This is a genomic window from Paraburkholderia sp. CI2 (assembly GCF_014201055.1).
GTDB lineage: Bacteria > Pseudomonadota > Gammaproteobacteria > Burkholderiales > Burkholderiaceae > Paraburkholderia > Paraburkholderia tuberum.
In genome coordinates this window covers 57672-172719 of the sequence record NZ_JACHDL010000014.1, presented here as the reverse complement: position 1 = coordinate 172719, position 115048 = coordinate 57672, and the positions used below count along the sequence as shown (strand labels likewise).

The following is a 115048-nucleotide window of genomic DNA, read 5'->3' as shown; positions in this document are numbered from 1 at the left end:
TTACCGGCGTTCGCGGCCCGTGGCGGATGATTTGGCGGCGCGCGCGTGGCTGGTGGCAAGCTTCGCCTCGCGCCGACAGGCGTGACAAACGCGCGGCACGCGCTCGCCTGTCAGTGCGTGATCGTGCCCATCCGCCCGGCCTGATAGTCGATCACCGCCTGACGGATCTCGTCTTCGGTATTCATCACGAACGGACCATAACGCACCACCGGTTCCTTCAGCGGCACGCCGCCGAGCAGCAGCACTTCGAGTGGTTCGTCGCCGGCCGTGATGGTCACCGCGTCGCCGTCGTTGGCGAACGCCACCATCGTGCGCGCGTCGATGTCCGCGCGCGCGTCGCCTTCGCCATACACGCCCTTGCCGGACAGCCCATACGCGAACACGCGATAGTCGGCCGGTACCGGCTGGCGGATCGTGGCGCCCGGCTGCAACGAGAAATGCTGATACAGGATCGGCGTGTGCGTTTCGATCGCGGCCTTGACGCCGAGCGCTTCGCCCGCGATGACCTTCACGCGCACCTGACCGTCTTCGGACGTCGCGGCCGGAATGCGTGTCGACGGAATTTCCTGGTAGCGCGGCGCGATCATCTTGTCGCGACGCGGCAGGTTCACCCATAGCTGCAGGCCGTGCACGCGACCGCCGGTGCGCGTGAATTCCGGGTCCGGCATTTCGCTATGCACGACGCCCGCGCCCGCGGTCATCCATTGCACGTCACCGGCGTGCAGCGTGCCGGAATGGCCCGCCGAATCCTTGTGGCCGAACTGGCCCTCGAGCACATAGGTGACCGTCTCGAAGCCGCGATGCGGATGATCGGGCGCGCCGATGGCCTCGCCTGGCGCATAGTCGACCGGCCCCATTTCGTCGAGCAGCAGGAACGGATCGAAGTCCATCAGCAGACGCGTCGGAAACGGTCGATGAACGATGAATCCGCCGCCCTCCACTGTGCGAACCGACGGGAACGTGCGTTCGATCGTGCGTGACGTAGTCATCAATATCACCTCGAAAAATGGGGAATAGCGCGATTTCTGAAACATGGGGCTATTATAGGGACCGTTTTTGGCGGTGCCAGCCGTCCCTCAGCAATGGATTGTTCTATTCATGGAACGATGAGATGAAGATCGATTCACACAATCTGAACGACCTCATGTACTTTTCGCAGGTCGTCGAACATGGCGGATTTTCGGCCGCCGAGCGGATGCTGGGCATTTCGAAGTCGCGCCTGTCGCGTCGGCTCACGGAGCTGGAGGCGTCGCTCGGCGTGCGCCTGTTGCAGCGTTCCACTCGCAAGCTCGCACTGACCGAAGCGGGGCAGCTGTTCTACCAGCACTGTCAGGCGATGCTCAGCGAAGCGCAGGCGGCGGTCAATGTCGTGCAGCAGCTGCGCTCGTCGCCGCGCGGCACGGTGCGCGTCAGCGTGCCGGTTACGATCTCGCAGACGATTCTGTCGACGATCCTGCCGGAATTCATGCACCGCTTTCCGGAGGTGCGCGTCGTGATGCGCGTGACGAATCGCGTGGTCGATCTGTTCGAGGATTCGATCGACGTCGCACTGCGCGTGCGTTCGGATCCGCCGGAAAACGCGAACATCGTCGTGCGGCCGCTGTGGCGCACCGAGCAGATGCTGGTCGGCGCGCCGAGCCTGCTGCAGCAGAATGCGCCGCCGCTGACGCCGGGCGACCTGAACCGCTTCGAAACACTCGACGTGCCGACGAGCGACGGCCGCCACGTGTACAACCTGATCTCGCCCGACGGCACGCGCCATGCTCACGAACACGAGCCGCGCCTCGTGACCGCCGATCTGATGACGATTCGCGAGGCGGTGCTCGCCGGCGTCGGCATCGCCGCATTGCCGGAGATGATGTATGGAGCCGCGTTGAGAGCGGGGCAACTGTCGCCCGTGATGCCGGGCTGGAGTTTTCCGACGCCGCAGTTGTACGCGGTGTTCGTGTCGCGTCAGGGGATGGTGCCGGCCGTGCGCGCGTTCGTCGATTATCTGGTCGAGATGCTCGATCCGGATGAGGGCAAGCACATCATCGGCGAGTGTCCTGAGCGCGCCGAAAAAGCGGCGGCGCAGGCATCGGTGGCGAGGGCTTCCTCCGCTGCGTCGGCGGCGGTTTCATGAGGCTCTGTGGCAACTGAAGGGGGCATGGTGCGCCGCGGGCCGCTAGCGCGCTTCGGAAATCGTTTTTAGCATTTAAGCGCGGCCTGTCATGATTACTTTCAATGGTCGTTTGCTTGAATGCGCGCGCACACAGGCATATAGTGAAATCCCTTTCGCTAAGGAGTGTCCTATGCGAAAACTCATGGCCGCTATCATAGCGGGCCTGATAGGGCTGACCGCGTTGTCCGTGTCGACCACGGCCCTCGCATGCGGTGATAAAAGCTATCAGTCTTCGGCCGATGGCAAATGATCCCGCCGCCCGAAGGCGCCGAGTGCGCACAAAAAAAGGCCTTCATCCGACGATGAAGGCCTTTTACTTTTTGGCCCTGTTTAAAGGGATGTTCCCGTGGACGAGCGCGCTGCTCCGCTTGCCCCTCCGCTTGCCACGTTACCGCTTACTTCGCTTTGGGCTGCGTGACGAAACCGATCTTCGTCAGTCCGCCAGCCTGCGCGGCCGACATCACCTGCGCGACCTTCTCGTACGGCACCTTGCGGTCCGCATCGAGATGCAACTCCGGCTGCGGGCTCGCCTGCGCGGCCGCGGCGATCTTCGCGGCGAGCGCCGCATCGTCGACCTTGGTGCTGTCCCACAGCACATTGCCGTCCGCGTCGATCGACACCGTCACCTGCGCGGGCTTCGTATCTTCCCTCTGACTGCTCGCGTGCGGCAGATCGATCTTGACCGCGTGACGGATCACCGGAATCGTCACCATGAAGACGATCAGCAGAACCAGCATCACGTCGACGAGCGGCGTCATGTTGATCTCGTTCATCAGGCCGTCGTCATCGTCTCCGGCGAAAGGGCTCATTGCCATTGGGATGCCTCGTCGATCAGTTGGCGCGGGTTGCGAGACGCAGGCCGTCGCCGCGCCTGGTCGACGACAAACGGGCACCGGTCACGAAGAACGCATGCAGGCCGTGAGCGAAGCGGCTCAGCTTCGCGACGATCGCCTTGTTGGCGCGCGTCAGCGCGTTGTAGCCGAGCACGGCCGGAATCGCGACGAACAGACCAAACGCGGTCATGATCAGCGCTTCGCCGACCGGGCCGGCGACCTGGTCGATCGACGACTGGCCGCTCGCGCCGATCGCGAGCAGCGCGTGATAGATGCCCCAGACGGTGCCGAACAGGCCGACGAACGGCGCGGTGCTGCCGATCGACGCAAGAATCGCGAGACCGCTCTGCATGCGCGCGACGCTTTCGTCCATCGTGTCTTTCAGGCAGCGCGTGACCCAGTCCGATACGTCCATGCGGTCGTGCAGATGCGGCTGCGTCTGGTGATGATGGTCGGCCGCTTCCTGGCCCGACAGCGCGAGCGCGAGGAACGGGTTGTCATGCGGCGTCGAGGCGCCGCCGCCGAGCTTCTTCACGCCGTCGGCGAGGTCGTCCGAATGCCAGAACGCCTGCTCGGCGTTCTTCGTCAGGCGCTTCAGGCGCATCACGTTCCAGCCTTTGACGACGATCACGCTCCACGACATCACCGACATGATCAATAGCGCCAGCGCGATACCGCGCGTCACGAAATCCCCTTGCGCCCACACGTGTGCCAATCCGTAGTTTTGCATTGCAATTCCTTGTTTTTGAAAGCTTGCTTCAGTCGGTCAGATTGAAGTTGAAAGGCTGGGTGTACGCGGCCCTGACGGGCTCGCCGTTCTCGAGATACGGTTTGCAGGCGCTTGCGCGCACGGCGGCCACGGCCGCGTCGTCGAGACGGCTAAAGCCGCTGCTTTTCTTCAACTCGATGTTCTCGAGCTTGCCGCTCAGACCGACGACGAAGTGCACGTACGCGGTGCCGGATTCGCCGCGGCGCCGCGATAGAGCCGGGTATTCGGGCTGGCTGATATTGCAATCGAGGTGCGACACGTTTTTCGGCGCGCTGATTTCCATCGTCGGCTTGCCGATCGCGGGCGCTGCCGCGGTGGGGGGTGTCGCCGGCGCGGCGGGCGCGGGCGGCGTCGGATCGGGCGCCGCGACCGGCGTCGGCGATGGCGCAGCGGCCTGTGGCAACGGAGTTGGCGTCGGCTTGGGCGTCGGAGTCGGCTTCGGCTGGGCTTTCGGCCTCGTATGGACGGGCGGCGTTGGCCGGGGCGGCGGCGGAGCGATCGATTGCAGCGCGACCGGCGCGGCGAGCGGCGCGGGCGGCAGCAGTTCGGCGGTCATCACGTGCGATTCGAGCGCGACCGGTACAGGCTCGTGACGCAGCGTCATGATCACGGCGAGCAGAGCGACGTGAACCGCGGCGACTATGGCAGTGGCCGTCAGCGCGCGGGAATTCGGTCGGGTGGACGACGCCAGCGTGGCGCCGGCGGAAACGGGATGCGGAGCCTGCATGGTCAGTGTGGCAGCGCACCGTGCGGGCGGCGCGTCAAACAGGGCATCGTCATGTTCGGAAAATCAGCAGCGAAATGAACAAAGTAGTCACGAAACCAATCAGCAATTCCATCTCGAACTCCTTTCGAAGGGGGAGCGGGGTAGCTGGCTGGTGCGGGTACTGGCTTGCTGACGGCAGTGAGATAACGCAGTACGGCGGACAGTACTGCGGTTGTGTTGCAGACGTGCGGCACATTCAACGTCGCATCGGAGCGTTACATAAAGCGTGCATGAAGCAGAGGGACTTTTAGATGCACCGACACGGCCTGCACCGGCCCTGCTAGTTGAGCTCAGGCTGCCTTGCGCTCGTAGAACGCGACTTGCACGACCTCGGCGACGCTCTGCACCTGCCGATGCTCGACCACGCCGCAACGGCTCGCGCAGACACCGCTTTGCAGCATCACGTCACGCACGGATTCCTCGCATTTGCCGCAGCACGAGGCGACGCCGAGTTCAAACTGCAACTCGTCGAACGAGTCGATGCCGTCCGCAATCGAGGAGCGGATTGTGCGGTCGGATACGGATTTGCAGACACAGACGATCATGGCAGGCGTCATAGCTAAAGTTAATGCGAATTATTATCATTTTGTTTGGTTCGTTTGGCAAGCGTCCCGTGCGATTTTTTGTAACAAAACCAGACTCTTGGAATGGATTTCGTCGGCAGGAAGGGCGGGGCGCGCGCCGGTTGCCGGCGCTAGGCGGCGCGAGAATCCGATGCGGCCGTGCGGCCCGACGGTATCGATACCTGCTCGACCGCGGCCTCGATCCGCAGCAGCGTGGCGGCGAGTTGCTGCTGATGGATGCCGTCGTCGGTGGAATAGAAGCGCGGCAGCGGCGTGCCCCCGGCCGACGCCGCGGCGCGCAGGCCGTGCTGCTCGAGCACGCGTTCGAGCTGACGCGCGATCGCCACGCTCGTATCGATCAGCGCGAGCCGCTCGCCGACGATGTCGCGGATCGCCGCGTCGAGAAAGGGGTAATGGGTGCAGCCGAGCACCAGCGTGTCGGCGCCCGCGTCGAGCATCGGTTCCAGGTAGCTGCGCAGCAGTGCGTGCAGCTCGGCCGAGCCGACGTCGCAACGCTCGACCGCCTGCACGAGCCCGTGGCCGGGCTGGCACAGAAAGCGGCAGTCGGCGGCGTAGCGTTCGAGCAGCCCCTGGAAGCGGGCGCTGCGCAGCGTCGCCTGGGTCGCGAGCACGCCGGCGACGCGGCTTTTCGATTGCAGCGCGGCGGGCTTGACACCCGGCTCGACACCGACGAGCGGAATCGGCAGCTTTTCGCGCACCAGCGCGATCGACTGCGCGGTCGCCGTATTGCATGCGACCACGAGCGCCTTCGCGCCTTGTGCGGCGAGCCATTGGCCGATGGCCAGCGTGCGGTCGGTGATGAAGTCGTCGTCGCGCTCGCCGTAGGGCGCGTACAGCGAATCGGCGACATACAGCAACGCCTCGTCAGGCAGTTGCGCGCGCACCGCGCGCAGCACGGACAGGCCGCCGAGCCCCGAATCGAAAATGCCGATCGGCGCCTGCGACGCGGCGCCAGCGGCAACACTGCGGACAGTCGGGGACGGCGAAGGGGCGGGCATAGGCGAAAAAAACGAGCGTGAAGTGGCGGTCGGCGAAAGGGGTGAAACCACGGTGAGGCGCGAACGAGCGCGCAAGTATATCGCCCGTGCGGTACGGTCCGGCGCGAATGCCTGCTGGGCAGGCGTCGTGCCGCTACCGCGCGAAATGCTTCAGCGTGCTTCGATCAGGACTCGACCGAGCCCATCGCGCTTTGCTGGTAGTTCTGGATACCGACCTTGTCGATCAGATCGAGCTGGGTTTCGAGCCAGTCGATGTGCTCTTCGGTGTCGTCGAGAATCTTCGTGAAGATTTCGCGCGAGATGAAATCGCGCACCGATTCGCAGTAGACAATCGCCTCCTTGCAGGTGCCTTGCGAAATCTGTTCGAGCTTCAGATCGCATTCGAGGATCTCTTTGGTTTCCTCACCGATCAGCAGCTTGTGCAGGTCCTGCAGATTCGGCAGACCGTCGAGCACGAAGATCCGTTCGATCAGCATGTCGGCATGCTTCATTTCGCCGATCGACTCGTCGTACTCGTGCTTGCCGAGCTTGTCGAGGCCCCAGTGGCCGTACATTCGGGCATGCAGGAAGTATTGATTGATCGCGGTCAGTTCGTTCTTCAACTGCGCGTTCAGATATTCGATGACCTTCTTGTCGCCTTGCATGTTATTTCCTTTTTCGGGAACCTTGAATTTCCAACAACAATAAACGCCATGTCCAAAAAAGCCAAGAGATCCGATACAACCGTTGGCGGCGTTGGCGGCGTTGGCGGCCTTGTGCGTGCGGCGCCTTGCGCGTGCATGACGCACGGAAAGAAAAAGCCGGGATCGCGGCCCCGGCTTTTCGACTGACCTGAGTAGCGTTAATCGCGACTCATCAAGCCGTGGCGACCGGAATCTTGCCGATCCTGGCTTGCCATTCCTTCGGGCCGGTCTGGTGCACGGAGGTGCCGTTCGAATCGACGGCGACCGTGACCGGCATGTCCTGCACGTCGAACTCGTAGATCGCTTCCATGCCGAGGTCTTCGAACGCGAGCACCTTCGCGCTGCGGATCGCCTTCGACACGAGGTACGCCGCACCGCCGACGGCCATCAGATACGCGGCCTTGTGCTTCTTGATCGCCTCGATCGCGACCGGGCCGCGCTCGGCCTTGCCGATCATCGAAATGAGGCCCGTTTGCGCGAGCATCGTCTCGGTGAACTTGTCCATCCGCGTCGCAGTGGTCGGGCCCGCCGGGCCGACCGCTTCGTCGCGCACCGGATCGACCGGGCCGACGTAGTAGATCACGCGGTTCGTGAAATCGACCGGCAGCTTCTCGCCCTTCGTGAGCATGTCGGCGATGCGCTTGTGCGCGGCGTCGCGGCCCGTCAACATCTTGCCCGACAGCAGCAGCGTCTGGCCCGGCTTCCAGGCCGCCACTTCTTCCGGCGTCAGCGTGTTGAGGTCGACGCGCCTGCTGGTTTCCGTGTTCGGTTCCCAGTGCACCTTGGGCCATGCGTCGAGCGACGGCGCTTCGAGCCTGGCGACGCCCGAACCGTCGAGCGTGAAGTGCGCGTGGCGGGTCGCCGCGCAGTTCGGGATGATCGCGATCGGCTTGGATGCGGCGTGCGTCGGCGCGGCCATGATCTTCACGTCGAGAACAGTGGACAGACCGCCGAGGCCCTGCGCGCCGATACCGAGTGCGTTGACCTTCTCGTGCAGCTCGACGCGCAGCTCTTCGATCCAGTCCTTCGGGCCGCGCGCGATCACGTCCTGAATGTCGATCGGGTCCATCAGCGATTCCTTCGCCATCACCATCGCTTTCTCAGCGGTGCCGCCGATGCCGATGCCGAGCATGCCCGGCGGGCACCAGCCCGCGCCCATCGTCGGCACGGTCTTCAGGATCCAGTCGACGATCGAGTCCGACGGGTTCAGCATCGCGAACTTCGACTTGTTCTCCGAGCCGCCGCCCTTGGCCGCGACCTGCACGTCGACGGTGTTACCCGGCACGATCTCGTAGTGGATCACGGCCGGCGTGTTGTCCCTGGTGTTCTTGCGCGCGCCTTCGGGCGGGCTCACGATCGATGCGCGCAGCACGTTGTCCGGATTCAGATAACCGCGGCGCACGCCTTCGTTGATCATGTCGGTGACGCTCATCGTCGCGCCGTCCCAACGCACGTCCATACCGACCTTCACGAACACCGTGACGATGCCGGTGTCCTGGCAGATCGGGCGCTTGCCTTCGGCGCACATGCGGCTGTTGGTCAGGATCTGCGCGATCGCGTCCTTCGCTGCGGGGCTCTGTTCGAGCTCGTACGCGCGGCCGAGCGCTTCGATGTAGTCGAGCGGATGGTAGTAGCTGATGTACTGCAGCGAATCAGCGATGCTCTGAATCAGGTCTTCCTGTTTGATGACGGTCATGGCTAGCTCAGTGGGGAGTGGCGCTTGTTGTCGGATCGCAGCACGGTGCGGTCAGTCTTGCGCCTTCATGGGAGTGGAAACCTTGATGCCGCCCACGGCGTGCAATGCCGCGGGCCCTTCGAAATGTTTGGGGAGCGTGTGCGTGGTGTTCTGGTCGGGGCTGATGAAGGTCTTCAGCAGATGGATCGGCGAAATGCTGATCAGCGCCATCGACAGCTTCACTTTCAGCACGCCGGCGTTCACGTGATCGAGCCATTCCGGTTCGTCCGGATGACCGTCGAGGCCGAGGCGCGATACGAACGTTTCATACCCGCCGATGATCACCATGATCAGCAGGTTCGAGATCATCACCACGTCGATCAGGCCCAGCACGACGAGCATGATGCTGGTTTCGTCGAGCTTCATCGAGTCGGTGACCAGATGCCAGACTTCCTTCAGGAATAGCACGACGTAGACCGCCTGCGCGACGATCAGCCCGAGGTACAGCGGCACCTGCAGCCAGCGGCTCATGAAAACGAGGTGGGGCAGCGCGCGCATGGGGCGGCGCGGACGGGCGGAGGCGGGTCGCGAAGCGGACATAGGCAACGGTCAGATGAAGCGCGGGTGACGGAACAGGGGCCAGGCGCCGACGGCGGTGCGGGGCGCGGCCATTGAAGGGGCGCGAGACTCGCGTCAGGCGCGCTATTGTACAGCGTCGGTCGAATCTGCTGCTTTGCGGCGGGCAGCGCGCCCGCCACACCGGAATTACGATGCGATCGGCGGCACGCTGCGCGCCTTCAGGCTCGCGAGGCCGATACCGGCGACCACGCAGGCAAGCGCGATCCCGTGCGCGAGCGCGCGGCCGTCGGGCCGCTCCTTCAGGATCAGCCACGACAGCAGCGCGACGACCGCCGGAATCGTGCTCGTGATCACGCCGGCCGCGACCGCGCTGGTACGCGCGACGCCGTTGAGCATCAGCAGCGTGAAGCCGAAGGTGCCGAATAGCGCCTGCAAAAACAGGTTGATCCATTCGTCGCGTCTGACGCGGCGCAGTTTGGTCACGCGCAACAGCGGCCAAAGCACGGCCATCGCGATTACGAAACGCAGTAGCGCAAACAGCGGGACGGGGACGAAGGCGACGATCGATTTACCGATTCCGACGTTGCTGCCGACCAGCAGCATCGAGGTAATGAGAAGCAGGGCGTAGCGATTCAAGCTGGAATCCGGACGGCTAGTTCAGTTAGCATTGTAAAAGGCCGTGCGAGAGAGCATAAGGGTGCGAAAGGGTGCGAAAGCGGGCGCGCTGGCGGTGCGTCGAGTTCGCATCAACGGTATGCAGTGTGCTGCGAGCGAGCGTAGAAGGCTCTGTAGAACGGCGATCTTTTTCGCGCGCATCTCGTCTGATCAACGCGTAACTGCGTCGATGGCTGGCGCGATCTAAGGGTTTTCGCTTGCAGATCAACACGATGCGCGTAAGTGGCCGGTAAGTTGCAGCGCATATGGTTAAGCCTTGACGCGGGATAGGATCGCGCAGGGTGCCCGCATGCACGGATGTTGCGATGCCGCACGCGCACGCGTTTGACGGTATCGCGAGGTGGGAGACAGCGCCGCTCGTGGCGGCTCGAACAGGATGAGGCCCGCGCGCCCGAAGCGCGCCGGTACAGGTTTTACGTTTCATCTTCACCAAGGGGTTGTCGATGTCTGCGATTGAATCGGTTCTTCAGGAACGCCGCGTTTTTCCGCCCTCCGCTGACACTGCGAAGGGTGCCACGATCTCCGGCATGGACGCGTACCGGGCGCTCGCCGCCGAAGCGGAGCGCGACTACGAAGGCTTCTGGGGGCGTCTCGCGAAGGAGACGCTGAGTTGGCACAAGCCGTTTACGAAGGTGCTCGACGAATCGAAGGCGCCGTTCTACACGTGGTTCGAAGACGGCCAGCTGAACGCGTCGTATAACAGCATCGACCGTCACGTCGAGGCCGGCAACGGCGAGCGCGTCGCGATCGTGTTCGAAGCCGACGACGGTACCGTCACCAACGTCACCTATCAGGATCTGCTGCAACGCGTATCGCGCTTCGCGAATGCGCTGAAAAAACGCGGCGTGAAGAAAGGCGACCCGGTCGTCATCTATATGCCGATGTCGATCGAAGGCATCGTCGCGATGCAGGCGTGCGCGCGGATCGGCGCGACGCACTCGGTCGTGTTCGGCGGCTTCTCGTCGAAGTCGCTCAACGAGCGGCTCGTCGACGTCGGCGCGGTCGCGCTGATCACGTCCGACGAACAGATGCGCGGCGGCAAGGCTTTGCCGCTGAAGAACATCGCTGACGAAGCGCTCGCGCTCGGCGGCTGCGAGAAGGTCAGGAGCGTGATCGTGTACCAGCGCACCGGCGGCAAGGTCGCGTGGGACGCAGGGCGCGACCTGTGGATGCACGAACTCGCACAGGCCGAGTCGGATCAGTGCGCGCCCGAATGGGTCGGCGCCGAGCATCCGCTCTTCATCCTCTATACGTCGGGCTCGACCGGCAAGCCGAAGGGCGTGCAGCACAGCACCGGCGGCTATCTGCTGTGGGCCGCGCAAACGCTGAAATGGACCTTCGACTGGCGCCCCTCCGACGTGTTCTGGTGTACCGCCGACATCGGCTGGATCACCGGCCATAGCTACATTACGTACGGGCCGCTCACGCTTGGCGGCACCCAGGTCGTGTTCGAGGGCGTGCCGACCTATCCGGACGCCGGGCGCTTCTGGCAGATGATCGCGAAGCACAGGGTCACGCTGTTCTATACGGCTCCTACTGCGATCCGCTCGCTGATCAAGGCCTCCGAGGCCGACGCTAAAGTGCATCCGAAGAGCTACGACCTGTCGACCTTGCGCATCATCGGCACGGTCGGCGAACCGATCAATCCGGAAGCGTGGGTGTGGTACTACGAGAACGTCGGCGGCGGCCGCTGTCCGATCGTCGATACGTGGTGGCAGACCGAGACCGGCGGCCACATGATCGCGCCGATGCCGGGCGCGACGCCGCTCGTGCCGGGTTCGTGCACGCTGCCGCTGCCGGGCATCATGGCTGCGGTCGTCGACGAAACCGGGCAGGACGTGCCGAACGGGCAGGGCGGCATTCTGGTGGTCAAGCGCCCGTGGCCGGCGATGCTGCGCAACGTGTGGGGCGATCCGGACCGCTACAAGAAGAGCTACTTCCCCGACGAGCTCGGCGGCAGGCTCTACCTCGCCGGCGACGGCGCGGTGCGCGACAAGGAGACCGGCTACTTCACGATCATGGGCCGCATCGACGACGTGCTGAACGTGTCGGGCCACCGTCTCGGCACCATGGAGATCGAGTCGGCACTGGTGGCCAATCCGCTCGTCGCGGAAGCCGCCGTGGTGGGCCGCCCCGATGCGACGACCGGCGAGGCGGTGTGCGCGTTCGTGGTGCTCAAGCGTGCGCGTCCGCAAGGCGAAGAGGCCGTGAAGCTCGCGAACGACCTGCGCAACTGGGTCGGCAAGGAGATCGGTCCGATCGCGAAGCCGAAGGACATCCGCTTTGGCGAGAACCTGCCGAAGACGCGATCGGGCAAGATCATGCGTCGTCTGTTGCGTTCGCTCGCGAAAGGCGAGGAAATCACCCAGGACGTGTCGACGCTGGAAAACCCGGCGATTCTCGATCAGCTCGGCGAGTCGATTTAAAGCGTTGTAAGCGGGTCCGCGCGGACGGCGGCGGCGTGTCGATCGACACGCTTGCGGGCACGCCGCGCAGACCCGTTATTCGAGTGGACGGCTTGCGTCACGGCGTTGCGCGGACAATCCCAATTGCCTCGCCGATGCCTTTTTGATACATAGGCGCATGGCCGCGCCGCACTTATCCTCCCACGCCACGTTGAACCCCCCGCCCGAACCGCCACCGGTCTCGGCGGCGATGGCGCTCGCGCATCGCAAGTACTGGCGTTTCAACCTCGCGCTGATCGCGGTGCTGATGACGCTTGGCTTCTTCGTCTCCTTCGTCGTGCCATTGCTGGCGCCCGCGCTCGGGCAGGTGCACGCAGGCGGCTTCAGGCTGCCGTTCTACTTTGGCGCACAAGGCGCGATCCTGATCTACCTCGCGCTGATCGTCGTCTATATCGTGCTGATGCAGCGCGCCGATCGTCAGTTGCAGCACGCGTTCGAAGCGGATTCGCAGCGCGATGCGGCAAGCGGTCCCGCCGCGGATTCCACCACCGGCGCAAACGATGACGTCACGATCGGCACGGCCGCGCCGGCCGCGCGCGGGCGCTGAGCCGATGAAGCTCACGCATCGGCTGATCCGCTCGTACGCGCTCTATACGCTCGGCTTTCTGCTGTTCGTTTACGTGATGTGGCGCATCGAGCGCAGCAACGGTCCCGGGGTGTGGATCGGCTATGTGTTCCTGTTCGTGCCGATCGCGGTGTATGCGGTGATCGGCGTGCTGTCGCGCACGTCCGACCTGGTCGAATACTATGTAGCGGGGCGGCGCGTGCCGTCGGCGTTCAACGGCATGGCGACCGCGGCCGACTGGTTGTCGGCCGCGTCGTTCATCGGTCTGGCCGGCTCGATCTACGCGACCGGCTACGACGGCCTCGCGTACCTGATGGGCTGGACCGGCGGCTATTGCCTCGTCGCGTTCCTGCTCGCGCCGTATGTGCGCAAGCTCGCGCGCTACACGATTCCCGATTTTCTCGGCACGCGCTATTCGAGCAACGCGGTGCGCGGCCTCGCGGCGCTCGCCGCGATCCTGTGCTCGTTCGTCTATCTGGTCGCGCAGATCCAGGGCGTCGGGTTGATCGCGACGCGCTTTATCGGCGTCGATTTCGCGGTCGGCATTTTCTGCGGGCTCGCGGGCATTCTGGTGTGCTCGTTTCTGGGCGGCATGCGTGCCGTCACGTGGACCCAGGTCGCGCAGTACATCATCCTGATCCTCGCGATGCTGATACCGGTATCGATGATCGCGCACAAGGACGGCCTCGGCTGGGTGCCGCAATTCAGCTATGGGCGCCTGATGGAGCGCATGGAAGGGCTCGAGAAACAGGTGCGCGACGCGCCGCTCGAGGAGCGCGTGCGCGACGACTATCGACGCCGCGCCGCGTTGATGCAACTGCGGCTCGATACGCTGCCGCAATCGTTCATCGACGAAAAGCAGCGGCTCACGCAGGAGGTCGGCGATCTGCGCCGCCATAACGGTCCGTTGCGCGAGATCAAGGAGCGCGAGCGCGCGCTCGAACAGTTTCCGCGCGATGCCGCCGCCGCGCAGATCGTCTGGAGTCAGAAGCGCGACGACATGCTGATGCGGGCGAGCGCGCCGGTGCCGATGCAGGAACCGTTTCCTGCTGTCGGTGATGAAGACCGAAGCACGCACGCGCGTAACTTTCTATCGCTGCTGTTGTGTCTGTCGCTTGGCACGGCGAGCCTGCCGCATATCCTGACGCGCTACAACACGACGACTTCGGTGGCGTCGGCGCGGCGCTCGGTCGGCTGGACGCTCTTTTTCGTCGCGCTGTTCTATCTGACCGTGCCGGTGCTGGCGGTGCTGATCAAGTACGAGATCCTGTCGAATCTGGTCGGCCATCATTTCGCCGATCTGCCGCAGTGGCTGATGCAATGGCGCAAGGTCGAACCGAGCCTGATCAGCCTCGCCGATACGAACGGCGACGGTATCGTGCGCTGGAGCGAGATCCAGATGCAGCCTGATATGGTCGTGCTCGCGGCGCCCGAGATCGCGGGGCTGCCGTATGTGATGTCGGGCTTGATCGCGGCGGGGGCGCTCGGGGCGGCGCTATCGACCGCGGATGGTCTGCTGCTGACGATCGCGAACGCGCTATCGCACGACGTGTACTACCACATGGTCGATCCGAACGCGTCGAGCCAGCGGCGCGTGACGATCTCGAAGATTCTGCTGCTGGGTGTCGCATTGTTCGCGTCGTACGTGGCGTCGCTGAATACGGGGAATATTCTGTTTCTGGTCGGGGCGGCGTTTTCGCTGGCGGCGTCGAGTCTGTTTCCGGCGCTCGTGCTCGGCGTGTTCTGGAAACGCACGACGCGGCTCGGCGCGGTGGCGGGGATGGTCGCGGGGCTCGTCGTGTGCATCTACTACATCGTGTCGACGTATCCGTTCTTCACGCAGATGACGGGATTCACAGGTGCGCGCTGGTTTGGCATCGAGCCGATCAGTTCGGGCGTGTTCGGTGTGCCGGCGGGTTTTCTCGTGGCGATCGGGGTGAGTTTGATCGATCGAAAGGCGGACGCTTATACGATCGCGCTGGTCGACTATATCCGGCATCCGTAGGCGGTTTGCGCGGGGCTTTGGCCAGGGTCTGGCGCAGGGCGCGAAGTTTGCTATAATTCGGCTCCCCGCCGGAGAGATGGATGAGCGGTTTAAGTCGCACGCCTGGAAAGCGTGTATAGGTTAATAGCCTATCGGGGGTTCGAATCCCCCTCTCTCCGCCAGGACATCCAATGAATACGGGCCTTTCGGCCCGTTTTTCTTTTCTACCAACACCGCTACCCACACGACATCGAGCGGTGTAATTCCCTGCCTGTTGGCGGCCGGTTGGGTGCGTTGTCTACGAACAACATAGGTCGGGTTTTCCCCGGAGCGCGGCTCGACAAAGAGACTAACCGGGGAACAAATGAAAAGCCCCGCTCGGGGCGGGGCTCATTAAGGCCTGGGCCTAAGTCTTTCTGGCAGTTCGGTCGGCATGGCAAGAGAAGAAAATACCCGACAAGCTCTATGGCATGCGTCGCCCCCGCCAAAGCTGCGCCATCTCCGTCGCGCGCGCGAGAATCCACATTGGGTCGTCTGCTCCAACAATGTTGCGGGAATTTGGTCTCATATATCTAATCGCTGCCTCGGGGATACTCGACGATAAATGAGACAGGGTGTCGGTACTTCGAGGCGAACACCTCGGGGTGAAATGCAAACATTGTCGAGTGGATGCCCCGGGTGATATCGAACCAACCTCGCGCGGCGACGAGTGGATTAATCGCTCAGAAGACGCTTCAATTCCTCGAGAAACGAAGTGGTCGTATAGCCCCACAACTCCGGATCGAAATCTTGCCCGTAATCCGTTTCAAACGCTGAATCCAGATCATCCGGGTGCTCGTTTATGAACGAATCTATTTCGTGGATCATTTCGAGATGGCTTTCCCGTGGGCAGTCCCTCCTGTAGCACGAAACAATTTCCGGAATCGTTTCTCCCCATAAATCAGAATCCTGATTAAGGTATGCGCCAAACAACTGATAAAGTTTCGGGTAACGCTCTGACAGCATAATTTTCGCCTTCATCCAACATATGCGGTAAAAATGTAGTACGGCATTCCATTGTAGGTTTGATATTTCAGTACAACGACAACCTCATTCATCCGCGTCATTTTTCCTGTCTGTCGTGCAATTCCATAGCCGACATCACTCGCCACACGCTGCGTCAGTGTAAGGGGGCCGCCACTACCTGAGCACTCCGCCCATTTCCTGATTTGTGTCGTATGGGCGCGCATTACTTCTGATATTGCCCATTCCGCCCGCTCCAGGTTCGTGAATGACGACACTCTTTTTCGATGCGGTTCAAGTCTCAGTCTTTCGCGCAATTGCGCTTCGGTCCGCCCCACGTGCTTTTCGAGTGTGTGCCCTCCCAGCCTCGGATTGAGCGCTTTTGCTTCATGCATTTGCAGATCGATCCGGCCCATCGTAACGCTGGCCACGCGTGCAGCCTTGATCGAGCCAGCGAACCCGAACGGCACGATCATATCGACTGACAGGCCGATGTTGTTCGCCATGTCAGGACCGGCGTTCATCGCCTCGGCCAGCTTCGCCGTACCTTGCTGGGTCAGCGTGACCGTATCCCGGCCCGTCCAGATTTGACGCAAACCTGCCGACGCCGTATCTGAGCCATGTACGCCGAACACAACACATCCGGCCTTGCTCGCCATCGTCGGTTCCGGCAGCACACATAGCGCTGCCGCCCCGACCATTTCCAGCACCCCGCCGACAACCTGCAAGCCGCCCCATAGCCGGTTGGAACGCATCTCGGTAGGGCTGATCGACTGACGGGAGAGCACTGCCGCTAGTTGCGGCGCACTGAGCACCACGCGCACGCCGTCCGAATTCTGTTGATACGACATTCCGGTGTCCTCTGTAGCTGTTGGGGCTGCTACGCTAGCAGGCGTCCACAGGGGTATGGAATGGGCGATGGATGATTTTAGGCTTTCGCTTCGATCAACGAAATGTCAACATTTGTGCGCGCCGGAATGCGCGCCGTAGCGCGTATGGACAGTCTGGATAAGAACGGTTCCGTTCAGCAAGGCAGCGCTCGTATAGCGCAGCGTGGACATAGGGTTTGGCCATGCCCCCGTCGTCGCGCGTCGTTGTTCCAGCAGGTCCGTTCGGTGAGTGGCCGTCTCAACGTTGTTTGCCGCGGAATGCGCGAGCGCGCGCTGCGAGGTCTCGCGCATAGATCCGCCGGGACAGAACACAAAGTCCGGTCAACGAGAATTTTGTGCACGCGGGATCGTCCCGAGAGGCGCGAAGCTTCGACAAGCCTCACCCCTCATCCCCCTCCCGCAACTCCCCCGTATTCCCCCGTTCCGCGCAAGCGCCCGTAACAGGCGGCCGCCCCCGCGTCGCCTCTGACAGCGTCACTCCCTGCTGAATCCCAGCCTTCGCCAGCATATGTGCGCTAATCGGCGCGGTGAGAAACAGAAACGCCGGAATCAGCAGCTCATGCAGGCTCGCGAAGTTGTTATGCGCGCTGAAATACACCACCGACGCGAGCACGATGCCGCCCACACCGAGCGTGGTCGACTTGGTCGGACCGTGCAGCCGCATGAAGAAGTCGGGCAGCCGAGCGAGCCCGACCGCCCCGACCAGCGTGAACAGACTGCCGGCCAGCAGCAGCAAACAAACGATCGCTTCGACAAAAGTTTCCATCGGCATACCCCACGCTAGTTGAGTTCGATGATGTCGCCGCGCTGCAGGTACTTGGTGAGCGCGACGGTACCCACGAAACCCATCACGGCAATCAGAAGCGCAACCTCGAAGAGCACCGTCGAGCGCAAGCTGATGCCGTACACGACGATCAACGCGATCGCATTGATGTTGAGCGTGTCGAGCGCGACGATGCGATCGGGCAGCGACGGCCCGCGCACGAGGCGCCACAGCGTGAGCAGGAACGCAATGCCGAGGATCGCGAGCGAGATCGGAATCACGATGGTTAGCATGCGAAGATCTCCATCAATGGGGCTTCATAACGGGACTTGATGAGCGCGATGAGTGCCGCTTCGTCGCCGAGATCGAGCACGTGCACGGAGAGGCGCGTGCGGTCGTCGCTGAGTTCGGCGCACAGCGTGCCCGGGCTCAGCGAGACCACGCTGATAAGCACCGTGAGCGCGATCTCGTGGGTGCTGTCGAGCGGCACGTCGATGAACGCCGGGCGCATCCGCTGCGTCGGGCCGAGCACGAGCAGCGCGACCTCGACGTTGGCCACGATGATATCGACCAACACATGCCAGGCGAGGAGCACGAGCAGCCACGGTCGGCCGAAGCGCACCGGTCGCAGCCACAAGCCTTCGGCGACGCGAAAGGAGATCGCGTAGCCGAGCGCGGCGCCGAGCAGCAGATTGCCCGGCGAGACGTCGTTCATCAGCAGCACCCAGCAGATGATCAGGAAGACCGCGAGCCACGGGTGGGGGAAGAGCCTTTTCAACATCGTCAGTTCCCCTGTGCGTCGGCCGTGGTCGCGGCCGCCGCTGATGGCGAGGAGCGCGCCGCGGGCAGGATCGCGTGTACGTAGGCGGCGCGATCGAATAGCTGTGTCGCCGTATCGGTGAGATAGTGCCGCACCGCGCCCGCGCCGAGCGTGATGGCCACGACGCAGCCGAGCAGGATCGCGCAGGCGGCGAGCTTCGCATTACTGCCACGCGGTGCGCGCTCCTCTTTGCCGGCGGCGGCGCGCGCGGCCGGCGCGGCCCACATCAGGCGCGTGCCCGTGCGGCTCAGCGCGACGATCGAGAGCAGGCTCGACAGCAGTACGGCCGGCCACAGCACGACTGCCGCGCCGAGCGGCGTGGCGGCCAGCACCATCGCCTTGCCGAGGAACCCGGACAGCGGCGGCAGGCCCGCGGCGCCCACCGCGGCGATCAGATAGAGCAGCGCGGCGAGGTTCGACGGCCACGGTGCATGCGCGCGCGGGACCGCTTCGACCGTAGCTTCGGCTTCGGTGTGAGCCGGTTCCCCGACCAGCACGGCGAGCGCGCCGGCCGTCTCGACCTGCAGCGGCTGCACCCGCGCCAGCGTCGCCACCGCTTCGCCGTCCGGGTCGGGCGAGATGGCCGCCGCGGCCGCGTCGTCGAGCGCTTCGAGCGAGCCGGGCTCGATCGAATTGGCATCGGCGGAAACGGCGGCATGGGCGGCGTGCGGGGTCGGGGCTTGCTCGGGTTCGAGCGTGTCGGCGAGCAGGAACAGCGCGCCAGTGCAGAGCGTCGTGCTGATCAGGTAGTAGAGCAGCGCGCTCCATGCAAGCGGCGTCTGTAGTGCGATCGCCGCGATCAGCAGACCCACCGAAACCAGCACGAGATAGCCCGTCGTGGTCTTGAGACTCGACACCGCCAACGCGCCCAGCGCGCCGAACACGATCGTCGCGATCGCGAGCCACCACGCCCACTGATGCATGAACGCATCGAGCACGCCGCCCGCCGCGCCGAACACGAGCGCGTCGCAGCGCAGCATCGCATAGATGCCGACCTTGGTCATGATCGCGAACAGCGCGGCCACCGGGCCGATGGCGCTGCGGTAGGCCTGCGGCAACCAGAACGACATCGGAAACACGGCGGCCTTGAGGCCGAACACGAGCATCAGCGTCGCGCCCGCGAACTGCGCGAGCGGCAGCGACTCCGGCCCGAGACGCGCCAGACGTTCGCCCATGTCGGCCATGTTGAGCGTGCCCGTGACGCCGTAGAGCACGCCGATCGCGATCAGAAAGAACGACGAACCGACGAGGTTCATCAACAGATAGTGCAGCCCGTTGCGCACCCGTCGCGCGCCGCCACCATGCAGCAGCAGCGCGTACGACGCGATCAGCAGCAGTTCGAAGAACACGAACAGGTTGAAGAGATCGCCCGCGAGGAAGGCGCCGTTCAGGCCCATCAGCTCGAACTGAAACAGCGCACGGAAATAGCGGCCGCGCCTCGCGTCCTCGCTCGAGGTGCCGAGCAGGCAGCAGACCGCCAGCACGGCGGTGAGCACCAGCATCAGCGCGCCGAGCCGGTCGAGTTCCAGCACGATGCCGAACGGCGCGGGCCATGCGCCGAGCGCGTAGCTGGCGATCTCGCCTTGCGCGGCGCGCGCCATCAGCAGGCACGCGACGGGCAGCAGCGCGATGATGGCGAGCGCGTTCAGCGCGCGTTGCAGGCGTTTCGCGCGCGGCGGCAGCACGACGATGACGCCCGCGGAAAAGAGCGGAATCAGGATCGGGAGCAGGAGAACGTGGTTCATTCGACGGGCGTCTCCTCGTCATTGACGTGATCGTTGCCCGTGATCGAAAACGAGCGCAGCGCGAGCACCACGGTGAAGGCCGTCATTGCGAAGCCGATCACGATGGCGGTCAGCACGAGCGCTTGCGGCACCGGATCGACGTATTGCGCCCCCGCCGCGATGACCGCTGGCTTGCCGATCGCAAGCCGGCCCATGCCGAGCAGGAACAGGTTGATCGCATACGAGAACAGCGTGATGCCGAGAATCACCGGCAACACGCGCGCGCACAGCAGCAGGTAGATGCCGCACGCGCAAAGCACGCCGATCGCGATGGCAAAGGCGGCTTCCATCAGCTTTTCTCCACGGACTGCATGTCCTTGTCGCGTACGCCGAGGTGCGAGACGATCGTGAGCGTCGTGCCGACCACCGCGCCCGTTACGCCGAGATCGAACAGCATCGCCGTGGACAGTTCGATCTCTCCGATCAGCGGCACGTGCAGGTGCCCGAACGCACTGGTCAAAAACGGCTGGCCGAACGCGAGACTGCCGAGCCCCGTGGCCGCGGCGATCAGAATGCCGAAGCCCGCGAGCGCGCGGTAGTTAAGGTGGATGCGCGACTCGGTCCACAGCACCCCGCTCGCGACGTACTGCAGCAACAACGCGATCGAGAGGATCAGCGACGCGATGAAGCCGCCGCCCGGCAGGTTGTGGCCGCGCAGGAACACGAACACGGCGACGAGCACGGTGAGCGGCAGCATCAGCCGCGCGAGGATCGCGAGCATCAGCGGATGCGATTGCGACGACCATGGCCGGCCATCCGGCCCCGCATCGGGCGACTTCAGGCGCAGCCCGCGCAGCAGCGCCTTGACGGCGAGTCCCGCGACCACGAGCACGCTGATTTCGACCATCGTATCGAAGCCGCGGAAATCCACGAGGATCACGTTGACGACGTTGTGGCCGCCGCTGCCGGGCAGCGCATTGGCGAGGAAGTACGGAGCGATGCCTGGCACCGGCGCGCTCGTCATGATCCTGTACGACACGGCGCCGAGCAGCGCGCCGCCCGCGAGCGCGAGCACGCCGTTGCGCAGCCGGACGGGGAGCGGCTCGACGGCGCGTTGCAGCGCGGGCAGGAAATAGACGGCCAGCACGAGCAGCAGGATCGTGACCAGTTCGACGGAGATCTGCGTGAGCGCGAGATCGGGCGCGGAGAAGCGCACGAAGGCGAGCGACACGAGCAGGCCGCAGGTGCTCAGCATCACCAGCGCGTAAAGGGTGCGCGCACGCACGAGCACCACGCCGACGGCGAGCAACGCCATCAGCACGAGGCCGCTTAGCGTGAACGGATCGGGCGGCAGGCGCGTGTGGCTGCCGCTCCAGGTGTCGAGCGCGACGAGCGGCACGCCCGGCACGATCAGCATCGCCGCGATCATCCATGCGAGGTAGGCCGGCAGCGAGCGCGTCTCGAACAAGCGCACGATCACGCCGGCGCTCTGTTCGAGACGCTGCACGAAGCGGTCGAAGATTTCGCTCGCGTTCAACTCGGTGAGCGCCGTGCGATGGTGGGGGAACGCATTGCGGCGCAGGAAAAAGAGCGCCGCACCCGCCGCGAACGACACCGCGCTCATCACGAGCGGCGTATTGACGCCGTGCCACAGGCTCAGGCTGTAGTCGGGCAGCTTGCCGCCGAGCGTGACCCACGCGGCCGACTCGAGCAGCCTGCCGATGCTTTGCTGCGGGAACAGGCCGATCAGCAGGCACAGCGCCACGAGAATCTCGACCGGCAGCCGCATGAAGCGCGGCGCCTCGTGCGGCGGATAGTGCGGCAGATCGCGCGGCGTCTCGCCGTCGAAAAACACGCCCCAGACGAAACGTAGCGAGTACGCCACGGAGAGCGCCGCCGCCACGATCGCGATGACCGGCACGGCGAGGTTCAGCGGCCCGAACATGCTTTGCGCGAGTGTTTCGCCGAAGAACATTTCCTTCGAGAGAAAGCCGTTGAGCAGCGGCACGCCGGCCATCGACAGCGACGCGACGCTCGCGAGCACGGCCGTATGCGGCATGTACCTGCGCAGGCCGCGCAGACGGCCCAGATCGCGCGTGCCGGTTTCGTGATCGACGATGCCCGCGGCCATGAAGAGCGACGCCTTGAACACCGCGTGGTTGACCGTGTGAAAGAGCGCGGCGACAGTCGAGAGCTGCGTGTCGAGGCCGAACAGCAGCACGATCAGGCCGAGATGGCTGATGGTCGAATAGGCGAGCAGGCCCTTCAGATCGCGCTGCAACAACGCCATCCCCGCGCCGCCCACCAGCGTGACGAGCCCGGCCACTGTCGCCGTGTAAGCCCAGAGGTGGGTACCTTCGAGGACCGGATAGAGACGCGCGAGCAGGAACACGCCGGCCTTCACCATCGTCGCCGAATGCAGATAGGCCGACACGGGTGTAGGCGCCGACATCGCGTGCGGTAGCCAGAAGTGGAAAGGAAACTGCGCCGACTTCGTGAACGCCGCGAACAGCGTGAGCAGCAGAATGGCCGGGTAGAGCGGATCGTGCTGCACCTTGTCATGCTGGGCGAGCACGTCGTTCAGCTCGTAGCTGCCGCATACGTGGCCGAGCAACAGCACGGCCGCAAGCAGCGCGAGACCGCCCGCGCCGGTGATGGTGAGCGCCATGCGTGCGCCGCGCCTCGCGTCGGGCCGCGATGGCCAGAAGCCGATCAGCAGGAACGAGACGAGGCTCGTCAGTTCCCAGAAGATGACGAGCAGCAGCAGGTTGCTCGACAGCACGATGCCGAGCATCGCGCCCATGAAGAGCAGCAGCAGCAGGTACAGACGCGGCAACGAATCGCTGCCGGCGAGGTAGTAGCGTGCGTAGATGAAGACGAGCAGGCCGATCGCGAGTACGAGCAACGCGAACATGAACGACAGGCCATCGAGGCGCAGCGACAGCGCGAGGCCGATGTCGGGCATCCACTCATGGCGCCATTGCAGCACGTCGTGGTCGCCCATGCCCACGCGCTCGCTCAGCAGCAGCGCGCAGCCGAACAGCGCCGTCGCGAACGCGATCCAGGTGCAGAGCGCGGCGGCGCGCGGCCTCGTGAGCGCAATGAGCGCCGCGGCCATGAACGGAAGTAGGACGAGCCACCCCAGTACCATTCGATGCCCTCCGGGAGTTCGAGTGTTAGACGGTGTGGCTGGCCGGTGGGACTGGGCCGGCGTGCCACCAGCCGGGCGGCTGCCCACGGGGCACAATCATAGCCGCAAACAGCCCGGCAGGTTCACATCGATACATCAAGCATAAATATACGCACCGCGAAGCGGGCGGCGAGCCCGACTGATGCCCAATCATGCCCATTGATGCGGACGCGCGTTCGATTTAACACCCGTCGCGTGACATGCGGCGCGCTGATGCACCATAATCGGCAAACTTGACGATCAATCGAGGCGCCAAATTGAAAGGAACTGAACTGGATCTGTATGCAACTGAAGAGCCAGGCCACACTTTGGCTTTCAATCTTTTCGATGGCACATGGGTGTCCGATGTGCCGGGCTACGGTTTAGGTATGGCGCCCCATTTCGACGATGGGCGTCTCCACTGGTTCGAGATCATGTGCGGCGGCTTTTCCGGAAAAAGCGTGCTCGAACTCGGACCCATGGAAGGCGGCCATACGTTCATGATGGCCAAAGCCGGCGCTTCACGTGTCCTTGCTATCGAGGCGAATTCGAAGTCCTTTCTCAAATGCCTGCTCGTGCAGAATGCATTGAAGTTCAATGCCGAATTCATGTATGGCGATTTCAGAGAACTGCTGAAAAAGCGCGATCAGCGATTCGATCTGATTCTTGCAAGCGGCGTGCTCTATCACATGATGGATCCGGTATCGCTACTGGAAGATATGGCATATGCGTCAGATTCGATCTGCATCTGGACGCACTATTACGATGCCGAAGTCGCGCGGACGAATGCGAACCTGCAAAGGCACTTCGATCCGACGCCAACCGTCTCGGAGTTTCGCGGACGCGAAGTGCGTCTCCACCGACATAGCTATCTCGACAGCATCAACAACGTAAAATTCATCGGCGGGACTGCTCCGCAAGCCAACTGGATGACCCGTGAAAGCCTGATGGCGGTCCTCGACGCACTGGGCATGACGGTGATCGTCGGCGTGGACGATCGCGAACAACATCCGGCCGGCCCGTCGATTCTTCTTTACGCTGCTCACATTCCGCATTTCAACGAGGCGCACTATCTTCAGCGCAACCCCGACGTAGCAGAAGCCGTTGCGCACAAGCACATCGGCTCTGGCGCGGAACACTACATCCGCTATGGCCGTGCGGAAGGGCGCTCGTTCGAGTGATCGACACCGCGCAGCCAGCGTCGTGTTCAAGCCAGTTACCCTAAAACGCGAACCCGGAAAGTTTCCCGAAAATGAATACTCTCGAGAATCAGCGCTTTTTCGATAAGCCCGTCGTCGCGGACGTTCCGATCGACAGTCAGACCCAGGTCTTCAAATTCGAAAAATTTCCCGCGGCGGGCCCCGTTCCCTGGCTCGATCGACCGGATGCGCTGGAGCGGGTTGCCGAGCTGTTGTCCCAAGGCGTAATTAGCGAGCAGCAGGCAGAATGGTGCCGCAAATGGGTGAGCGACGGCTACCTGATCATTGAGGGTTTCTTCAAGACGGAACAGCTCGATGCGACGTGGCAAGCCTACGAAAACGCGATTGCCGACGGCACGCTGCGGCCGCCGCCCGAGCCGCTTTTCGAAGGCGATACGCTGCCTGGGCGCACGCTGAATCCGCATTTCAACGTGCCGGCTGTTCGCGAGATGCTGTTCGACGCGCGCATGAACGAGATCGTGAGTCTGCTGCTGGGCGCGAAATCGGCGCCGTTCCAGACGATCGGCGGTCACAAGAGCAGCGAGCAACTCGAGCATTCCGATTCGATTCACATGTCGACCTATCCGAACGGGTATCTGGTCGCGAACTGGATCGCCTTCGAGGATATTCATCCCGACTCCGGGCCGCTCGTTTATCACCCCGGCACGCACAAGCTGCCGTATCTGATGTCGACTGAATTGGGCATGCCGTTCGGTTGCGGGTATTCCGCTTATCACGACATCTACGAACCCGCGATTCAGAAGCTCATCGCTGAACGTTCATCGGGCCCAAAGCACTTCTACCCGAAAAAGGGCGATGTGCTGTTGTGGCATGCGAACCTGCTGCACGGCGGCAGCAAGATGCGCGATCCGGAGCACGTGAGTCGCAAGGCACTGGTTTGCCATTTTTTCGCGGATGGCTGTTTGTGCTATCACGACCTGACCGGCATGCCGTCGAGCCTGACGCCAATCGTCGACTTCGACGGCGAGGCGTACCTCGAGGCCAATCCGGACGTCGCCGCGAGCGGCGGCAATGCATTGCAGCACTACATCTACTACGGTCGATTTGAAGGTCGCCCGTTGAGCAGCGCCGAATCGTTTCGACGCAAGGCGCGGCTTGCCCAACTGCCTGACGGTTTCGATCCGAAGCTTTACCTCGAAGCGAATCCCGACGTCGGCGCGGCGGGCGTCGACCCGGTCGATCACTTCGTCGACTTCGGCCGCGCGGAAGGCCGGCCGTTGCGGCCCTGAGTCATGCGTGGCGCCGAAGCAGGCGAGGGCGCCCTGCTTCGGCAAGTTCGCGGAAGGTGCATGTCGAAACCTTTTGTCCGCGTCTCGCGCGCACAGTCACCCGGGTTGACGACCCGCCTGCGCCCAAAGCATGCGTTCGAGCGCGCCCGCCCCGGCACGGGCCGCCCGCCATCACGCCGCCCGTGCCAGCCTCCTTTGTGCATGCCCCTCCGGTCTTGCTCTAAACTAGCGCCCGCCCAACCCACGCCCCGATGCGCCCCGTCACGAGCAACAACCGATGCCCCCAGCCTCCATCGATCCCGCCGATTCCCCGCATTTCAGCCTGCCGAAACACCCGCCGTTCCAGCGTTTCTGGTGCACCCGCATCCTGTCGTCGCTGTCGTTCCAGATGCTCGCGGTCGCGATGGGCTGGCATGTCTACGCGCTCACGCATAGCGCGTTCGCACTTGGCCTCGTCGGTCTCGCGCAGTTTCTGCCGATGTTCCTGCTGACGCTCGTCGTCGGCCATGTCGCCGATCGTTGCGATCGCCGCCGCATCGCCGCCGTCTGCCAGAGCCTCGAAAGTGTCGCTGCATTGCTGTTCGCGATCGGCACTTTCGGCGGCTGGATCAGCGCGCCGGTCATCTACGTGCTGGCTGCCTGCGTCGGCGCGTCGCGCGCGTTCGAATCGCCGGCCGTGGGGTCGCTGCTGCCGGCCGTGGTGCCGCGCGGCTATCTGCCGAAGGCGACCGCGTGGGCGACGTCCGCCAATCAGACCGCGCAGATCGCCGGGCCCGCGCTCGGTGGTCTGCTGTACGGCATCGGTCCCGGTGCCGCGTATCTCGCGTGCACGCTGACGTTCGCGGCGGCAGCCGCGTCGGTGTGGAGCATTCCGTTGCAGATGAAGCCGGCGAGCCGCGCGCCCGTCACGCTCGAATCGATCTTTTCGGGCATCGCGTTCATTCGTCGCGAGCCGGTGATTCTCGGCGCGCTGTCGCTCGATCTGTTCGCGGTACTGTTCGGCGGCGCGACCGCGTTGCTGCCGATCTTCGCGCGCGACGTGCTGCACGCGGGCCCGCTCGGTCTCGGCCTGTTGCGCTCGGGCACGGCGATCGGCGCGCTCGCGGGCACGATCTGGCTCGCGCATTTTCCATTGCGCAACCGGCCCGGCGCGGCGATGTTCGGCGGCGTGATCGCGTTCGGCATCGCGACGATCGTGTTCGGGCTGTCGCATCAGTTCCTCGTGTCGTTGTTCGCGCTGATGGTGCTCGGCGCGTCGGACACGATCAGCGTGGTGGTGCGGCTGTCGCTCGTGCAATTGCGCACGCCCGATGAAATGCTCGGCCGCGTCAGCGCGGTCAATTCGTTGTTCATCGGGACGTCGAATCAATTGGGCGAGTTCGAATCGGGCCTGACCGCGGGATGGTGGGGCGCGCAGCCGGCGGTGCTGGTCGGCGGTGTCGCGACGATCGCGATCGCGCTGTTGTGGATGCGGTTCTTTCCGGAACTGCGGCACACGCGCACGCTCGAGCGCGAAGAGGCGCTCGCGGCGAGCGCCTGATTGCCAGGGCCTGGGCGCCATCGCCCGATCCATGACACGACGAGGAGACGAACCGCATGAGCCAGTCCGAACTGCACCCCGCCGCGCCGGTCGCGGCGACGATCTATCGTGGCGAATCCGTCGAGAACACGCATCTCGCGCACGTCGCGGTCGTCGATGCGGACGGTCGTCTGCTGTATTCGTTCGGCGACGCCGCGCGCATGACGCTCGCGCGTTCCGCGGCGAAGCCGGCCCAGGCGCTCGCGGTGCTCGAAACCGGCGCGCTCGAGCGTTGCGGTTTCGACGAAGCCGATCTCGCGCTGATGTGCGCATCGCACAGCAGCGAGCCGCGTCATATCGAACGCACGCGCGGCATGCTCGCGAAAGCGCAGGCGAGCGAGGCCGATCTGCGTTGCGGCGGCCATCCGCCGTTGTCGGATGCGGTGTACGTCGACTGGATCCGGCGCGGCTTTACGCCCACCGGCGTGTGCAGCAACTGTTCGGGCAAGCACGCGGGCATGCTGGCCGGCGCGGGTTCGATCGGCGCGGCGCTCGCCGGCTATGAACTGCCGGGGCATCCGTTGCAGGTGCGTGTGAAGCAGACGGTCGCGAGCGTCTGCGATCTGCCCGACGAGGGCGTGCAATGGGCGATCGACGGCTGCAATCTGCCGACGCCGGCGTTTGCGCTCGACCGGCTCGCACGTCTGTTCGCGAAGCTCGCGGCGGCGCAGGATCAACAGGAAACCGAAGCCGCCGCGACGACGCCGCGCGCGGCCGCGCTCGCGCGCATCTATCGCGCGATGACGTCGTACCCGGAACTGGTCGGCGGGGAGGGGCGCTTCTGTACGCTGCTGATGCAGGCTTTCGATGGCGCGCTGGTCGGCAAGGTCGGCGCGGACGGCAGCTATGCGATCGGCGTACGCGCATCGCGGCAGACCGCGCGGCTCGGCGCGAAGGGCGCGCTAGGCATCGCGCTGAAGATCGAGGACGGCAATCCCGCCGTGCTCTACGCGGTCACCGCCGAGTTGCTCGCCGTGCTCGATATCGGTACGCCTGAACAACGCGCGGCGCTCGACGGTTTTCATGCGCCGCAGCGGCTCAACACGATGGGCGTCGAGATCGGCCGGATGGGCTTCTCGATCGAGCTTGCCGCGCATCGTTGAGCGCGGCGACCCGATTCACTGCTCGACACCCCAGACCTCAAGCCGCCGCCGCCTTCGCCGGCGCGGCACCCAGCGCATCACGGATCGCATCGGCGAGCTCGCTCGCCGCGAACTTCGCGACATAGCCGTTGGCGCCCGCGTTCTTCACATGCGCCTCATTGGCCGCGCCCGTCAGCGACGAGTGAATGATCACCGGAATATCGCGCGTGCGTTCATCGGCCTTGATCTGGCGCGTCAGCATGAAGCCGTCCATCTCCGGCATCTCCAGATCGGTCAATACGAGCGCGATGGTGTCTTTCGCGCGCGCGCCGTTTTTCTGCGCTTCGCGCGCGACCTGCTGCAGCGTCTGCCACGCTTCGTCGCCGGTCTTCGTCATGATGTAGTCAGCGCCGATCGCGGCGAGCGCCTGTTCGATCAGCTTGCGCGCGAAGCCGGAGTCGTCGGCGGCGAGGATCTTCGCGCCGCGGCGGATGCCGAGCGCCTGGCCGACCGAGGCCGGATCGACGCTCGGATGCTGCGACGGGAACACGTCGCGCAACACCTGCTCGACGTCGATCACCTGGGCGAGCCGCGAGTCGCCGGTATTGCCGTCGATGCGCGCGATGCTCGTGACGAGCTTGCCGCCCGCCGAGCCATCGGCCGACAGCACCTGGTTCCATTCGAGTCGCACGATGTCGTCGACTTCCTCGACCGCGAAGGCCTGCGTCGAACGCGCGAATTCGGTGACCAGCAGGATGTTCAGGCCGCGCGTCGGCTCGCAGCCCATCAACCGCGGCAGATCGATCACGGGGATGATCTGCCCGCGAATGTCGACCGCGCCCATCACGTAAGGCGACGATCCGGCGATCGGCGTGACGGTCGGCATCGTCGAGATTTCGCGCACCTTGAACACGTTGATCCCATACAACTCGTGCGCGTCGCTGCCCGGCACGTGGCCGAGGCGGTATAGCAGCAGCTCGAACTTGTTGGAGCTCGTCAGGTTGCTGCGTTCGGTGTGGCGCTCGTGATTGGCACGGTGGTCGTCTGCCATCGGAATCGTTCTCCAGAATTGCGGTGCTGAGCGGTGCTGAGCGTGCCTGTATCTGGTTATCGGCGCCGATGGCGAAAAATCCAGCACTGCGTGGCAGCGTCGAGCGGCGCGCGATTCACGCGAATACGGCAAACGTGTGCGCATTCATATGAGGGTTACCTAAGGTTACAGAAGCGACAGCAGCGTTTCACCTGCCCGACGGCGTGGCTTCTAGAATCGGCAGCGATAAAAGCGTGGCGTCGCGCTGGGCTCGCAAGCAGTCCGCAGCGTTTTGCATCGCGCGCTTCGTTCGCGGCGCACACGTGTCCGTCGTTTTGCTTTCAGATGCTTTCACCTCAAGGAGAACGTATGATCCGCCTGCCTTCCGTCCCTTCCGTCGCTTTGGCCCGCATCGCCGCCGTTGCCTGCTTCGGTGGTCTTCTGACGGCCGCCTCGGTGGCCAGCGCGCAGAGCGCCGCGTCCACGGACACGGGCCGCCTGCATGCCGCCGACCAGACCTTCATCGCGGACGGCACGCAAGCCGTCGCGACGCAGCGCGATGCCGCGCGTATCGCCACCGCGCGTTCGGCCGACCGCGACGTGAAGGCCTTCGCCGAGCGCGTGTCGAGCGACGACGCCAGGATCACCGACGCGTTGCGCGCGGCGAGTCCGCGCGGTGTCGACGTGCCGAAGAACGATCCCGATGCGGCCGCGCTCGCAAGCATCAACCATCTGCGCGGCGCGGACTTCGACAAGGTGTACATCGAGCAGGTCGCGCTCGCGGGTGAACAGAAGGCGCTGTCCGCTTTCCAGGCGGAAATCGCAGCGGGCCGCGACGAGCAGTTGAAGGCCGCCGCGAAACAGGCGCTGCCGACGATCCAGCAGCACTATGCGATGGCGCAGGATCTCGCGAAGCGCAAGCATCTGTCCGTGGCCGCGCAATAAGCGGCGTCACGTCGCTACGCGGCAGGCGGCGGTACTTCGAACCCGGGCTTTTCGGCGATAATCGTGCGCTTCTTCCGACGATTCTTCGCGCCTCCGATTCCAGGTACCGCATGAGCAAGCACGCCAGTCTGCCGCAACAGTTGGACCATCTGCTTCGACAAGCCGTCGCGCTCCAGCAGAACGGCGCGCTCGTCGAAGCCGAAGAGATGTATCGCGAGATACTCGAACTGAAGCCGAAGCATGGCGATGCGTTGCGCTGGCTCGGCGAACTCGCGCTGCAAACGGGCCGCTTGCAGGAAGGCGTCGATCTGCTGAAGAAGGCGCTCGTGGTCAACGCGAGACAGCCGGCCGTGCATTCGAATCTCGCCTATGCGCTGAACGCGTTGCAGCGTCATGACGAAGCGCTCGCGTGTGCCGAGCGGGCGCTCGCGATGCAGCCGAAATTCGCCGATGCGTTGAACAATCGTGGCAACGCATTGGCGGCGCTGAACCGTCCGCTCGATGCGCTCGCGAGCTACGAACGCGCGCTTTCGCTCGTGCCGGAGTTTGCGCCGGCGTGGAACAATCGCGCATGCGTGCTGCGCGATCTCGGCCGCTATGCCGATGCGCTCGATAGCTGCGACCAGGCGCTCGCGTTGCAGCCGAACTATCCGGATGCGTGGAGCAATCGCGGCAACGTGCTCGGCGATCTGAACCAGCCGCACGAAGCACAACACTGCTACCAACGCGCGCTGGAACTTGCGCCTGCTTTCGTCGATGCATGGAACAACCTCGGTCTCGCTCAGATCGATCTGAATCAGCGCGAACAGGCGTTGTCGAGCTATCAGCGCGCGCTTGCGTTGAATCCGGCGTCGGTCGAAACGCACTGGAACCAGGCGCTGTGCCTGCTGCAAATGGGCCGCTTCGATACCGGCTGGCGCGAATACGAATGGCGTTGGGAGCGCAGCCGCATCAAGGCCGGCAGGCGCGCGTTCGTGCAGCCGTTGTGGCTCGGCGATGTTCCGCTCGACGGCAAAACGATTCTGCTGCATGCGGAGCAGGGCCTGGGCGACACGTTGCAGTTCTGCCGCTATGCGCCGCTCGTTGCGAAGCTCGGCGCGAAGGTCGTGCTCGAAGTGCCGGGCGCGTTGTTGCGATTGCTGTCGACGCTCGATGGTGTCGATCAGTTGATCGAAGCGGGGCAGCCGTTGCCGCCGTTCGATTGTCATTGCCCGCTGCTGAGCTTGCCGCTTGCGTTCGGCACGAACGAAGCGAGCATTCCGGCGGCGACGCCGTATCTTTTTGCGCAGCCGGCGGCCGTCAGCGAATGGCGTGAGCGGATCGAACACGACGGCAACATCAACGCGGATGCCGACGCAATCAGGCCGCTGAAAGTCGGCCTCGTCTGGGCCGGCGAGAACCGCGCGCAGATCGCCGAGCTGCGCAAGATCGACGCGCGTCGGTCGCTCACGTTCGAGCAACTCGCGCCGCTCCTCGAGGTGCCGAACGTTCGCTTCTTCAGCGTGCAGAAGGGCGCGGCCGCACCGCAATTAGCCGAAAGCGCCTACGGTGAACGCGTCGCCGATTACACCGGGCTGCTGCACGATTTCGCCGATACCGCCGCGCTCGTCGCCAGTCTCGATCTGGTGATTTCGGTCGACACGTCCACCGCGCATCTGGCCGGCGCGCTCGACAAACCCGTCTGGATCCTGAACCGCTTCGACACCTGCTGGCGCTGGTTGCTCGAACGCAGCGACACGCCGTGGTATCCGTCCGCACGTCTGTTCCGTCAACCGGCGCTCGGCGATTGGGGCGGCGTGATCGATGCCGTGCGCGATGCATTGGGGGATCTGAGCGCCCCGCCTTCGTGACGCCTTTGGGCGGACACGCGTAGACTGAACCTCCGTTCATCGATGGCAATGCCACGGAGAGTTCTTCAATGGAATACAGACATCTGGGTGCATCGGGTTTCAAGGTGCCGGTGCTGAGTCTCGGCACCGGTACGTTCGGCGGCAAGGGTGAATTTTTTGAGGCGTGGGGCGCGACCGACGTCGCCGAAGCGCGGCGTCTGATCGACATCTGCTTCGACGCGGGCGTCACGATGTTCGACACCGCCGACATCTATTCGAAGGGCGCGTCCGAGTCGGTGCTCGGCGAGGCGCTGAAGGGCAAGCGCGACAAGGCGATCCTGTCGACCAAGGCGACGTTTCGTTTCGACGACGATCCGAACGGCGTCGGCTCGTCGCGCTTCCATCTGATCCAGGCGGTCGATTCAGCGCTCAAGCGTCTGCAAACCGATTACATCGACCTGTTCCAGCTGCACGGCTTCGACGCGAAAACGCCGATCCCCGAAGTGCTGTCCACGCTCGACGACCTCGTGCGCGCGGGCAAGATCCGCTATATCGGCGTGTCGAATTTCTCCGGCTGGCATCTGATGAAGTCGCTCGATATCGCCGACCGTTACGGCTATCCGCGCTATGTCGCGAATCAGACCTACTACTCGCTGGTCGGGCGCGACTACGAGTGGGAGCTGATGCCGCTCGGTGTCGACCAGGGCGTCGGTGCGGTGGTGTGGAGTCCGCTCGGTTGGGGGCGCTTGACCGGCAAGCTCAAGCGCGGCCAGCCGCTGCCGGAGACGAGCCGTCTGCACAAGACCGCCGACATGGGGCCGCCGGTGCCGGAAGACTATCTGTTCCGCGTGCTCGACGCGCTCGACGAAATTGCCGCCGAAACCGGCAAGACCGTGCCGCAGATCGCGCTGAACTGGCTGCTGCAACGGCCGACCGTCGCGACGCTGTTGATCGGCGCGCGCAACGAGGAGCAACTGCGGCAGAACCTCGGCGCGGTCGGCTGGAATCTGACGCCGGAGCAGGTCGCGAAGCTCGATGCGGCCAGCACGGTGCGGCCCGCGTATCCGTACTGGCATCAGGAAGGCTTCGCGGAACGCAATCCAAAGGCGGTTTGAGCGGCGGCTCGACCACGTTCCAGGCGCCGCAGCCGGCGCAATGCGCTGGTCCAGCGCGGCCGCACGCTGGACTAGCGCATCCCATCAAGCCAAACCGCCATTGGCTCGCAATACCTGCCCATTGACCCAACCCGCATCCGGGCCGACCAGAAACGCGACCACGCCCGCCACGTCTTCCGGCTCGCCGAGGCGTTGCAGCGGCGGCATCTTCGCGAACGTCTCGATCTGCTCGTCGGTCTTGCCTTCGAGGAACAGCGCGGTCGCGATCGGTCCCGGCGCGACCGCATTCACTGTGATGTTGCGCCCGCGCAGTTCCTTCGCGAACACACGCGTGAACGCTTCGACGGCTGCCTTGGTTGCCGTGTAGATGCCATAGCCGGGCAGGTTCAGCGCGAGCACGCTGGTCGAGAAATTGACGATGCGCCCGCCGTCGTTCAGGCGCGCGGCCGCTTCGCGCAGCGTGTTGAAGGTGCCGCGCACGTTGATGTCGAAGGCTTGGTCGTAAAGTGCGTCGGGCGTGTCGGCGAGCGGCGTGGGCTTCATCACGCCCGCGTTGTTGACGAGCACATCCACCTTGCCGAGTTCGCGTTCGGTGATTTCGAACATGCGACGTACGTCGCCGGGCTTCGACACGTCGGCTTGCACCGCGACCGCCTTGCCGCCAGCTTCGCGGATCGCGCCGACGAGCGCGTCGGCTTCGCCCGCGCTCGCTGCGTAGTTGACGGCGACCGCGTAGCCGTCGTTCGCGAGCCGCTGTGCGATCGCCGTGCCGATGCCGCGCGATGCGCCCGTGACGATGGCGACTTTCGGTTGTGGGTTCGTGCTCATGATTGGTTTCCTCATAGAAGGTGGTGGATCGGTGAGGTGAATCATGAACGCTTTGCGCGCAGAGATAATCCGGTTAGACTCGCCATCATCATTCCATTTGCTTTAATAATCAGCCGATATGGACCGTTTCGAGGAAATGCGCGTATTCGTGCGGATCGCCGAGCGCCAGAGCTTCACGCGCGCCGCCGACGATCTGCAAATTCCGCGCGCGACCGTCACCAACCTGATGAAGCGCCTCGAGCAGCGGCTCGGCGCGCGGTTGCTCGAACGCACGACCCGCACGGTGCGGCTCACGCCCGACGGTGAAGCGCACTACCAGCGCTGCGTGCGCCTGATCGCCGATATGGAGGAGGCCGAGGGGGCGTTTTCCAATCTCGCGCCGAAGGGGCTGTTGCGCGTGAACGTGCAGGGCACGCTCGCGCGGCACTTCGTGGTGCCGGCGCTGCCCGCGTTTCTCGCGCGCTTTCCCGACATCGAGCTGATGATCGGCGAGGACGACCGGCTCGTCGACCTCGTGCGCGAGGGCATCGATTGCGTGCTGCGCGCGGGCGTGCTGCAGGATTCGTCGATGGTCGGGCGGCGCGTCGCGCAACTGCAGCAGGTGACGGTCGCGAGTCCCGCGTATCTGGCCGCGTATGGCGAGCCGGCCGATCCTGACGCGCTGTCGACGCATCGCGCGGTCAACTACGTGTCGAGCGCGACCGGCAAGCCGGTGCCGCTCGAATTCCGTGTCGACGGGCGGGACGCCGCGCTCGTGCTGCCGTCGGCGGTGTCGGTCAGCGGCGCCGAACTGTACACGGGCGCGGCCCTCGCCGGGCTCGGCATCGTGCAGGTACCGCGTTACCGCGTGGATGGCGAGTTGGCTGCGGGGCGGCTGCGGGTCATTCTGGCGGACTATCCGCCGCCGCCGATGCCGGTGTCGGTGCTATATCCGCAGAACCGGCAGTTGTCGTCGCGCGTGCGGGTGTTCGCGCAGTGGCTGCGGGAGATTTTCGAGCCGGTGAGCTGAGGGAGCGAAAAACGCAAAGGAATGCGTTTTCGTGGTTAACGCCTGGACATGTGCGCCTCGCATAATGTCATTCTCAAGCGCGCAGAAAGCCGCCCGTGATCGAGGGTGGACGCACAGAACGACCGGGGGATCTGATCATGAATCGTTTTCGTTCGCTGGGTGTGGCGACGGGCGCGGCGCAGTTCGCCAGTGCCGACATCCTCAGCCGGATGAGCACGGCGTCGCGCCGGCCAGGCGCCGCGCGCCCCTTCGATCTGATTTTCGAACCGCGCGCGTGGCAGGGGCCCGCCGCGCCCGAGGCGACGGACCCGCAGTTCAAGATCCACGTGTTCGACACGATGCGCGCGTTCGAAAAACGCGGCGTCGACGTGATCGTGCTGCCATGCTTTCTGAGCCACACCTTCATCGACGAACTCGCGGCCAACGTCAGCGTGCCGGTCGCCAACATCATGACCGCGCTGTCCGCGCACGTGCGGCGCACCTATCCGTCGGCGCGCCGAATCGGCGTGCTGACGTCGGCGGCGATTCGCGCGAACGGCCTGTTCGAGCGCTACTTCGAAGCCGGGCGGTTCGACGTGTGCTATCCGCGCAACGACACCGATTTCGACGGCGTGACGAGCGCCGTCCTTGGTGTCGGGGGCATCCGCGATGGGCGCCTGCACGGGCGGCCCGTCGAGCTGTTGCGTGCGGCGTGCGCGGATCTGGTCGCGCAGGGCGTCGACCTGATCGTGCCGGGGCTCGCGGAGATCGGCCTCGTGCTGCGCGCGCTCGGGCGCATCGAGGTGCCGCTCGTCGATACGAACCAGGTGTATGCGCGCTATGTCGCGGCGGCGCAGTACACGCAGCCGGAGCGGGCGTTCCGCCTCGGCGTGGTCGGCGGCATCGGGCCGGCCGCGACCGTCGATTTCATGGCCAAGGTCGTGCGCAACACGCCGGCCGCGCGCGACCAGGACCATATCCGGATCATGGTCGAGCAGAATCCGCAGATCCCCGACCGCACCGCGGCGCTGCTCGAGCGCGGCGACGATCCCACCCTCGCGCTGTACGCGGCCTGCAAGACGCTCGAGGACGGCGGCGCGGATCTGATCGCGATTCCGTGCAATACCGCGCATGCGTTCGTCGAGCGGCTCCAGCCGGCGCTGCGCGTGCCGATCGTCAATATGCTGACCTGTACCGCCGATTATCTGCGCGAGACCGTTCCGGGTCTGCGCGAAGTGGGCGTGCTGGCCACCTCGGGCACGCTCGCGAGCCGCGTCTACGAACAGGCGCTCGACGCGCGCGGCCTGGTGCAGATCGCGCCGTCCGCCACTGCGCAAGCGCGTCTGATGAACGCGATCTACGGCCCGCGCGGCGTGAAGGCGGGGCACACGTCGGGCGACTGTTGCGACGACCTCGCGGCGGCTGTCGACGATCTGGTCGCGCAGGGCGTGCAGGTGATCGTGCTCGCGTGCACGGAGTTACCGTTGCTGCTGCGCGAACCGGTGCTCGCGTGTCCGGGCGGGCGCGTGGTGCGGCTCGTCGATCCGACCGAGGTGCTGGCGCGGCGCTGCGTTGCGTATGCGCTTGGCGACGGTGTCGCACGTGGCACACCGGCGGGTTGCGCGACGCGGCAGGCGGCCGGGTGCTCGCGGGTTGAAAGCGCGCTCGGCTAGTCGGGTGGCGTGACCGCGGCGCAGCCGTTTGCGCCTCGCCGCCGATCCAGAGGTCAATGCGCGCCCGAGCCCGCCATGGAAAACTGTATAAACATACAGTATAGTATCCCCCTACAGCCAGGCTTCCGGGCGCTCCTCGCGCCGACCCGGCTGCACCGAACTTGCGCGGTCGCGAGAGCCGGCCGTGAGAGGTGACCCACTCCTTCAGACGGTCGGAAAAATTGTCCTCCAACGACGCAACCCTTGACACCCTCGCTGACACTCCCCAAGGCGGCAACCCGAGCGGCAACAAGATCCAGGGCACGATCCGCATTCGCGGCGCCCGCCAGCACAACCTGAAAAATGTCGACCTCGACGTGCGCACCGGCGAAATGACGGTCGTCACGGGGCCGTCGGGCTCGGGCAAGTCGAGCCTCGTGTTCGACACGCTGTATGCGGAAGGCCAGCGCCGCTACGTCGAAACCTTCAGCGCGTACGCGCGCCAGTTCCTCGACCGGATGGATCGGCCGCAGGTCGACCGCGTCGACGGCGTGCCGCCCGCCATCGCGATCGACCAGACCAACCCGGTGCGCAGCTCGCGCTCCACGGTCGGCACGATGACCGAGCTCAACGATCACCTGAAGCTGCTGTACGCGCGCGCGGCCGAGCTGTTCGACCGCCAGAGCGCGTATCTGGTGCGGCACGACACGCCGGAGACGATCTACGCGGAACTGCTCGAGCGCACCGCGCAGGAGGAGCCGCGGCTCGTCGTCACGTTCCCGGTCGAGCTGCCGGAGTCGGCGTCCGCGCAGGAGGTCGAGCAGTGGTTGTCGGCGAGCGGCTATACGCGCGTGCAGGCGCAGCGCGAAGTCGATTCGCCGACCGGCAAGCGCAAGTTGCTCGACGTCGTCGCCGACCGCTTCCGGCTGCGCTCGGTGGATAAAGCACGCGCGATCGAGGCGATCGAGGCATCGCTGAAGCGCGGCGGCGGGCGCGTCAATATTTACGTGCTGCCGGCTACCTCGGACGAGCCGCAGGCCGAAGCCGCCGAGCCGCGCATCTGGCGTTTCTCCACCGGCTTGCACAGCCCCGAAAGCGATCTGCGCTATGCCGATCCGCAGCCCGCGCTGTTCTCGTTCAACTCGGCCTATGGCGCTTGTGATGCCTGCCGCGGTTTTGGCCGCGTGATCGGCGTCGACCTCGGTCTCGTGATCCCCGACGCGCGCAAGACGCTGCGCGAAGGTGCGGTCAAGCCGATGCAGACGCCCGCGTGGAAGGAGTGCCAGGACGACCTGATGCGCTACGCGGCGAAAGCCGACATCCGCCGCGACACGCCGTGGGGCGAGCTCAGCGAGCGCGAACGCAGCTGGGTCATCAACGGCTCGCCGGACTGGAACGGCAAGTGGCAGACGCATTGGTACGGCGTCAAACGCTTCTTCGACTATCTCGAATCGAAGGCGTACAAGATGCATATCCGCGTGCTGCTGTCGAAATACCGCAGCTACACGCCGTGCGAAACCTGCGGCGGCGCGCGTCTGAAAACCGAATCGCTGCTGTGGCGCCTCGGCAGCAAGGCCAATGCGAACGACGTGCTCGCGCCCGCGCAGCGCTTCATGCCGCGCGGCGTGAAGTGGTCGCGCGCGCAGCTCGAAGCGTTGCCGGGCCTGACCGTGCACGATCTCATGCTGATGCCGATCGAGCGCATCCGCCGCTTCTTCGACGACATCACGCTGCCGAGCGCGTTGCTCGACGACGCGCTGAAGCTGCTGCTCGCCGAAGTGCGCACGCGCCTCAAGTATCTATGCGACGTCGGTCTCGGCTATCTGACGCTCGACAGGCAAAGCCGCACGCTGTCGGGCGGCGAGGTGCAGCGTATCAACCTGACCACCGCGCTCGGCACGTCGCTGACCAAGACGCTGTTCGTGCTCGACGAGCCGAGCATCGGCCTGCACCCGCGCGACCTGAATCGCATCGTCGAAGCGATGCACCGGCTGCGCGACGCGGGCAATACGCTGGTCGTGGTCGAGCATGATCCGTCGGTGATGCTCGCGGCGGACCGGCTCATCGACATGGGTCCGGGACCGGGCGAGCGCGGCGGCTCGATCATTTTCGACGGCGCGCCCGAGGCGATTCGCTCGACCGGCACGCTGACCGGCGAGTACCTCGGCGGCCGGCGCCATGTCGCGGATGCCGCGCACTGGTCGCGTCGCGCGGTCGACGCGAGCACGCCGCGCATCGTGCTCGAAGGTGCGAGCGAGCACAATCTGCGCGACGTCACGGTCGAAATTCCATTGCAGCGGCTCGTCTGCGTGACCGGCGTGTCGGGTTCCGGCAAATCGACGCTGCTGCAGGACGTGCTGTATCCGGCGATGGCGCGCCACTTCGGGCTCGCCACCGAAGCGCCGGGCGCGTTCAAGGCGCTGAACGGCGCGGACCAGGTCACCGACGTCGTGTTCGTCGACCAGTCGCCGATCGGCAAGACCGCACGCTCGAATCCGGCCAGCTACGTCGGCGCGTTCGACGAAATCCGCAAGCTGTTCGCGAAGGCACCGCTCGCGCAACAGCGCGGCTACGGCCCCGGCATGTTCAGCTTCAATTCGGGCGATGGCCGCTGCCCGACCTGTGGCGGCTCGGGGTTCGAGCACATCGAAATGCAGTTCCTCTCCGACGTGTACCTGCGCTGCCCCGATTGCGACGGGCGCCGTTATCGCGCGGAAATTCTGGAGGTGAAGATCGAGCGCGACCAGCCGGTACGCGGGTTGAGCATTGCCGACGTGCTCGAACTGACCGTCAGCGAGGCTGCCGCGTACTTCGCGCAGGACGCCGAAGTATTGCGCGTGCTGCAGCCGATCGTCGACGTCGGGCTCGAATACGTGAAGCTCGGCCAGCCCGTGCCGACGCTGTCGGGCGGCGAGGCGCAGCGGCTCAAGCTCGCGGGCTTTCTTGCGGAATCGGCACAGGCGCGCGGCGCACGCGGCGCGAAGCAGGTGATCGCGAAGCGTCTGTTCATGTTCGACGAACCGACCACGGGTCTGCATTTCGACGACATCGCGAAGCTGATGCAGGCGTTCGGCAAGCTGCTCGCGAGCGGTCATTCGCTGATCGTGATCGAGCACAATCTCGACGTGATCCGCGCGGCCGACTGGATCATCGACCTCGGTCCCGAAGGCGGCGACGGCGGTGGCCGCGTGTTGTGCGCGGGCACGCCGGACGAAGTGAAAGCGTGCGCCGAATCGCATACCGGCGAGGCGTTGCTGCAATACGACCGCGCGATGGACACCGCAACCGCGGCGGAGCCCCAGGGCATCCCGCTGCAGAAGGCCCTGAGCGCGGCCCGCGCACGTCGCGCGATCGAAGGCGAGGACGTGGTGCGCATCGTCAACGCGCGCGAGCACAACCTGAAGGCGCTCGACGTCGACATTCCGCATGGCAAGTTCAACGTAATCACCGGCGTGTCGGGCTCGGGCAAATCGACGCTCGCGTTCGACATCCTGTTCCACGAAGGTCAGCGGCGCTACCTCGAATCGCTGAACGCGTATGCCCGCTCGATCGTGCAGCCGGCCGGACGGCCCGAAGTCGACGCGGTGTATGGCATTCCACCGACCGTCGCGATCGAGCAGCGGCTCTCGCGCGGCGGTCGCAAGAGTACCGTCGCCACGACCTCGGAGGTGTGGCACTTCCTGCGTCTGCTGTACGTGAAGCTCGGCTTGCAGCACTGCATTCACGACGGCACGCCGGTCACGTCGCAAAGCGCCGAATCGATCGCGGCGCAGTTGCTGCGCGATCACAAGGGCCAGCATGTCGGCTTCCTCGCGCCGCTCGTCGTGAACCGCAAGGGCGTCTATACGGACCTCGCGAAATGGGCAAAAGCGCGCGGCAATACGCATCTGCGTGTGGACGGCGAGTTCGTGCCGGTCGATCCGTGGCCGAAGCTCGATCGTTTCCGCGAGCACACGATCGAGCTGCCGGTCGCTGACCTCGTCATCTCGGCCGATCACGAAGCGGAGCTGCGCGAAGCGCTCGATCAGACGCTCGACATCGGTAAAGGCATCATGCATCTGCTCGCGCCGCTCGACGGTCTGCACGACGCGCTCAACGGCGGCGAGTCCACCGCGAAGCTCGGCGACGTGAAGGTGCTGTCGACGAAGCGCGCGTGTCCGGTGTGCGGCACGAGCTACCCCGAGCTCGACCCGCGCATGTTCTCGTACAACAGCAAGCATGGCTGGTGCACGAGCTGCGTCGGCACGGGACTGTCGCTGACGCGCGAGCAGCGGGCCGCGTACGACGACACGATCGTCGTCGACGACAATCGCGGTCGCGAGCAGAGCCTGCCCTCGGAGGAGCAGGAACCGGAAGGACTCGTCGACGAGCCGTGTCCGGATTGCGCGGGCACGCGTCTGAATCCGGTCGCGCGCGCGGTCACGTTCGACTCGCAGGCGATCGTCGACGTCGCGCAATGGACCGTGTCCGACACGCGCGCGTGGATCGACACGCTGCGGATGACGGGCCGCGACGCCGAGATCGCGCGCGACGTGGTCAGCGAAATCGGCAGCCGGCTGCAGTTCCTCGAAGAAGTCGGGCTCGGCTATCTGAGCCTCGATCGCGCGGCGCCGAGTTTGTCGGGCGGCGAAGCGCAGCGCATCCGGCTCGCCGCGCAGCTCGGCAGCAATCTGCAGGGCGTGTGTTACGTGCTCGACGAGCCGACCATCGGTCTGCATCCGCGCGACAACCAGATTCTGCTGAACGCGCTGCGCAAGCTCGGCGACAAGGGCAATACGCTCGTCGTCGTCGAGCATGACGAAGATACGATCCGGCGCGCGGATCACATCATCGATATCGGGCCGGGCGCGGGCAAGCGCGGCGGCACGCTAATCGCGCAGGGCAGCGTCGCGGACCTGTCCGCACAGCCCGATTCGCTGACCGGGCGTTTCCTCGCACAGCCGATCGTGCATCCGCTGCAGCCGCGCCGCGAGGTCGTCGCGCCGGGCAAGCGTGCGGCCGCGGTGCCGGAGAACTGGCTGACCGTGCATGGCGGCAAGCTGCATAACCTGCGCGACGTGACGGTCGGCATTCCGCTCGCGCGGCTCGTCGCGGTGACGGGCGTCAGCGGCTCCGGCAAGTCGACGCTCGCGCGCGACGTGCTGATGACCAATCTGCTCGATGCGGTCGGGCGCTCGGTGCTGTCGTCGCCGGCCACGCGCCGCGCGCGTGCGGCCGCCGAGGAGAAGCCGGCCGCGAACCGGCGTTCGAGCGTGCTCGCGCGCTCGGCGCCGCGCGCGCCGCTGAACGTCACGCATATATGGCAGGGCTGCGATTCGGTCACCGGCTGGGAAAGCATCGACCGCGTGCTGGAAGTCGATCAGACGCCGATCGGCAAGACGCCGCGTTCGTGTCCCGCCACCTACATCGGCGTGTGGGATGCGATCCGCAAGCTGTTCGCGGGCACGCTGGAGGCGCGCGCGCGCGGCTATACCGCGTCGCGTTTCTCGTTCAACACGGGCGAGGGCCGCTGCCCCGCATGCGAGGGCCAGGGCGTGCGCACGATCGGCATGAGCTTCCTGCCCGACGTGAAGGTGCCGTGCGACGTCTGCCACGGCCAGCGCTTCAATCCGGAGACACTCGCGGTCACGTGGCGCGGCAAGAACATCGGCGACGTGCTGACCATGGAAATCGACGAAGCGGTCGAGTTCTTCGCGTCGATTACGAACATTGGGCATCCGCTGCAACTGATGAAAGACGTCGGGCTCGGCTATCTGACGCTCGGCCAGCCGTCGCCGACGCTGTCGGGCGGCGAGGCGCAGCGCATCAAGCTCGTCACCGAGCTGAGCAAGGTGCGCGACGACATCACGCGGCGTGGCCAGAAGCCGCCGCACACGCTGTACGTGCTCGACGAGCCAACGGTTGGCCTGCACATGGCGGACGTCGCGAAGCTGATTCGCGTGCTGCACCGGCTCGTGGATGGCGGGCATAGCGTCGTCGTCATCGAGCACGATCTCGACGTGATCGCCGAGGCGGACTGGATCATCGACCTCGGTCCGGAGGGCGGCGTGGGCGGCGGTACGATCGTTGCGGCAACGGATCCGGAAAGCCTGTCGCGCGTGGCCGCGAGTCACACGGGCGCGGCTCTGCGGCCGGTGCTCGCGCGCACGGCCGCTACGTCGACGCTGGCCGGCGAAGGGACGAATGGCTGAGGCACGGTGACGAGCGGTGGCGCGGCCGTTGCGCGCCCCGATGCCGTTCCCCAGCCGACTGTTTGCTCGCATTCCCAGACGCGCGCATCAGGTATGCCGTTGCAACTTCGCAGGTTGCAACGGCCGGCGCTTCGTCGCGTGTCCGCCACACATGATTGCTGCGCTGCATCCAATCATCCGAGGTTCGATCAATGCGGCGCATGCGCGCATTTAAATCATACGAAAGAGCCCAGCGATGTTTCAAAATAGAAACATTTTTAGAACCCCCGATAAATCAGCATTTGGATATTAATTTGTGGTGCGGAGCGAATGCCACGGAAATGCCTAATGCCGCGGGCAATAAATTTACGCTTTGCGAATAAACTACCGAATTGCCCGGACATAATAGGGCGATAAGCAGTTCACAATTGAAACATTTTTGAACCGCGCAAGAAACGTACTCGGTAACGCGCAATGGCCGGGCTTCGCATTATCGGCAACTTTGTCCGAATGCGCGAGAGTGCCGTCCATCAAGGCTTTGCGGTAAGATCTCCTCAAGCTCTTCGCGCGGCTTGCATAGTTGCCCGGCCTGTCACGCGCTCATATCAATTGCTCAATAACCGCTTTTCCTCAGACATGGGCTGTCGTGATGAGATTTGTTTTTCAAATTTACTATAGCGATCCATTCCGCTAACATCACGCTTAATCCTTTATGCGGCGTGAGTCTGCTTTTTCGCCGTAATAACGCATTCTCTCGTTCCGTCTGATGGCGGGGCAAATCGGGGTCCGCAACGTATGACCGTTTGGGGAAGATCATGCCGCACATGCACCTTGATACAACGAGAATTACGTGGCTACACACGCCCGCTTTGAACGTCCGTACTGCAGCGCGGCGAATCGGCATTTTGCTGTTCGACGGCTTCTGGCTGCTCGGCCCCGGTACCGTCGTGGAAATGTTCCAGACCGCCAATGAGTTCGCGGGCACGCGAGCGGGCGAAGATCCGCCCTACGAAGTGCAGTTCCTGTCGATGGACGGCGGCAATGTCGCCAGTTCGTCGTCGGCGCGCATCTGGACTGACCGCATCGACACGCGCTTTGGCGGCGGTTTCGACGCGCTGTTCATCGCTGGCGGCTACGGCGCCCACGTGGCCGCGCGCGACGAACGCCTGCTGAACTGGCTGCGCGCCGTGCAATCGCGCACACGCGCGATCGAAACGATCGGCGAGGGGCGCCTCGTGCTCGAAGCGGCCGGCCCGACCGAGCATGACGGCCTGATGAGCCGCTATCCGGGCGCGAGCGCCAGCGAAGGCGCGTTCAGCGCGGCCAACGACCGTCACGACTGCGCCCGCAGCGCGCTGATGTTCATCAAGCGCGACCTGGGCGCCGAGCTTGCGCGCAGCGTCGCCGATCGCGTGATGCCCGGCATGGCTGCGACGTGGGTGCCGCTGCCGGCCGAGGGCGGCACGCTGAGCGTCGCCGAAAAGATTCGCGCGGCCGCGCGCTGGATGGAGGCCAACTGCGACCGTCCGGTATCGGTCGCCGATGCCGCGCAGGTCGCCGCAATGAGCGAGCGCAATTTCCTGCGCCGTTTCAAGCACGAGATGCAGATCACGCCGTCGGACTACCTGCTGCAGGTGCGGCTGCGTATCGCGTGCAACTTCCTGACCGAGACCGAATTGCCGGTCGACAAGATCGCGCGTCGCAGCGGCACCGGCAACGGCGATCGTCTCGCGAAAATTTTCCGCAAGCGTATGGCTTTGTCGCCAACCGAGTATCGCGCTCGCAGCAGGGCGGCCACTGAGGCGTAGCATGTATCTTTAGCATGCGATAGGGCGCCCGCGTTGCGGGCGCGCCTCGTCTGTCGGACGCGGTCGCGAGAGCGGCCGTATGTTCGCTGGCCAGCCTTTTTACGAGCACAGTGGCGATGGGCAACAGGGTCATGGCGACGGCATTGCCGGAGGTGAAACTCATCGAGCCGGAAGTGTTCATCGACGAGTTCGGCTTCTGCTTCGAGAGTTTCAGCGCGGACGAGTTTTCGGACGACGTCGCGCAAGGTTTCAACTTCGTGCAGGACCGCCATCTGCGCGCCGTGCATGGCGTGCTGCGCGGCTTGCACTATCAGGTGCAGCGTCCCCAGGGGCGGCTGCTGCGCGTCGTGCGCGGCGAGATCTTCGACGTCTCGGTCGACGTGCGCCTGAACTCGCCGAACTTCGGCAAATGGAGCGGCGAGTATCTGAGCGAAGCCAATCATCGGCAGATCTGGGTGCCGCCCGGTTTCGCGCACGGCTTCGTCGTGCTGTCCGATGTCGCCGAATGCATGTGGAAGACCACCGAGTACTGGTTCCCCGAGCTCGAGCGCTGCCTGCTGTGGTCCGATCCCGACATCGGCATCGAGTGGCCGATCGACTTTCAGCCCATCCTCGGCAGCAAGGATGCGGCGGGCCGTCGTCTGTACGAGGCCGAAAACATCTCGTGAACGACAGGGCCAACCCTACACGTCGGGCATCCAGTCAGTACGAGGTGCTCAACGTGAAGCGTCGCGCAAGCCATCCGCAATCCGTTCCGGTCCGCTATGTGGGTCGCGCGTTTGCGCCGCTCGGCGCGCAGGGGCTCAATTGCACGTGCGTGGATCAAACCATCGAGACGACCCGCGGCCGTGTGCTGTGTGGCGATTGCCATGTCGCGGTGTATGAAGGACACATCGTCGGCACGATGACGCTTTATGCTTCGGATGGCGAAGCATCGTGCGAGCTATACCGGCGCGGCGATGTCGCGAGCCTGCGTCAGTTCGCGGTCGATCCCGCATGGCAGACGCGCGGCGTCGGCACGTTACTGATCGCGTTCGCCGAACATTGGGCCGCGAGGCGTGGCTATGTGCAACTCGCACTCGATACGCCGCAACCGGCCACGCAGCAGATCGCGTTCCATGACGCCGCAGATCGCGTATGCGGCCTGAAGCGATGCCGCATACGCCTCTGGCATACGGAGAAAAGAAGCGGAAGGAAAGCAGAGTTGAAGCGCCCGATGCTTCGGCAACTATTGCAATATGCTGCGGCAAGTATTGCAACGGCGCCAGCGGCCGCGCAATCCTCAACGCGGTACCCACGCAGCGTGGCCAGTTCGCATCGGGCGAGGCGTGAATTCACCGAACGCTGTATGCAGCCGTCAGCGTCGGATCACGCCCATCAGCAGGGTGACGAGGAAGATCACCAGGAAGATGAAGAACAACACCTTGGCGATTTCGGTTGCGCCCGCGGCAATGCCTCCAAAGCCGAACACTGCGGCGATGATGGCGATGATGAAGAAAATCACAGCGTATCGAAGCATGGTGCCTCCACCGGTGGATTGTTGAAATGACGTTTGAACGGCGCCCCGTTGCGTACGTCACGCGGCTTCACGGGTGAGATGCCGGCGAGCGGATTTCAGCAATAGATGTGCCATCGCTTGATTGCCGCCGACGTTCCAGCGATTCACGATCAGATAGCCGACGAGCGCCGCCCGCCAAGGGCAGCGGTCCGCCGCGCGCGGCGGCTGGCCCGTCGACGACATCGGCGGCCTCGCGCTGCGTCTGCCGGAGGTCGAGACGGGGCGCTATTTCGATGCCCAGGCGAAGGAGGCTTACCAGCAGTCGCTGCTGAAGTGTCCGGTGCTCGCGCGGCTGATGAACCTCGTGCCGCGCGACGAAGCCGATGCGCCCGCCGAGCGAGGCGAGCCGCAAGAATCGGCGCTGAAATAAGGCCCGCGTCGAACGCTCAACGCAATTGCGTGAACGCGAGCAGCAACACCATGCTGCCGATCGCGCCATCCAGCACGCGCCACGCGGTTGCGCGGCGAAACAGCGGCGCGAGCATGCGAGCGCCATAGCCGAGCGCGACGAACCACACCGCGCTGACGGTCATCGCGCCGAGCGCGAAGGCGACCCGCGCGCCTTCCGGCTCACGCGCGCCGGCCGTACCGATCAACAGGAACGTGTCCAGATAGACGTGCGGATTGAGCCACGTGAACGCAAGCGTCATCAGGATGGTCGGCAGCGCGCGTTGCGCAGGCGGCGCCTGATCGCGGGACGCGCCGGCCGAGCCATCGAGCACCGCGTGTCCTGGCCGCACCGCGCGGCGCAGCGCGCTGATGCCGAACCAGGCGAGATACGCGAGCCCAACATAGAGCATCGCGTGCACGAAGCGCGGGAAACGCTCCATCAGCACCGCGGCGCCGCCGACGCCCGCGCCGATCAGAATGAAATCGGACAACGTACACAACAGCACGATCTTGCCGACATGCGAGCGCATGATGCCCTGCCGCAGCACGAACGCGTTCTGCGCGCCGATCGTGACGATCAGCGACGCGCACAGCGCCGCGCCATGGGAAAAAGACAACCAGTTCATAAATGGTCCGGAAAAAGGAAAGCAGCGGGGATAGACGGGCAAATCCAACAGCGCTAGTCTGCGGGTTGGCATCTCATAAGAGAAGCTAATTTGCTTAATGCCGATTAAGGAACGCTAATGCTCGACTACGCCTTGCTCGACGCGCTGGCCGCCGTGGTCCGCCACGGCTCGTTCGACCGTGCCGCGAGCGAGCTCAATATCACGCCGTCCGCGGTGTCGCAGCGGGTCAAGCTGCTCGAGGAGCGCGTCGGCAGCGTGCTCGTGAAGCGCGGGCAGCCGTGCGTCGCGACCACCTCGGGCGCGCTGCTATGCCGCCATACCGAACGCGTGCAACTGCTCGAAGCGGAGCTGAACGGCCGCCTGCCGGCATTGCCCGGCGCGCTCGTCGAGCAGTGGCCGGCACTGCGCGTCGCGGTCAACGACGACAGCGTCGGCACCTGGTTCATCGACGCGGTCGCGCCGTTCTGCGTCGAACGCGAAATGCTGCTCGACCTCGTGATCGACGACCAGGACTACACCGCGCAGCGCATTCGCGACGGCAGCGTGCAGGGCGCGATCACGACGCAGGCCGAACCGGTGCAGGGCTGTCGCTCGACGCGCCTCGGCCGCATGCGATACCTGGCGGTGTGCTCGCCGGCGTTTTTCGCGCGCTATTTCGCCGACGGCGTCACGCGCGACAGCCTGCGGCGCACGCCGTGCGTCGACTTCAATCCAAAGGATCAGCTGCAAAAGCGCTTCATGCGGCGCATTACGCGCGCGGAGCTCGATCCGCCGCTGCACTGGATTCCGCACGTCGCCGGTTTTTTGCGCGCGTGCGTGATGAGCCTCGGCTGGGGCATGTGTCCCGAGCGGATGATCGCGGGGCATCTGCAGCGCGGCGAACTGGTCGAGATCGCGACGGGCAAGCATATCGACGTCGATCTGTACTGGCAGAGCTGGCGTCTGTCGATCGGCTGGCTCGACGATTTCAGCGCGATGCTCAGAAAGCGGGCGGGCGAGTTTCTCGATTGACTACGCGGCGGTGCCGCATGCAGAAATGCGGCACTTGCTATAGCAACAGCTCGATCGAATGAAACAGGCGGCGCTGTTCCGGGTCCTGCGAGCGCGCGCCTTCGTCGATCGTCTCGCGCAGGCAGTCGAGAAAGCAGGCGGCCGCCGGGCTCGTGGGCGCGCCACGCCGCGACGTGATGCTGATGACGGTTTCGTCCAGCGTTTCACGCAGCGGCAGCGCCCACAGGTTTTCCTTCGCGCGTATCGCCTCGACGAGCGGCCACGGAAAGATGCTGACCATGTCCGTGTGCGCGAGCAGGCCCAGCACGATCGCGAGCGAATGCGCGAGCACGATCGTGTGCGGCACCGGCATGCCGCGCTTGACGAACAGATTGTTCGACATCGACTCGCGGCTCGCCGGGTCCCAGTTCAGTATCCATTCCGCGTCTTGAAGGTCGAGCAGCGTGCGGCAGCCGGCCTTCGGATGCTCGCGCCGCGCGACCACCGCCGCATGCGTCGAAAAGAGCGGCGCGTTCTGAAACTCCGACTGCGGCGACGCGGGCGGCGGCCGACCGATCGAAAAATCGAGGCTGCCGTCGCGCAGACGCGGCTGCACGACCGCGAGCAGGCCTTCGAAAAATTCCAGTTGCACCTCCGGCATCCGCTCGCGAAAACGCCGCACGGCAGGCGGCAGAAAAGTCAGCGCGACCCACGGCGTGACGCCGATCGACAGCTTGCCGGCGGCGGCTCCGCGCAACGCCTCGATCTCGGCTTGCGCGCGCTGCAACTGGCCGAGCACGAGCCGCGCATGCACGACGAGCGCACGGCCGAACTCGGTGAACGCGACACCGCTCGCGCTGCGCACGACGAGCGGCGCGTGCAGATCGGCTTCGAGCTCGCGCATCGCCTTGGTCACGGCGGCCGGGGAAAGCCCCAGCGAGCGCGCGGCCGCCCGGATACTTCCGGTATCGGCGATCGCCGCCAAGGTATTGAGCTGATGCAGTTTCATTCGAATGAGATGCGTGAAAGGGGCAACCATGGGTTGGCACCCGCAACGATTTTACGCCTGCCGCCCGAATCTCGGCGCCGCTATGCTGGGTTCACGCTGACAGGGGCGCAACCAGTTGCATGGGATCGGACCAAGCGCTGAAGCGCCAGGTCCGATCGACAGGAGATGGTATGGACACGATGGTCATTCCGGCGGGCATCGCCGAAGTCGAACAGGAAATGATCGCGCTGCGACGCAGCATCCACGCGCATCCGGAGCTGGCCTACGAGGAGTTCGCAACCGGCGATCTGGTCGCCGACCGCCTGCGGGAGTGGGGCTACAGCGTCCATCGCGGCTTGGGGCAGACCGGCGTGGTCGGGCAACTGAAGCTCGGCCACGGCACCCGCCGGCTCGGCCTGCGCGCTGATATGGACGCGCTGCCGATCCACGAAACCACGGGCCTGCCGTACGCGAGCAAGCTGCCCGGCAAGATGCACGCATGCGGTCACGACGGCCATACGGCGATGCTGCTCGCCGCCGCCAGGCATCTGGCGCGCGAAAAAAGCTTCGACGGCACGCTGAATCTGATCTTCCAGCCGGCCGAGGAAGGGCTCGCCGGCGCCAGGAAAATGCTCGACGACGGCCTGTTCGAACAGTTTCCCTGCGACGCCGTGTTCGCGATGCACAACATGCCGGGCTTTCCTACGGCCAAGCTGGGCTTCATGCCGGGGTCGTTCATGGCGTCGTCGGATACGGTGATCATCAAGGTGATCGGCCGCGGCGGCCATGGCGCGGTGCCGCACAAGGCGGTCGATCCGGTCGTCGTGTGCGCGCAGATCGTGCTCGCGCTGCAGTCGATCGTGTCGCGCAACATCGCGCCGCTCGATATGTCGATCATCACGGTCGGCGCGATTCACGCGGGCGAAGCGCCGAACGTGATCCCCGAAACCGCCGAGATGCGCCTGTCGGTGCGCGCGCTGCGGCCCGAGGTGCGTGACCATCTGCAGCAGCGCATCACCGAAGTCGCGACCGGGCAGGCGGCCGTGTTCGGCGCGCGTGCCGAGGTCGACTATCAGCGCCGCTACCCGGTGCTCGTCAACGATGCGGCCATGACCGCGCTCGCGCGCCAGGTCGCGCTCGACTGGCTGGGCGTCGACGGGCTGATTCACGACATGCAACCGCTGACCGGCAGCGAGGACTTCGCGTTCCTGCTCGAACGCTGCGCGGGCAGCTATCTGATCATCGGCAATGGCGACGGCGAGGGCGGCTGCATGGTCCACAACCCCGGCTACGACTTCAACGACGCTTGCCTCGCGACCGGCGCGGCCTACTGGGTCAAGCTCGCGCAGACGTTCCTCGTTTGACGCGGCGGCGGCGCGCGAGCGCCTTGCCGTAGCAGCCACAAGATAATGACGGAGACACAGATGGACTATTCAGCCACACAGCGGTCCGCGAGCGCCAATGGGCTCGATGCGCTCGATGCGCTCGATGCGCTCGATGCGCAGCGCCTCGCCGATGAACCTCAAAAGCGCGTCGGCCACGCGCAGGCGATCGCCGCGATCACGCTCGGCAACGGCCTCGAGTTTTTCGACTTCACGATTTACAGCTTCTTCGCGACGATCATCGGCAAGCTGTATTTCCCGGTCGAAGGTCAGCTCGTGCAGCTAATGCTCGCGGTCGGCACGTTCGGCGTCGGCTTCATCATGCGGCCTGTGGGCGGCATCGTGCTGGGGGGCTACGCGGACCGCGCCGGACGCAAGGCCGCGATGAGCGTGACGCTGTGGCTGATGACGCTCGGTTCCGCGATCATCGCGTTCGCGCCGACCTATGCGGCGATCGGCGTCGCGGCGCCGCTGCTCGTGATTCTCGCGCGGCTGATCCAGGGTTTCGCGCTGGGCGGCGAGGTGGGCGCATCGACGGCGCTGCTGCTCGAATACGGCAGCGATCGCACGCGCGGCTTCTACGGCAGCTGGCAGTTCGTGAGCCAGGGGATGAACACGGTGGTGGGCTCGCTCCTCGGCGTTGCCCTGGCCGCGACGCTGTCGCCGGCCGCGCTCGAAAGCTGGGGCTGGCGCGTGCCGTTCGTGATCGGCATGGCGATGGGGCCGGTCGGCATCTATATCCGGCGGCATCTCGACGAGACGCTGCCGGGTGTTGAAGATGGCACGGCAGCGTCTGGCGGCGCTGTTGCGCAGGCTGCTTCGGATACCGTTGCGAAGCCCGCTGCGCAAGTTCCGGCGCTACCTGTGCGCGACCTGTTCCGCGACCACGCGCGCTCGATCACGACCGGCGTGCTGACGACGATCGGCGGCACCGCGGCGAACTACATCGTGCTGTTCTACCTGTCGACGTACGCGATCCGCATCCTGCATCTGCCGATGGCGACCGCGCTGTGGGCCGCGTGGACCGGTGCGGTGGTCACGGTGATCTGCTCGCCGTTCGCGGGCGCGCTGTCGGATCGGGTCGGCCGCAAGCGCGTGCTGTGGGTATCGCGCGTGCTGCTGATTCTCGCCGTCTACCCGGCCTTCATGACGATCAACGCGTCGCCGACGGTGCCGGTGCTGCTTGCGGTGGTCGCGGGCCTCGCGCTGCTCGTCACGTTCACCGCGGTGCCCAATATCGTGATGCTGCCCGAGCTGTTTCCGCGCGCGATCCGCGCGACCGGCATGTCGATCGTGTACTGCCTCGGCGTGTCGATCTTCGGCGGCTTCGCGCAGTTTTTCGCGACCTGGCTGATCCAGATTTCGGGCAGCAATCTCGCGCCGGCGTGGTATCTGATCGGTTGCAGCGTCGTGTCGTTGCTGCCGTTGCCGTTCATGCGAGAGACCGCGGGTAGGGCGATCGATTGACGTGATGGCGATCGGGGTCCGCTGCAAAAAGAGGCGCGATCTTTTCGATCGCGCCTCTTTTGCCATTTGCCCTGCTTCACGCTGACTATCGGATCTTGATGACAACCTTACCCTTGGTACGTCCGGTTTCGACATAAGCCAAAGCCTCCTGGGTCGACTCAAACGGAAAGACCCGATCGATGACGGGTCGTATCGCTCGCGCGTCGATCAGTGCGGCAATCCGGCTGAGCTGTTCTCCGCTGGCCCGCATAAAGAGAAATGTATAGCTGACGTCATGACGTTTCGCGGCCTTCCTGATGCGATAACTCAGAAAGCGCATCACCGTTTTCAGGAACCACGACGCACCGATCTCTTTCGCAAATTCGGCATCAGGCGGACCGGCGATCCCGATGAGCTTGCCGCCGGCCTTGAGCACACGCAGCGACTTCTCGAGCGCATTGCCGCCTTGCGTATCCAGTACCAGGTCGTAGTCCTTCAGGATGGTCGCAAAGTCGTCTTTCCTGTAATCGATGACGATATCCGCGCCGAGTTGCTTCACCAGTTCGATATTCCGCGCGCTCGCTGTTGTCGCGACGGTCGCGCCCACATGCTTCGCCAGTTGAATGGCGAAGCTGCCGACACCGCCCGAGCCGGCTTGTATCAGCACTTTCTGCCCTTTCTTCAATTGCCCTTTTTCGATCAGCGCCTGCCAGGCGGTCAATCCCACCAGCGGGATTGAAGCCGCTTCCTCCATCGTGAGCGCTGTCGGCTTGAGGGCCACGCCATCCTCTTTGACCGCAATGAATTCCGCGAAAGTGCCGATGCGATCCTTGTGCGGGCGCGCGTAGACCTCGTCGCCGGGATTGAATCGCCGCACGCGCGAGCCGACGCGCACGACAACCCCTGCCAGATCGTTGCCCAAAATCAGCGGCAAACGATAGGGCAAAATGAGCTTGAACTCTCCGTCTCTGATTTTGGCATCGAGCGGGTTCACGCCCGCGGCGTGGATCTGGATCAATACGTCGTCCTCGCGCGGCTCTGGAACCGGCATATCGTCGGATCGTAAGCCATTCTTGCGTCCATATCGATCGACGACGAATGCTTGCATCATGGTTCCTTGTCAGTTGCTCGTTAAGTCTGGTTGTTTCGCTGGCAGTAGCACGGATGCAGAGCCTTTGAACAGGGAGGAGACAGTCACGTCGTCTACGTTGCCAGCCGCAGATCTTTGCGGATACCGGCGTCCACCAGTCCAGCGGGCGCAAATCTGCGCAGCAATCGCAGACGGGCGGCGAGTCCGCCAGCGGTATAGCGGAGTTTCGGACGAGCCGCGATGGCGGCCTGCAGTACGGTTTCGGCCACGACCTCGGGACCGTCGGCGCCCTCGACCACTTCCTTCACTCGCTTGTCCACGGCCGAGCGCACCTCGCGGTATTCGTCGAGAGGGGCGTCGGGCGCGATGAAGTTCGCGTCGAAAGGCGTCTTGATGTAGGCAGGTTCAATGACCGATACGCGGATGCCCAGCGTACGCAACTCATGGTCGAGCGACTCCGAATAACCTGCCACCGCGTGCTTGGTGGCGGAATACAGCGCCATATAGGGCATTGGCAGAAAACCGAGCACGGAACCGATGTTGATGATGCGGCCGCTGCGTTGACGCCGCATATGAGGCACGACAGCACGCGTCATGCGGATGATCCCGAAGAAGTTCGTATCGAAGATCGTGCGTGCCTGGTCGATCGAACTCTCTTCCGCGGCGGCAGGGGCGACGCCGAAACCGGCATTGTTCACCAGCAGGTCGATGCGGCCCTGCAGGCGCAGCACTTCGCTGACGGCGGCTGCAACGGATGCATCGCTGGTCACATCGAGCGGCAGCATGTCGAACGACTGTTGGCCGGCTCGTTGGCCGCGCCGACTGGTGCCGTAGACCTTGTATCCGGCCTTCGCAAGCCGCTTTGCCGTGGCTTCGCCGATTCCTGACGAGGCGCCCGTCACGAGCGCTATTTTGGTTTGCATGATGTTCTTCCCAAGATGTCTTTGCGTGGTTGGTTGAGCGTTCGTTTCACTCGAATATGATGGCAGTCATATTTGTGGTCCAACGAAAACCGGCACAGGGCCGGCGTATTTACGCATCAGTCGGTGCGAGTTTTTTCAATGCCGCTTCAAGAAAACTCTCCGATAGTTTGGGGTCGTCGACGGCACGCGCCATCACCATCGTGCCAACCATTGTGGCGACCATCAAAAGCGCCTGTTCGTGCCCGCCTGGCTGACCCCAATCGGGCAATTGGCGCGCAACGACATCGATCATCTCCTTGATGCGGCGGGTGGCCGCGCGCCGTACGGCCGGCGCCTGGCGCGGCATCTCCGAGCCGAGGGCAGAGATCGGGCAACCTGTCTCGATGCTCTCGCAATGCTCCTTCGACAGATAGGCGCGCATCATCGCCGGCAACGCCTGTTCCGGCGGCACGGACGCGGCGATACGCTCCGACAGCGCCACGGATTCAGCTCCGGCGCGGTCAGCGGCTTCGGCAAGCAGCACCTCGCGCGACGGGAAATGGGCATAGAAGCCGCCATGCGTCAGACCTGCCTCCTTCATGATGTCAGCCACGCCCGTGCCGGCGTAGCCGCTTCGCCGAATCGCGCGTGCGGCGACCTCGACGATGCGCTCGTGCGTGATTTCCTTGCGGCTGGCTGGCTTCCGGGTGATGGATGGATTTTTCATGATGACCATCATATATCATTCCGGCGGGATTTGCAGGGGCCATCCAGAGACCGACGGTTCAGGCGGTAACCGCTAGAATTGCGGCTTTAGCCCGGAATACGCCAATGTCTTTTGCCTCGCTTGGCCTGATCGATCCCTTGCTGCGCAATGTGCAGGACCTCAATTACCAGACACCTACGCCGGTGCAGGCCAAGGCGATTCCTGCTGTGCTCAGTGGCAAGGACGTCATGGCTGCGGCACAGACCGGCACGGGCAAAACGGCGGGTTTTGCGCTGCCGCTGTTGCAACGGCTGGTGCAACAGGGCCCGGCGGTGTCCAGCAACCGCGCGCGTGTTCTGGTGCTGGTGCCCACGCGTGAACTGGCCGAACAGGTGCTGCAAAGCTTTATCGCTTACGGCAAAGGCCTCGACTTACGATTTCTGGCCGCCTACGGCGGTGTGAGTATCAACCCGCAGATGATGAAGTTGCGCAAAGGCGTGGATGTGCTCGTCGCCACGCCGGGCCGTTTGCTAGATCTCCATCGCCAGAACGCAGTGCAGTTTGATCAGGTACAAACGCTGGTGCTGGATGAAGCCGACCGCATGCTGGATCTGGGCTTTGCGCGCGAACTCAACGCCGTCTTTGCTGCCTTGCCCGCTCAGCGCCAGACCCTGCTGTTCTCTGCCACGTTTACCGATGATATCCGCGCCATGGCGGCGGGCATTCTGCGCGGCCCGGTCAATATCAGCGTCAGCCCGCCCAATGCCACGGCCAGCAAGATCAAGCAGTGGGTGGTGCCGGTGGATAAAAAGAACAAGCCCGACCTTTTCATGCACCTTGTGGCTGAGAACGACTGGCAGCACGCGCTGGTGTTCGTCAAAACCCGCAATGGCGTGGATTACCTGGCGGCCATGCTGGATGAAGCGGGCTATGCGGTCGACACCATCCACGGCGACAAACCGCAACCCGCGCGCCTGCGTGCGCTGGAGCGCTTCAAGACGGGCGAAGTACATATGCTGGTAGCTACCGATGTGGCTGCGCGCGGGCTGGATATCGACGATCTGCCGCTGGTGATCAACGTTGATCTGCCGATCGTGGCGCAAGACTACGTGCACCGTATCGGCCGTACCGGCCGAGCGGGCGCCAGCGGCGTGGCGGTGTCCCTTGTGTGCGCCGATGAAGCCCCGCAACTGGCCGCGATTGAAGCGCTGATCCGGCAAACGCTGCCCCGTGAAGAAGAGCCGGGTTTTGAAGCCGAACACCGCGTGCCGCAAACTAGCGCGACGGGCCAGATCATCAAGAAACCCAAAAAGCCCAAGAAGCCCAAAGTGCCGCAAGCTGCGCCGGGCGCCATGCAGGTGCTCAGCCAAAAACCGCGCCCGCAAAGTGGCGAAAACAAACGCAAGCCTGCAGCGCAACGCGCTGTGGCCGCGGGTAAAGGCACAAGCTTGTCCAGCGGTAGCCCATTCAGCGTGCAAAAGCCACGCAGCAAACCGGCCAGCAAGCCAGCTGCGGGTTCACGTAAGCCGGCTGGCAAACCCGCTGGTGGTCGCGGCAAACGCCAACCCTGATCCGTGTGTGACGGCAACACACACGCCATTCCATCTCACATCGTCCGACCTTAGCGGATTCCGCGTTTGATCAACGGAATGAGCGAGTCGATCGTCGCAGGTGTTTGGACGCCAGCGCCGGTGTTGATGGTCAGTCCCGCGAAATGATAAGCAGCCGAGAGCACGCATTGCGTGACCGGCAGGAAGCCTTGCAGATAAAGTTGCTGGTCGAGCGTCGCGGTAATGTATTTGCTCTGCAGCCCCGAAATCGTGGCCGGTGCCAGATCGATGCCACCAATGATGATTTGCCCCGGCTTCTTGCCAGCCTGCTGGAGCGCCTGCGGAATGAACCCGGTTACACCGCCGTGCTGAGTCCCAATCGCCTTCAGATTAGGGTGCGCCTGGATAAAGGCGACCAGGATCGGCACGGCGAGCGATGAATCGGAATCCACCTGAGGTGAGATATTGAGCCTGGTCACCTTTACGCCGGCCTTCTCCAGCGTTTCGGCAAGGCCACGGTCAGACTGACTGCGCACACTCTCGTTGAACACACCGTATTCCAGCGCCTCGTCGCCCTTCTTGATCCCAGCGTTGAGCATCGCCTGCGCGGTGATCTGCCCGCCTACGTAGAGTTCGACGCCGGCGTAGCCGAAGCCCTTCGCGTCGTAAAGTTTCTGGTTCTCGGGTAGCGGTGTGTTGCCGACGGTAACGATGATGCCCTGGTCTACCGCCTGCTTGATCAGTGGCGCGAAGGCTGGATCGCCCGGATGGCCCATGATGCCGATGCACGTCGGATGCGCCGCCATCGCCTGGCGAAACTGCGCAAGCATTGTCTCTGGGCTCCAGGCCGAGAACTGCTCGATCACCTTGATGCCTAAGGCATGCCCCGCGTCCGCAGCCCCGGTCTGACGTGGCAGCGTCGCGCCGTCGCCAGGGTTTCCGCCCATCTGCATATACATTGTCATACCGGCGCCGAGCGGCCCCGTCGTGGTCGGCTCAGTGGCACCGGCCGTCTGCGCGAGGCCAAACGCGAGAATACTCGCCCCCAGGAGGGATCCCGTCATGATCTTGATCATTTCTGCTCCTTTCTCCTGATTTAACGGCTTTATCGCCCCCCAAGCCTGAATCTTTCGCGCAACACGCGCAGCTTGGCGGGATTCTCTACCAACAGATGCAGCGTCACGGCGACGATGAACACCACCCCTTCGATCGCCTGTACCCAGAAGCCGGCGATACCTGTCGCAACGATTCCGGCCTCCAGCATGCCTATCACGAAAGTGCCGAAGAAGGTACCCACGATCGTCGCCGTGCCACCAAACACCGAGGTTCCGCCGATGAACACGCCGGCCAGCGCCGGCAGCAGATAGCCCTGCCCCTGGGTTGAAAAATAGTTCAGATTCTCGAGCGTGAGCAGCACCGTGGCGAAACCGGCCAGCACACCCATCAGCGTGAACAATTTCACCGTCTCACGCACGACATTGATGCCCACGACCTTCGCCACGTTTCGGTTGTCTCCGATGAACAGCAGGTGCTCGCCAAAACGGTGACGATTGAGGATGAACCACATGAACACTGCGAGCCCGAGCGCCCAGAGTGCTTGCATCGGGATCACACCGAACAACGTGCCCGCGAATACTGCATAGGCTGAACCGTTGGCGAGCTCCTGTAGCGCATTGGAGAGCCCGCCGGACAGGATCGAAGCAACCCCAGCCCAGAGGAACTGCGTGCCGATTGTCACGATGATCGAAGGCACACCGACCACCGCGACCAGCACCCCGTTCACCACGCCGACCAGCGCGCCGCCCGCCAATGCCGCGATCACGGCTAGCCAGGCTGATCCGGTGGTGTTCACGCACCAGGCGAACAGGAAGCCCGAGAATGCCATCACGGAGGGGAAGGACAGATCGATTTCCCCCGCCGCAACCACCAGAGTGAGCCCGATCGCCAACACCGCCAGCGGTGGCACGGTGGTCAGGAACGAGAAGTAGATTGGCCAGCCTAAAAAGACGCGCGGTGCGGTTGCCATGAACAGGCCGACCACCAACGCGAACACGACCAGGCTCGGCACTCCCTCGATGCGTGCAAAATCCGGCAGGCGAAAACGCACCAGCCGCGCCGGCTGTTCGTCTTTTATCGGATCACTCACGTCCTTGCCCCGCAGCCAGCGCCGGCCCGTGCCCGCTCTGCTGTAGCGAAATCAGGAACCGGGTGAGTTCCTCGAGGCTCATCTCACCCGACTTCATATCCGCGACGATCCGGCCACGATCGAGCACGACGAGCCGATCGGCGAGCTCGTGCACATGGGCGAGGTTATGTTCGATGTAGATGCAGGCGCGGCCGGACTCCTTGATCGACCGTACGAAGTCGAGAACCTTACGTACCTCGCTAATGGCAAGCGCAACCGTGGGTTCATCGAGAATGATCAGATCGCTGTCGAAATACATCGCCCGTCCGATCGCGATGCCCTGGCGCTCGCCACCGGAGAGTTTCGCAATCAGCGAATCCGCGTCGATCCCCACGCCGCGGAAACCGAGCTGGCGCTTCAAAATATCGTTGGCAATGCGCCGCTGTTCGGCAACTTTGATGAAGCCGAACCGGTTGGTGATCTGCCGGCCGACAAAAAAATTACGCCACAGCGGCTGCTTCTCGCCCAGCGATTTTTCCTGATAGACCGTCTCGAAGCGCAGTCGGTGCGCCTCGCGCACCGAAAAGCGGTTCCAGTCGACCTCCTCGTCCCGGATGAACAGCTTGCCCGTGCTCGGCCGCACGACACCAGTCAGTACCTTGATGAGCGTCGACTTACCCGCGCCGTTATCACCGATCAGGCCGACGATCTCGTTCCGCCCAATGGCCAGATCGATGCCGGACAGCGCCCGTATCTTGCCGTAGGACAGGCTGATACCTTGGGCGCGCACGATATGCTGATAGGCGCACGTACCGGGCGCTGCCTGGTTCGGCATCACGCCACGCTCCAGCTCGAATGACCCACAGCGATGTTGTGAACGACGACAGCCATAGATCTTTCCCCTTTGCTTATCGATCGCCGCATCAACTTACATTGGAAATGTCCCTGAAATTTAGCAAGCCTTAGAGTCCAGTTCAAGAATCGCTTACGAGAGCGCTTATATTTCATCGGGAAAATATTAGTCCTGGGCACTTGAACAACGCACAACCTGAGGGATAGAAGAAGCGCGTCGGAAGGGTCCCCACAGGACGAGCGGCCACAAACGCCCGGTCAAACAGGCGCAAAAAGCAGAGGTATCGGCATGCATCCGCCACGCCAGCGGCTATTCTTCAGACGCTACGACTAACGCGGTTCAGGCCGGCTCTGCGGGTCGTCGTCAGCCATTGCGCGCCCCACGCGGAAAAGGGGGGGGTGCAGCGTCTCCAGCGGCAACCGGTTGGTGATGGGCGGCATCTGCGCAGGCTGCTCCGGTGGTCTTGGCAGCGACGTTTACTGGGACGTCCAGAGTACTGGGCAAGCGTCGAGCGGCGGCAATCTACCTGCATCCAACGGGCTCACCACGGCCCAGATGAGCAACCCGGCCAGCTTCGTCGGCTGGGACTTCGGGCCGAACGGCGTGTGGGTCATGCCGACGGGCGCCACGCATCCAGTGCTGCGGTGGCAAGTGGAACATTAGCCTGGCGCGACGTTGGTGGAATTGTCCATCGCGCAGACGACTTGAGACCGCAGTGGGTCGATCCGAGCCATCGGTCTTGATGATCGCACGCGGGATGAGCGCATCGCTACGTCTGGTGACATTCGGCAGTCCAATCGATCGTATCGCGTCAGCCACAGATCAACGTAACCTCTGCATCCAACGCCACTTTCGAACCATCAAGGCCCAACTCTCTCGGCGCTCGTACGTTAGATGGCTACCCGTTTCGGCTCTTCGAATTCCGGGACGACATCCCGATCGCGCCGATCCTTACCCTTAATCGATGCCAGCACGGATGCAAGGACGATCACCCCACCACCGATTGCCGCAAGCACAGATATCCTTTCCCCGGGTCAAACGCTAGCGAAAGGCGCCCATCTCGCGACGCCCAGAGCGAGCGCGGCGCAACCGAACGACACAAAGCCGGATTGCACGACCGTCATCGCTAGCGGAGAAACGGCGTTGACCTGCATGACGCGCTTCGTTGCGCATACCGGTTGAAGTTCAACGCGGTCGTCGACGCCGGACATCCGGCGCAGAGCCAGATCTCGGTTACCCAGCCAAAACAGATGGCGCCGGGTTCGCAGATTCGAGCCTGGGCTGACGTATGGTGTGCGAAGCTAAACGCTTCGTTCCTGTTTCGCCCCCGAACCCGTTTGTGAAGGCCTTGTCCGTTCTCCGCCGATCGAGCAGTTCCGAATGCTCAGTGGTTTGTCCGCCTGGCCATTACGTTGCGAAAGCGTTATCCGGTCACTCCTGCCTCGCCACTCGCCGGCCAGGGCACAATGGCAGGTGGTATGGAACGCCCCGGGTACTGCTCGAGGGATGATTCGTGTGCAGTCCTGGAAAGATATGTCGGACCGCTAATACTCAACGGGAGGCGAATGCACGGCGACGAGGACGATATCGAATCAAGTTGGCCGCCGCTGCTGATCGCGCACGTATCGGAGTACGCGATCTTCAGGCTGACCGGGCACGGCGAGGTCGCCAGCTGGAACCCCGGCGCGAGACGCATCAAAGGCTACGCGGCCGATGAAATCATTGGCCGGCACTTCTCCGTCTTTTACACGGACGACGACCGGCACGCCGGTGTTCCTGACGCCGCGCTGCGCGCGGCGCGCGAGCACGGCCAATATGATTCCGAAGGCTGGCGCGTACGCAAGGACGGCACGAAGTTCTGGGCCAGCGTTCTCATTACGCCTCTTTATGCGGCTGACGGCACCTTCATCGGCTTTGGCAAGATTGTGCGCGACACAACCGACAAACGCATGGCCTATGAAGCCGTGATCGAAAGCGAGCGGCGGTTCCGGCTGCTGGTGCAAGGGGTAACCGATTACGCGATCTTCATGCTGTCCCCCGAGGGCCACGTGACTAACTGGAATCTGGGCGCGGCGCGGATCAAGGGCTATGAGGCCAGCGAAGTGCTCGGAACGCACTTCAGGCGGTTCTACACAGCCGAAGAGGCGGCTCAGGGTCTGCCGGAACACGGCCTGCATACAGCCGCAACGGAAGGGCGGTTCGAGACCGAGGGCTGGAGGGTCAGGAAAGACGGCAGCCGGTTCTGGGCCAATATCGTGATCGATGCAATCCGCGACGAGGAAGGGACGCTGGTCGGCTTCGCCAAGATTACCCGCGACGTGACGGAGCGCAAGACCGCTCAGGAGCAACTGGAAAAGGCACGCGCGGCGCTGCTTCAGTCCCAGAAGATGGAGGCGCTTGGAAAACTGACGGGGGGCGTCGCACACGATTTCAACAATGTGCTGCAGGTGTTACGCGGCAATCTGGAATTGCTCGAAGGCCGCCATGGCCGTGATGCCTGGACAAGAGAGCGCCTCTACAAGGCAATTGATGCGGTCGAGCACGGGGCCAACCTGGCCTCTCAACTGCTCGCGTTCGGACGCCGTCAGGCGTTGCAGCCCATTGTCGTGAACCTGGCTGTCATGCTGCGGAGCATGGACGACCTGCTCAGACGGGCGCTGGGCGAAGTGATTGAGGTCGAAACCGTCATTGCCGGCGGGCTGTGGAACACGCTGGTCGACCCGAACCACCTCGAGAACGTGGTGTTGAACCTGGCCATCAACGCGCGCGATGCCATGCCGGAAGGCGGCAAGCTGACGCTGGAGCTGTCGAACGCCATGCTCGACGAGCACTACAGCGCGCTGGCCGCTGACGTTCGCGAGGGGCAATACGTGCTGCTCGCCATCACCGACACTGGAACAGGGATGACCCGCGATGTCCTCGAGCGCGCTTTTGAGCCGTTTTTCACGACCAAGCCGGAAGGGCAAGGCACGGGCCTGGGCCTGAGCATGGCGTACGGGTTTATCAAGCAAAGCGGAGGTCACGTCAGGATCTACAGCGAGCCCGGGCACGGGACAACCGTGAAGATCTATCTGCCCCGCTCGATGGAGAAAGCCGTTGACCTCGAACCCAGACAGCCGGTGACGCTCACCGGCGGGTCTGAAACCATTCTGGTCGTTGAGGATGACAGACGCGTTCAGGCAACCGTGGTCGAAACGCTCAGACAGTTTGGCTATACCGTACTGAAGGCAGACGACGCCCAGAGCGCGCTCGTGATCGTGCAAAGCGGGATACATATCGATCTGATGTTCACGGACGTGGTGATGCCCGGCACGATGCGCAGCACCGAACTCGCGAAACTCGCGACCAGGGTGCTGCCGCATCTGAAGGTCCTGTTTACATCGGGATATACCCAGAATGCCATCGTCCATGGCGGCCGGCTGGACACGGGTGTGCATCTGCTGAGCAAGCCGTACAGCCGGGAGCAGCTTGCATCGAAAATCCGCCGGATGCTGGGACCGGCCGGCACGGCCGAGGTGCACCCGCCGGTCGCATCGCCGTCGGCAGATTCGCCGTCGTCCGAGCCGTCTCACGCGCCAGAAAGCTTCGCAATCCTTGTCGTGGACGATGACAGAAGCGCGCGGGAGGCGATCAGTGAACTGCTGACCACCCTGGGCTATGACGTGCGTCAGGCTGCCGATGCAGAAGCAGCAATGCGCGCATTGATGACAGGGAAGACCGATGTGCTTCTCACGGACATCGTCCTTCCGGGGCGGTCGGGTATCGAGCTGGCGAGAGCTGCCGTCGAGCGCAATCCGGGCATCAGGATCGTTTTTGCTTCCGGCCGCGACGCTCCGACGCCAGAGGAGGTCGGATTCGATTGCACGTCGCTGCGCAAGCCATTCGCGATCGAACAGTTGCATGCGCTGATCGCGGCGATGCACGGACAGGTTGAACAAGGAAGAAACGGGTAAGGGCAAAGCAGTCGCCGGCAGCCGTACGGCCTCGCGCCCGCTCCCGATCAGATATCAGGACAGCGAACAGATGAGTCGTTGAATAATGGCCTTCCGGGCATTCCAAAGCCGCTCGATCGATTTTGATGACCGATCCGAAGCGAGGCAGCGCCGACGTGGGGCAACGACCGGCAAGGGCCGGCCACTTTCAGCCACTCGAAAAGGCTCGTTGGTCGTCCCCTTCCGGCTGGACACGAAACACTCGTCGATGTTGATTTGATCCCTGGTTCACCGCTCCGCTTCGCCCGTCGTCTTGCTACGAGAATCAGCGGCCCAACGCGATGGCTAGCCAGGCGATGCATCGCGGGCCCCAGCACTTCGTTGTGCATTTTCGCGGCGCCACGTCGAAACGCTGCAGCCGAAGCGGCCGTTGAACCAGCGGGAAAACGCGCTCAGCGATGAGAAGCCTACCAGCGTAGCCACTTCAGACAGCGGCCGGTCGCCGCTACTGACATACCGCATCACCTGTTCAACCCGCACCGCATCGACAATCGACAGAAAGCGGTCACCCTGACGGGCGAGGTGGCGATTCACGGTCGTGCGATCCACGCCCAGATGCTGCGCGATCCGGTCGGCCGAGCAGGTGCCAGACGGCAAAAGCGCAATGACCAGTTTCCTGACCTTGTCGGACATGGTTGCGTTGGACTGAAGCAGCATCGAATCCAGATACTGGCGCACCTGCTGCGCCATGACCGGATCGTAAGCTGGAATCGCGGCGTCGAGATCCGCTGCGAGGCACACGATGCCGTCGAAATCCTGGTTGAACTCAACGGGCGCGCCAAATACACGCGTATGCATGGCGAGGCTGGCTGGAGCGCTGTACGTGAGACAGATGGTGCGCGGCTTCCACGCTGCGCCCAGCACCAGGCCAAGCGTCCGATACAGGACGCCCAGCATCAACTCCGTTGCCTGGCGCATCGAGCCGGGCATGCCGCCCATGAGGTCTTCCCGGATGATGGCGAGTCCTGCCGTTTCCTCGACGCGCATCACCACCGCTTCGTTCTGCAGGCGCAGATAGTGCGCCATCGATTCGAGCGCGCGGCGCAGTGTCGGCTGTTCCCGCATCGCAAAACCGAGAGGGCCAAGGTTGGAGAGGTGGCGGGTCTCGGCCATGCGCAGCGCGAAATCCTCGACGGCAGCGGCCTGGGCGGAGGTTTCCAGCAACCGCGCCACTGCCTCGGCCGGAATCATGATGTCGGGGTTCAGCAACGCAGAACGGTCAATGCCGGCATCACTTAACTGCTGGTAGGGATCAAGGCCCACCGATCGGGCCACTTCGACGTAACTGGTCAGGGCGGCACTGCGAAGCAGATAGGACATATGGTTTTCCCTCGTGCATCAAAATGTAAATTTTTTGCCTCAATCTGTCAAACCGCTATTTGCCAGTATCCGATACTTGCCTCCAGAGACGCGTGATGACCAACGCGTACGGAAATTCGAGAAGTTCGAGAGGAGGCGAAACAATGAGCAATGAGACGAGCCGCAGCGCGACCCCGGTCTGCGATCAGCTGCGCGCAACCGGCAACTGGAATCCCGCCTGGGATGCGATTGCAGAACTCGATCCTGTCTGGGCCGAGAAATTCATGGCGATGGGCATGCACACCGTGATGTCGGGTGTGCTGGAACCGAAGGTGTTCGAGTTCCTCGCCATCGCGGTCGACGCGTCCTGCACGCATATGTATGCGCCGGGCACACGCCGTCACATCCGCCGCGCGCTCGAACTGGGCGCCACCAGGGAAGAAATCGCTGCGGTCTTACAGGCGGTGAGCGTCCTTGGCATTCATTCCTCCAGTCTCGGCGCGCCGATCCTGCTGGAAGAACTGGCCGCCTTCGAGAAGGCAAACGTCGACGCTGCGCAGGCCGTTGCCTGACGTCAGCGCCGTCACTTCATTAATTTTCAAAGAGGAACACAGACCATGCATTTCCTTGACGACTCCCTGCTGCCTGAAAACCAGGAAAAACTCGTGATCCAGGTGGCGCCCTATGGGCCGCAATGGATCCCCGGCGATTCGGACGATATCCCGGTCACGATGGACGAGCAGGTGCAGAAGGCCGTCGACTGCTACAACGCAGGCGCGACCGTGCTGCACGTGCACGTGCGCGAAGAGGACGGCAAGGGCAGCAAGCGCCTGTCGAAGTTCAACGACATGCTTGCCCGTCTGCGCGATGCTGTGCCGAAGATGGTGCTGCAGGTCGGCGGCTCGATCTCATTCGCGCCGGAGAATGAAGGCGAAGCGGCCCAATGGCAAAACGATGACACACGTCACATGCTCGCGGAGTTGAACCCCCGTCCGGATCAGGTCACCGTCGCAATCAACACCAGCCAGATGAACGTGATGGAGTTGATGACCGAGGCCGACATCGCGGGTACCTCGCTCATGAACCCGGCGCTGCAGGCTGCCTATCGCGACATGATCGTGCCGTCCAATCCCTCATGGCACGTCGAACACATCAGGCGTCTCGCCGCCAACGGCATCCAGCCGCAGTTCATGCTGGGGAATCTGACGCAACTCGAAACGGTCGAGCGTCTTATTCGCAACGGTGCGTATAGCGGTCCGCTGAATATCAATTACGTGGCAATTGGCGGCGGCGCGGCCGGGTTGCATCCCGCCGACATGATCGAGTTTGCCCGCCGCACCCCGGAGGGCGCGGTGCTTACGTTCGAAACGCTGAACCGGAACGTGGTGCCGATGAATACGCTGGCGATTGCGCTGGGCCTGCATGTACGGGTCGGTATCGAAGACACGCTGTTCGGCCCGAACGGCGAGCGGGCGACTTCAGTGCAGCAGATCGAGCAGATGGTGCGCATGGCGCGCGAGCTCAATCGCGACATCGCGAGCGGCGAGGATGCCCACCGCATCTATCAGATCGGCACCCAGTGGGGTTCGGTCGACGAGACGCTGGACAACCTGCGCATGGTCCCTAATCGCACGTCCGGCCGGCGCGACGTGCCGGCACGCAAGGCTGCCTGAGCGCGGATAACGGGGCGCAACGCGGCAGCGTATCGCGTTGCGCCTCGCTCTGAACCCTCTCAGGCATGGAGACAGATGATGTTCTGGAAGAAAAACCCCTCTGCGGTTCTGGCATCGCTACTGGTGATCCACTTGCTGGCACATATCGACCGCAATATGCTGCTCGGTTTCTCGCCGCAGATCATTAAAGATCTGGCGCTCAGCAACACGCAATACGGCTTTCTGGTCGGCGCGGTATGGGTGCTGAGCTTCGGCGTGATGGCGATGTTCATGGGCACCCTTGCGGACCGCTTCAGCCGCACCCGGGTCATCGCCGCCGGCGTGCTGATCTGGAGCGCCTGCACGCTGGCCTCGGGCCATGCCCAGAGCTTTGAGCAGATGGTGGTGGCGCGCTTTTTCGTTGCCAGCGGCGAGGCGGCGCTGGTACCTGCCGCGGTGGCCCTGCTGGCTGAGCTCTTCTCGGAGAAGCGACGAGGCACGGCACTGGGGCTGTTCTTCATGGGGATCCCCATGGGCGTCGGCTGCAGTTTCCTGCTCGCCGGCAGCTTTGGCGCCACGCATGGCTGGCGGACCACGTTCTATGTCCTTGGCATCATCGGCGTCGCCGTTGCCTTGCCGCTCGCGCTGCTCAAGGAAGACCGTAGCCAGCTCGCACCGCAGGAACGCGGCGCGCCGTTCGTAGCCCAGGCGCTCGCGGTGTTGCGCACCGTCGGCAGCAACCGTGCGCTGGGCTTCGTGATCGTTGGTTTCGTACTGGTCCACCTCGTTTTTGCCAGCTTTTCCTTCTCGCAGTTGTGGCTCGTCAACGAACGCGGCATGAACGCGGCTGGCATTGCCACCAGGATCGGCGCGCTACAACTGGTGTTCGGCACGCTGGGCGCGGTGATGGGTGGCGTCATGGGCGATCGTGTGGCGAGCAAACTGCGCGGCGGACACGCCAGCTTCATGGCGCTCCTTGTCGTGATCTGCGCGCCGTTGATGCTGGCCTGTCGTTTCGTCCCGGTCAGTTCGCCGCTGTTCTACATCGGCATGTGCGCGGGATTCTTCCTGCCGCTGGCGGTGTACGGCCCGGGGGCGGCGGCGATCATGAGCATGGCACCCCAGAAAATGCGCTCGACGATCTTCGGATTCACGATGCTGTCGATCAACGTATTCGCCCTTGCCATCGGCACCGTGGTCATCGGGATGGCCGCCGATCATTTCATCAAGGCTGGCGCCACCGCTCCGCTGACGGGTGTCCTGATCGCCACTGACGTGCTGACGATCAGTTCGGCGCTGTTTTTCGCCCTCGCGGCGCGCGCCTCGCGCAGGCAGCGTGCGCTCGCGCTGCAAAACATACAACCTGCGAGGTAATGGAAATGCAAGACCAACATCGAAATCTGGAAGGGCGTGTCGCCCTCGTCACCGGTGCCGGTCGTGGGATGGGCGGTGCCATCGCCGTTGATCTGGCCCGCGCCGGTGCACGGGTCGCGATCTGCGATATCGACATGCCGGCCCTCGAAGAAACGCGCGCTGCCGTGGAAGCGGCCGGCGCACCGTGTCTGGCGCTGCGCTGCGACGTCTCGTCCAGCAGCGAAGTCGCCAACCTGTTCGCCGCGATCGTCGAGCGTTTTGGGACGTTGCACATTCTCGTCAACAACGCCGCGCTCGTGCCGAACACGCCGATCGATACGGAACGCCGCAACAGGCATTACGCCTATATCACCACGCCCGTGCCGCGGCAATCGCTGGCTTTCACCAGCAGCATCAGCGACGAGGAGTGGCATCGTTACTGGGACGTCAACGTGCACGGCCTCTTTTACTGCACCCGCGAAGCGCTCAGGCTGATGCAGCCGCAGCGCGACGGCAGGATCATCAACATCGCGTCGATTGCGGGCATCTCGGCCATGAGCGCCCATAGCCCGCACTACAGCGCCACCAAGGGCGCGGTGGTCGCCTTCACGAAGTCGGTCGCAGCCGAAGTCGCGGGTGCCAATATCTTCGTCAACGCGATGGCGCCAGGGGGTGTGGCCACTCCCGAATTCACGGAATACTTCGAGGCCGCCGGTGAGGAAAAGCGCAACCAGTTCTGGCAAGTGGTGCCAGCCGGACGCCTGGGCACGATGGAGGAATACGCCTCGATGGTGACCTATCTGGCCGGCGACCACTACCTGGTCGGCCAGGTGATCAGCCCGAATGGCGGCGTAGTGATATGACCGGATGCGCCGCGCGACCTGAAGCGATCACGCCTGAAAATCCTTGCATCGACCTCTTCAGCATCTGCCATAACAATCAGTTGTGCGAATAGGACTGTAAGCGCTTCTGGAGATCGGTCTTTGACAAAAGACGACTGACCGGCGGTAAAAGACCGCAGGCGCCCAATGGCTCGAATGCTGCCGCAGGCGATGTCGGTTCGTGACCCTGCTTTAAAGAATGGACGAACGAAATGAACGGTTTGATGCTGCAAAAGCAGTTGCTGATTTCCTCGCTGATCGTGCATGCCGATCGCCATCATGGGGATACGGAGATCGTGTCGCGGCGGGTAGAGGGTGATATCCATCGCTACACCTTCCGCGACTGTCACCGGCGCGCGCGACAGATGGCCAATGCGCTCACGAGTCTGGGCATCAGGCCGTCCGACCGTGTCGGCACCCTCGCCTGGAACGGTTATCGCCACATGGAGCTGTACTACGGCATATCCGGCATGGGCGCAGTGATGCATACGATCAATCCGCGCCTGCACGCAGACCAGATCGCCTACATCGTCGACCATGCGGAAGATCAGGTCCTGTTCTTCGATCTGACGTTCCTGCCGCTGGTCAAGGCCATTGCCGGCCGCTGCAAGACTGTCAAGGCGTTTGTCGCGATGACCGATCGCGCGCATATGCCGCTGGATACCGGCATTGCCAACCTGCTGTGCTACGAAGATCTGCTCGAGCGCAGCTCGTCGACCTACCTGTGGCCGAATTTTGACGAGGATACCGCCTGTGCGCTGTGCTACACGTCCGGTACCACCGGCAACCCGAAGGGCGTCCTCTACTCGCATCGCTCGTCGCTGCTTCACACCTTCGCTGCCGCACTGCCGGATGCGCTGAACTGCTCGGCACGCGACGTGATCCTGCCGGTCGTGCCGATGTTCCATGTCAATGCGTGGGGCATTCCGTATGTCGCGTGCATGGTCGGGGCCAAGCTGGTTTTTCCCGGCCCCGGGTTGGACGGCCAAGCGCTCTACGAACTCGTCGAAGCCGAGCAGGTCACCTTCGCGGCTGGCGTGCCGACAGTATGGCAAGGCCTGCTGACCTGGCTCGAGCAAGGCGGCCTGAACTTCTCGACCCTGAAGCGCACCGTCATTGGCGGCGCAGCCTGCCCGCCCGCAATGCTTCACACGTTCCAGGATGGGTACGGCGTGGAGGTCCTGCACGCATGGGGCATGACCGAACTGAGTCCGCTCGGGACCATCGGCGCGTTGAAAGCAAGGCACCTCGCACTGGGTCCGGAAGACCGTTGCGCCCTGCAGTCCAAACAGGGGCGCGCGGTATTTGGCGTCGATATGAAGATCCTCGATGAGAACGGCCAGGAACTGCCATGGGACGGCGTGAGCTCGGGCGATCTGCTGGTGCGTGGCCCATGGGTGGTGCGCAACTACTTCCGCAATGAAGGTGGCAACCCGCTGCGGATCGATGCCGACGCGCATGGCTGGTTCCCGACCGGCGATATCGCGACCATCGACGCCGACGGCTTCATGCAGATCACCGATCGCAGCAAGGACGTGATCAAGTCCGGCGGCGAGTGGATCAGCTCGATCGAGATCGAGAACCTCGCAGCCGCGCATCCCGCGATAGCGAGCGCGGCCTGCATTGCGGCGAAGCATATGAAGTGGGACGAGCGGCCATTGCTTGTCGCCGTGAAACAGCCCGGTGCACAGCTGACAGCCGAAGAATTGCTGGCGTTCTTCGAAGGAAAGATCGCGAAATGGTGGACGCCGGATGCAGTCGTATTTGTCGATGCGGTGCCGCTTGGCGCTACCGGCAAGGTGCTGAAGAACCAGCTGCGCGAAGCGTTTCAGGACTATCTGTTGCCGTCTTAAGCAAGCAGGTGGCCTGGCGTGTTGAGTATTGAACGTACGTCGGTACGGGTGGATTAAAGCTATAAAACTGGAGACGCAATGAAAGTGAAATGGGCAGCGGCGGCTGCGGTGGCTGCAATGGGAAGCACGGCATACGCACAATCGTCGGTGACGCTGTACGGCGTCGTCGATTCGGGGCTGTTATATCAAAGCACCACGGCGGCCTCGTTCAGTCCGGCGGCGAAGAACCTCGGAGCGGTCTATCGCTACAAGGACGGCGGGATCTACGCGAGCATCTGGGGCATGAAGGGGACCGAGGATATCGGCGGGGGCTATCACGTGAACTTCAAGCTGCAGGGGTCGTTCGACAGCGGCACCGGCAAGTTCGGCCTGGCGGATACGCCGGGCGCGGTGGCGCAGTTCAACCAGTTCGCGACGCTCGGCGTGTCGGGACCGTTCGGTACGGTGAACTTCGGTCGCCAGATCGTGCCGATGGCCTACGCGATGGCCGATACCGACGTGCGGGCGGGCCAGTATTTCGGCAGCATCCTGACGGCATGGCTGGGCATGAACCAGGCCGCAGGCTGGTCCGGCACCAGCACCAACGGACCGATCGGCGCGCTGTACGACAGCAATGCGATCGTCTACGAGTCGCCGACATTCGCCGGCGTGTCCGCAGCGCTCGAATATGCGCCCGGCGGTGTGGCAGGCAGCTTCCAGGGCGGCACGCGCGAGTCCGCCGTGCTCAAATACTCGAACTATGGCCTCAATCTGAGAGCCGTCTACTACAACGGTCACGACACCAATCCCGGACCGACGACGGTGCCCACCGGACTCGCCAACAACCGCCTCTACTACCTCGGGGCGCTGTACACCTATCACGCCTTCTCCATTTCCGCGTCATATACCAACGGCAGGAATCCGGCGCACGCGAATCTGGTCAACCTCGACCTGTATTCGGCCGGCCTCGGCTATCAGTTTTCACCGGCATTCAAGCTCACCAGTGGCGTGTACTACCTGAAGGACAGGAACAGCTCGGCCAACAAATCGCTCGAGGTCGCCGGAGGCGCCGAATACAGTCTGTCCAAGGCCACTTTGCTCTATGGCCAGGTGGGCTGGGTGAACAACCACGGAGATATGACGCAGACGATTACGTACGGCCAGCCCGTCGCGCCTGGCCTCGGGACGACGGCGGTCATGCTCGGGATGCGCCACTACTTCTAGGGATCCTCCGTATTGGGCTCGAAATGAAGACCGCTGGCCGGTGAAGCGTGCCGGCTCGCCCCGCGGTAGCAGAACAGCGATTCCAACGGGGATCCCACAAGACTCAGGAAGACTGGAGAAAGCAATGAAGGTAATCAGGGCACTCGAACTGGCGGTCGGCGCACTGATCGTGACGACATGGATCAATGCATGGTCCCAGCCTGGCGAATCGGGCAGTGCGCCAGCGTCAACCGTGATGGCGTCGCCGGGCAGCGGCGCTTCGGCGAGTTCCAGACAGGCTGATCGCGCGCTCGGCAGGAAGGTACGCGCTGCGCTCATGAAGGACAAGGAGATCAGTGCTTCAAACATCAGTGTCCGTGCGAGAGGTGGCGCGGTGACGCTGTTTGGCACGGTGCCCGATGCAGCGCAGATCGACAGGGCGGCCGGGGTTGCCGAAACCGTGCCGGGCGTGACAACCGTGAAAAACAATCTGACACTCAAACGCGTATTCGGCCAGTAAGTGGTCCTCGTCAGTAAGTCCGGACCGCTGCCAGGCTTGCACCGAAGCGACACCGCTCTGCCTACGACATCAGTCTGCCGGCGCATCTGGTTGGCGGACGGCGCAAATGGATCGATTGCGCAGATGAGCCCGGTTTCGTCGAAGGGGTGACGGCATTCGTCGGGAGGCAAAACACCCAACGTCGACCGAGCGTGCCGCACCGTTCTTGAGCTTTAGCGAATAGACGAACCGACAGAAAAGTGCTGCTGTCGGTAACGCCCTACCTTGAACGGATCTCGGCAGCACAGAGGTCGCGCTGATGTGTGGCAATCTGCCATGTGTTTCCCCACGGATCTCTTACCATCGCTCGCCTGTCGCCGTATGGCATGTCGGTCGGAACTTCGTGTGAGATCGCATTCGCCGCAATCGCTCGCTGGTAGGTCGAATCGGCGTCCTCGACGTAGACATACAGAAATGCCGGCATCGGATCGCGAAGGCCGTCTCCGCCGCTAACCATCACGACGGAATCGCCGATCATGATTTCGGCAGGCCGCCCGTGACGGAATTCGCCCTGTGCCTGAAACACCATCTTGATGAATGTGATCAGGTTTTCCGGATCCCGTACGACGATTCGGGGCGTGACGGTATGCCATCCATCGGGCTGAAATTTAGCCATGTCGGGCAGCCTCGGAAGAGATTCGCACGGGCATTTTCCTCCGAGCGCCGGATGTCCGCAAAGGGGGGCGAACTCGGCCGAAATTTTTCGCTCGTCGCCACGGCGCAGCATCATTTCACATCGCCGAGCGCATCGAGCATCATTGACCAGACACAAACGTCCGCCGGTTGCCCGAATCGTTGCAGCCCGCGCTCTCGAGTCTCGCGATCGATTTCGCGCGGCCTGCAAGCGTCATTACTGGCCGGTTGCGCTCTTCACCGCGCATTGCCCGACGATACTCTCGCCGTCACTGAATTTGAACGTGACGGGAACCGTCGAACCGACCGTCAGCGGCTTCTTTTCCTTCTCGAACATCACGTGATAGCCGCCCGGCGCGAATGCGAGTGTCCCGTTGGCCGGGACGGTCACCTTGTCGACCATGACCATCTTCGACGTGCTCCCGGTAGTCTGCGTCTGATGCAGCATGGACATCCCGAACGCATCGGTGCTAACACCTTCGAGATCGACGGGCTTGTCACCCATGTTCATCAGCTTGAAGTAGCCGCCGGACGGCACATCGCCCGGCATCGAGCGGATCCAGCAGTCGGACACCATCATGGCGCCCGACGAAGCGGCGAAAGCGGTTAGCGAAGCAGCCGCGAGCGGCAGCGCGATAGCCAGGCGGAAGAAGGGGTGGTGCATGGCATAACCTCCTGTTCTACGTTAATGAAAATGTGACGGGTTGGCGGGACGTACGTCGCGGCACCGGGGCGCCGCTCGATCGTCATATCGGTCGCATGTCTACATGGTCGCTCCGCTATCCGCCCGTCGGCGACGTATGGCCCAGCACCGCAGCCAGCGCAAGTACGGCGAGCATGACGATCGCTTCAACAGAGAGAACGCCGTCGAAGCGGCGTTGCGCGGCAGGGTAATCCGGATCGTTCCGCTCGGCAAGCACGAGCAGATCGGGCAGAATCGCCATCCGGTTCCAGCCGCCGAGCAATGTCACGAGGACCACACATGCAAGCTTTGCGGCGAGCAACCGGCCCCAGTGTGTGCGCAACAGCGGCGCGCTGGCCTGCGCCGTGTCCTGAACGGCGTTGTAGAAACCGGTGACGAGAACAAACACGAGCGCCGCCGTCGCCAGATGAGACAGCGCCGAGCAGAACGCAGCCCTCCGGCCGGGCGGACGGCCTGGTTCGCGTTCGAGTCGGCGCAACAGGATCGCGGCGACGATGACACTGCCGGCCCAAAGCGCAGTCGCGGAAAGATGGACGACGTGAATCGCCTCACGCCACGAGAAGTCGCCGGAGTCGGCCGCATGGCTCGCGGCTGCCTTGCCCGCGACCCACAGGACGAACCCCGCAGCAAAGAGCGCTGAGCCGCGCTCTTTCTTGAGGCCACTCAACGCCGCGAGCAGCGCGCCGGCAACGCCGATCGACCACGCCTTACCGAAGTGGGACTGCGTCAGTACTGGGGCGATAGCCGAACCAGCTTCACCGAGCGGCGAACCGCTCATGATTGCGGCCTGAAGCCAGAGGTACGCCAGGGCGGTGAGAGCGAGTGCGACTGACGCGACGGTCCGCCAGACTCGCATCGTGTCTTGCCCAGGCAATCCGCTACGCGCGCCCAGGACGCCGCATGCAAGAGCGCCGGTAGCGACGGCAAACAGAATGTCCTGCATCGCGGCCAGTGCAATCTGGGCGACGACGAGCGGATCCACCGTTACTTCACCGTGAACGTGTAATGCCCCTGGGTGCGATGGCCGTCGTCGGCAACGGCGACCCACGAGACGGTATAGGCGCCCGGCACGAGGGGATTTAGCCCTACCGACATGTGCTTCCTGTTCGACGGGTCAACCGCAGCTTTGCCGCTCGTCACGGACTTGCCTCGCGAGTCGGTGACGGCGATCGAGCTGAATGCGGGCTCCAGACCATCGTCGAAGTCGATCGCCACGTCCTTCTGCGAGGTCGTGACGGTCGCACCGGCCCCCGGCGCCTCCTGGGTCGGGTAGGCGTGCGCCTGCGCGAGATTGCAGCCGGCGATCATCAGCGCGGCGATGGCCGCGCGTGCAATCGTGTGCAGTTTCATGAGAGGACTCCTTACACGTTAGAACAGCGGCTTGCCGAGTGTTTTCGGCGCGATATCGTCGAAGAAAAGATGGGCCTGTACCAGGATGCCCACATGCGAACCGCTCGCGCTGTTGATTGGTATCTGGGCTTCGACACCGAACTGGCCATAGCGGTTGATCCAGATGAACCCTGGATTGATTGTGCCAGTGGTTTGGCCCTGACTTCTCGATAGCGGAAACTCGACGATGGGAACAATGTTCGAGAGCGGCTGCGGCAAGCCGAAATCATGCACCTGCTGCTGCAGATAGGGCAGGCTGTACTGGACCGTGAAACCGTAGTCGAAAGAATTGGGCTGACCGGCCCCGGTGGTCAACGAAGGCCCAGCTTCGGCGGTAATGGCAACGGGTCGGAGATAGGCCAGTGAGTCAGGCAGATCGCCCATACCCTTGCCCACGTAGATCGTCGGCGAGATGGTCGAAAAGCTGTTCGCAATCGCGTGGCTGCCGGTTCCACCCAATTCCGCATGCACCCCGACTGAAGTCATGAATTCGTGCGGGGCGTTCACATACAGCAGATACTTCAGGCCGACTCCAAAGTTATCGAACCCGTGCGCAGTCGGATTGTTCTGCATCACGTAAGCGCCGTCGACGGACAGGGCAAGCCTTGACGTGATCAGCTTGTCGTATTCGAAGCTGAACGTATTGATGCTTTGATCGCCGTTGTCTCCAGGAACACGCAGATGCCCGTATTCGAAGTTAGCTTCATCGCCGACGCCTGGATCATCGACAGCCAACGTTGACGGAAAGACGCGGTCGCCCGCGATGGCATGGGCAGCGGCTGGCGATGAGGCGAGCAGGAGCGCAGTTGCGGCGAACGAGATCGATGCCGTGGCGAAGAAGGGTTTGCCATGGCGCAAGGTATTGGCATTCATGTTTCATCCATTGATTGAGGTCGTCATCGCGCCGCCGCGAGTCTGTGAAGAGACACGACGACGCCTGGCGATGCGTTCGTGCACGGCATCGCCACCAGGACTCAATTCAGGATGAAATGGGGGGCGCGCGCGGCTGGGCGGATGCCAGCGGTTCGACGCGACGGATGCTCTCGAACCGCGTCGCAACGCGATGCTGGATGGCCCAGACCGTGACCGCAAATTCAGGCTGGACGCTCGGCAGCACGGGCATGTGCGCAATCAGGTTGCAGTAGCCGCAAGCATGCCAGTGAGCAGCCAGCGAGTGGGAGGTGTCCTCGTTGCCCGGCGGATTGCCTGGAGTCGAATGTGCGGAGCAGAGCGAGGCTGAAGGAAGCCCAGCCTCGTTGCGGTCAGCCAGTGCCTGCGAAACCGTCGGCGCGAGCGTTGCCATCAGGATTGCCAGCAATCCCAGATAGGAGCCCAATTTCCGGCAGAAGCAGCTCAGCATAAGGCCGACGATTCGATATTGGTCTGGTGAAGGTGAATGCGGCGCATTATGCCATGTGTTACTTGCAGGCATCGACCTGTGACAGCTTGCCGTGTTGCCAGAAGTCTCAAGTCGGCCATATACGGACCTTCGGCCCCAAAGTGCAAATTGGTGACAATCGATTCGGCGCGATAGTATTCGCACAAGAAGTAAGCCTCGCGAATCCTTTGACCGGAAGCCGTTCCCAATGAACATCGCCTTTTCCGATACAACCGAGTCCGACGCCGACACGCTGGTCGCCATTCGTATCGCCGCGATGCGCGAGAGTCTGGAGCGCATCGGTCGTTTCGACCCGCAGCGTGCCCGCGAGCGCTTCCTCGCGTCATTCGACCCTGCGCGGTGTCGATTCATAGAGGTCGATGGCGTTCGGTCGGGCTTTATCCTCATCCGCCCACAGGCAGACTACTGGCTACTGGACCACCTTTACATTCTGCCGGCGCACCAAGGGAAAGGAATCGGCGCAGCCGTCTTGCGGGACGTCTTCGCGAACGCCGACGCGCAACGCATGCCAATCCGCCTCGGTGCTCTACGCGGCAGTGATTCAAACCGCTTCTACCAGCGGTACGGATTTGTACAGACTGACGAAGGAGAATGGGATATCTACTATGTGCGTCAGCCAATTGACACACAGGAAGAAAGCTAGGCTGCATTGGTATTCATAGGGCGCGGCCCATCGCTGGAGTCGGCGACAGAAGTTCGAGCGTCCAGACGCCTAACCATGTACTGCCGAGTTCGGGCAGTAGCGGTCAGTCGGCACGATCGCCCAAATTGCCGACACTTGGACCAGGACTACATGTGACTTCGAGTAGACATCGAAGAGCGGGCGTTTGTGTGATTTCGAACAGAGCAGTCATGCCATAGCACGTAGTGTCGCGCTCATGCTTGCATTCGCCGTCGGAGTCTGGGTCGGTATTGATCGGGCCGATGCGTATTTCACGCTGGCAGTCAGCGCTGTCCTCATCGTCGAGCCTGCGACACGGCCGTGTAGAGATCGTGGAACTTGTGGCCGATGGCGGCGTGCAGCCGGTTCCACGCCTGCGAAAACGTGACGGAGGTGTCCGGCTTGCGGTGCAGCAGACAAGTCGCCCGCACGAGGGGGTCCGAAACGCCGCTCGCGCGGTCCATGGCGCCGAGCTTCTGGTCCAGCACGCCAGCGAAGGCAAGCAGATTGCTACGCTGGTTCTGCAGGGCAATGCGCGTCGCACCGATGCGCGATGGATCCTCCGGTTCGCGCCGATGAAGTTCCTCGACGATGAAGTCGACATTTCTTATCGCTTCTGAGGGGCAGCGCACGCAATACATCGCGGGCCTATACATTTCCCTAAAATTTTTACGTCACAATCGTGCGTAAGAGCAAACGAGAGAAAGGGCAACGGCACCTTCGCTTTTTCTGGTTATTTATCGAGATGAAATATGCAATGATCGCCGCGGAATCAGCGGAGCAGGTCTGAACCCCGCGCGAGCAGACGTTCCGGCAACCCTGCGGCGGCCTCAAGGACCTGTTCAGCGGGGAGCTGGTCGGTTACGCGATGAGCGAGCGTATGAGCAAGCATCTGGTGATGCAGGCGGTGTTTCGGGCGGTCGCGTCGCACCGGCCGCCGGCCGGCCTGATTCACCACACAGACCGCGGCAGCCAATCTTGCGCGCATGCTTACCAGAATCTTGTCAGCCAGTTCGGCATGCAAGCCTCGATGAGCAGACGAGGAAACTGCTTTGACAACGCATCGATCGAATAATGTTGGGGCACGCTGAAGAGCGAGTTGGCCTATCGTCGGCGGTTCGCCAGTCGGCAGCAGGCGCAGCAAGAGATCACGGAATACATCGAGATTCTTTATGACCGGCAGCGGACACAAGCGCAGCTTGACTATCTGTCTCCCGCGGTTTTCACGCAGCGTTTCTACTTGAACAGGATCGCTGCTAAACCCGTTGGCGTCCACGGATTCCGACCGACCTCATTAACTCTCATGCCATGAATCCACGTCATAACGCTACTACTGCGCCGCAACTCACCCGTCCGGCGCACGCGGCATACATCGACGGTTTGCGTGCGGTCGCAGTGTTGTCGGTCATCGTTTATCACCTGTACGCGCAGTGGTTACCCGGCGGGCTTGCAGGGGTCGACATCTTTTTCGTGGTTTCCGGGTTTGTTGTCAGCGCATCCGTTGGAAACCTCGAATCGATGCAGTTTTCGCGCTTCGTGTTCTATTTCTATTCGCGTCGAGTGCAGCGGATCGTGCCAGCGCTCGTGGTGTGCCTGCTGGTGACCGGCTTGTTTTCAGCACTGTTCATTCCAAACGCGTGGCTGAGCGATACCAACAAATACACCGGCTTCTTTGCTTTCTTTGGGTTGAGCAATGTGGTGCTCGCGTTCATCGGCGATGACTATTTTTCGCCACGCGCCGAATTCAACCCGTACCTGCATACTTGGTCGCTTGGGGTAGAAGAGCAGTTTTATCTGATCTTTCCGTTGCTTTTCTTCATGTGGGTGAGCAAACGTCCGAGAAAGACGCTTTGCGTTGTTCTGTTCGCCGGCGGGCTCGCTCTGTCCGTGTTGAGCGCATGGTGGCTTTCGAGGCGAAATGAGGGGCTAAACTTTTACCTGATTCCAGGGCGTTTCTGGGAATTGGCATCCGGTATCCTGCTATACCAGTTCCTCGCGCTCGCGAAGCGCCCGCTCGGCGTGATCGACCGCAATGGGACGCTGGGTTCGATGGCGTTGCTCGTTGGTTCGCTGGTGCTGCTTGCGGCCGGTTTCAAGGTCTTGCGCCCGGAGCAGCTTCCTTTTCCGGGAGCGCTGCTGCCGGTTGCCGGCACGCTTGGCGTACTGTACGCGCTGCACGGAAGAGCGCCGCGGGATTGGCTGCACAGGCTGCTCATTTCACCAGCGGTGACTTTCGTCGGCAAGATCTCATATTCGCTTTATCTCTGGCACTGGTCTGTGATCGTGCTGCTGCGGTGGACGACGGGGATCGATGCGCCTGTCTGGCGCGTGCTTGCGGCCGTACTGAGCTTCGCGCTGGCAACAGCGTCCTGGTACTATGTCGAGAATCCCGTGCGGCGCTCGGCGGTCCTGAAAGGCATGCGGCGTCCCGCTCTCGTAGGTGCGGGCTTAGCTACGTTGACGTGCGGAGCGCTGTTGTGGGTCGGCATTCAGGCAGCCCAACTGAAACTGAATCTGTCGCTGAGCGTGGTGTCACAACGTGCCGACGACTGGTATCCGAGCCGCCCCCTTGAGCCCAGCAATGACGGATGTCTGGACACGTGGAATAGGACGAAGCTCAACGGGGGGCCCGTATGGACATATTCACGTGCGGGATGTTCGCTTCCGGCGACCTATCGCGGGCGCCTGTACGTGATCGGCGATTCGCACGCGATGGCCTACAACAGGATGTTGCGCGAATTCGCCCGGGATACTGGCGTGAAGGTCTTCGCGTACAACAATGGAGGCTGTCCGTTCATGGCTTTCCTGCCGCGCAAACACGATGAGGTGGCGAGCTGTGCGCCGGGGACGGATGCGGCAATCGCTCAAATCGAGGCGCAGGTCAGGCCCGGTGACGTGGTCTTCCTGCCTTCGCTGCGGCTGCCACGTTTCTCCGACGAGTGGGCCCGCTTCGACGACTCGAGTGCCTGGGGCTACATGTTTGGTCCAGAGGCCGTGCAAAGCCGGGTAGACGGCGTGCGAGAGGCCATTCCAATCTTGCAGAAACTGGCAGCCAAAGGGGCGAAGGTCATCCTGGAGGGGCCGACACCCGAGTTTCGGAGCCAGCCGTTCCGATGTTCGGACTGGTTCAATCGCGACAATCCCATCTGTTCCGGCGGCGACCGCATCGCCCGTGCGGATCTGGAAGCCTTGCGGGCGCCGGTGCTCGAATCCTATGCGCACATCGTGCAGGCGGTCCCCGAAGTTAGCGTATGGGACCCGTTGCTACCACTGTGCCCAGATTCGGTCTGCTCAACGCACACCGCCGACGGCCGGCCGCTCGTCTTCGATGGCGATCACCTCAGCGGCTATGCGAACAGGCTTCTGTTGCCAAGCTTTAAGCAGCTCGTCAGCAAGCTTATGGAAGCGGGGTCCGCGAGCTGATGCGGGGAAGAGTTCCGGCGATGGCTGGCGAGGTAGTTGGTCCGAAGATCGGGTACCGGCTGTGCGAGCTTGGGTACTGTCAGGTTGACGGAGGGGCGACGAATATAATGGGGCATGCAGAAAGGTTCCCTCTCCGTTCTGCCGTCGGCCGATGCACCGGTTTCGTTCAAGGGCTATGGAGTGCCGTTACAACCTATAGGGACTCTCCCTTTTTAGCAAGGTCGGTTCGTGGTTCATGTGTCTGTTGCCAGGTTCCCCGCCATGGCGGGCATTGGGCATCCGATTCGCAGCCCGCGTTGTGCAGTGATTTATACCGGCAACGCCCTTGGCAAGTGGAGCCGAGGCTGCGGCGAACCGGTTCAACTTCACCGGTTGCAGGGTATTTCTGGAAAGCGAAAATCCGGCCAGCGTGAGCGTCCGTTTCGGATCAAGATAACAGGCCGTTGCGGGTCGCGTGCTGCCGATCGCAGCTCGTGCGAAGTTCAGGCAGCGTATGCTCATTGCATGAGACTGCAACCGGCCACTTTGAGCCATTCGACATAACGATGTAGATCGTCGACAAAGCTTGTCTTCGCCACCAAAGGTCAGGTGATTGCCGAGCACGACGGGCGCATTAAGCGCAGTCACGACCCTGGCGAAACCACTTACGACTGGCGTCACTGCCTGGCAGTTCTGCAGCGCAAACCTGGAGCGCTTCGCAATGGCGCACCCTTCGCCGCGTTTCCAGCCAGTTCCGCAAGTTGCAGGTGTTTTTGAAGTGTCCCGGCGGGGACCGCGAGATGGTCGAGATTCTGGCGCTGGTCCTGCTGAACGACAAACAGATGGTGCTCGCAGCCGTCGAGTCGGCGTTCGGAGCCGGCGCCCCAAACAAGCAAACGGCGCTGAACATCCTGAGCCGGCTGATCGACAGCCCGCCTGTGCCGCCGCTGCAGACGCCGCAGGCCTTCCAAACTGAAGGTTGAGCCTCGGCCAACGCGTGCCGCTACGGCCGTTTGAGGGGCCGGAAGGACACCTCACGCCGATTGATGAATGCAAGGTCGCTTCGAAGGCACCAAATTTTCCGACGTCGCCCATTTTCGGTTACTTGAAAAGGCTCTTCAGGTTTCCGCAAAGCAAGTCAAGCTGCTGTGAATGCCGCGACTTCGCTTGTCAAGGCGTCGATCGCGCTGCGTATGCGTTGGGGCAGATGGGGCGTTGCCGGCCAGATCAAAGAGATGTTCGACACGATGGCGCCTGCGGCTGGGAGCACTTCCACGAGTTCACCGGCCCGAAGCCGGTCACGTACTAGCCAGTGCGCCAGCCAGGCCAAGCCAAAACCCGCTGCAACAGCATCAGAGATTGCTTCGATATCGTTGAGGTTAAGCTTTGCCGGCGGTGTGACGTAACAGGGCGAACCGCCCGTCCGTAGAAACGACCACGACTGAACCCGCCCACGCCGACCATAAGCGATCGCTTGATGAGCCGCAAGATCGGCGAGCGTTTCCGGTGTGCCATTTTCCTCGAGGTAGCGAGGTGACGCGCACACCAGCATGCGTTCTGTAGCAATCTCGCGGGTGATCAGGCCGGCGCTTTGTCCTGGAGGTCCATTGCGCACGCAGAGATCGAATCCGTCGTCGACAAGATCGACCAGCCGGTCGCTGAAATGCATATCCAGTTCGAGTTTCGGATGCGCCGCGGAGAGTCGCAAGAGGATCGGCGCGACACATCGGCGGCCGAACAGCACGGGCATCGACACACGCAATCTGCCGCGAATCTCGGTACGACCGGAGTCCATGAGATCCTGCCCGGCACGTAACTCGACGAGCGCGCGCTGGCAATACTCGTAAAACGATTGACCGTCTTCAGTGAGACTTTGCGCACGGGTGGTCCGATGAAAGAGCCGCCCGCCGACGCGCTCTTCAAGGCGCGAGACCGCCTTCCCCACAGCGGAGCGTGACAGATTCAGCCGACGCGCGGCATCGGAAAAACTGCCGGCTTCCACCACGGCGACAAAAGCGGGAATGTCATTGAATTCCTCGGTCACGATCATCCTCTTTGTATCGTTTGGAGCGCCAATATCGAGAAAATATATCCGCACTGTAGACTAAAAATCGACGATACGATAAGTGATCGACTCAGATCAGCGAGTTCAAACGTCACTTTGGAGAATTGACATGATCGATCGCCGGCATTTTCTGGGAGTCACGCTCGGCTCCTTTCTCGTTGCCAGGATGGCCGAGTCCAAGCCGGTCCCTGCATCAACACGGTTAAGCGAACTCGGCCCGGAGAATCAGACGCTCGTCGAGCGCACGGGTCTTTGGGACGTGACCGAGACGGTGTGGAGTTCGCCGTCGGCACCGCCTGAGACAACGACCGGACTGGTCGCCGAGCGTCGCTTGATTGGCTCGATGCTGCAGGAGTTCCTATATCCCGCCAACGATCGCGCGGCGATCCTGCGGATTGATTATCTCAGTTTCAATCGGGTTGAAGGCCGGTGGGATTATGTATCGATGGACACTCGCGCCGCAGTCGGCATCATGCCGGCATGGAGCTTCGCGCGAGGCGATGCGGACAATATCACCCTCACGTTCGAGCCATTCGCCTTGCCTGGCAACGGCGAAGCAGTCTCTGGCCAGATGTTGCGAATGGACGAGGTCATCAGCCATCAGGGACTTGACCGGGACAGGAAAGACCAGCATTTCATCATGGCGGACGGAACCGGGATGGCATGGCTCGCGCATCAGTATTCGTACACGCGTCGGGAGCGGCAATAGGTTGCTCGCCGGGTGGTCGGGTTCCGCCGATCGCCGACAGGCAGGGGGCGGCCATGAAGAGACAGCCGCATTCTTGCGCGAACGGCCGGAGTGTTCGCCGTTGCGGCCGTTGGGCCGCCGCGAATCTCGTAGACCGTGGATGTTGGCCTTCGAGAAATCCGACTGATCACAGCGGCCCCGTTTCCGCCACTCGCAAACCCCCGTCGTTCCGCTGTGCAGCGCATGAACTGAACGCCGACGGCGGTTCGATCCAGCGCTAGTCGGCGTCACGCGGGGTTCGCGTCTCGACGCGTCACGCTGGCCTCTGGGCGACGACAAGTACCACGGCGAAATTCATAGCGACGCCCTACAAGCTTCTCTTGTATGTGGCCTATCCCGCATTCAATCACTGTGACGGCGAGACAAAATATGCGAGATACAGCGAGTGAGGTATTGCAATGAGTGACTCTCCTATCGGAACAGTTGCAGCATACCTAAGCGCCATAGCCGCAAGCGTCTCGGCCGTTTTCGCATTTGTCTCGGCAAAAACCGCCGCGAAGAAATCCAAAGCAGAGCTTGCGCACAACATGGAAGAACTCCGGCAAGCCAACGACCGGCATCGAGAGGCCCTTGAACAATCCGCCAAGCTTCATTCCACAGAACTCCAGCAAGCAAACGACCGACATAAACAGGCCCTTGAGGTAAGCCACAGAGACATGATGCTAAGCCTTGAGCAATCCGCTACGCTTCATGGGAAAGAGATGAACCTGGGGCACTACATAAACATCACACAGCGAGTATTCGATCTCGGTCACCTGTTCATCGATCATCCGCACCTTCGCAAGTATTTCTACGACAACGCAGTCGTGGATTCTAGCGAGGATATAGAGAAAATTACTTCTTTCACGGAATATATACTCGATTTCTTTTCTTCAATACAAGAGCACGAACGTCTTCTGGGCGATGGAACTCCGTCATGGAAAGAGTGGAATGAATATATTTCGGACTTTTTTGGTCGAAGCCCGTTCCTGTGTGTTTATTTTGCGGAGCGTGCTTCATGGTACGAACCGGGTCTCTTTGAAATATTTAGACCTGTAGGTAGATCCCAGGAAGAATTAATAAAAAAGCAACGTTCCGCGCTTCCTCGGAAGTCGGAGCATCTATGATGGGACTGATCCGCAGCAAATGTTGCACAATTAAATAATTAAAAATGATGCAAGACAACGGCCATCTCGCAAAATTCGATAATACGTTGATGCTCTTGGGCTTTGGCAGCGTGGGACAAGGACTGCTGCCACTACTGTTTAGACATTTTGATCTTTCGTTGGCAAGGGTACTCGTTGCGTCGGCAAGCGATGAAGGAAGCGAGCAGGCCAACGCAGCGGGGTGCGAGTTCATAAGCGCGCGCCTTGCGGCGGATAATTTCCAGCTTTTCCTGGCGCGCTACCTCAAACGCGGTGATGTGCTGCTGAACTTGGCCGTTAATGTGTCGAGCTTAGCCTTACTTCAGTGGTGTCAGCCTCGTGGCGTCCATTACCTGGATACCTGTATCGAACCCTGGCAGGGGCATCTACTCGATACCAACCTTCCACTGGCCGAACGAACAAACTATGTCTTGCGCGAAGCGGCTCTCGCCTTGAAGGAGCACGACGATTGGGGGTCGACGGCACTGCTTGCTCATGGCGCCAATCCCGGATTGTCTTTTCACTTCCTCAAGCACGCATTGCTGGATTTAGCCGCCATATGCGGCCTGCCGTTGGGCATGCCTGCGGCCTGGCCAAAAACGCGGGAACAGTGGGCATCACTGGCATATGAGCTTGACGTCCGGGTGATCCACGTCGCGGAGCGCGATAGTCAGGTGGATGTGCAACCCAAGCAGACTGATGAATTCGTCAACACGTGGTCCGTGGACGGGTTTCTTGCCGAGAGCTGTCAGCCGGCTGAAATTGGATGGGGCAGTCACGAAACGCTGCTCCCGCCCGGAGCGGGCGCGCACCTGCAAGGCTGCCGAAGTTCAATCTATTTGCAGAAGCGAGGTGCGGCAACCCGTATTCGCAGTTGGACTCCGGCCGACGGCGCTGGCAACGCTTTCCTGATAAGTTTGTTCGATGCGGTAGCGATGAGTGACTACCTGAGCATCCACTGCGATGGTCAGCTTATCTATAGGCCTACAGTCTGCTACGCTTACCGGCCGTGCGACGATACGGAGCAGTCACTCCTGGAGTTGGCTGCGCGCGACTGGCAACCGCAGGCTCGGCAGCGCTTGCTGAAAACTGGTCTCGTCAGCGGACAGGACGAATTGGGCGTCTTGTTGCTTAGCCCGCGTTTCGGCGGCTACTGGTATGGATCTCTGCTATCTCTGGAAGAGGCCCGCAGGCTAGCTCCAAACAACAGTGCTACTAGCCTTCAGGTCGCGGCGGGCGTGCTAGCGGGACTGCTATGGGTGCATAGTCATCCGCGCGCAGGTCTGGTCGACCCGGGGAATCTAGCACACGACTTTATTCTCAACATCGCAGGCCCATACTTAGGCAAGGTGGGCGGAGTAATGACTGACTGGACGCCTTGCGCGGACGGCAAAGGGGATCCCTACCAGTTCGACTGCTTCCTACTTTGACCTCTCAAAAACTACCTGCCGGCTCGTCAATCAGCGGTGCCGGCGACATGCTGGCTTTCGGCCACCGATCTCCAGGGCAATATGGGTTGCCGAGGCTCCGCCGGGCGTGTTGCGTAGTCGGGAGGTGAACGGCCGCTTTTCCCGCAGGTTGGGACATTCGCAGAAGCTCTCTGACGGGCAGCAACGGGTCGACAACAACCGAGCGCATCGGGTGGTAACCGGCCCATCTCCAGCCATTCGCTCGCGTGCGCCCGCACGTGCTCTATCGGCGCTTCCGCAGTAGCCAGCGGATGTTCACGCTCGGCGCGTCATCAGCCTTAATCAACAAATACCACAGGGGCAACAACTGCGGCGCAAAGGTTGAGCGCTGCCGGGAATTCCGATCTGAACCAGTTCTTCAAGCATTTGCTGATGGGTCTTCGACTGGCTCGACTGAGCAAAAACCGCCACAGCGACGGCCCCAACCACGGCGACCACGAAAGCTTCAACGAACGATTTCATGAGCCGTGGGAGCAAGGTGGCCGAAATGCATCGCCGCCGGCAGCCTCACCAAAACTGAGCCAGCTACAAACCACCTCAGTGGGCAAAGCAGATCTTGACTTCTCCCGATCGACCGCTCAAACCGACTCCCGCAGCACCAGCTGATGCTGCAGGATGCGCGACGCTGGGCGTTGGCCGTCGAGCAGCGCCAGCAGCATTTCGGCCGCCGCGGCGCCCAGCTCGACCATGGGCTGGGCCACGGTCGTCAGCCCCGGCTCGAAGATGCCAGCGATGGGCACGTCGTCGAAGCCCATTACCGCCACGTCGTGCGGCACCCGCCGGCCGGCTTTGCTAAAGCCCTTGATCGCGCCGATGGCCAACGTGTCCGACACGGCGAACACGGCGCTCGGCGGATCCACCACCGCCAGCAGCTTTGCCGCCGCCTGGCTTCCGGCGGCGTAACTATTGTCGCCAGTAACGCAGACAAGCTCGGGCGCAGGCGCGAGACCGGCGCGCAGTAGTGCTGCGTCATAGCCCTCGCGGCGCTGACGCGCATACAGGAAGCGCTCATCGCTGGTGATGAAGCCGATGCGCCGGTGGCCCTTGTTGATGAGGTACTGCACGGCATCCGTACCGGCCTGGCGGTGGTCGATGCTGACATAAGGCACGTCACTACCGGGCAAGAATTCCGAGCAATTGACCCATGGCTTGCCGTTCGCCGCCTCGCGCCGGGCTGCCGGGTCGGACATGGGCACGAGATTGATGACGCCGTCGCTCAGACTGCCGGCCAGCGTCGGCAGCGAGGCGTCCGCCGTGCCAGTCCAGGCTTCCAGGTCCGCCGGAAGCAGCGTGTAACCGGCCTGGCGACTGACCGCGCCGGCCCCGCGCACGATCTCGGCGTAGTAGGGGTTGGCGAAATCCGGCATGAGCATCAGCAGAATGCGACTCTGACCGGTACTCAGGCTGCGGCCGAACGGATTGGCCCGGTAGTTCAGTGCCCGTACGGCTGCCTCGACCCGCTCACGCGTGGCCGCCGTCACGGCCTTCGTCCCGTTGAGCACACGCGACACCGTGGCAATGGAAACGCCAGCCTCGCGGGCAACGGCTTCGATGGAGGGTTTGCTTCGCATTGGTTCGTTCAGGCAGCGGCGGGTCTGTCACCAGCAGGAAGGTAACAATTTTAGCATCACGGGAAAAGGCTTTCCCCCTCCATGCGTCATCGAACCTCAAAACTGAGCGGGGATTCAGACTCGGCTTGCGGGAATCCATGGTGTTGCTGCAAACCGCAGCGTTATGCAATCCGCTTATCCGAAGCTTCTCGCGTACTCCTGTTTGTGCCGATCCCTGCTGCATAGGGTAAAGCCCCTGTTCCAGGTAAACGGGAAAGCGCTTACCTTTTGGCTTGCGCCCAGCTCCGTAGGCCATCCGTGCCGCATCCACCTTGACTCTTTGGATTGACGACCATGAATCAAGCCTTGCCCATTTCCATCCAGATTTACAGCCTGCGCAATGCGGGCGAACTCGACCGGCAGTTCGACATTGCCGCCCAGGCCGGATTTCGCCAGGTGGAGCTGATCGGGTCCTTGCTCGAAAATGCGGCCGACACCCGCAACAAGCTTCAGGCGCGCGGCCTTAGCGCCTCCTCCAGCCACCTCAGCATGGCCATGCTGCGTGAGCGTTTGCACGAAGTGACCGCGGCGTGCGAGACCCTCGGTATCACCCAGTTGGTTATGCCCGCGGTGCCGCCCGCCGAGCGCGACAGTGACGCCGCATACTGGCGGGCGCTCGGCAACGAGTTGGGCAGCCTCGCCCATCGGCTAGCCGCTCAGGGCATCGCCCTCGCTTACCACAACCATGATTGGGAACTCAGCGCCAAGGAGAACGGCGCAACGGCGCTGGAACTGCTGTTCGAGTCCGCCGGGGCAAGGCCGCTCGGCTGGCAAGTGGATGTAGCCTGGCTCGTGCGCGGCGGCGCCGATCCTCTGCCATGGCTTCGTCGTTATACGGGCCGCGTGGTCTCGGCCCATGCGAAAGACCTCGCGCCCGCGGGTGAAAAACTGGACGAGGACGGCTGGGCCGACGTCGGTCACGGCGTCATGGATTGGCCCACGCTGGCCGCCGCCTGCCGCGAAGCGGGGGCGCGTTTCCTCGCCGCCGAGCACGACAATCCCAGCGACGGCGAACGTTTCGCCCGCAATGCCTTTGCCTATCTGCACCAGCTCGGAGCCTGATCCATGAAACCTGTCTTCGTCGGCATCATCGGTTGCGGCAACATCAGCGATGCCTATTTCACCGGCGCGGCGAATTCGGAATTCGTCCGCATCAAGGCCTGCGCCGACTTGCGTCCGGAGGCCGCCCGGGCCAAGGCCGCGCAGCACGGCGTTGCCGCGATGACGGTGGCTGCGCTGCTGGCCGACCCCGACATCGAAATCGTCATCAACCTTACGGTGCCGCACGCGCATGTGCCGGTAAGCCTGCAGATTCTGGAGGCGGGCAAGCACGTCTACCTCGAAAAGCCCCTGGGTACCGAGTTCGCGTCCGCACGCGCGATGCTGGCGCGAGCCGAGGCTTCGGGATTACGCGTGGGCTGCGCGCCGGACACCTTCTTCGGCGCGGCCCATCAGGCGTGCCGCGCGGCGCTCGATGCGGGCCGCATTGGGCGTGCCATTGGCGGGGCCGTGGCCGTGTTGTCCCGCGGCATGGAGTCCTGGCATCCCAATCCTGAGTTTTTTTTCAAGCCTGGCGGCGGCCCGATTCACGACATGGGCCCGTATTACGTGACGCAGTTGGTCAACCTGCTTGGGCCGGTGGCACGCGTGTCTGCTTGCGCCACCATCGGTTTTCCCCAGCGCATCATCTCCAGTGAGCCGCTGAGGGGCCAGGTCATCGAGGTCGAGGTGCCCACCACGGTCAACGGTATCCTGCATTTTGAGGGTGGGGCCAACGTGGTGATGAGCGCCTCCTGGGACGTGTGGGCCCATCAGCGTGCGCCTATCGAGATCTATGGCACGGAAGGTAGCCTGTTGGGCGTCGATCCCAATTTCTTTGGCGGGAGTCCGCGCGTGGCTGAACGTGATAGCGGCTTTAAGCCGCTCGACACACAGGTCCATGCTTTTGGCGTCGACAACTTCACGTTGAGGAGCGGTGCGCGGGTGGCCAATTACCGCGCTGTGGGCGTGCTGGACATGGCCATGGCGTTGCGCCGAGGTCGGCCGCATCGCGCGAGCGGCGAACTGGCGTTACACGTGCTGGAGGTGCTGGATGCCTTCGAACGCTCGTCGCGCGAGGGGCGGCACATCGATATGGAGACCGTCGTGCAGCGACCCGTCGTCGTCCCATTGGGTCGAGGCGAAGAGGTGTTTCTCGCCGACTGATTCACCTGACTTCCGCAGTGGTCAAGCCGGTTGCGACGTGATCCGACTGCGACCATCAGATCACGCCCCGGCTCATCCAGCTCGCGCGACTCACGTCGCCGCCGACTATCCACGACCGGGCACAGCCGCGCCGTCGCCGTTGCTGGCCGTCGCCGCGTCGCGCGTCTCGGGCATCGCCGCCCACACCAGCAGCACCGCGAGCGCACCGGCCGCCGCGAGGCCGAAGAAGCTCACCGTGTTGCCGAAACGATCGGCGACGAAGCCCGCCGCCGTCGTGCTCAACGTCGCGCCGATGCCGGCCGCGAGCCCGAACAGGCCGATACACAGGTTGTAGCGGCCCTTGTCGCCGGCGACGTCGGCGGCGATCAGCGGCAGCATCACGCCGAACACCGCGGCGCTCAAGCCGTCGAGCATCTGCACCGGCACGAGCAGATAGGGGCTGCTGATGCCCGCGAACAGCAGCGCGCGGATCGGCAACGCGGAGAAGCCGAGCAGCAGAATCGGCCGGCGGCCCCAGCGTTCGGCCGAGCGCCCGACCCACGGCGACATCATCGCGACGATCGCCTGCGGCACGATGATGCATGCCGCGATCACGAGCTGCACGTTGTCTCCCATGCCGGCCGTCACTTCGCCGGCGGCCAGGTTCAGCATCGCCGCGTTCGACAGATGGAACAGCACGATGCACGCGGCGAACAGCAGCATGCGCTTGTCGCGCAGCAGCTCGCGCAGGCTTTCGCGCCGCTCGAGCTGCTCGGGGGTGGGCGCCGCTTGCGGCAGCTCGATCGTGTCGGTGCGCTGGATCATCGCGAGCGCGATCAGCGCGGGAACCGCGAGGCCCGCGGTCAGGAAGAACACCGCGCGCGGCGAGTAGTACTCGCCGAACAGTCCCATCAGACCGGCCGCGACCGCGCTGCCGATCGACGCCCAGCGCGCATTGCGGCCGAGCCGGTCGCCGAGATTCGCGCGACCCACCAGCGCGAACGAGATCGCCGCGAGCGCCGGCGTCAGCATGCAGCTCGCGAAGCCGTGGAACACCTCGGCGGCGATCACCGGCAGCACGGTCGGGCTGATCGCGAGCAACATCGCGCTGAGGATGATCGCGCCGATCGCCCACGCGGCCGCCGCTTTCTTGTTACGCAACGCGTCGACCGCGGCGCCGCCGGGCACCTGGCTGACCATCGCGCTGATCGTGCCGACCGACAGCACCATGCCGATCTCGCCCTGGGTCCACTTGTGCGATGCGAGGTAGGACGCGATGAACGGCCCGAAGCCCGTCTGCACGTTGGCGACGAAGAAGTTGAGCCAATCGAGCGCGCGCAGACTTCGCGCCGTGACCATAGTACGGACCGTCATCGGACCGCCCGTGCGTTGGAAACCGCGACGGCCGACGACGCGGCCGGCGGCGCCGAGGCCGCGGGCGCGGCGCTGGCGGCAGGCTGCGCGGGCGGCGCCGGCGACACCGCGCGAATCGGCTTGTCGCTCGCGTAGGGCGGCGTCGCGTTGATCTGTGCGTCGCTCAGATCGATCTGCGGATGCAGTTCCTTGTCGCGCGTGACGAAGCGCAGCGCCGACCAGTTCGCGGCGATCGTGCGCCGGTCGGGGCTGACCATGCCGCCGACGTCGAGGACGATCGCCTGCGGCTGCGCGTTGCCGTCGATCAGCACGTCGACCACCCGGCCCACCTTGGCGCCGTTCGCGCGCTCGACGGTCGCATCGAGCAGCGGCAGTTCCAGCGGGTTCGATTTGTTCACGGTGCTCGGCACGGCCGTCGGGTTCAGCGTGATCGGCGCCCCCTTCGCGGTCGGCGTGAAGTGGAACGCGCCCCACGGGAAGTTCACCTTGCGATCGCCGACGCCGAGGAAGCCCTGCAGATTGACGACCATCTCGCGCGGCTTGCCGGCTGCGTCGGCGATCATGTCGACCGCGCGGCCGACCACCTTGCCGTCGGGCTTCTGCACCTGGCTGTCGAGCAGCGCGCGCGCGTCGCTGCGCTCGATCGTGCGCAGCACGATCAGCGGCGGCGGCGGCGGGGGCGGCGGCGGAGCCGGCACGACAACGGGCGGCGGCGGTTCGACCTTGTGCGGCTTCACGACCGGCTTCTTCGGTTTCTTCGGCTCCTCGGGCCCCTCGTTCGCCTCGCTCTCGACCGGCTCGGACGCGGACGCGGCGACCGGCGCGCTTGCCGGCTCGACCGGCATCACCGTCGCATCGACGATCGGCGCCTGCTGCGTACCCCACAGCAGGCTGCTGCAGCCGGACAGCGCGGCGAACGCGAACAGCGCGGCCACGGTGCACAGCCAGCGGAACAGTCGAAGCACATCGAGCGAATCAGGCGAATCGAGCGGGCGAAGCGATCCAAGCGGTCCAAACGGGACAATCGGCAGGCGCCCGGCGGGGCGCGGAAAACCGCCAGTCATCAGGAAAAACTCCACGGGCAGGTGCGGACGGGCGCGATGAGCCGCCGCGGTTGGATGGGATACGGCCCAGAGTTTAACCTGCGCTGCCGCGCGGGCAGCCTTTCGCCGGTTGCGTTGCAGGCGGTTTCGCCGATGCTCTGGCGGGATAGCCCTGCACGCCGCGTGCCTGGAACGCGATCGCCGGGGTGGGTTCGGCGCGTTTCGCGGCTGCCCGTATGCCGTAGGTGTATACGCGCGCAGCGCTCGCGCGAGCGACCGTCGCGCAAAAGATATAAGTCGCGCGACATGTCCGGCATGCCATTCATGCGATTGGACACATAGTTCGCTTCACCTACATTTCGACTCAGAAAAGCGTTACCCACACCAATCAATCCACGAGACGAACCTGATGACGGCCGCTTTAGCGGCCGTTTCAGCGCGCTGATAAAGGAGGCACTCATCATGATGGAACCCCAGGCCCTCGCGAATTCCGACGTCGCGAGCGAATCCTTCGACACCGAATCATTCCGCGGTAAGGGCTTTCTCGACCGCTACTTCGACATTTCCGCGCGCGGCAGCACGCAGCGCCAGGAGATCGTCGCGGGCATCACGACCTTCCTCGCGATGGTCTATTCCGTGTTCGTCGTGCCCGGCATGTTCGGCAAGGCAGGCTTCGATACCAGCGCGGTGTTCGTCGCCGTGTGTCTGACCACGGCGTTCGGCTCGCTGCTGATGGGCGTGTGGGCGCGTCTGCCGATCGCGATCGGCTGCGCGATCTCGCTCACCGCGTTCACCGCGTTCGGCCTCGTGCTCGGCAAGGGCCTGCATCCGACCGTTGCGCTCGGCGCGGTGTTCCTGATGGGCGTCGTGTTCACGACGATTTCGGTGACCGGCGTGCGCTCGTGGATTTTGCGCAACCTGCCTGTCGGCATCGCGCACGGCACCGGGATCGGCATCGGCCTGTTCCTGCTGCTGATCGCCGCGAACGACGTCGGGCTCGTGGTCAAGAATCCGGGCGCGGGGCTGCCGGTGTCGCTCGGCAATATTGCGGCGTTGCCGGCGCTGATGTCGGTCGCCGGACTCGCCGCGATCGTCGGGCTCGTGCGGCGGCGCGTGCCGGGCTCGATCCTGATCGTGATCGTCGCGATCTCGGCGATCGGGCTCGCGATCGATCCGGCCGTGGCGTTTCACGGCATCTTCGCGGTGCCGTCGTTGAGCGCGCCGGGGCATGCGTCGCTGATCGGCGCGATGGACGTGAAGGGCGCGCTGTCGATGGCGGTGCTGCCGAGCGTGCTCGCGCTCGTGATGACCGCCGTGTTCGACGCGACCGGCACGATCCGCGCGGTCGCGGGCCAGGCGGGGCAGCTCGACGAAAACGGCCGCATCATCAACGGCGGCCGCGCGCTGAGCGCCGATTCGCTGAGCTCGATCTTCTCGGGCCTGCTCGGCGGCGCGCCGGCGGCCGCGTATATCGAGTCGACGGTCGGCGTCGCGGCGGGCGCGAAGACGGGGATGGCGGCGGCGGTCGTCGGTCTGCTGTTTCTCGTCGTGATGTTCTTCTCGCCGCTCGCCGCGCTGGTGCCTTCGTATGCGACCGCGCCCGCGCTGATGTACGTGGGGCTGCTGATGCTGTCGAACGTCAGCAAGCTGCATATGGACGACATGGTCGACGCGATGGCGGGGCTCGTGTGCGCGGTGTTCATCGTGCTGACCGCGAACATCGTGACCGGCATCATGCTCGGCTTCGCGACGCTCGTGATCGGACGCGTCGTCAGCGGCGAGTATCGCAAGCTCAATGTCGGGACCGTGGCGATCGCAGTCGTGCTGGTCGGGTTTTATGTCGGCGGCTGGGCGATCTGAGTTTCGTTGCGGCTCCTTGACTTTCGCGTCAGCGTCTCTAAACCTTAACCTTGAGGTCAAGCCCTGCATCCGCAGGAAAGGAGACGCAGATGGAACCGCAACATCGCATCGGCAGCCGGGAAGAGTGGCTCGCCGCGAGCCGCGCGCTGCTCGCCGACGAAAAAGCGCATATGCGCGCCGGCGACGAACTCGCGCGCAAGCGCCGCGAATTGCCGTGGGTCAAGGTCGACAAGGTTTATACGTTCGATACGCCGGAAGGCCGCAAGACGCTCGCGGAGCTGTTCGACGGCCGCAGCCAGCTGATCGTTTATCACTTCATGCTGGGCCCGGACTGGGAAGAGGGGTGCGTCGGCTGCTCGTTTCTGTCGGACCATATGAGCGGCATTCTCACGCATCTGGTCCATCACGACGTCAGCTATGTGACGGTATCGCACGCGCCGCTCGAGAAGATCGACGCGTTCAAACGGCGCATGGGGTGGACCTTTCCGTGGGTGTCGTCGAGCGGCAGCGATTTCAATTTCGACTACCACGTGTCGTTCACGCCGGAGCAACTGGCGAGTAAAAAGGCGTTCTACAACTTCACCGAGCAGGACGTCGGCATCGACGAACAGCACGGCCACAGCGTGTTCTACAAGGACGCAAACGGCGACGTGTATCACACGTACTCATGCTACGCACGCGGCGACGAGCGCTTCGTGAACACCTACGCGCTTCTGGACATCGCGCCGAAAGGTCGCAACGAGAACAGTAATCTGACCGACTGGGTCAGGCATCACGACCGCTACGACGACCACGCGCGCGCGGCTTGCCCGGCGTGCGGATCGTACACGGTGTGAAGCGGTGAAGCGGTGAAGTGATGAAGCGGGTCGACGAAGGGGGCGAGGGGCGCGCGCCGCGCTAGCTGGCGCGGCGCCTCTGTGCTGCACGAGCGCTGCATCAGCTCGCTACAGCGCCATCTCGAAGGCGGGTCTGAGGAACATTTCCATCGCCATCACGATGAGGCTCATCGCCGCGGCCGCGAGCGTCAGCACGCCGTATTCGTCGTAGCGCGTGTCGTACAGACACGCGACGACGAACAGTATCGCCATCAGGTTAGTCAGCCAGTCGAAGTTCAGCGCGAAGCTCATCGGTCGAATCGGGGCGTGTGTGCGACGGTGGAATCGCACCGTCAGGTGCCCGCGATTTTATCGAAAGGAGCTTACGGATTCGCAACGACCGCGCTTACACAGCTTACGTTGCGCGGCGCGCAAAGCCGCGTCAAACGGTGCTTTGCGGCCCCATCATGTCGCGTTCGATCCATTCGATCACCGACCTGCGCCGCGGTTGCCAGCCGAGCAGTTTGCGCGCGCGTTCGCCGCGCACGCGGCTGTTCGAGCCAAGACCGTACGAGGCCATTTCGTAGCCCCATTCCTGTTTCGCGTCTTCGAGCGGCCAGTCCTGCGGCGCGCCGAGCTTCATCGCGCGTGCGATCGCGGCGCTCATGTCGCGGAACGACGCTTCGCCGCTTTCGACGAAATAGAACGTGCCGGCAGGGGTTTTATCGAGTGCGAGGCGATACAGCTCGGCGACGTCGTCGATATGCACGTTCGACCAGACGTTGCCGCCGCCGCCCACATGACGCACGACGCCGCTTTTCTGCGCCTGGCGCACGAGTCGCGGCAACTGCACGCTCGCGCTGCCGGCCACCGCGCCGTGACCGTAAATCAGCGTGTTGCACAGCACGGCCGAGCGCACGTTGCGTTGCGCGGCGTCGAGCACCAGTTGATCGATCGCGACGCGCGCGGCCTTGTCGGCGGTCGGGGTGGGCAGCGCGTCTTCGTGATAGATGCGTGCTTCACCCGCTTCGCCGCCCGACGCATCGCCGACGATGCTCGACCCGCTCGTGTGCAGGAATACCTTGCCCGAACCGGCGAGTCCGTCGATCAGCGCGCGTACCGCGCCTTCGTGATCGCTGCTCGCGGCGTTGATCACCGCGTCGGCCGCTTGCGCTTCGGCGATCAGCAACGCTCGGTCGTCGAGCGTGCCGGGCACGGGCTCGATGCCGAGCCGCTGCAACTCGCCGCTGTGTTCGGGTTTGCGAATCAGCCCGCGCACCTGATGGCCGGCGCGCGCCAGATGCGCCGCGATCGAGCCGCCGATAAAACCGCTTGCGCCAGTAACGAAAATCTTCAAGACGTTCTCCTGAGGGAAATGCCAAGACCGCAATCTCTTGCATGGGATCGGAGTAAGCGCTAAAGCGCCAACTCCGATCGACAGGCACGTAGTATCGCTCGCGCGGATTCTCGCAAAAAGCGTGTTAGTCTCAAATCAATCTTGATCTGAAATCAACAATGAAAACCTCCACCGACGAATTGCTGGTGTTTGTCACCGTGATCGACAGCGGCTCGATTACCGCCGCGGCCGAGAAGCTGGGGCAGACCGTCTCCGGCGTGAGCCGCGCGCTCACGCGCCTCGAGCAGAAGCTCGACACCGCGCTCGTGCGGCGCACGACGCGGCGTCTGCATCTGACCGAGGAAGGCGACGCGTTCCTGCGGCGCGCCCGCGCGATCCTCGACGCGCTCGAAGAGGCCGAGGAGTCGGTCGCGCGCGGGCGGCAACGGCCGTCGGGGCGCTTGCGCGTCGATGCGGCGTCGCCGTTCATGCTGCATTGCGTGGCGCCGCATATGACCGCGTTTTCGGCGCTGTATCCGGAGATCCGGCTCGAATTGACCAGCAACGAGCGGATCGTCGATCTGCTCGAACAGAAGGTCGACATCGCGATTCGCATCGGCGCGCTGCAGGATTCGACGCTGCATGCGCGCGCGCTCGGCGAGAGCAGGCTGCGCGTGCTCGCGAGCCCGGCGTATCTGGCCGAGCACGGTGAGCCGACCACGCTCGACGCGCTGCACGCGCATCGGCTGATCGGCTTTACGGCGCCGGAGCATTTGAATCGCTGGCCGTTGCGCGAAGGGGGCAGGGGAACGAAGCGCGCCAAGGGGCAGCGGGACGAAGCCGCGCTGCTGAAGATCGAACCGTCGATCACCGCGTCGAGCGGCGAAACCTTGCGGCAACTGGCGCTGTCCGGCTGGGGCGTAGCCTGTCTGGCCGACTTCATGACCGCCGGCGACGTGCGCGAAAACCGCCTCGTGCCGATTCTCGGCAACCTGCTCGTCGATGAACGGCAGCCGGTGCATGCGGTGTACTACCAGAGCGCATCGCTCGCGGGGCGCGTGCAGTGCTTTCTGGATTTCATCGCGGCGCGGGTCAAGCTCTGATCCGCGTCGCAGAGCCTTCTGTCCTATAACCCAGATATCGGCGGAGCCGGCGTGTCCGCCTTCCCGCCAGCGAGAGCGCGCCAATTTTGGCCAGATGGCGATCCGCGCCGCGAAGGTGTATATACAACTGTGGGCTAAATCACGGCGGCCACGCCGACCCATGCGTCCAGGACACGCCGCCGACGACCTGCCGCCAAACCCACGCGCTCCCGCCGAGCCACGTGCCAAATAATGGAAATCCCCAGGCACGAAATCTCGAAAAACAAGTTGTATATACAAGGCCCGCCGGCTAGACTTATTTGAACTTGTATAGACAGGACGACAACCATGATTCTGAAGCCCGGCTACCTGACCCTCCCGCAACTGCGCCAGATCGCGCGTGAGCAGTTCACCCTGCAACTCGATCCCGCGAGCCATGCCGCCATCGACGCGTGCGCGCAGGCCGTCGCCGACATCACCGCCAGGGGCGAGCCGGCTTATGGCATCAATACCGGCTTCGGCCGCCTCGCCAGCACGCACATTCCGCGCGATCAGCTCGAACTGCTGCAACGCAATCTGGTGCTGTCGCACGCGGTCGGCGTCGGCGAGCCGATGTCGCGCCCGGTCGTGCGTCTGTTGATCGCGCTGAAGCTGTCGAGCCTCGGCCGCGGCCACTCGGGCATCCGCCGCGAAGTGATGGAGGCGCTGATCGCGCTGTTCAACGCCGACGTGCTGCCGGTGATCCCGGTCAAGGGCTCGGTCGGCGCATCGGGCGACCTCGCGCCGCTCGCGCATATGTCGGCGACCCTGCTCGGCGTCGGCGAAGTGTTCGCGAAGGGCGAGCGCATGCCGGCCACCGAAGGCCTCGCGCTCGTCGGTCTGAAGCCGCTGACGCTGCAGGCGAAGGAGGGTCTCGCGCTGCTGAACGGCACCCAGGCTTCGACCGCGCTCGCGCTGTACAACATGTTCGCGATCGAAGACCTGTACCGCACGGCGCTCGTCGCCGGCGCGCTGTCGGTGGATGCGGCGATGGGCTCGGTCAAGCCGTTCGATGCGCGCATCCACGAACTGCGCGGCCATCGAGGCCAGATCGACGCGGCCGCGGCTTATCGCTCGCTGCTGCAAGGCTCGGCGATCAACGTGTCGCACGCCGATTGCGACAAGGTGCAGGACCCGTACAGCCTGCGCTGCCAGCCGCAGGTGATGGGCGCGTGTCTGGACCAGATGCGTCAGGCCGCCGAAACGCTGCTGAAGGAAGCGAACGCGGTCTCCGACAATCCGCTGATTTTCCCGGACACCGGCGAAGTGCTGTCGGGCGGCAACTTCCACGCCGAGCCGGTCGCGTTCGCGGCCGACAACCTGGCGCTCGCCGTGGCGGAAATCGGCGCGCTCGCCGAACGCCGCATCGCGCTGCTGATCGACGCGACGCTGTCGGGCCTGCCGCCGTTCCTCGTCAAGGATGGCGGCGTGAACTCCGGCTTCATGATCGCGCACGTGACGGCCGCCGCGCTCGCATCGGAAAACAAGACGCTCGCGCATCCGGCTTCGGTCGATTCGCTGCCTACGTCCGCGAACCAGGAAGACCACGTGTCGATGGCGACGTTCGCCGCGCGCAAGCTCGGCGATATCGCCGACAACACCGCGAACATCCTGTCGATCGAACTGCTCGCTGCCGCCCAGGGTGTCGATCTGCGCGCGCCGCACAAGACCAGCCCGAGCCTGCAGAAGGTGATGGACCTCGTGCGCAAGGACGTCGCGCACTACGAGCTCGATCACTACTTCGCGCCGGACATCGCGGCGGTCACGAAGCTCGTGCAGGCCGGCGCGGTCGCGAAGCTGAGCCCGTTCTCGTTCGCGTCGGAACAATGAGTCGTCGAGAGCGCGGATCACACCGATGAACGCACCCGCTTATCAGGGCATCAAGGACTTCATCCTCGCGCGCATTCATGCGGGCGAGTGGGCCGAAGGCGACCAGGTGCCCTCCGAAAACGAGCTTGCGCGCGAATTCAGCGTCGCGCGCATGACGGTCAACCGCGCGTTGCGCGAGTTGACCTCGGAGCAGGTGCTGACACGTGTACAAGGCTCGGGCACTTTCGTCGCCCGTCCCAAGTACGAGTCGACCCTGGTGGCGATCCGCAGCATCTCCGATGAAATCGTTGCGCGCGGTCATCGCTATCAGGCGAGGGTGCTGAACATCGGCGCCAGCATCGCCGATGCGGCGCTCGCCGAAGAGATGCAGGTGAGCGCGGGCAGCCCCGTGTTTCATTCGCGCCTGCTGCATTTCGAAAACGAGGAGCCGGTGCAGCTCGAGGAACGCTGGGTCAATCCGGCCGTCGCACCCGAATACGCGCTGCAGGACTTCACGAACACCACGCCCAACCAGTACCTCGTGCGCGTCGCGCCGCTGCAGCGCGTCGAGTACCGCATCGAGGCGCTCGCCGCCGACGAGATCACGCGCGAGCTGTTGAACATGAGTGAACGCGAGCCGTGTCTCGTGCTGCACCGGCGCACGTGGTCGCAAGGCGAGGTCGCCTCGATCGCGAATCTGTGGCATCCGGGCACCCGTTACCGCTTCACTGGGCATTTCTGAATTCGCTTTTTCGTCTTCGCCGAATCTTTATCGAACCTCTTCACGCATTATTGGGGACACCATGAACAATCCGAAACACGTCGATCCGCGTCTCGATCCGACTCGCACGATCCGCGCACCGCACGGCGCGGAAAAGACCTGCAAGACCTGGATCGCGGAAGCCGCGTACCGGATGATCCAGAATAATCTGGACCCCGAAGTCGCCGAGCACCCGCACGCGCTCGTCGTGTACGGCGGCATTGGCCGCGCCGCGCGCAACTGGGATTGCTTCGATCAGATCCTCGCGTCGCTGAAGGACCTGAACGAAGACGAAACGCTGCTGATTCAGTCGGGCAAGCCGGTCGGCGTGTTCCGCACCCATGCGGACGCGCCGCGCGTGCTGCTCGCGAACTCGAACCTCGTGCCGCACTGGGCGACGTGGGAACACTTTCACGAACTCGACCGCAAGGGCCTGATGATGTACGGCCAGATGACCGCCGGCAGCTGGATCTACATCGGCAGCCAGGGCATCGTCCAGGGCACCTACGAGACCTTCTTCGCGGTCGCGAACCAGCACTTCAACGGTGACCCGAAGGGCCGCTGGATTCTGACCGGCGGTCTCGGCGGCATGGGCGGCGCGCAGCCGCTCGCGGCGACGATGGCGGGCTTCTCGATGATCGCGGTCGAATGCGACGAGACGCGCATCGACTTCCGTCTGAAGACGCGCTACGTCGACAAGAAGGCGAAGACGCTCGACGAGGCGCTCGCGATGCTCGACGAAGCGAAGCGCGCCGGCAAGCCGATCTCGGTTGGCCTGCTCGGCAATGCCGCCGACGTGTTCGCCGAGTGCGTCGCGCGCGGCATCACGCCGGACTGCGTGACCGACCAGACGAGCGCGCACGATCCGATTCACGGCTACCTGCCGCAGGGCTGGACGGTCGGAGACTGGCGCGAGCGCATGAAGACCGCGCCGGAAAGCATCGTCACGCCGGCCAGGCAGTCGATGGCCACGCAGGTGCAGGCGATGCTGACGCTGCAGGAACGCGGCGCGGCAACGCTCGACTACGGCAACAACATTCGCCAGATGGCGCTCGAAATGGGCGTGGAAAACGCGTTCGACTTTCCGGGCTTCGTGCCGGCGTATATCCGGCCGCTGTTCTGCGAAGGCAAGGGCCCGTTCCGCTGGGTCGCGCTGTCGGGCGATCCCGAGGACATCTACAAGACCGATGCGAAGGTGAAGGAACTGATCCCCGACGATCCGCATCTGCACAACTGGCTCGACATGGCGCGCGAGCGCATCGCGTTCCAGGGTCTGCCGGCGCGGATCTGCTGGGTCGGCGTGAAGGATCGCTATCGTCTCGGCCAGGCGTTCAACGAAATGGTCAGGAACGGCGAGCTGAAGGCGCCGATCGTGATCGGCCGCGATCACCTCGATACCGGTTCGGTCGCGAGCCCGAACCGCGAAACCGAATCGATGAAGGACGGCTCGGACGCGGTCAGCGACTGGCCGTTGCTGAACGCGCTGCTGAACACGGCGGGCGGTGCGTCGTGGGTGTCGTTGCATCACGGCGGCGGCGTCGGCATGGGCTTCTCGCAGCACGCGGGCGTCGTGATCGTCGCGGACGGCACGCAAGCCGCGCACCAGCGCCTCGGCCGCGTGCTGTTGAACGATCCGGCCACCGGCGTGATGCGTCACGCGGATGCGGGCTATGAACTCGCGCAGCAGACGGCGCGCGAGGCCGGTCTCAATCTGCCGATGCTGGGCCGCTGATCGTGACCATGGCCAACCACGCGGGCGGCATGGCAGGCGTCACGCTGATTCGCGGCGCCGATCTCGTGGCGGCGCCGTGGAAAAACGGCGGCGGGTTCACGCGTGAGATCGCGGCGTTTCCGTCGCACGGCGGCGGGCAGCGCGCGGCGAGCGCCGACTTCGTGTGGCGCGTGAGCGTCGCCGAGGTTGCGCAGGCGGGACCGTTCTCGCGCTTCGACGGCGTCGACCGGACGCTGGTGTTGCTGTCTGGCGCGGGCATGCTGCTCGATGAGCTGGGCGACGCGGGCGTCGCCTCGACGCATGTGTTGCGGCAGCCGCTCGACATCGCGCGCTTCGATGGCGCGACGCGCATCGACGCGCGGCTCGTCGACGGGGCAACGCGCGACTTCAACCTGATGGTGCGGCGCGACGTGGCGCAGGGCGAGTTGGACGTGTGGCGCACTGGCACGCAGCAGGATGCGCCGCGCGTGCTCGACGGCGACGTGGCGCTGCTGTTTTGCGCGGGCGGCGCGGTCACGGTCGGACTGGCGGCGGACCACGCGCAAGCCGTGCGGCTCGACACCGGCGACACGCTACGCGTCGATGGGCCGAACGCGCTCACTTGCACGCTGACGGGCGACGGCACGGTGCTCGCGATCACGATCCGCTACACGCGATGACGAATCAACCGTGATAGGGCCTCACATGCGCTCCATCACGGACAACCCATCCACAGACACGCAACGAGCGGCAAAGAGCACGCGATGAAGCAAACCGTCTGGCATCACCTGAATTTGTGCCCGCAGGGCGATCCTCGCCACACGCTCGCCGATGCCGCGATTGCGGTCGACGGCGGCCGTATCGCGTGGCTCGGCGCTTTCGCCGATTTACCCACGCCCTATGCCGCATGGCCGCGCGAAGATCTGCGCGGCGCATGGGTGACGCCGGGCCTGATCGATTGCCATACGCACCTCGTGTACGGCGGCCAGCGCGCCGACGAATTCGCGCAGCGGCTCGCGGGCGTCAGCTACGAAGCAATCGCGCGACAGGGCGGCGGCATCGTGTCGACGGTGCGCGCGACGCGCGCCGCGGACGAAGCGTCGCTGTTCACGCAAGCGGCCGCGCGGCTCGAACCGCTGCTCGCCGAAGGCGTGACGGCGATCGAAATCAAATCGGGCTACGGCCTCGATCTCGCGAGCGAGCGCAAGATGCTGCGCGTCGCGCGTCAGCTCGGCGAGCGCTATCCGGTCACGGTCTATACGACGTTTCTCGGCGCGCACGCGTTGCCGCCCGAATTCGCGGGCCGAGCGGACGCGTATATCGACGAAGTCTGCAACACGATGCTGCCCGCGCTCGCGGACGAAGGCCTCGTCGATGCGGTCGACGTGTTCTGCGAGCGCATCGGTTTTTCGCTGGAACAGAGCGAGCGCGTGTTCAACGCGGCCGCGCGCTACGAGCTGCCGGTCAAGATGCACGCCGAGCAGTTGTCGAACGGCGGCGGCACCGCGCTCGCGGCACGGCATCGCGCGCTGTCGGCGGATCACCTGGAGTTTCTCGACGAAGCCGGCGTCGCCGCGATGAAGGAAGCGGGCACCGTCGCGGTGCTGCTGCCGGGCGCGTACTACTTCATCCGCGAGACCCAGTTGCCGCCGCTCGAACTGCTGCGGCGCTACGAGGTGCCGATCGCGATCTCGACCGACAGCAACCCGGGCACCTCACCGGCGACTTCGTTGCTGCTGATGATGAACATGGCGAGCACGCTGTTTCGCATGACCGTGCCCGAGGTGCTGCAAGGCGTCACCACGCAGGCTGCGCGCGCGCTCGGCAAGAGCGATCGGCACGGTGCGCTGCAGGTCGGTCGCGCGGCCGACTTCGCGGTGTGGTCGGTCGATTCGCTGGCGGAGCTCGCTTACTGGATTGGCCGGCCGCTCTGCGCGCGCGTCGTGCGCGCGGGCGAAACCGTCTATACGCGGCGCGAGTCGCGTGTGACCTGAACTAGAACCTGAGAGATGACGCAATCCAATCAATCGCTGTTCGCCGCTGACGCGTATCTGCCTGAGGGCTGGCGCCGCAACGTGCTGCTCGAATGGGACGCTCACGGCACGCTGAGCGCGGTCGCGACGGATCGACCCGAGGCGCCGGCGGGTGTGCCGAAGGCGGCGGGCCCGCTGATGCCAGGCATGCCGAATCTTCACTCGCACGCGTTTCAGCGCGCGATGGCGGGACTCACCGAATATCGCGCCAACGCGACGGATAACTTCTGGTCGTGGCGCGACCTGATGTATCGCTTTGCCGCGCGCATCACGCCGGAAGGCCTCGCGAGCGTCGCGCAGTGGCTCTACATCGAGATGCTGAAGGCGGGCTATACGTCGGTGTGCGAGTTCCACTACGTGCACCACGCGCAGGACGGCCAGCGCTACGCGAATCAGGCCGAGCTTGCGCAACGCGTGGTGGACGCGGCATCGGCGAGCGGGATCGGCATCACGATGCTGCCGGTGCTGTATCAGTACAGCGGCTTCGGCGCGCGCGCGCCGCGCGACGATCAGCGGCGCTTCATCAATACGCCTGAGAGCCTGCTCGATCTGCTCGGCACGCTACGCGCCGCGCGCCCCGAACATGCGGCGCTGCGTTACGGCGTGGCGCCGCATTCGCTGCGCGCGGTATCGGAGGCGTCGCTGCGCACGTTGCTCGGCGGCATCGACGCAACCGTGCCTGTCCACATCCATATCGCCGAACAGACCGCCGAGGTCGACGCCTGCCTCGAAACCGAAGGCACACGGCCGGTGCAATGGCTGCTCGATCGTTTCGATGTGGACAGCCGCTGGTGTCTCGTGCACGCGACCCACGTCGATGCGAACGAAACGCTCGCGCTCGCGAAGAGCGGCGCGGTCGCGGGTTTGTGTCTGACCACCGAGGCCAATCTCGGCGACGGCATTTTTCCCGCGCAAGACTATCTCGACGCGCACGGCCGCATCGGCGTCGGCTCGGATAGCCATGTCGGCGTCGATTGGCGCGCCGAGTTGCGTCTGCTCGAATACGGCCAGCGTCTGACGCGCCGGCAGCGCAACGTGCTGGCGTCGGCGCAAGCTCCGCATGTCGCGGATCGTCTGTACGCGGCCGCGCTCGGCGGCGGCGCGCGTGCGACCGGCCGCGCGGTCGGCGCGTTGCAGCCGGGCCATCGCGCGGACTGGCTCGTGCTCGACGCCGACCATACGAGCATCGCCGGGCATGAGCGCGAGGCGTGGCTGTCAGGCGTCGTATTCTGCGAGCACGGCGATACGCCGATCCGCGACGTCTACGCGGGCGGCGTCAAGGTCGTCGACGATCGCCGGCATCGCGACGAAGAGGGCGCCTATGCGCGCTATCGCGCGGCGCTCGCGGAACTGCTCAAATAACGGCCATGACCCGCCGAACTGATTCTCCGATCCCACTGATTCCGGACTGACATGACTGCTTCGAACCTCACGCCGGTTTTCTCGCTGCATCAGGGAAGCCTGCCGCTGCTGATCTCGATCCCGCATCTGGGCACGCAAATCCCCGCCGACATCGCCGTGACGATGACACCGGTCGCGCAACGCACCGACGATTGCGACTGGCATCTCGATCGCCTGTATGCATTCGCGAAGCGCCTCGGCGCGTCGATCCTGACGCCGACCTACGCGCGCTACGTGGTCGACCTGAATCGTCCGCCCGACGGCGCGAACCTGTACCCGGGGCAGGACACTACGGGTCTGCTGCCGGTCGATACGTTCGACAGGGAGCCGCTCTATCGCGACGGCCATCTGCCCGACGACGCCGAAATCGCGCGCCGTCGCGACGCTTACTGGAAGCCGTATCACGACGCGCTGACCGGCGAACTCGCGGCGCTGAAGGTGAAGCACGGCAAGGTGCTGCTGTGGGAGGCGCATTCGATCCGCTCGCGGGTGCCGCGTTTTTTCGACGGACGTCTGCCGGATTTCAACTTCGGCACGTCGAACGGTGCGAGCGCCGCGCCGGGCCTGGCTGACGAACTGGCCGCGCTGGTCGGGCGTCACGGCGGCTACACGGCGATCGCGAATGGCCGCTTCAAGGGCGGCTATATCACGCGGCAATACGGGCAGCCCGAGCAGGGCGTGCATGCGGTGCAACTCGAGCTGTCGCAGATCACCTACATGGAAGAGCGCCTGCCTTATGCATACGATGAAGACCTCGCCGCGAAGGTCGCGCCGCTGCTCGAAGCGCTGGTAACGACGGCTCTCGCTCGCGTGAAATCCGCCTGAAGCTTGTATTCCTTTCTCACCACGCGGATCACGATTGCTGCAGGAACGCGCGGCATCGCGGTCCGCGTCGGCCTGCATCGGTCAGCGTATCGCGAAGGTGTAACAGCATGTGTCCGTGATTGCGTGCCGGCGCGTTCATATGGAATGGTTTGAGCGTCGAGCGCGCACAGCGTATCGTGCGCCGGCTGTTTCAAGACGCGGCGCGCCATGAAAAAAAGCCCCGCGAAAACGGGGCTTTTTGATGTGCACCGCGTCCATCGGACACGGTTTCACCGCCATTAGTGGCAGCGCTTTTCCCAATGATGATGCACGTGCACCTTATGGCACTCGTGGTGATGCTCATCGGCCTGAGCGGGGACGATCGCGCTCAGCGTGGCAACGGCTGCGGCGATGGCGAGAACGATTTTCTTCATTACAAAACCCTTAAGTCAGTGTTGTGGAGCAAGCCATGCGGCACGACGCGTGCCGCATCGGCGTGTAAGCATGCCACATCAAGCGGCCGCGGATAGGACCGGCGCGCGAATACGTGTGTCAATGCAACATGCGATGTGTCGTCAGCCCTGTTTTAACGCGCTTTGCGCTGAATTGGCCGGTGCGTACCGTGTCAAATGTGTACCTTCGACATCTGGGCCCCACCGCACGCAAAGCGGCATAGCGGCATTGCACGCGACACCGTGAGACGACGACCCTTTCAAAACGATGACATGCGCGACGCGGTCATCGATTCATCAGGCGAAAAGATGGAAGACCCAGCGATGGAAGATTCCGACGAATTGCTGCTGCCAGTCTGGCGCGCGAACCTGGTGTTGCTGACCAGCGAGGTCGGCGCCGCGAGCCGGCTCGCGCGCATGATGACGTTTTCCGCGAGCTACCTGAAGCTGATGCTGTCCGGGCAACGCGAATTCAGCGAGGAATTCGTGCGCGGCGTCGAGGCCGTCACCGGTTTGCCGGGCGGCTGGATGAACGTGCCGCACACCGGTCACGAGATTCCGGCGAATGCGCGCGAGGCGATCGACAACGAGCAGCCGCTCGCGCGCTTTCGGGGCACCGCGCATCCGGTGCGCAAGAAGACGGTGTTGCGGCCCGAGCCGATTTTTGGGCAGCCGCCGCCCGCGCGACGCCTCGAGGAAGAAACGCTCGATGTCGAAGCGCACCGCCGTCACGCGCATTTTCGCAAGGTGCGCGATCTCGCGACGCAGGAAGTGCGGCGCTTCGAGCGGCATCTGCTGCACGCGCCGGTGGAGCTCGCATCGATGCGCGCGAAGGTCGAGGACGTAATGGCCGCGGCCGAACTCGATGACCGCATTCAAGCCGACCTGGAGGGCCGGCTTGAACAGATCGACAAGCACCGGCACATGCTGCTGCGGCACGTGGAAAAACTGCAGGCGCTGCTGAGCCAGCTCGACGACGGCGAGTGAAGACGATCGACGCCGGCCGCTGCGTCGCGGGTGCGCCGGTGACTTCAATGCCGCTCGAGCTCGACGCGGCAACGCCGACCCCGGCCCGAAACACACGGGTCGGCGATGTGCTACAACGACGACACGAACCTGTCCGAGGTGGATCTTGGGGAACGTCGTCGTCACGTTGGCGCACACGTCGATCGCGATGATCGGGCTCGCGTGCCGCGTGCGCGGCGTGCGCGCCGCGGCGTTGCTTGCCGCGCTATCCGCCGCGAGCGGCATCGTCTTGCCCCTTTGCGTGGCAGCCGGCGAAATCGCCACCTCCACCAACGAACGTGCCCCTGCGACGATCGAGCGCGACGTCCATTTGTTCGTGATCCAGAAGGACGGTTCCATCGAGGAACACGACGACACGCTGATGCGCGCGGACACGGCCAGCGGCGTCGACGAGATCGCGCAACGCTATGTGTGGTTCAACAAGGACATCGAGCAGGTGCAACTGCTGGCCGCCGAAACGATCGACCCCGACGGCACCGCGCATGCGGTCGGTCCCGAGGCGATCCGCGACGTGCAGGAGCCGCGCTCGTCCGGCGCGCCGAGCTTCGAGGACGGTGTGTTGCGCACCGTGATCTTCCCCGGCGTCACGATCGGCTCGCGCGTGCACCTGGAATTTCGCAAGACCCGCGCGAAGCCGCTGCAAGCGGGCACCTTCGCCTATCTGGTCGAGCCGTCGCTCGAGCCCGTCGACGAGCAGCGTCTGATCTTCGATCTTCCCGTCGACGTGCCGCTCTATGCGGATGCGCGCGGCTACGTCGCGATGCCGCCCGTCACCGCGAACGGCCGCACGCGCTACGAGTTCGACTACCGGCACGGCCCCTATGCGCGGCTCGAAGCGGGCGCGGTCGGCTACGCGAACTGGGGCGACCGGCTGATGGTGTCGACGGTGCCGGACTTCGCGAGCTTCGCCGCGCGCTATCGCGGTCCCGCCGAGAACGACGCGACCCGCGACGATCCCGCGATCATCGGTCTCGCACAGCAACTGACGGCCGGCCTTACCGATCCTCGCGACAAAGCCCGCGCGCTGTACGACTGGATGCGTCTGAACATCCGCTACGTCGCGCTTTTTCTCGGCGAGACGGCGGCGATTCCGCACAAGGCGGCCGACATCCTGCGCAACCGCTATGGCGACTGCAAGGACCACGTCGCGCTATACGGCGCGCTGCTCGCGGCCGTCGGCATTCGCAGCGAGCCGGTGCTGCTCAATCTCGGTCCGTACTACACGTTGCCCGAGGTCCCCGGCTACGGCGCGAGCGCGATCAATCACGCGATCATCTGGATTCCCGAGCTGGCGCAATTCGCGGATACGACGGCGGGCGGCACCGCGTTCGGCTATCTGCCTGGCGGCGTCATGGACCGGCCGGTGCTGCTCGTCGACGACGGCGTGCTCGCGCGCACGCCGGCCACTCAACGGCGCGAACGCAAGGCGCGCGTGCAGATCGACATCGACGAAAACGGCACCGCACATTATGCGTACCGCGTCGAGGATCAGGGCTATACCGCGGAGCTCGAACGCAACACGTTCCGCCGCGCGACGCGCCAGGGCGCGCAGCAGCTTGCCGCCAGGCGTCTGCTGCAAACGGGCTTGCACGGCTCCGCGCAATTGCAGACCGACGACGTCGCCGTGACCGGCGGTCCGTTCGCGACGACGATGCAGGGCAGCGTGCCGCATCTGATCTGGCCGGACGGCACGACCGCCGTGCGGGCGCTCACGAGCCTCGCCGGCGGCATGGGCTCGCAGGTCGAGGCGTGGCTCGCGGAGCCCGTCAGAACGCAGCCGTGGGCGTGCATCGGCGGGGAGTTCGATGAAACGCTGGAAATGAGCTTGCCGCGCTTCGTGCGCGTGACCGACCTGCCGACCGACAGCACGGTCGAGGACCCGTTGCTCACGTTTGCGTCGCACTACGTCTTCGATCCGGCGACGCGCACGTTGCAGCTCAACCGGCATCTGCGCGCCGCGTTCGGCCATCAGATGTGTACGCCAAACGAATTCGCGGCGATTCGCGACGACCTCGTGCGCATCGAGCGCGATCTCGATGCCGAGGTGGTCGTCCGGGCGGCGAGCGCGCGGCGGTAGCGCGCCCCGCGCCGGCCACGCGCCGGGCAGGGCCGCGACGATCTACTGGACGTGGAGCTTAGGTGCCGCTCTTCGTCACGACCGGCACCCACGCGCCGTTCTTCACCTGATACAGCGTCGACGCGCCGCTCTTCAACGCACCGGTGCTGTCGAACGAGATCTTGCCGGTCACGCCGTCGTAGTCGATCGACTTGAGCGCCGGACGGTACACGTTCGGCGAGTCGGATCTGGCCTGCTGCATCGCCTTGATCGCGACCCACGCGCCGTCGTAGCCGAACGGCGCATAGGACAGCACGTCCGCGCCGAAGCGCTTCTTGAACTTCGCGTTGAAGTCCTTGCCACCCGGCAGTTGCGCGAGCGGGCGGCCGTATTCCCAGGCCATCGCGCCGTCGGACGCATCGCCCGCGAGCTTGATGAAGTCCTCGTCCATCACGCCGCCGCCGCCGACCAGCTGTGCGTTCAGGCCGAGCTGCTTCATGCGCCGCGCGAAGCCCGCCGCCTGGCTGTCGAGGCCGGCGAAGAACACGAGGTCCGCATTGGCGCCCTTGAACTTGGTGATCTGCGTGCTGAAGTCGACCGCGTGGTTGTCGGTGTAGTCGCGCGCGACGATGTTGCCGCCGTGCGCCTTCACGGCCTTCTCGAACTCGTCGGCTTCGCCCTGGCCGAACGCGGTGCGATCGTCGATGATCGCGATGCGCCTGGCCTTCGTCACCTCGACGGCATAGGCGCCCGCATTGCCGGCGTTCTGCGCGTCGGTCGAAATCACCATGAAGGTGTTCGCGAAGCCGCGGCCCGTGATGATCGGATTCGTCGCGGCGGGATCGAGCACCGGAATGCCAGCCTGCTCGTAGACCTGCGAGGCCGGGATCGTCGTGCCCGAGTTGAAGTGGCCGACGACCACCGCGACGCCCGAGTCGACCAGCTTCTGCGCGGCCTGCACGCCGACGCGCGGGTCGGCCTGGTCGTCCTGCGAGACGATCTCGAAGTGCGCGACCTTGTCGCCGATCTTGATCTTCTGCGCGTTGGCTTCGTCGATCGCGAGCCGCACACCGTTTTCCAGATCCTTGCCGTAGCCGGCATTGGCGCCCGTCAGCGGCGCGGCAAAACCGATCTTGACCGGCAGGTCGTCGGCGAAACTGGCAACAGGCGCGACGGCAAACATCGCACCCACGAGCATGGCCAGCGGTTTCAGCGTGTTGCGAAGACTCATGGTCTCTCCTTGCATCGACGGTTGTTATGAAAGCGGTACGACAGCAAAGCGGTACGACACGTGAGGCCGAGGCAAACCCTCGCGCATCGCAAGACTACGAAGGATCGCTCGCCGCTCACAATGCTGGAATACGCGCACTGGCGTTGAGCCTCGCAGCGTGTTCGCGACGTCAATCTGGGGCGAATATAGAAAGCCAAATTGCCGTCGTCTTGGCAATTCGTGGCGTTTTGGATGAGCATTTCGGCATAGGCCGCAACAGGTGCATGTGGTGCACATGGAGCGTGCGTCAGGCATGCAAGCTGGCTTGCCGTGCGAAGGTCCGCCTGGGCTGCGGATTACGGCATATGCTTAAGAAGCCGGCGCGAGCGCGCCGGCCGGTGTTGCGGTATTGCGTTGTCGGAGGAGATTCGAGCCTTTTGCCTAGCGCTCGCCTTGCTGGCGCAGCAGCTCTTCACGCAGACGCAAAAGCGGCGCCTTCGTGTCTTCGTCGGCCCACGTGTCGAGATCGTCGATCGCGCGCTGGCAGCCGTCGAGCACCACGTCGAGATCGACCGGCACACCGTTGTTCAGCGCGAATCCGATCGTCTCGGCGAACTGCTGGCAGTCGTCCTCGCCGTACGAGATGTCGAGATTGTCGGCGATGATTTCGGCGATGTTGCTGCGTGCCTTGTCGTCGGCCGTCACCATGTCGACGATGCCGCGCGCGACGGCGGCCGAGTAGTAGAGCGCGATATCGAGCCATTGCGCGGGATCGAAGTCGGGCTGGTCGAACTGGTTCTCGAAGAACTCGATCGCTTCCTGTTCGTGCGCTTCGTCCGCGTCGACGCTGATGCACAACTGCTCAAAAAATTCTTCCCGCTCGCTGCGGATATGACCGTCCATCGAATGCCTCGTCTGCTGAATGCCGGATGCTGAAAATGCCGTGGCGCGAGGGCGCAAGCCCTGGTCCACGCGGCACGCATTATAGGACGGCCGCCAGCAGGGTGCTGGCGAGGGCGCTCGGCAACGAGCGACGTGTCTAAGTTATCTAAGCCGTCTCCGCGACCCACGCATCGAACCACTCGCGCGGCTGGGCGATTTCGTTTTGCATCGCCACCAGTTCGAGTTCATAGCGTCCGGCCTGCCAGGTCGCCTTGACGACCGCGTTGACCGCGGCGAGCGTGTGCTCGAAGGCCGAGCGGATCGAATCGCCGAGCAGCGTGCGCGCGACGAAGACCGCGCTCGTCAGATCGCCGACGCCGACCGGCTGGCGCGCGAACGGATAGAGCGGACGCTGTCCCATCCACGCTTCGCGCTCGGTGACGACGAGCATGTTGAAGCGGTCGGCGGGGCTGTTGCGATCGAGCAGATGCTTGACGAGCACGAGCTTCGGCCCACGCGCGAGCAGCTCGCGGCACGCGGTGACGGCTTCCTCGAACGTCTCGATCTCGCGACCGACGAGGCGCTGCAATTCGATGTGATTCGGCGCGATCCCGTCGGCGACTTGCGGCATTTCTTTCACGAGGAATTCCTGGATGCCGGGCTCGACCTTGTAGCCGCCCGTGGCGCCCATTACCGGATCGCAAAAGTACCAGGCGCGGGGATTGGCCGCCTTCACGGCCTTGACGATGTCAATCACCGCCTGCGCCTGTTCCTTCGTGCCGAGATAGCCGGAGAGCACTGCGTCGCAGCGCGGCAGCATGCCGATCGCGCCGATGCTGTCGACGAGATCTTCCATCTGCGATGCGTCGATCGCGCTGCCGCTCCAATGCCCGTATTGCGTGTGATTCGAGAGCTGCACGGTGTTGAGCGGCCACACGTTGACGCCGAGCCGGCACATCGGAAACACGGCCGCGCTGTTGCCGGCGTGACCGAACACGACATGGGACTGGATGCTCAGAACGTTTTTCGTCATGGTAAGGCTCGCGCAACCGGTCATGCGCGATCAACAAAACACTGGAAGGGGAGGCTCGCGCGGGCGGGCCGATGGCCCGGGCGCCGTGCGGCAGACATGCCTGATACAGATGGTGCAGGAAAAGTGCACGAACTGCATAGCCGGCAAATCAGCAAACGATACAGGAGTTTGACAGCCGCGAGTTGATCCGTCCCCGTGCTGTTGCGCCGAACCATCAAACGCGCGTGAAGATTAACGAAACCTGACAGTTCAGCGTGCGGCCGGATGCTTCAGACGAGTTCGCGATACAAGGCCAGATAGCGGTCGGCCGACGCGCCCCAGCCGAAGTCCTGGCGCATCGCGCGCCGCTGCGTGGCCTTCCATTCGGTGCGGCGTCCGTACAGCGCGAACGCGCGGCGGATCGCCGAGGCGAGTCCCTTCGGATCGAAGCGTTCGAACACGAAGCCGGTGGCGAAATCGTCGGCGAGGTTTTCGAGCGATGCGTCGGCGACCGTATCCGCGAGACCGCCGATGCAGTGCACGAGCGGCAGCGACCCGTAGGCGAGCGCATAGAGCTGGGTGAGCCCGCACGGCTCGAAGCGCGACGGCACCGCGACCACGTCGCTGCCGGCGATGATCGTATGCGCGAGGGTTTCGTCGAAGCCGAGCTCGACCGCGACCGATTCCGGATGCGCCTGCGCGACCATCCTGAGGCCATTCTCGAGCGCCGGATCGCCGGTGCCGAACACGACCAGTTGCCCGCCGCGCTTGACGATCTCGGGCACCGCGCCGAGCAGCAGATCGAGGCCTTTCTGCTCGGTCAGCCGGCTCACCACGCCGAACAGCAGCGCGTCGCTTCTCTGCGCGAGGCCGAAGCGCTTTTGCAGCGCTTCCTTGCAGGCGAGCTTGCCCGCCAGTCTCGACGCGCTGTAGTGCGTCGAGAGCAGCGTATCGGTGGCGGGATTCCACACCGTGTAGTCGACGCCGTTCAGGATGCCGCTCAGATCGTGTGCACGATGGCGCAACAGTGCATCGAGCCCGCCGCCGTGCGCGAGCGTCTGGATTTCGCGCGCATAGGTCGGGCTGACGGTCGTGATGCGCTCGGCGTAGTAGAGCCCCGCCTTCAGGAACGACAGCTGACCATAAAACTCGACGCCGTGCATGTTGAAGAAATCGTGCGGCAGGCCGAGCAGGCCGAACTGATGCGCGGGAAAAATCCCCTGGTAGGCGAGGTTGTGGATCGTGAACACGCTGCGCGCGGGCGCGCGGCCGTGCTCGCGTTCGGCGGCCTTCAGGTAGGCGGGCGCGAGCCCCGCGTGCCAGTCGTGCGCGTGGACGATCTGCGGCGACCACGTCGGGTCCGTTTGCTGCGCGAGTTGCGCGGCGACCCAGCCGAGCAGCGCGAAGCGCTGCGCGTTGTCGCCGTACGGCACGTGTTCGTCGTTCAGATACGGGTTGCCGGGGCGATCGTACAGCGACGCGGCGCGGATCACGTAGACGGCCAGCCCGTTGGTGGGCAGCGTGCCGCGTTCGAGCGTCACGTTCGGCGCGCCGAAGCGGCTGCCCAGTTGCGCGACCGGCTGCAGATCGCGCAGGCCGGCGAGCACGGCCGGAAAGCCCGGCAGCAGCACGCGCACGTCGGCGCCGCGCTCGATCAGCGCGGACGGCAGCGCGCCCGCGACGTCGGCGAGACCGCCCGTTTTGAGGAGGGGATACAGCTCGCTTGCGACGTGCAGGGCGCGAATCGTCATAGGCCGGGTCTCTGTCGGGGTGGCAGGGTTGCTCGGGGTCGGCAAATAGTCAGCGGTGGTTCGGGCGAAGCCGGGTGAAACAAGGTGAAGCGAGGCGACGCCTGGCCGGCGGCGCGGGCAGGCGGCGGGCGCACTACTACGGATGCTCGCGCAACGCCTCCTGCGTGACCAGCACGACGCCTTCGTCGGTGCGATAGAAGCGCTCGGCGTCGCGCGCCGGGTCTTCGCCGATCACCGTGCCTTCCGGAATCGTGCAGCCACGGTCGATCACGACCTTCTGCAGGCGGCAACTCGCGCCGACCGTGACCTGCGGCAATAACACTGCCTCATTGATATTACAGAACGAACTCACTTTCACGTTCGACGACAGCACCGAGCGCGAAATCTGCGAGCCCGAGATCACGCAGCCGCCGCAGACGATCAGATTGGTTCCCGAGCCCTGCAGCCCCTTCATGTCGCGTACGAACTTCGCGGGCGGCAGCTGCTCCTGGTATGTCCAGATCGGCCATGACTCGTCGTACAGGTCGAGCGTCGGTATCGTCGATGCGAGATCGAGGTTCGCGGCCCAGTACGCGTCGATCGTGCCGACGTCGCGCCAGTACGGCTCGACGCTCGGGTCCGACGACACGCACGACATGCTGAACGGATGCGCGATCGCCACGCCCTGCGTGACGACGCGCGGCAGGATGTCCTTGCCGAAGTCGTGATCGGTATCGATCGCCGCGATGTTCTCTTCGAGCTGCGTGTACAGGTAGTCGGCGCTGAACACGTAGATGCCCATGCTCGCGAGCGCCGTGTCGGGGCGACCGGGTATCGCAGGCGGGTCGGCCGGTTTTTCGACGAAGCCGATCACGCGACGATTTTCGTCGACCGCCATCACGCCGAACGCGACCGCTTCCATGCGCGGCACCTCGATGCAGCCGACCGTGCAGTCGGCGCCGCTGTCCGCGTGATCGGCGATCATGCGCGTGTAGTCCATCTTGTAGATGTGGTCGCCCGCGAGCACGACTACGTACTTCGGGCGGATCGAGCGGATGATGTCGAGGTTCTGGAACACCGCGTCGGCGGTGCCGCGATACCAGTGCGCGCCTTCGACGCGCTGCTGCGCGGGCCACAGGTCGATGAACTCGCCCATCTCGCCGCGCAGGAAGCTCCAGCCGCGCTGCAGATGCCGCAGCAGCGAATGCGCCTTGTACTGCGTGACCACCGCGATGCGGCGGATGCCGGAATTCAGGCAATTGGACAGCG

97 protein-coding genes, 1 tRNA gene and 5 pseudogenes (1 of these 103 running past the window's edge) are annotated in these 115048 nt (G+C 63.9%); 53 read left to right on the top strand and 50 right to left on the bottom strand.

From position 1 onward, the window contains the following. Nucleotides 1-110 precede the first annotated feature (110 nt). The gene (locus HDG32_RS20320) at nt 111-989 is read right to left on the bottom strand and encodes a pirin family protein (RefSeq protein WP_184070187.1); all 879 of its coding nucleotides are present in this window, start codon (nt 987-989) and stop codon (nt 111-113) included. Nucleotides 990-1111: 122 nt separating this feature from the next. Here HDG32_RS20320 and HDG32_RS20315 point away from each other — a divergent pair, with 122 nt between their 5' ends. Next, complete coding sequence (locus HDG32_RS20315) at nt 1112-2122, top strand: LysR family transcriptional regulator (protein ID WP_184070185.1); 1011 nt, start codon at nt 1112-1114, stop codon at nt 2120-2122. A 434-nt stretch (nt 2123-2556) separates the two neighbouring features. On the opposite strand, the gene HDG32_RS20310 is transcribed toward HDG32_RS20315, so the two are convergent. The 9 genes and pseudogenes from HDG32_RS20310 to HDG32_RS20270 form a co-directional block, all read right to left on the bottom strand. Continuing rightward, nucleotides 2557-2976, bottom strand: a complete 420-nt coding sequence (locus tag HDG32_RS20310; protein ID WP_090803854.1) for a biopolymer transporter ExbD — start codon at nt 2974-2976, stop codon at nt 2557-2559. A gap of 16 nt (nt 2977-2992) precedes the next feature. Beyond that, nucleotides 2993-3724: a MotA/TolQ/ExbB proton channel family protein gene (locus tag HDG32_RS20305; protein WP_184070183.1), complete on the bottom strand. Its 732-nt coding sequence runs from the start codon at nt 3722-3724 to the stop codon at nt 2993-2995. A 28-nt stretch (nt 3725-3752) separates the two neighbouring features. Then, the gene (locus tag HDG32_RS20300; RefSeq protein ID WP_184070180.1) at nt 3753-4490 is read right to left on the bottom strand and encodes an energy transducer TonB; all 738 of its coding nucleotides are present in this window, start codon (nt 4488-4490) and stop codon (nt 3753-3755) included. 329 nt (nt 4491-4819) lie between these two features. Further along, complete coding sequence (locus tag HDG32_RS20295; protein WP_090803857.1) at nt 4820-5074, bottom strand: bacterioferritin-associated ferredoxin; 255 nt, start codon at nt 5072-5074, stop codon at nt 4820-4822. A gap of 149 nt (nt 5075-5223) precedes the next feature. Further along, nucleotides 5224-6111: a glutamate racemase gene (murI, locus tag HDG32_RS20290; RefSeq protein ID WP_184070178.1), complete on the bottom strand. Its 888-nt coding sequence runs from the start codon at nt 6109-6111 to the stop codon at nt 5224-5226. A gap of 164 nt (nt 6112-6275) precedes the next feature. Beyond that, the gene (gene bfr, locus HDG32_RS20285; RefSeq protein WP_184070176.1) at nt 6276-6755 is read right to left on the bottom strand and encodes a bacterioferritin; all 480 of its coding nucleotides are present in this window, start codon (nt 6753-6755) and stop codon (nt 6276-6278) included. A gap of 211 nt (nt 6756-6966) precedes the next feature. Then, complete coding sequence (locus tag HDG32_RS20280) at nt 6967-8490, bottom strand: fumarate hydratase (RefSeq protein ID WP_184070174.1); 1524 nt, start codon at nt 8488-8490, stop codon at nt 6967-6969. Nucleotides 8491-8541: 51 nt separating this feature from the next. Beyond that, nucleotides 8542-9027, bottom strand: a complete 486-nt coding sequence (locus tag HDG32_RS20275) for a TIGR00645 family protein (protein WP_221307810.1) — start codon at nt 9025-9027, stop codon at nt 8542-8544. Nucleotides 9028-9273: 246 nt separating this feature from the next. Next, nucleotides 9274-9684: pseudogene (locus HDG32_RS20270) on the bottom strand (EamA family transporter); the annotation flags it as partial. 482 nt (nt 9685-10166) lie between these two features. Between HDG32_RS20270 and acs the strand changes: the two are divergent. The 4 genes from acs (at nt 10167) to HDG32_RS20250 (ending at nt 14919) form a co-directional block, all read left to right on the top strand. Beyond that, nucleotides 10167-12149: an acetate--CoA ligase gene (gene acs / locus HDG32_RS20265; RefSeq protein WP_184070170.1), complete on the top strand. Its 1983-nt coding sequence runs from the start codon at nt 10167-10169 to the stop codon at nt 12147-12149. A 157-nt stretch (nt 12150-12306) separates the two neighbouring features. Further along, nucleotides 12307-12735 carry a DUF4212 domain-containing protein gene (locus HDG32_RS20260; protein WP_184070168.1) on the top strand — a complete coding sequence of 143 codons (429 nt, stop codon included), beginning with the start codon at nt 12307-12309 and terminating at the stop codon, nt 12733-12735. Between the two features lie 4 nt (nt 12736-12739). Beyond that, nucleotides 12740-14758, top strand: coding sequence for a sodium:solute symporter family protein (locus HDG32_RS20255; protein WP_184070166.1), 2019 nt, complete (start codon nt 12740-12742; stop codon nt 14756-14758). Between the two features lie 70 nt (nt 14759-14828). Next, nucleotides 14829-14919: transfer RNA gene (locus HDG32_RS20250), tRNA-Ser, on the top strand. Nucleotides 14920-15451: 532 nt separating this feature from the next. Here HDG32_RS20250 and HDG32_RS20245 read toward each other — a convergent pair. From HDG32_RS20245 to HDG32_RS20210, 8 genes are all read right to left on the bottom strand, one after another. After that, entirely contained in the window at nt 15452-15757 is a 306-nt protein-coding gene (locus HDG32_RS20245) for a contact-dependent growth inhibition system immunity protein (protein ID WP_311540107.1), read from the bottom strand. Continuing rightward, a complete protein-coding gene (locus HDG32_RS20240; protein WP_184070164.1) occupies nt 15754-16590 on the bottom strand; it encodes an RNase A-like domain-containing protein in 837 nt (278 codons plus the stop codon). Before HDG32_RS20240 ends, HDG32_RS20245 begins: the two co-directional genes overlap by 4 nt. A 418-nt stretch (nt 16591-17008) precedes the next feature. Further along, nucleotides 17009-17401 carry a Na+/H+ antiporter subunit G gene (locus HDG32_RS20235; protein WP_090803870.1) on the bottom strand — a complete coding sequence of 131 codons (393 nt, stop codon included), beginning with the start codon at nt 17399-17401 and terminating at the stop codon, nt 17009-17011. Between the two features lie 8 nt (nt 17402-17409). After that, on the bottom strand, nt 17410-17685 hold the full coding sequence (locus HDG32_RS20230) for a K+/H+ antiporter subunit F (RefSeq protein WP_184070162.1): 276 nt from the start codon (nt 17683-17685) through the stop codon (nt 17410-17412). Further along, nucleotides 17679-18173 carry a Na+/H+ antiporter subunit E gene (locus HDG32_RS20225; RefSeq protein WP_184070160.1) on the bottom strand — a complete coding sequence of 165 codons (495 nt, stop codon included), beginning with the start codon at nt 18171-18173 and terminating at the stop codon, nt 17679-17681. The genes HDG32_RS20230 and HDG32_RS20225 overlap by 7 nt, the downstream gene beginning before the upstream one ends. Nucleotides 18174-18175: 2 nt before the next feature. Continuing rightward, the gene (locus HDG32_RS20220) at nt 18176-19957 is read right to left on the bottom strand and encodes a monovalent cation/H+ antiporter subunit D (RefSeq protein ID WP_184070158.1); all 1782 of its coding nucleotides are present in this window, start codon (nt 19955-19957) and stop codon (nt 18176-18178) included. Then, the gene (locus HDG32_RS20215; protein ID WP_090803875.1) at nt 19954-20286 is read right to left on the bottom strand and encodes a Na+/H+ antiporter subunit C; all 333 of its coding nucleotides are present in this window, start codon (nt 20284-20286) and stop codon (nt 19954-19956) included. Before HDG32_RS20215 ends, HDG32_RS20220 begins: the two co-directional genes overlap by 4 nt. After that, nucleotides 20286-23087: a monovalent cation/H+ antiporter subunit A gene (locus HDG32_RS20210; RefSeq protein ID WP_184070156.1), complete on the bottom strand. Its 2802-nt coding sequence runs from the start codon at nt 23085-23087 to the stop codon at nt 20286-20288. Before HDG32_RS20210 ends, HDG32_RS20215 begins: the two co-directional genes overlap by 1 nt. 296 nt (nt 23088-23383) lie before the next feature. On the opposite strand from HDG32_RS20210, the gene HDG32_RS20205 reads away from it, so the two are divergent. The 4 genes from HDG32_RS20205 (at nt 23384) to HDG32_RS20190 (ending at nt 28236) form a co-directional block, all read left to right on the top strand. After that, on the top strand, nt 23384-24286 hold the full coding sequence (locus tag HDG32_RS20205; protein WP_184070154.1) for a bifunctional 2-polyprenyl-6-hydroxyphenol methylase/3-demethylubiquinol 3-O-methyltransferase UbiG: 903 nt from the start codon (nt 23384-23386) through the stop codon (nt 24284-24286). 71 nt (nt 24287-24357) lie between these two features. Beyond that, nucleotides 24358-25554, top strand: a complete 1197-nt coding sequence (locus tag HDG32_RS20200) for a phytanoyl-CoA dioxygenase family protein (RefSeq protein WP_184070152.1) — start codon at nt 24358-24360, stop codon at nt 25552-25554. Nucleotides 25555-25831: 277 nt separating this feature from the next. Continuing rightward, the gene (locus tag HDG32_RS20195; RefSeq protein ID WP_184070150.1) at nt 25832-27094 is read left to right on the top strand and encodes an MFS transporter; all 1263 of its coding nucleotides are present in this window, start codon (nt 25832-25834) and stop codon (nt 27092-27094) included. A gap of 56 nt (nt 27095-27150) precedes the next feature. Next, a complete protein-coding gene (locus HDG32_RS20190; protein WP_184070148.1) occupies nt 27151-28236 on the top strand; it encodes an asparaginase in 1086 nt (361 codons plus the stop codon). Between the two features lie 37 nt (nt 28237-28273). Here HDG32_RS20190 and HDG32_RS20185 read toward each other — a convergent pair whose 3' ends face one another. Continuing rightward, nucleotides 28274-29266, bottom strand: coding sequence for a chemotaxis protein (locus HDG32_RS20185; RefSeq protein ID WP_184070146.1), 993 nt, complete (start codon nt 29264-29266; stop codon nt 28274-28276). A gap of 348 nt (nt 29267-29614) precedes the next feature. On the opposite strand from HDG32_RS20185, the gene HDG32_RS20180 reads away from it, so the two are divergent. The 3 genes from HDG32_RS20180 to HDG32_RS20170 all read left to right on the top strand — a co-directional run bounded on the left by HDG32_RS20180 (nt 29615) and on the right by HDG32_RS20170 (nt 33134). After that, nucleotides 29615-30190: a DUF4142 domain-containing protein gene (locus HDG32_RS20180; protein WP_184070144.1), complete on the top strand. Its 576-nt coding sequence runs from the start codon at nt 29615-29617 to the stop codon at nt 30188-30190. Between the two features lie 110 nt (nt 30191-30300). After that, nucleotides 30301-32040, top strand: coding sequence for a tetratricopeptide repeat protein (locus tag HDG32_RS20175; protein WP_184070142.1), 1740 nt, complete (start codon nt 30301-30303; stop codon nt 32038-32040). A gap of 68 nt (nt 32041-32108) precedes the next feature. Further along, nucleotides 32109-33134: an aldo/keto reductase gene (locus HDG32_RS20170; protein ID WP_184070140.1), complete on the top strand. Its 1026-nt coding sequence runs from the start codon at nt 32109-32111 to the stop codon at nt 33132-33134. A gap of 84 nt (nt 33135-33218) precedes the next feature. Here the strand turns inward: HDG32_RS20170 and HDG32_RS20165 are convergent, their stop codons facing one another. Beyond that, nucleotides 33219-33962 (bottom strand): SDR family oxidoreductase, encoded by a 744-nt coding sequence (locus HDG32_RS20165; protein ID WP_184070138.1) that lies wholly within the window; start codon nt 33960-33962, stop codon nt 33219-33221. Between the two features lie 118 nt (nt 33963-34080). On the opposite strand from HDG32_RS20165, the gene HDG32_RS20160 reads away from it, so the two are divergent. The 6 genes and pseudogenes from HDG32_RS20160 to HDG32_RS20135 all read left to right on the top strand — a co-directional run. Further along, nucleotides 34081-34971, top strand: a complete 891-nt coding sequence (locus tag HDG32_RS20160; protein WP_184070136.1) for a LysR family transcriptional regulator — start codon at nt 34081-34083, stop codon at nt 34969-34971. Nucleotides 34972-35108: 137 nt separating this feature from the next. Continuing rightward, nucleotides 35109-36623, top strand: a complete 1515-nt coding sequence (locus tag HDG32_RS20155; RefSeq protein WP_184070134.1) for an amino acid racemase — start codon at nt 35109-35111, stop codon at nt 36621-36623. 221 nt (nt 36624-36844) lie between these two features. Next, a complete protein-coding gene (uvrA, locus tag HDG32_RS20150; RefSeq protein ID WP_184070132.1) occupies nt 36845-42793 on the top strand; it encodes an excinuclease ABC subunit UvrA in 5949 nt (1982 codons plus the stop codon). Between the two features lie 794 nt (nt 42794-43587). Continuing rightward, nucleotides 43588-44580: a GlxA family transcriptional regulator gene (locus tag HDG32_RS20145; protein ID WP_184032677.1), complete on the top strand. Its 993-nt coding sequence runs from the start codon at nt 43588-43590 to the stop codon at nt 44578-44580. Nucleotides 44581-44696: 116 nt separating this feature from the next. Continuing rightward, entirely contained in the window at nt 44697-45248 is a 552-nt protein-coding gene (gene rfbC / locus HDG32_RS20140) for a dTDP-4-dehydrorhamnose 3,5-epimerase (RefSeq protein WP_184070130.1), read from the top strand. Beyond that, nucleotides 45140-45688, top strand: a pseudogene (locus tag HDG32_RS20135) (GNAT family N-acetyltransferase); the annotation flags it as partial. The gene rfbC and the pseudogene HDG32_RS20135, both read left to right, overlap by 109 nt. 249 nt (nt 45689-45937) lie before the next feature. Here HDG32_RS20135 and HDG32_RS20130 read toward each other — a convergent pair. The 3 genes from HDG32_RS20130 to HDG32_RS20115 all read right to left on the bottom strand — a co-directional run bounded on the left by HDG32_RS20130 (nt 45938) and on the right by HDG32_RS20115 (nt 47154). Beyond that, nucleotides 45938-46099, bottom strand: coding sequence for a DUF1328 domain-containing protein (locus HDG32_RS20130; protein ID WP_013089029.1), 162 nt, complete (start codon nt 46097-46099; stop codon nt 45938-45940). Between the two features lie 57 nt (nt 46100-46156). Further along, nucleotides 46157-46321 (bottom strand): hypothetical protein, encoded by a 165-nt coding sequence (locus HDG32_RS20125; protein ID WP_184070128.1) that lies wholly within the window; start codon nt 46319-46321, stop codon nt 46157-46159. 203 nt (nt 46322-46524) lie between these two features. Further along, complete coding sequence (locus tag HDG32_RS20115; protein ID WP_184070126.1) at nt 46525-47154, bottom strand: LysE/ArgO family amino acid transporter; 630 nt, start codon at nt 47152-47154, stop codon at nt 46525-46527. 117 nt (nt 47155-47271) lie between these two features. On the opposite strand from HDG32_RS20115, the gene HDG32_RS20110 reads away from it, so the two are divergent. Beyond that, the gene (locus HDG32_RS20110; protein ID WP_184070124.1) at nt 47272-48165 is read left to right on the top strand and encodes a LysR family transcriptional regulator ArgP; all 894 of its coding nucleotides are present in this window, start codon (nt 47272-47274) and stop codon (nt 48163-48165) included. A gap of 37 nt (nt 48166-48202) precedes the next feature. Here HDG32_RS20110 and HDG32_RS20105 read toward each other — a convergent pair whose 3' ends face one another. Next, entirely contained in the window at nt 48203-49153 is a 951-nt protein-coding gene (locus HDG32_RS20105; RefSeq protein ID WP_184070122.1) for a LysR substrate-binding domain-containing protein, read from the bottom strand. 170 nt (nt 49154-49323) lie between these two features. Between HDG32_RS20105 and HDG32_RS20100 the strand changes: the two genes are divergently transcribed. Both HDG32_RS20100 and HDG32_RS20095 read left to right on the top strand, forming a co-directional pair. After that, a complete protein-coding gene (locus HDG32_RS20100) occupies nt 49324-50496 on the top strand; it encodes a M20 aminoacylase family protein (RefSeq protein WP_184070121.1) in 1173 nt (390 codons plus the stop codon). A 60-nt stretch (nt 50497-50556) separates the two neighbouring features. Further along, nucleotides 50557-51981, top strand: a complete 1425-nt coding sequence (locus HDG32_RS20095) for an MFS transporter (RefSeq protein ID WP_184070119.1) — start codon at nt 50557-50559, stop codon at nt 51979-51981. Nucleotides 51982-52066: 85 nt separating this feature from the next. Here HDG32_RS20095 and HDG32_RS20090 read toward each other — a convergent pair whose 3' ends face one another. The 3 genes from HDG32_RS20090 to HDG32_RS20080 form a co-directional block, all read right to left on the bottom strand. After that, on the bottom strand, nt 52067-53068 hold the full coding sequence (locus HDG32_RS20090) for an NADP-dependent oxidoreductase (protein WP_184070117.1): 1002 nt from the start codon (nt 53066-53068) through the stop codon (nt 52067-52069). 95 nt (nt 53069-53163) lie between these two features. Next, the gene (locus HDG32_RS20085; RefSeq protein ID WP_184032694.1) at nt 53164-53973 is read right to left on the bottom strand and encodes an oxidoreductase; all 810 of its coding nucleotides are present in this window, start codon (nt 53971-53973) and stop codon (nt 53164-53166) included. A gap of 109 nt (nt 53974-54082) precedes the next feature. Further along, a complete protein-coding gene (locus HDG32_RS20080; RefSeq protein WP_184070115.1) occupies nt 54083-54691 on the bottom strand; it encodes a TetR/AcrR family transcriptional regulator in 609 nt (202 codons plus the stop codon). Between the two features lie 92 nt (nt 54692-54783). Between HDG32_RS20080 and HDG32_RS20075 the strand changes: the two genes are divergently transcribed. Continuing rightward, nucleotides 54784-56229 carry a DEAD/DEAH box helicase gene (locus tag HDG32_RS20075; protein ID WP_184070113.1) on the top strand — a complete coding sequence of 482 codons (1446 nt, stop codon included), beginning with the start codon at nt 54784-54786 and terminating at the stop codon, nt 56227-56229. A gap of 50 nt (nt 56230-56279) precedes the next feature. Here HDG32_RS20075 and HDG32_RS20070 read toward each other — a convergent pair whose 3' ends face one another. From HDG32_RS20070 to HDG32_RS20060, 3 genes are read right to left on the bottom strand one after another with little or no spacing between them, the layout of a single operon-like run. After that, on the bottom strand, nt 56280-57284 hold the full coding sequence (locus HDG32_RS20070; protein WP_184070111.1) for a substrate-binding domain-containing protein: 1005 nt from the start codon (nt 57282-57284) through the stop codon (nt 56280-56282). Nucleotides 57285-57313: 29 nt separating this feature from the next. Continuing rightward, entirely contained in the window at nt 57314-58354 is a 1041-nt protein-coding gene (locus HDG32_RS20065; RefSeq protein ID WP_311540101.1) for an ABC transporter permease, read from the bottom strand. Then, complete coding sequence (locus HDG32_RS20060) at nt 58347-59168, bottom strand: ATP-binding cassette domain-containing protein (RefSeq protein ID WP_221307813.1); 822 nt, start codon at nt 59166-59168, stop codon at nt 58347-58349. Before HDG32_RS20060 ends, HDG32_RS20065 begins: the two co-directional genes overlap by 8 nt. 450 nt (nt 59169-59618) lie before the next feature. Here HDG32_RS20060 and HDG32_RS36505 point away from each other — a divergent pair. Both HDG32_RS36505 and HDG32_RS20055 read left to right on the top strand, forming a co-directional pair. Beyond that, nucleotides 59619-59849 (top strand): annotated as a pseudogene (locus HDG32_RS36505) (filamentous hemagglutinin); the annotation flags it as partial. A 902-nt stretch (nt 59850-60751) separates the two neighbouring features. Then, nucleotides 60752-63139: a PAS domain S-box protein gene (locus HDG32_RS20055; protein ID WP_184070109.1), complete on the top strand. Its 2388-nt coding sequence runs from the start codon at nt 60752-60754 to the stop codon at nt 63137-63139. Nucleotides 63140-63463: 324 nt separating this feature from the next. Here the strand turns inward: HDG32_RS20055 and HDG32_RS20050 are convergent, their stop codons facing one another. Next, on the bottom strand, nt 63464-64498 hold the full coding sequence (locus HDG32_RS20050) for an AraC family transcriptional regulator (RefSeq protein WP_184070107.1): 1035 nt from the start codon (nt 64496-64498) through the stop codon (nt 63464-63466). Nucleotides 64499-64641: 143 nt separating this feature from the next. Here HDG32_RS20050 and HDG32_RS20045 point away from each other — a divergent pair, with 143 nt between their 5' ends. From HDG32_RS20045 to HDG32_RS20015, 7 genes are all read left to right on the top strand, one after another. Continuing rightward, nucleotides 64642-65049, top strand: a complete 408-nt coding sequence (locus HDG32_RS20045; RefSeq protein ID WP_184044320.1) for a carboxymuconolactone decarboxylase family protein — start codon at nt 64642-64644, stop codon at nt 65047-65049. A gap of 45 nt (nt 65050-65094) precedes the next feature. Further along, entirely contained in the window at nt 65095-66150 is a 1056-nt protein-coding gene (locus tag HDG32_RS20040) for a 3-keto-5-aminohexanoate cleavage protein (RefSeq protein ID WP_184070105.1), read from the top strand. 75 nt (nt 66151-66225) lie between these two features. Further along, complete coding sequence (locus HDG32_RS20035; protein ID WP_260336534.1) at nt 66226-67503, top strand: MFS transporter; 1278 nt, start codon at nt 66226-66228, stop codon at nt 67501-67503. 5 nt (nt 67504-67508) lie between these two features. Further along, nucleotides 67509-68345, top strand: a complete 837-nt coding sequence (locus HDG32_RS20030; protein WP_184070103.1) for an SDR family NAD(P)-dependent oxidoreductase — start codon at nt 67509-67511, stop codon at nt 68343-68345. Between the two features lie 230 nt (nt 68346-68575). After that, a complete protein-coding gene (locus HDG32_RS20025) occupies nt 68576-70216 on the top strand; it encodes a 3-(methylthio)propionyl-CoA ligase (protein ID WP_184070101.1) in 1641 nt (546 codons plus the stop codon). A 78-nt stretch (nt 70217-70294) separates the two neighbouring features. Beyond that, complete coding sequence (locus HDG32_RS20020; RefSeq protein ID WP_184070099.1) at nt 70295-71419, top strand: porin; 1125 nt, start codon at nt 70295-70297, stop codon at nt 71417-71419. A 124-nt stretch (nt 71420-71543) separates the two neighbouring features. Beyond that, the gene (locus tag HDG32_RS20015; RefSeq protein WP_184070097.1) at nt 71544-71918 is read left to right on the top strand and encodes a BON domain-containing protein; all 375 of its coding nucleotides are present in this window, start codon (nt 71544-71546) and stop codon (nt 71916-71918) included. Between the two features lie 259 nt (nt 71919-72177). Here the strand turns inward: HDG32_RS20015 and HDG32_RS20010 are convergent, their stop codons facing one another. From HDG32_RS20010 to HDG32_RS19985, 6 genes are all read right to left on the bottom strand, one after another. After that, on the bottom strand, nt 72178-72687 hold the full coding sequence (locus HDG32_RS20010) for a VOC family protein (protein WP_260336533.1): 510 nt from the start codon (nt 72685-72687) through the stop codon (nt 72178-72180). A 120-nt stretch (nt 72688-72807) separates the two neighbouring features. After that, a complete protein-coding gene (locus HDG32_RS20005) occupies nt 72808-73254 on the bottom strand; it encodes a copper chaperone PCu(A)C (protein WP_244145121.1) in 447 nt (148 codons plus the stop codon). A 115-nt stretch (nt 73255-73369) separates the two neighbouring features. Next, nucleotides 73370-74275: a CopD family protein gene (locus HDG32_RS20000; RefSeq protein ID WP_184070095.1), complete on the bottom strand. Its 906-nt coding sequence runs from the start codon at nt 74273-74275 to the stop codon at nt 73370-73372. Nucleotides 74276-74277: 2 nt separating this feature from the next. Next, on the bottom strand, nt 74278-74643 hold the full coding sequence (locus HDG32_RS19995; RefSeq protein WP_184062103.1) for a copper resistance protein CopC: 366 nt from the start codon (nt 74641-74643) through the stop codon (nt 74278-74280). A gap of 18 nt (nt 74644-74661) precedes the next feature. After that, entirely contained in the window at nt 74662-75555 is an 894-nt protein-coding gene (locus HDG32_RS19990; protein ID WP_184070093.1) for a hypothetical protein, read from the bottom strand. 106 nt (nt 75556-75661) lie between these two features. After that, nucleotides 75662-76042, bottom strand: a complete 381-nt coding sequence (locus tag HDG32_RS19985) for a DUF2946 domain-containing protein (protein ID WP_184070091.1) — start codon at nt 76040-76042, stop codon at nt 75662-75664. 226 nt (nt 76043-76268) lie between these two features. On the opposite strand from HDG32_RS19985, the gene HDG32_RS19980 reads away from it, so the two are divergent. Further along, nucleotides 76269-76724 carry a GNAT family N-acetyltransferase gene (locus HDG32_RS19980; protein ID WP_184070089.1) on the top strand — a complete coding sequence of 152 codons (456 nt, stop codon included), beginning with the start codon at nt 76269-76271 and terminating at the stop codon, nt 76722-76724. A 314-nt stretch (nt 76725-77038) separates the two neighbouring features. Here HDG32_RS19980 and HDG32_RS19975 read toward each other — a convergent pair whose 3' ends face one another. Further along, nucleotides 77039-77383, bottom strand: a complete 345-nt coding sequence (locus tag HDG32_RS19975) for a hypothetical protein (RefSeq protein WP_184070087.1) — start codon at nt 77381-77383, stop codon at nt 77039-77041. A gap of 185 nt (nt 77384-77568) precedes the next feature. On the opposite strand from HDG32_RS19975, the pseudogene HDG32_RS19970 reads away from it, so the two are divergent. The 3 genes and pseudogenes from HDG32_RS19970 to HDG32_RS19960 all read left to right on the top strand — a co-directional run. Beyond that, nucleotides 77569-78054, top strand: a pseudogene (locus HDG32_RS19970) (DDE-type integrase/transposase/recombinase); the annotation flags it as partial. Then, a complete protein-coding gene (locus HDG32_RS19965; RefSeq protein ID WP_184070067.1) occupies nt 78051-80165 on the top strand; it encodes an acyltransferase family protein in 2115 nt (704 codons plus the stop codon). The pseudogene HDG32_RS19970 and the gene HDG32_RS19965, both read left to right, overlap by 4 nt. Before the next feature lie 561 nt (nt 80166-80726). Then, nucleotides 80727-81115 (top strand): annotated as a pseudogene (locus HDG32_RS19960) (IS21 family transposase); the annotation flags it as partial. Nucleotides 81116-81282: 167 nt separating this feature from the next. Here HDG32_RS19960 and HDG32_RS19955 read toward each other — a convergent pair. Beyond that, nucleotides 81283-82194: a LysR family transcriptional regulator gene (locus tag HDG32_RS19955; RefSeq protein ID WP_184070065.1), complete on the bottom strand. Its 912-nt coding sequence runs from the start codon at nt 82192-82194 to the stop codon at nt 81283-81285. 124 nt (nt 82195-82318) lie between these two features. Here HDG32_RS19955 and HDG32_RS19950 point away from each other — a divergent pair, with 124 nt between their 5' ends. The 4 genes from HDG32_RS19950 (at nt 82319) to HDG32_RS19935 (ending at nt 86156) form a co-directional block, all read left to right on the top strand. After that, complete coding sequence (locus HDG32_RS19950) at nt 82319-82918, top strand: hypothetical protein (protein WP_184070063.1); 600 nt, start codon at nt 82319-82321, stop codon at nt 82916-82918. Between the two features lie 437 nt (nt 82919-83355). After that, nucleotides 83356-84063: a hypothetical protein gene (locus tag HDG32_RS19945; RefSeq protein ID WP_184070061.1), complete on the top strand. Its 708-nt coding sequence runs from the start codon at nt 83356-83358 to the stop codon at nt 84061-84063. A gap of 44 nt (nt 84064-84107) precedes the next feature. Next, a complete protein-coding gene (locus tag HDG32_RS19940) occupies nt 84108-85511 on the top strand; it encodes a saccharopine dehydrogenase NADP-binding domain-containing protein (protein WP_184070059.1) in 1404 nt (467 codons plus the stop codon). A gap of 360 nt (nt 85512-85871) precedes the next feature. Further along, on the top strand, nt 85872-86156 hold the full coding sequence (locus HDG32_RS19935) for a hypothetical protein (protein WP_184070057.1): 285 nt from the start codon (nt 85872-85874) through the stop codon (nt 86154-86156). On the opposite strand, the gene HDG32_RS19930 is transcribed toward HDG32_RS19935, so the two are convergent. Further along, nucleotides 86129-87121 carry a LacI family DNA-binding transcriptional regulator gene (locus tag HDG32_RS19930; RefSeq protein WP_184009354.1) on the bottom strand — a complete coding sequence of 331 codons (993 nt, stop codon included), beginning with the start codon at nt 87119-87121 and terminating at the stop codon, nt 86129-86131. The genes HDG32_RS19935 and HDG32_RS19930 overlap by 28 nt on opposite strands. Nucleotides 87122-87454: 333 nt before the next feature. Here HDG32_RS19930 and HDG32_RS19925 point away from each other — a divergent pair, with 333 nt between their 5' ends. Further along, a complete protein-coding gene (locus HDG32_RS19925; protein ID WP_184070055.1) occupies nt 87455-88222 on the top strand; it encodes a sugar phosphate isomerase/epimerase in 768 nt (255 codons plus the stop codon). Between the two features lie 3 nt (nt 88223-88225). Further along, a complete protein-coding gene (locus HDG32_RS19920) occupies nt 88226-89365 on the top strand; it encodes a Gfo/Idh/MocA family protein (RefSeq protein WP_184070053.1) in 1140 nt (379 codons plus the stop codon). A gap of 105 nt (nt 89366-89470) precedes the next feature. Here the strand turns inward: HDG32_RS19920 and HDG32_RS19915 are convergent, their stop codons facing one another. Together HDG32_RS19915 and HDG32_RS19910 are read right to left on the bottom strand one after the other, a co-directional pair. Next, nucleotides 89471-90718, bottom strand: a complete 1248-nt coding sequence (locus tag HDG32_RS19915) for an MFS transporter (RefSeq protein WP_184070051.1) — start codon at nt 90716-90718, stop codon at nt 89471-89473. Beyond that, a complete protein-coding gene (locus HDG32_RS19910; RefSeq protein ID WP_184070049.1) occupies nt 90715-91782 on the bottom strand; it encodes a PRC-barrel domain-containing protein in 1068 nt (355 codons plus the stop codon). The genes HDG32_RS19915 and HDG32_RS19910 overlap by 4 nt, the downstream gene beginning before the upstream one ends. A 444-nt stretch (nt 91783-92226) precedes the next feature. On the opposite strand from HDG32_RS19910, the gene HDG32_RS19905 reads away from it, so the two are divergent. Both HDG32_RS19905 and HDG32_RS19900 read left to right on the top strand, forming a co-directional pair. Continuing rightward, nucleotides 92227-93621: an NCS2 family permease gene (locus HDG32_RS19905; RefSeq protein WP_409340045.1), complete on the top strand. Its 1395-nt coding sequence runs from the start codon at nt 92227-92229 to the stop codon at nt 93619-93621. 89 nt (nt 93622-93710) lie between these two features. Then, entirely contained in the window at nt 93711-94457 is a 747-nt protein-coding gene (locus HDG32_RS19900; RefSeq protein ID WP_018418562.1) for a thioredoxin family protein, read from the top strand. 108 nt (nt 94458-94565) lie between these two features. Here the strand turns inward: HDG32_RS19900 and HDG32_RS19895 are convergent, their stop codons facing one another. Beyond that, nucleotides 94566-94748, bottom strand: a complete 183-nt coding sequence (locus tag HDG32_RS19895) for a hypothetical protein (RefSeq protein WP_018418561.1) — start codon at nt 94746-94748, stop codon at nt 94566-94568. 130 nt (nt 94749-94878) lie between these two features. Further along, complete coding sequence (locus HDG32_RS19890) at nt 94879-95793, bottom strand: NAD-dependent epimerase/dehydratase family protein (protein WP_184070045.1); 915 nt, start codon at nt 95791-95793, stop codon at nt 94879-94881. 158 nt (nt 95794-95951) lie between these two features. Here HDG32_RS19890 and HDG32_RS19885 point away from each other — a divergent pair, with 158 nt between their 5' ends. The 8 genes from HDG32_RS19885 (at nt 95952) to hutG (ending at nt 105432) form a co-directional block, all read left to right on the top strand. Continuing rightward, nucleotides 95952-96875, top strand: a complete 924-nt coding sequence (locus tag HDG32_RS19885; protein ID WP_090803954.1) for a LysR family transcriptional regulator — start codon at nt 95952-95954, stop codon at nt 96873-96875. A 327-nt stretch (nt 96876-97202) separates the two neighbouring features. After that, on the top strand, nt 97203-98723 hold the full coding sequence (hutH, locus tag HDG32_RS19880; RefSeq protein WP_184070043.1) for a histidine ammonia-lyase: 1521 nt from the start codon (nt 97203-97205) through the stop codon (nt 98721-98723). Nucleotides 98724-98748: 25 nt separating this feature from the next. Further along, nucleotides 98749-99444 carry a histidine utilization repressor gene (gene hutC, locus HDG32_RS19875; protein ID WP_090803957.1) on the top strand — a complete coding sequence of 232 codons (696 nt, stop codon included), beginning with the start codon at nt 98749-98751 and terminating at the stop codon, nt 99442-99444. A 61-nt stretch (nt 99445-99505) separates the two neighbouring features. Beyond that, a complete protein-coding gene (hutU, locus tag HDG32_RS19870; protein WP_184070041.1) occupies nt 99506-101194 on the top strand; it encodes a urocanate hydratase in 1689 nt (562 codons plus the stop codon). A gap of 8 nt (nt 101195-101202) precedes the next feature. Next, the gene (locus tag HDG32_RS19865; protein WP_184070039.1) at nt 101203-101853 is read left to right on the top strand and encodes a HutD family protein; all 651 of its coding nucleotides are present in this window, start codon (nt 101203-101205) and stop codon (nt 101851-101853) included. An 84-nt stretch (nt 101854-101937) separates the two neighbouring features. Next, nucleotides 101938-103167: an imidazolonepropionase gene (gene hutI / locus HDG32_RS19860; RefSeq protein WP_184070037.1), complete on the top strand. Its 1230-nt coding sequence runs from the start codon at nt 101938-101940 to the stop codon at nt 103165-103167. A gap of 15 nt (nt 103168-103182) precedes the next feature. Then, complete coding sequence (locus HDG32_RS19855; protein ID WP_184070035.1) at nt 103183-104568, top strand: formimidoylglutamate deiminase; 1386 nt, start codon at nt 103183-103185, stop codon at nt 104566-104568. 51 nt (nt 104569-104619) lie between these two features. Then, nucleotides 104620-105432, top strand: a complete 813-nt coding sequence (gene hutG, locus HDG32_RS19850) for an N-formylglutamate deformylase (protein WP_184070033.1) — start codon at nt 104620-104622, stop codon at nt 105430-105432. 278 nt (nt 105433-105710) lie between these two features. Here the strand turns inward: hutG and HDG32_RS36500 are convergent, their stop codons facing one another. Continuing rightward, a complete protein-coding gene (locus HDG32_RS36500) occupies nt 105711-105845 on the bottom strand; it encodes a hypothetical protein (RefSeq protein WP_260336532.1) in 135 nt (44 codons plus the stop codon). A 342-nt stretch (nt 105846-106187) separates the two neighbouring features. On the opposite strand from HDG32_RS36500, the gene HDG32_RS19845 reads away from it, so the two are divergent. Together HDG32_RS19845 and HDG32_RS19840 are read left to right on the top strand one after the other, a co-directional pair. Further along, nucleotides 106188-106850: a hypothetical protein gene (locus HDG32_RS19845; RefSeq protein WP_184032871.1), complete on the top strand. Its 663-nt coding sequence runs from the start codon at nt 106188-106190 to the stop codon at nt 106848-106850. Nucleotides 106851-106995: 145 nt separating this feature from the next. After that, nucleotides 106996-108966: a DUF3857 and transglutaminase domain-containing protein gene (locus HDG32_RS19840; RefSeq protein ID WP_184070031.1), complete on the top strand. Its 1971-nt coding sequence runs from the start codon at nt 106996-106998 to the stop codon at nt 108964-108966. Nucleotides 108967-109024: 58 nt separating this feature from the next. Here HDG32_RS19840 and HDG32_RS19835 read toward each other — a convergent pair whose 3' ends face one another. The 5 genes from HDG32_RS19835 to glgC all read right to left on the bottom strand — a co-directional run. Further along, a complete protein-coding gene (locus HDG32_RS19835; RefSeq protein WP_184070029.1) occupies nt 109025-110176 on the bottom strand; it encodes a branched-chain amino acid ABC transporter substrate-binding protein in 1152 nt (383 codons plus the stop codon). A 420-nt stretch (nt 110177-110596) separates the two neighbouring features. Then, complete coding sequence (locus HDG32_RS19830; RefSeq protein WP_184070027.1) at nt 110597-111058, bottom strand: hypothetical protein; 462 nt, start codon at nt 111056-111058, stop codon at nt 110597-110599. A gap of 145 nt (nt 111059-111203) precedes the next feature. Further along, nucleotides 111204-112070 (bottom strand): pyridoxal kinase PdxY, encoded by an 867-nt coding sequence (gene pdxY, locus HDG32_RS19825; protein WP_184070025.1) that lies wholly within the window; start codon nt 112068-112070, stop codon nt 111204-111206. Nucleotides 112071-112339: 269 nt separating this feature from the next. Continuing rightward, complete coding sequence (gene glgA, locus HDG32_RS19820) at nt 112340-113800, bottom strand: glycogen synthase GlgA (protein ID WP_184070023.1); 1461 nt, start codon at nt 113798-113800, stop codon at nt 112340-112342. Between the two features lie 136 nt (nt 113801-113936). Then, nucleotides 113937-115048: the 3' portion of a glucose-1-phosphate adenylyltransferase gene (gene glgC / locus HDG32_RS19815; RefSeq protein ID WP_184070021.1), read on the bottom strand. The gene runs 151 nt beyond the window's last position; the window shows 1112 of its 1263 coding nt (coding positions 152-1263); the start codon falls outside the window, past its right edge; the stop codon is at nt 113937-113939.

Excerpts from the sequence above, each read along its gene's own strand:
- HDG32_RS20320 (WP_184070187.1), bottom strand. The coding sequence starts at position 989 with ATGACTACGTCACGCACGATCGAACGCACGTTCCCGTCGGTTCGCACA.
- HDG32_RS20315 (WP_184070185.1), top strand. The coding sequence starts at position 1,112 with ATGAAGATCGATTCACACAATCTGAACGACCTCATGTACTTTTCGCAG.
- HDG32_RS20310 (WP_090803854.1), bottom strand. The coding sequence starts at position 2,976 with ATGGCAATGAGCCCTTTCGCCGGAGACGATGACGACGGCCTGATGAAC.
- HDG32_RS20305 (WP_184070183.1), bottom strand. The coding sequence starts at position 3,724 with ATGCAAAACTACGGATTGGCACACGTGTGGGCGCAAGGGGATTTCGTG.
- HDG32_RS20300 (WP_184070180.1), bottom strand. The coding sequence starts at position 4,490 with ATGCAGGCTCCGCATCCCGTTTCCGCCGGCGCCACGCTGGCGTCGTCC.
- HDG32_RS20295 (WP_090803857.1), bottom strand. The coding sequence starts at position 5,074 with ATGATCGTCTGTGTCTGCAAATCCGTATCCGACCGCACAATCCGCTCC.
- murI (WP_184070178.1), bottom strand. The coding sequence starts at position 6,111 with ATGCCCGCCCCTTCGCCGTCCCCGACTGTCCGCAGTGTTGCCGCTGGC.
- bfr (WP_184070176.1), bottom strand. The coding sequence starts at position 6,755 with ATGCAAGGCGACAAGAAGGTCATCGAATATCTGAACGCGCAGTTGAAG.
- HDG32_RS20280 (WP_184070174.1), bottom strand. The coding sequence starts at position 8,490 with ATGACCGTCATCAAACAGGAAGACCTGATTCAGAGCATCGCTGATTCG.
- HDG32_RS20275 (WP_221307810.1), bottom strand. The coding sequence starts at position 9,027 with ATGCGCGCGCTGCCCCACCTCGTTTTCATGAGCCGCTGGCTGCAGGTG.
- acs (WP_184070170.1), top strand. The coding sequence starts at position 10,167 with ATGTCTGCGATTGAATCGGTTCTTCAGGAACGCCGCGTTTTTCCGCCC.
- HDG32_RS20260 (WP_184070168.1), top strand. The coding sequence starts at position 12,307 with ATGGCCGCGCCGCACTTATCCTCCCACGCCACGTTGAACCCCCCGCCC.
- HDG32_RS20255 (WP_184070166.1), top strand. The coding sequence starts at position 12,740 with ATGAAGCTCACGCATCGGCTGATCCGCTCGTACGCGCTCTATACGCTC.
- HDG32_RS20245 (WP_311540107.1), bottom strand. The coding sequence starts at position 15,757 with ATGAAGGCGAAAATTATGCTGTCAGAGCGTTACCCGAAACTTTATCAG.
- HDG32_RS20240 (WP_184070164.1), bottom strand. The coding sequence starts at position 16,590 with ATGTCGTATCAACAGAATTCGGACGGCGTGCGCGTGGTGCTCAGTGCG.
- HDG32_RS20235 (WP_090803870.1), bottom strand. The coding sequence starts at position 17,401 with ATGCCGATGGAAACTTTTGTCGAAGCGATCGTTTGTTTGCTGCTGCTG.
- HDG32_RS20230 (WP_184070162.1), bottom strand. The coding sequence starts at position 17,685 with ATGCTAACCATCGTGATTCCGATCTCGCTCGCGATCCTCGGCATTGCG.
- HDG32_RS20225 (WP_184070160.1), bottom strand. The coding sequence starts at position 18,173 with ATGTTGAAAAGGCTCTTCCCCCACCCGTGGCTCGCGGTCTTCCTGATC.
- HDG32_RS20220 (WP_184070158.1), bottom strand. The coding sequence starts at position 19,957 with ATGAACCACGTTCTCCTGCTCCCGATCCTGATTCCGCTCTTTTCCGCG.
- HDG32_RS20215 (WP_090803875.1), bottom strand. The coding sequence starts at position 20,286 with ATGGAAGCCGCCTTTGCCATCGCGATCGGCGTGCTTTGCGCGTGCGGC.
- HDG32_RS20210 (WP_184070156.1), bottom strand. The coding sequence starts at position 23,087 with ATGGTACTGGGGTGGCTCGTCCTACTTCCGTTCATGGCCGCGGCGCTC.
- HDG32_RS20200 (WP_184070152.1), top strand. The coding sequence starts at position 24,358 with ATGAATACTCTCGAGAATCAGCGCTTTTTCGATAAGCCCGTCGTCGCG.
- HDG32_RS20195 (WP_184070150.1), top strand. The coding sequence starts at position 25,832 with ATGCCCCCAGCCTCCATCGATCCCGCCGATTCCCCGCATTTCAGCCTG.
- HDG32_RS20190 (WP_184070148.1), top strand. The coding sequence starts at position 27,151 with ATGAGCCAGTCCGAACTGCACCCCGCCGCGCCGGTCGCGGCGACGATC.
- HDG32_RS20185 (WP_184070146.1), bottom strand. The coding sequence starts at position 29,266 with ATGGCAGACGACCACCGTGCCAATCACGAGCGCCACACCGAACGCAGC.
- HDG32_RS20180 (WP_184070144.1), top strand. The coding sequence starts at position 29,615 with ATGATCCGCCTGCCTTCCGTCCCTTCCGTCGCTTTGGCCCGCATCGCC.
- HDG32_RS20175 (WP_184070142.1), top strand. The coding sequence starts at position 30,301 with ATGAGCAAGCACGCCAGTCTGCCGCAACAGTTGGACCATCTGCTTCGA.
- HDG32_RS20170 (WP_184070140.1), top strand. The coding sequence starts at position 32,109 with ATGGAATACAGACATCTGGGTGCATCGGGTTTCAAGGTGCCGGTGCTG.
- HDG32_RS20165 (WP_184070138.1), bottom strand. The coding sequence starts at position 33,962 with ATGAGCACGAACCCACAACCGAAAGTCGCCATCGTCACGGGCGCATCG.
- HDG32_RS20160 (WP_184070136.1), top strand. The coding sequence starts at position 34,081 with ATGGACCGTTTCGAGGAAATGCGCGTATTCGTGCGGATCGCCGAGCGC.
- HDG32_RS20155 (WP_184070134.1), top strand. The coding sequence starts at position 35,109 with ATGAATCGTTTTCGTTCGCTGGGTGTGGCGACGGGCGCGGCGCAGTTC.
- HDG32_RS20145 (WP_184032677.1), top strand. The coding sequence starts at position 43,588 with ATGCCGCACATGCACCTTGATACAACGAGAATTACGTGGCTACACACG.
- rfbC (WP_184070130.1), top strand. The coding sequence starts at position 44,697 with ATGGGCAACAGGGTCATGGCGACGGCATTGCCGGAGGTGAAACTCATC.
- HDG32_RS20130 (WP_013089029.1), bottom strand. The coding sequence starts at position 46,099 with ATGCTTCGATACGCTGTGATTTTCTTCATCATCGCCATCATCGCCGCA.
- HDG32_RS20125 (WP_184070128.1), bottom strand. The coding sequence starts at position 46,321 with ATGTCGTCGACGGGCCAGCCGCCGCGCGCGGCGGACCGCTGCCCTTGG.
- HDG32_RS20115 (WP_184070126.1), bottom strand. The coding sequence starts at position 47,154 with ATGAACTGGTTGTCTTTTTCCCATGGCGCGGCGCTGTGCGCGTCGCTG.
- HDG32_RS20110 (WP_184070124.1), top strand. The coding sequence starts at position 47,272 with ATGCTCGACTACGCCTTGCTCGACGCGCTGGCCGCCGTGGTCCGCCAC.
- HDG32_RS20105 (WP_184070122.1), bottom strand. The coding sequence starts at position 49,153 with ATGAAACTGCATCAGCTCAATACCTTGGCGGCGATCGCCGATACCGGA.
- HDG32_RS20100 (WP_184070121.1), top strand. The coding sequence starts at position 49,324 with ATGGACACGATGGTCATTCCGGCGGGCATCGCCGAAGTCGAACAGGAA.
- HDG32_RS20095 (WP_184070119.1), top strand. The coding sequence starts at position 50,557 with ATGGACTATTCAGCCACACAGCGGTCCGCGAGCGCCAATGGGCTCGAT.
- HDG32_RS20090 (WP_184070117.1), bottom strand. The coding sequence starts at position 53,068 with ATGCAAGCATTCGTCGTCGATCGATATGGACGCAAGAATGGCTTACGA.
- HDG32_RS20085 (WP_184032694.1), bottom strand. The coding sequence starts at position 53,973 with ATGCAAACCAAAATAGCGCTCGTGACGGGCGCCTCGTCAGGAATCGGC.
- HDG32_RS20080 (WP_184070115.1), bottom strand. The coding sequence starts at position 54,691 with ATGATGGTCATCATGAAAAATCCATCCATCACCCGGAAGCCAGCCAGC.
- HDG32_RS20075 (WP_184070113.1), top strand. The coding sequence starts at position 54,784 with ATGTCTTTTGCCTCGCTTGGCCTGATCGATCCCTTGCTGCGCAATGTG.
- HDG32_RS20070 (WP_184070111.1), bottom strand. The coding sequence starts at position 57,284 with ATGATCAAGATCATGACGGGATCCCTCCTGGGGGCGAGTATTCTCGCG.
- HDG32_RS20060 (WP_221307813.1), bottom strand. The coding sequence starts at position 59,168 with ATGCCGAACCAGGCAGCGCCCGGTACGTGCGCCTATCAGCATATCGTG.
- HDG32_RS20055 (WP_184070109.1), top strand. The coding sequence starts at position 60,752 with ATGCACGGCGACGAGGACGATATCGAATCAAGTTGGCCGCCGCTGCTG.
- HDG32_RS20050 (WP_184070107.1), bottom strand. The coding sequence starts at position 64,498 with ATGTCCTATCTGCTTCGCAGTGCCGCCCTGACCAGTTACGTCGAAGTG.
- HDG32_RS20045 (WP_184044320.1), top strand. The coding sequence starts at position 64,642 with ATGAGCAATGAGACGAGCCGCAGCGCGACCCCGGTCTGCGATCAGCTG.
- HDG32_RS20040 (WP_184070105.1), top strand. The coding sequence starts at position 65,095 with ATGCATTTCCTTGACGACTCCCTGCTGCCTGAAAACCAGGAAAAACTC.
- HDG32_RS20035 (WP_260336534.1), top strand. The coding sequence starts at position 66,226 with ATGATGTTCTGGAAGAAAAACCCCTCTGCGGTTCTGGCATCGCTACTG.
- HDG32_RS20030 (WP_184070103.1), top strand. The coding sequence starts at position 67,509 with ATGCAAGACCAACATCGAAATCTGGAAGGGCGTGTCGCCCTCGTCACC.
- HDG32_RS20025 (WP_184070101.1), top strand. The coding sequence starts at position 68,576 with ATGAACGGTTTGATGCTGCAAAAGCAGTTGCTGATTTCCTCGCTGATC.
- HDG32_RS20020 (WP_184070099.1), top strand. The coding sequence starts at position 70,295 with ATGAAAGTGAAATGGGCAGCGGCGGCTGCGGTGGCTGCAATGGGAAGC.
- HDG32_RS20015 (WP_184070097.1), top strand. The coding sequence starts at position 71,544 with ATGAAGGTAATCAGGGCACTCGAACTGGCGGTCGGCGCACTGATCGTG.
- HDG32_RS20010 (WP_260336533.1), bottom strand. The coding sequence starts at position 72,687 with ATGATGCTGCGCCGTGGCGACGAGCGAAAAATTTCGGCCGAGTTCGCC.
- HDG32_RS20005 (WP_244145121.1), bottom strand. The coding sequence starts at position 73,254 with ATGCACCACCCCTTCTTCCGCCTGGCTATCGCGCTGCCGCTCGCGGCT.
- HDG32_RS19995 (WP_184062103.1), bottom strand. The coding sequence starts at position 74,643 with ATGAAACTGCACACGATTGCACGCGCGGCCATCGCCGCGCTGATGATC.
- HDG32_RS19990 (WP_184070093.1), bottom strand. The coding sequence starts at position 75,555 with ATGAATGCCAATACCTTGCGCCATGGCAAACCCTTCTTCGCCACGGCA.
- HDG32_RS19985 (WP_184070091.1), bottom strand. The coding sequence starts at position 76,042 with ATGCTGAGCTGCTTCTGCCGGAAATTGGGCTCCTATCTGGGATTGCTG.
- HDG32_RS19980 (WP_184070089.1), top strand. The coding sequence starts at position 76,269 with ATGAACATCGCCTTTTCCGATACAACCGAGTCCGACGCCGACACGCTG.
- HDG32_RS19975 (WP_184070087.1), bottom strand. The coding sequence starts at position 77,383 with ATGTATTGCGTGCGCTGCCCCTCAGAAGCGATAAGAAATGTCGACTTC.
- HDG32_RS19965 (WP_184070067.1), top strand. The coding sequence starts at position 78,051 with ATGAATCCACGTCATAACGCTACTACTGCGCCGCAACTCACCCGTCCG.
- HDG32_RS19955 (WP_184070065.1), bottom strand. The coding sequence starts at position 82,194 with ATGATCGTGACCGAGGAATTCAATGACATTCCCGCTTTTGTCGCCGTG.
- HDG32_RS19950 (WP_184070063.1), top strand. The coding sequence starts at position 82,319 with ATGATCGATCGCCGGCATTTTCTGGGAGTCACGCTCGGCTCCTTTCTC.
- HDG32_RS19945 (WP_184070061.1), top strand. The coding sequence starts at position 83,356 with ATGAGTGACTCTCCTATCGGAACAGTTGCAGCATACCTAAGCGCCATA.
- HDG32_RS19940 (WP_184070059.1), top strand. The coding sequence starts at position 84,108 with ATGATGCAAGACAACGGCCATCTCGCAAAATTCGATAATACGTTGATG.
- HDG32_RS19930 (WP_184009354.1), bottom strand. The coding sequence starts at position 87,121 with ATGCGAAGCAAACCCTCCATCGAAGCCGTTGCCCGCGAGGCTGGCGTT.
- HDG32_RS19925 (WP_184070055.1), top strand. The coding sequence starts at position 87,455 with ATGAATCAAGCCTTGCCCATTTCCATCCAGATTTACAGCCTGCGCAAT.
- HDG32_RS19920 (WP_184070053.1), top strand. The coding sequence starts at position 88,226 with ATGAAACCTGTCTTCGTCGGCATCATCGGTTGCGGCAACATCAGCGAT.
- HDG32_RS19915 (WP_184070051.1), bottom strand. The coding sequence starts at position 90,718 with ATGACGGTCCGTACTATGGTCACGGCGCGAAGTCTGCGCGCGCTCGAT.
- HDG32_RS19910 (WP_184070049.1), bottom strand. The coding sequence starts at position 91,782 with ATGACTGGCGGTTTTCCGCGCCCCGCCGGGCGCCTGCCGATTGTCCCG.
- HDG32_RS19905 (WP_409340045.1), top strand. The coding sequence starts at position 92,227 with ATGGAACCCCAGGCCCTCGCGAATTCCGACGTCGCGAGCGAATCCTTC.
- HDG32_RS19900 (WP_018418562.1), top strand. The coding sequence starts at position 93,711 with ATGGAACCGCAACATCGCATCGGCAGCCGGGAAGAGTGGCTCGCCGCG.
- HDG32_RS19895 (WP_018418561.1), bottom strand. The coding sequence starts at position 94,748 with ATGAGCTTCGCGCTGAACTTCGACTGGCTGACTAACCTGATGGCGATA.
- HDG32_RS19885 (WP_090803954.1), top strand. The coding sequence starts at position 95,952 with ATGAAAACCTCCACCGACGAATTGCTGGTGTTTGTCACCGTGATCGAC.
- hutH (WP_184070043.1), top strand. The coding sequence starts at position 97,203 with ATGATTCTGAAGCCCGGCTACCTGACCCTCCCGCAACTGCGCCAGATC.
- hutC (WP_090803957.1), top strand. The coding sequence starts at position 98,749 with ATGAACGCACCCGCTTATCAGGGCATCAAGGACTTCATCCTCGCGCGC.
- hutU (WP_184070041.1), top strand. The coding sequence starts at position 99,506 with ATGAACAATCCGAAACACGTCGATCCGCGTCTCGATCCGACTCGCACG.
- HDG32_RS19865 (WP_184070039.1), top strand. The coding sequence starts at position 101,203 with ATGGCCAACCACGCGGGCGGCATGGCAGGCGTCACGCTGATTCGCGGC.
- hutI (WP_184070037.1), top strand. The coding sequence starts at position 101,938 with ATGAAGCAAACCGTCTGGCATCACCTGAATTTGTGCCCGCAGGGCGAT.
- HDG32_RS19855 (WP_184070035.1), top strand. The coding sequence starts at position 103,183 with ATGACGCAATCCAATCAATCGCTGTTCGCCGCTGACGCGTATCTGCCT.
- hutG (WP_184070033.1), top strand. The coding sequence starts at position 104,620 with ATGACTGCTTCGAACCTCACGCCGGTTTTCTCGCTGCATCAGGGAAGC.
- HDG32_RS36500 (WP_260336532.1), bottom strand. The coding sequence starts at position 105,845 with ATGAAGAAAATCGTTCTCGCCATCGCCGCAGCCGTTGCCACGCTGAGC.
- HDG32_RS19845 (WP_184032871.1), top strand. The coding sequence starts at position 106,188 with ATGGAAGATTCCGACGAATTGCTGCTGCCAGTCTGGCGCGCGAACCTG.
- HDG32_RS19835 (WP_184070029.1), bottom strand. The coding sequence starts at position 110,176 with ATGAGTCTTCGCAACACGCTGAAACCGCTGGCCATGCTCGTGGGTGCG.
- HDG32_RS19830 (WP_184070027.1), bottom strand. The coding sequence starts at position 111,058 with ATGGACGGTCATATCCGCAGCGAGCGGGAAGAATTTTTTGAGCAGTTG.
- pdxY (WP_184070025.1), bottom strand. The coding sequence starts at position 112,070 with ATGACGAAAAACGTTCTGAGCATCCAGTCCCATGTCGTGTTCGGTCAC.
- glgA (WP_184070023.1), bottom strand. The coding sequence starts at position 113,800 with ATGACGATTCGCGCCCTGCACGTCGCAAGCGAGCTGTATCCCCTCCTC.